This is a genomic window from Stenotrophomonas sp. YJH_SMC_37 (assembly GCF_059370035.1).
In genome coordinates this window covers 274,140-387,475 of record NZ_JCAFTG010000001.1, presented here as the reverse complement: position 1 = coordinate 387,475, position 113,336 = coordinate 274,140, and the positions used below count along the sequence as shown (strand labels likewise).

97 protein-coding genes and 3 tRNA genes (2 of these 100 cut by a window edge) are annotated in these 113,336 nt (G+C 66.9%); 36 read left to right on the top strand and 64 right to left on the bottom strand.

Translation table 11 applies throughout. The features are described from left to right. From dnaE to lpxD, 6 genes are all read right to left on the bottom strand, one after another. Positions 1 to 619: the beginning of a DNA polymerase III subunit alpha gene (gene dnaE, locus AC5P8J_RS01920; RefSeq protein WP_021203670.1), read on the bottom strand. The gene continues 2,972 nt to the left of window position 1, outside the view; only the first 619 of its 3,591 coding nucleotides appear in the window; it begins with the start codon at positions 617 to 619; its stop codon lies off the left edge, out of view. A gap of 236 nt (positions 620 to 855) precedes the next feature. Continuing rightward, positions 856 to 1,515, bottom strand: coding sequence for a ribonuclease HII (rnhB, locus tag AC5P8J_RS01915; RefSeq protein ID WP_021203671.1), 660 nt, complete (start codon positions 1,513 to 1,515; stop codon positions 856 to 858). Further along, the gene (lpxB, locus tag AC5P8J_RS01910; RefSeq protein ID WP_245151410.1) at positions 1,512 to 2,714 is read right to left on the bottom strand and encodes a lipid-A-disaccharide synthase; all 1,203 of its coding nucleotides are present in this window, start codon (positions 2,712 to 2,714) and stop codon (positions 1,512 to 1,514) included. Before lpxB ends, rnhB begins: the two co-directional genes overlap by 4 nt. A gap of 53 nt (positions 2,715 to 2,767) precedes the next feature. After that, positions 2,768 to 3,559 carry an acyl-ACP--UDP-N-acetylglucosamine O-acyltransferase gene (lpxA, locus tag AC5P8J_RS01905; protein WP_005415844.1) on the bottom strand — a complete coding sequence of 264 codons (792 nt, stop codon included), beginning with the start codon at positions 3,557 to 3,559 and terminating at the stop codon, positions 2,768 to 2,770. 16 nt (positions 3,560 to 3,575) lie between these two features. Further along, on the bottom strand, positions 3,576 to 4,034 hold the full coding sequence (gene fabZ / locus AC5P8J_RS01900) for a 3-hydroxyacyl-ACP dehydratase FabZ (RefSeq protein WP_005415845.1): 459 nt from the start codon (positions 4,032 to 4,034) through the stop codon (positions 3,576 to 3,578). Continuing rightward, positions 4,031 to 5,053: a UDP-3-O-(3-hydroxymyristoyl)glucosamine N-acyltransferase gene (lpxD, locus tag AC5P8J_RS01895; RefSeq protein WP_021203673.1), complete on the bottom strand. Its 1,023-nt coding sequence runs from the start codon at positions 5,051 to 5,053 to the stop codon at positions 4,031 to 4,033. Before lpxD ends, fabZ begins: the two co-directional genes overlap by 4 nt. Before the next feature lie 749 nt (positions 5,054 to 5,802). Here lpxD and AC5P8J_RS01890 point away from each other — a divergent pair. Then, the gene (locus AC5P8J_RS01890; RefSeq protein WP_478437983.1) at positions 5,803 to 6,345 is read left to right on the top strand and encodes a hypothetical protein; all 543 of its coding nucleotides are present in this window, start codon (positions 5,803 to 5,805) and stop codon (positions 6,343 to 6,345) included. Positions 6,346 to 6,756: 411 nt separating this feature from the next. On the opposite strand, the gene bamA is transcribed toward AC5P8J_RS01890, so the two are convergent. The 11 genes from bamA to AC5P8J_RS01835 all read right to left on the bottom strand — a co-directional run bounded on the left by bamA (position 6,757) and on the right by AC5P8J_RS01835 (position 19,432). Continuing rightward, a complete protein-coding gene (bamA, locus tag AC5P8J_RS01885) occupies positions 6,757 to 9,120 on the bottom strand; it encodes an outer membrane protein assembly factor BamA (protein WP_019659128.1) in 2,364 nt (787 codons plus the stop codon). A 74-nt stretch (positions 9,121 to 9,194) separates the two neighbouring features. Then, the gene (rseP, locus tag AC5P8J_RS01880; protein WP_021204146.1) at positions 9,195 to 10,553 is read right to left on the bottom strand and encodes an RIP metalloprotease RseP; all 1,359 of its coding nucleotides are present in this window, start codon (positions 10,551 to 10,553) and stop codon (positions 9,195 to 9,197) included. 55 nt (positions 10,554 to 10,608) lie between these two features. Then, complete coding sequence (locus tag AC5P8J_RS01875; protein ID WP_021204145.1) at positions 10,609 to 11,799, bottom strand: 1-deoxy-D-xylulose-5-phosphate reductoisomerase; 1,191 nt, start codon at positions 11,797 to 11,799, stop codon at positions 10,609 to 10,611. Between the two features lie 2 nt (positions 11,800 to 11,801). Further along, a complete protein-coding gene (locus AC5P8J_RS01870; protein WP_019659125.1) occupies positions 11,802 to 12,638 on the bottom strand; it encodes a phosphatidate cytidylyltransferase in 837 nt (278 codons plus the stop codon). Beyond that, positions 12,635 to 13,402 carry a polyprenyl diphosphate synthase gene (gene uppS / locus AC5P8J_RS01865; RefSeq protein WP_019659124.1) on the bottom strand — a complete coding sequence of 256 codons (768 nt, stop codon included), beginning with the start codon at positions 13,400 to 13,402 and terminating at the stop codon, positions 12,635 to 12,637. Before uppS ends, AC5P8J_RS01870 begins: the two co-directional genes overlap by 4 nt. 5 nt (positions 13,403 to 13,407) lie before the next feature. Next, on the bottom strand, positions 13,408 to 13,962 hold the full coding sequence (gene frr / locus AC5P8J_RS01860; RefSeq protein WP_019659123.1) for a ribosome recycling factor: 555 nt from the start codon (positions 13,960 to 13,962) through the stop codon (positions 13,408 to 13,410). 96 nt (positions 13,963 to 14,058) lie between these two features. Beyond that, positions 14,059 to 14,787, bottom strand: a complete 729-nt coding sequence (gene pyrH, locus AC5P8J_RS01855; protein WP_019659122.1) for a UMP kinase — start codon at positions 14,785 to 14,787, stop codon at positions 14,059 to 14,061. 121 nt (positions 14,788 to 14,908) lie between these two features. Next, the gene (locus tag AC5P8J_RS01850; protein WP_021204144.1) at positions 14,909 to 16,447 is read right to left on the bottom strand and encodes a sensor domain-containing diguanylate cyclase; all 1,539 of its coding nucleotides are present in this window, start codon (positions 16,445 to 16,447) and stop codon (positions 14,909 to 14,911) included. 261 nt (positions 16,448 to 16,708) lie between these two features. Beyond that, positions 16,709 to 17,584 (bottom strand): translation elongation factor Ts, encoded by an 876-nt coding sequence (gene tsf, locus AC5P8J_RS01845; protein WP_019659120.1) that lies wholly within the window; start codon positions 17,582 to 17,584, stop codon positions 16,709 to 16,711. Positions 17,585 to 17,709: 125 nt separating this feature from the next. Next, positions 17,710 to 18,516, bottom strand: a complete 807-nt coding sequence (gene rpsB, locus AC5P8J_RS01840) for a 30S ribosomal protein S2 (RefSeq protein ID WP_005408748.1) — start codon at positions 18,514 to 18,516, stop codon at positions 17,710 to 17,712. Positions 18,517 to 18,736: 220 nt separating this feature from the next. After that, positions 18,737 to 19,432 carry a fimbrial biogenesis chaperone gene (locus AC5P8J_RS01835; RefSeq protein WP_111097795.1) on the bottom strand — a complete coding sequence of 232 codons (696 nt, stop codon included), beginning with the start codon at positions 19,430 to 19,432 and terminating at the stop codon, positions 18,737 to 18,739. A 6-nt stretch (positions 19,433 to 19,438) separates the two neighbouring features. On the opposite strand from AC5P8J_RS01835, the gene AC5P8J_RS01830 reads away from it, so the two are divergent. After that, the gene (locus AC5P8J_RS01830) at positions 19,439 to 19,693 is read left to right on the top strand and encodes a hypothetical protein (RefSeq protein ID WP_164143964.1); all 255 of its coding nucleotides are present in this window, start codon (positions 19,439 to 19,441) and stop codon (positions 19,691 to 19,693) included. Between the two features lie 106 nt (positions 19,694 to 19,799). On the opposite strand, the gene AC5P8J_RS01825 is transcribed toward AC5P8J_RS01830, so the two are convergent. From AC5P8J_RS01825 to AC5P8J_RS01810, 4 genes are read right to left on the bottom strand one after another with little or no spacing between them, the layout of a single operon-like run. Beyond that, on the bottom strand, positions 19,800 to 20,837 hold the full coding sequence (locus tag AC5P8J_RS01825; protein ID WP_494540024.1) for a Csu type fimbrial protein: 1,038 nt from the start codon (positions 20,835 to 20,837) through the stop codon (positions 19,800 to 19,802). Continuing rightward, positions 20,834 to 23,200, bottom strand: a complete 2,367-nt coding sequence (locus AC5P8J_RS01820; RefSeq protein WP_494540025.1) for a fimbria/pilus outer membrane usher protein — start codon at positions 23,198 to 23,200, stop codon at positions 20,834 to 20,836. Before AC5P8J_RS01820 ends, AC5P8J_RS01825 begins: the two co-directional genes overlap by 4 nt. 7 nt (positions 23,201 to 23,207) lie before the next feature. Then, a complete protein-coding gene (locus AC5P8J_RS01815; protein WP_494540026.1) occupies positions 23,208 to 23,957 on the bottom strand; it encodes a fimbrial biogenesis chaperone in 750 nt (249 codons plus the stop codon). Further along, complete coding sequence (locus AC5P8J_RS01810; RefSeq protein WP_019659113.1) at positions 23,957 to 24,487, bottom strand: Csu type fimbrial protein; 531 nt, start codon at positions 24,485 to 24,487, stop codon at positions 23,957 to 23,959. The genes AC5P8J_RS01815 and AC5P8J_RS01810 overlap by 1 nt, the downstream gene beginning before the upstream one ends. Positions 24,488 to 24,729: 242 nt before the next feature. Here AC5P8J_RS01810 and map point away from each other — a divergent pair, with 242 nt between their 5' ends. The 7 genes from map (at position 24,730) to AC5P8J_RS01775 (ending at position 34,476) form a co-directional block, all read left to right on the top strand. Further along, positions 24,730 to 25,515 (top strand): type I methionyl aminopeptidase, encoded by a 786-nt coding sequence (gene map / locus AC5P8J_RS01805; RefSeq protein WP_032955117.1) that lies wholly within the window; start codon positions 24,730 to 24,732, stop codon positions 25,513 to 25,515. Positions 25,516 to 25,535: 20 nt separating this feature from the next. After that, positions 25,536 to 28,145 carry a [protein-PII] uridylyltransferase gene (locus AC5P8J_RS01800; protein ID WP_026346923.1) on the top strand — a complete coding sequence of 870 codons (2,610 nt, stop codon included), beginning with the start codon at positions 25,536 to 25,538 and terminating at the stop codon, positions 28,143 to 28,145. Next, positions 28,145 to 29,206, top strand: a complete 1,062-nt coding sequence (gene dapD / locus AC5P8J_RS01795; RefSeq protein WP_019659110.1) for a 2,3,4,5-tetrahydropyridine-2,6-dicarboxylate N-succinyltransferase — start codon at positions 28,145 to 28,147, stop codon at positions 29,204 to 29,206. The genes AC5P8J_RS01800 and dapD overlap by 1 nt, the downstream gene beginning before the upstream one ends. 191 nt (positions 29,207 to 29,397) lie before the next feature. Next, positions 29,398 to 29,769 (top strand): arsenate reductase, encoded by a 372-nt coding sequence (locus AC5P8J_RS01790; protein ID WP_021204138.1) that lies wholly within the window; start codon positions 29,398 to 29,400, stop codon positions 29,767 to 29,769. Beyond that, complete coding sequence (gene dapE / locus AC5P8J_RS01785) at positions 29,766 to 30,893, top strand: succinyl-diaminopimelate desuccinylase (RefSeq protein ID WP_206621627.1); 1,128 nt, start codon at positions 29,766 to 29,768, stop codon at positions 30,891 to 30,893. Before AC5P8J_RS01790 ends, dapE begins: the two co-directional genes overlap by 4 nt. 379 nt (positions 30,894 to 31,272) lie before the next feature. Then, complete coding sequence (gene asnB / locus AC5P8J_RS01780) at positions 31,273 to 32,964, top strand: asparagine synthase B (protein ID WP_227854341.1); 1,692 nt, start codon at positions 31,273 to 31,275, stop codon at positions 32,962 to 32,964. A gap of 123 nt (positions 32,965 to 33,087) precedes the next feature. Next, positions 33,088 to 34,476, top strand: a complete 1,389-nt coding sequence (locus tag AC5P8J_RS01775; RefSeq protein ID WP_494540027.1) for a cation:proton antiporter — start codon at positions 33,088 to 33,090, stop codon at positions 34,474 to 34,476. Positions 34,477 to 34,558: 82 nt separating this feature from the next. Here AC5P8J_RS01775 and AC5P8J_RS01770 read toward each other — a convergent pair whose 3' ends face one another. Continuing rightward, positions 34,559 to 36,889, bottom strand: coding sequence for a penicillin acylase family protein (locus AC5P8J_RS01770; protein ID WP_227854343.1), 2,331 nt, complete (start codon positions 36,887 to 36,889; stop codon positions 34,559 to 34,561). A gap of 123 nt (positions 36,890 to 37,012) precedes the next feature. Between AC5P8J_RS01770 and bfr the strand changes: the two genes are divergently transcribed. Further along, on the top strand, positions 37,013 to 37,501 hold the full coding sequence (gene bfr, locus AC5P8J_RS01765; RefSeq protein ID WP_005415872.1) for a bacterioferritin: 489 nt from the start codon (positions 37,013 to 37,015) through the stop codon (positions 37,499 to 37,501). Positions 37,502 to 37,832: 331 nt separating this feature from the next. On the opposite strand, the gene parC is transcribed toward bfr, so the two are convergent. Together parC and AC5P8J_RS01755 are read right to left on the bottom strand one after the other, a co-directional pair. Beyond that, positions 37,833 to 40,076, bottom strand: a complete 2,244-nt coding sequence (parC, locus tag AC5P8J_RS01760; RefSeq protein ID WP_021204132.1) for a DNA topoisomerase IV subunit A — start codon at positions 40,074 to 40,076, stop codon at positions 37,833 to 37,835. A 59-nt stretch (positions 40,077 to 40,135) separates the two neighbouring features. Beyond that, positions 40,136 to 41,017, bottom strand: a complete 882-nt coding sequence (locus AC5P8J_RS01755) for a helix-turn-helix domain-containing protein (RefSeq protein ID WP_026346921.1) — start codon at positions 41,015 to 41,017, stop codon at positions 40,136 to 40,138. Positions 41,018 to 41,189: 172 nt separating this feature from the next. On the opposite strand from AC5P8J_RS01755, the gene emrR reads away from it, so the two are divergent. The 4 genes from emrR to emrB are packed head-to-tail and all read left to right on the top strand — an operon-like array spanning position 41,190 to position 45,910. Next, positions 41,190 to 41,633, top strand: a complete 444-nt coding sequence (gene emrR, locus AC5P8J_RS01750; RefSeq protein ID WP_019659100.1) for a multidrug efflux system transcriptional regulator EmrR — start codon at positions 41,190 to 41,192, stop codon at positions 41,631 to 41,633. Further along, a complete protein-coding gene (gene emrC / locus AC5P8J_RS01745) occupies positions 41,630 to 43,123 on the top strand; it encodes a multidrug efflux transporter outer membrane subunit EmrC (RefSeq protein WP_227854344.1) in 1,494 nt (497 codons plus the stop codon). Before emrR ends, emrC begins: the two co-directional genes overlap by 4 nt. Before the next feature lie 11 nt (positions 43,124 to 43,134). Next, a complete protein-coding gene (gene emrA, locus AC5P8J_RS01740) occupies positions 43,135 to 44,316 on the top strand; it encodes a multidrug efflux MFS transporter periplasmic adaptor subunit EmrA (RefSeq protein ID WP_227854345.1) in 1,182 nt (393 codons plus the stop codon). Positions 44,317 to 44,323: 7 nt separating this feature from the next. Continuing rightward, complete coding sequence (gene emrB / locus AC5P8J_RS01735) at positions 44,324 to 45,910, top strand: multidrug efflux MFS transporter permease subunit EmrB (RefSeq protein ID WP_019659097.1); 1,587 nt, start codon at positions 44,324 to 44,326, stop codon at positions 45,908 to 45,910. Between the two features lie 111 nt (positions 45,911 to 46,021). Here the strand turns inward: emrB and AC5P8J_RS01730 are convergent, their stop codons facing one another. From AC5P8J_RS01730 to AC5P8J_RS01720, 3 genes are all read right to left on the bottom strand, one after another. After that, entirely contained in the window at positions 46,022 to 46,300 is a 279-nt protein-coding gene (locus AC5P8J_RS01730; protein WP_019659096.1) for a hypothetical protein, read from the bottom strand. Positions 46,301 to 46,623: 323 nt separating this feature from the next. Further along, positions 46,624 to 46,708: transfer RNA gene (locus AC5P8J_RS01725), tRNA-Leu, on the bottom strand. Between the two features lie 50 nt (positions 46,709 to 46,758). Beyond that, positions 46,759 to 47,658, bottom strand: a complete 900-nt coding sequence (locus tag AC5P8J_RS01720) for a LysR family transcriptional regulator (RefSeq protein ID WP_021204128.1) — start codon at positions 47,656 to 47,658, stop codon at positions 46,759 to 46,761. Between the two features lie 99 nt (positions 47,659 to 47,757). Here AC5P8J_RS01720 and AC5P8J_RS01715 point away from each other — a divergent pair, with 99 nt between their 5' ends. Beyond that, positions 47,758 to 48,504, top strand: coding sequence for a sulfite exporter TauE/SafE family protein (locus tag AC5P8J_RS01715; RefSeq protein ID WP_087803314.1), 747 nt, complete (start codon positions 47,758 to 47,760; stop codon positions 48,502 to 48,504). A gap of 56 nt (positions 48,505 to 48,560) precedes the next feature. Here AC5P8J_RS01715 and AC5P8J_RS01710 read toward each other — a convergent pair. Further along, positions 48,561 to 48,645: transfer RNA gene (locus AC5P8J_RS01710), tRNA-Leu, on the bottom strand. Between the two features lie 204 nt (positions 48,646 to 48,849). Then, positions 48,850 to 48,934: transfer RNA gene (locus tag AC5P8J_RS01705), tRNA-Leu, on the bottom strand. Between the two features lie 128 nt (positions 48,935 to 49,062). Here AC5P8J_RS01705 and rnr point away from each other — a divergent pair. The 3 genes from rnr to rlmB all read left to right on the top strand — a co-directional run bounded on the left by rnr (position 49,063) and on the right by rlmB (position 52,939). Continuing rightward, positions 49,063 to 51,522, top strand: a complete 2,460-nt coding sequence (gene rnr / locus AC5P8J_RS01700; protein WP_227854346.1) for a ribonuclease R — start codon at positions 49,063 to 49,065, stop codon at positions 51,520 to 51,522. Between the two features lie 85 nt (positions 51,523 to 51,607). Then, a complete protein-coding gene (locus tag AC5P8J_RS01695; protein ID WP_111097784.1) occupies positions 51,608 to 52,102 on the top strand; it encodes a GFA family protein in 495 nt (164 codons plus the stop codon). A 93-nt stretch (positions 52,103 to 52,195) separates the two neighbouring features. Next, complete coding sequence (gene rlmB, locus AC5P8J_RS01690) at positions 52,196 to 52,939, top strand: 23S rRNA (guanosine(2251)-2'-O)-methyltransferase RlmB (protein ID WP_495216585.1); 744 nt, start codon at positions 52,196 to 52,198, stop codon at positions 52,937 to 52,939. Positions 52,940 to 53,021: 82 nt separating this feature from the next. On the opposite strand, the gene AC5P8J_RS01685 is transcribed toward rlmB, so the two are convergent. From AC5P8J_RS01685 to AC5P8J_RS01675, 3 genes are read right to left on the bottom strand one after another with little or no spacing between them, the layout of a single operon-like run. Next, complete coding sequence (locus tag AC5P8J_RS01685; RefSeq protein ID WP_227854347.1) at positions 53,022 to 54,461, bottom strand: efflux transporter outer membrane subunit; 1,440 nt, start codon at positions 54,459 to 54,461, stop codon at positions 53,022 to 53,024. Next, positions 54,458 to 56,416, bottom strand: a complete 1,959-nt coding sequence (locus tag AC5P8J_RS01680) for a MacB family efflux pump subunit (RefSeq protein ID WP_227854348.1) — start codon at positions 56,414 to 56,416, stop codon at positions 54,458 to 54,460. The genes AC5P8J_RS01685 and AC5P8J_RS01680 overlap by 4 nt, the downstream gene beginning before the upstream one ends. Further along, positions 56,413 to 57,657, bottom strand: coding sequence for an efflux RND transporter periplasmic adaptor subunit (locus AC5P8J_RS01675; protein ID WP_478405733.1), 1,245 nt, complete (start codon positions 57,655 to 57,657; stop codon positions 56,413 to 56,415). Before AC5P8J_RS01675 ends, AC5P8J_RS01680 begins: the two co-directional genes overlap by 4 nt. 204 nt (positions 57,658 to 57,861) lie before the next feature. Here AC5P8J_RS01675 and AC5P8J_RS01670 point away from each other — a divergent pair, with 204 nt between their 5' ends. The 3 genes from AC5P8J_RS01670 to AC5P8J_RS01660 all read left to right on the top strand — a co-directional run bounded on the left by AC5P8J_RS01670 (position 57,862) and on the right by AC5P8J_RS01660 (position 63,210). Next, entirely contained in the window at positions 57,862 to 58,590 is a 729-nt protein-coding gene (locus AC5P8J_RS01670) for a response regulator (RefSeq protein ID WP_019659087.1), read from the top strand. A gap of 6 nt (positions 58,591 to 58,596) precedes the next feature. Continuing rightward, positions 58,597 to 60,006 (top strand): ATP-binding protein, encoded by a 1,410-nt coding sequence (locus tag AC5P8J_RS01665; RefSeq protein ID WP_021204122.1) that lies wholly within the window; start codon positions 58,597 to 58,599, stop codon positions 60,004 to 60,006. 177 nt (positions 60,007 to 60,183) lie between these two features. Beyond that, positions 60,184 to 63,210: a ligand-binding sensor domain-containing diguanylate cyclase gene (locus AC5P8J_RS01660; RefSeq protein ID WP_021204121.1), complete on the top strand. Its 3,027-nt coding sequence runs from the start codon at positions 60,184 to 60,186 to the stop codon at positions 63,208 to 63,210. Between the two features lie 95 nt (positions 63,211 to 63,305). On the opposite strand, the gene rnt is transcribed toward AC5P8J_RS01660, so the two are convergent. The 15 genes from rnt to AC5P8J_RS01585 all read right to left on the bottom strand — a co-directional run bounded on the left by rnt (position 63,306) and on the right by AC5P8J_RS01585 (position 76,366). Beyond that, on the bottom strand, positions 63,306 to 63,890 hold the full coding sequence (gene rnt, locus AC5P8J_RS01655; protein WP_005408782.1) for a ribonuclease T: 585 nt from the start codon (positions 63,888 to 63,890) through the stop codon (positions 63,306 to 63,308). 185 nt (positions 63,891 to 64,075) lie between these two features. After that, complete coding sequence (locus AC5P8J_RS01650) at positions 64,076 to 64,597, bottom strand: HvfX family Cu-binding RiPP maturation protein (protein ID WP_021204120.1); 522 nt, start codon at positions 64,595 to 64,597, stop codon at positions 64,076 to 64,078. A gap of 31 nt (positions 64,598 to 64,628) precedes the next feature. Beyond that, positions 64,629 to 65,384 (bottom strand): HvfC family RiPP maturation protein, encoded by a 756-nt coding sequence (locus tag AC5P8J_RS01645; RefSeq protein WP_111097779.1) that lies wholly within the window; start codon positions 65,382 to 65,384, stop codon positions 64,629 to 64,631. Then, the gene (locus AC5P8J_RS01640; protein WP_058979472.1) at positions 65,377 to 66,252 is read right to left on the bottom strand and encodes an HvfB family MNIO-type RiPP peptide maturase; all 876 of its coding nucleotides are present in this window, start codon (positions 66,250 to 66,252) and stop codon (positions 65,377 to 65,379) included. The genes AC5P8J_RS01645 and AC5P8J_RS01640 overlap by 8 nt, the downstream gene beginning before the upstream one ends. After that, positions 66,239 to 66,595 (bottom strand): HvfA family oxazolone/thioamide-modified RiPP metallophore, encoded by a 357-nt coding sequence (locus AC5P8J_RS01635; RefSeq protein ID WP_058979473.1) that lies wholly within the window; start codon positions 66,593 to 66,595, stop codon positions 66,239 to 66,241. Before AC5P8J_RS01635 ends, AC5P8J_RS01640 begins: the two co-directional genes overlap by 14 nt. A 259-nt stretch (positions 66,596 to 66,854) precedes the next feature. Further along, positions 66,855 to 67,562 carry a phosphate signaling complex protein PhoU gene (gene phoU / locus AC5P8J_RS01630; RefSeq protein WP_005408787.1) on the bottom strand — a complete coding sequence of 236 codons (708 nt, stop codon included), beginning with the start codon at positions 67,560 to 67,562 and terminating at the stop codon, positions 66,855 to 66,857. Between the two features lie 65 nt (positions 67,563 to 67,627). Further along, on the bottom strand, positions 67,628 to 68,458 hold the full coding sequence (gene pstB / locus AC5P8J_RS01625; protein ID WP_005408788.1) for a phosphate ABC transporter ATP-binding protein PstB: 831 nt from the start codon (positions 68,456 to 68,458) through the stop codon (positions 67,628 to 67,630). 19 nt (positions 68,459 to 68,477) lie between these two features. Beyond that, positions 68,478 to 69,341 (bottom strand): phosphate ABC transporter permease PstA, encoded by an 864-nt coding sequence (gene pstA, locus AC5P8J_RS01620; RefSeq protein ID WP_005415894.1) that lies wholly within the window; start codon positions 69,339 to 69,341, stop codon positions 68,478 to 68,480. Beyond that, entirely contained in the window at positions 69,341 to 70,309 is a 969-nt protein-coding gene (gene pstC / locus AC5P8J_RS01615) for a phosphate ABC transporter permease subunit PstC (protein ID WP_019659079.1), read from the bottom strand. The genes pstA and pstC overlap by 1 nt, the downstream gene beginning before the upstream one ends. Before the next feature lie 82 nt (positions 70,310 to 70,391). Continuing rightward, complete coding sequence (gene pstS, locus AC5P8J_RS01610; protein WP_019659078.1) at positions 70,392 to 71,480, bottom strand: phosphate ABC transporter substrate-binding protein PstS; 1,089 nt, start codon at positions 71,478 to 71,480, stop codon at positions 70,392 to 70,394. Between the two features lie 409 nt (positions 71,481 to 71,889). Further along, positions 71,890 to 72,906 (bottom strand): phosphate ABC transporter substrate-binding protein PstS, encoded by a 1,017-nt coding sequence (gene pstS / locus AC5P8J_RS01605; RefSeq protein ID WP_019659077.1) that lies wholly within the window; start codon positions 72,904 to 72,906, stop codon positions 71,890 to 71,892. Positions 72,907 to 73,128: 222 nt separating this feature from the next. Continuing rightward, positions 73,129 to 74,340 carry an OprO/OprP family phosphate-selective porin gene (locus AC5P8J_RS01600; RefSeq protein WP_049411264.1) on the bottom strand — a complete coding sequence of 404 codons (1,212 nt, stop codon included), beginning with the start codon at positions 74,338 to 74,340 and terminating at the stop codon, positions 73,129 to 73,131. Positions 74,341 to 74,536: 196 nt separating this feature from the next. Then, a complete protein-coding gene (gene nth, locus AC5P8J_RS01595) occupies positions 74,537 to 75,226 on the bottom strand; it encodes an endonuclease III (protein ID WP_021204114.1) in 690 nt (229 codons plus the stop codon). Then, positions 75,226 to 75,579 carry a hypothetical protein gene (locus AC5P8J_RS01590; RefSeq protein ID WP_005408795.1) on the bottom strand — a complete coding sequence of 118 codons (354 nt, stop codon included), beginning with the start codon at positions 75,577 to 75,579 and terminating at the stop codon, positions 75,226 to 75,228. The genes nth and AC5P8J_RS01590 overlap by 1 nt, the downstream gene beginning before the upstream one ends. Positions 75,580 to 75,583: 4 nt before the next feature. After that, positions 75,584 to 76,366: an enoyl-CoA hydratase/isomerase family protein gene (locus AC5P8J_RS01585; RefSeq protein WP_495216584.1), complete on the bottom strand. Its 783-nt coding sequence runs from the start codon at positions 76,364 to 76,366 to the stop codon at positions 75,584 to 75,586. 168 nt (positions 76,367 to 76,534) lie between these two features. Between AC5P8J_RS01585 and AC5P8J_RS01580 the strand changes: the two genes are divergently transcribed. The 3 genes from AC5P8J_RS01580 (at position 76,535) to AC5P8J_RS01570 (ending at position 79,116) form a co-directional block, all read left to right on the top strand. Further along, complete coding sequence (locus tag AC5P8J_RS01580) at positions 76,535 to 77,236, top strand: FKBP-type peptidyl-prolyl cis-trans isomerase (RefSeq protein ID WP_005408797.1); 702 nt, start codon at positions 76,535 to 76,537, stop codon at positions 77,234 to 77,236. A gap of 177 nt (positions 77,237 to 77,413) precedes the next feature. After that, positions 77,414 to 78,217, top strand: a complete 804-nt coding sequence (locus AC5P8J_RS01575) for a CoA pyrophosphatase (protein WP_495216583.1) — start codon at positions 77,414 to 77,416, stop codon at positions 78,215 to 78,217. Then, a complete protein-coding gene (locus tag AC5P8J_RS01570; protein WP_021204111.1) occupies positions 78,214 to 79,116 on the top strand; it encodes a sulfurtransferase in 903 nt (300 codons plus the stop codon). Before AC5P8J_RS01575 ends, AC5P8J_RS01570 begins: the two co-directional genes overlap by 4 nt. A gap of 443 nt (positions 79,117 to 79,559) precedes the next feature. Here AC5P8J_RS01570 and AC5P8J_RS01565 read toward each other — a convergent pair whose 3' ends face one another. After that, on the bottom strand, positions 79,560 to 80,126 hold the full coding sequence (locus tag AC5P8J_RS01565) for an N-acetylmuramoyl-L-alanine amidase (RefSeq protein WP_021203541.1): 567 nt from the start codon (positions 80,124 to 80,126) through the stop codon (positions 79,560 to 79,562). Between the two features lie 72 nt (positions 80,127 to 80,198). On the opposite strand from AC5P8J_RS01565, the gene AC5P8J_RS01560 reads away from it, so the two are divergent. Beyond that, on the top strand, positions 80,199 to 80,726 hold the full coding sequence (locus tag AC5P8J_RS01560) for a hypothetical protein (RefSeq protein ID WP_495216582.1): 528 nt from the start codon (positions 80,199 to 80,201) through the stop codon (positions 80,724 to 80,726). Between the two features lie 145 nt (positions 80,727 to 80,871). After that, positions 80,872 to 83,010 carry a bifunctional 23S rRNA (guanine(2069)-N(7))-methyltransferase RlmK/23S rRNA (guanine(2445)-N(2))-methyltransferase RlmL gene (rlmKL, locus tag AC5P8J_RS01555; protein ID WP_227854351.1) on the top strand — a complete coding sequence of 713 codons (2,139 nt, stop codon included), beginning with the start codon at positions 80,872 to 80,874 and terminating at the stop codon, positions 83,008 to 83,010. Positions 83,011 to 83,165: 155 nt separating this feature from the next. Here the strand turns inward: rlmKL and AC5P8J_RS01550 are convergent, their stop codons facing one another. The 6 genes from AC5P8J_RS01550 to aptA form a co-directional block, all read right to left on the bottom strand. After that, complete coding sequence (locus AC5P8J_RS01550) at positions 83,166 to 83,495, bottom strand: DUF3325 domain-containing protein (RefSeq protein WP_019659066.1); 330 nt, start codon at positions 83,493 to 83,495, stop codon at positions 83,166 to 83,168. Next, positions 83,492 to 85,120 carry a PepSY-associated TM helix domain-containing protein gene (locus AC5P8J_RS01545; RefSeq protein WP_021203543.1) on the bottom strand — a complete coding sequence of 543 codons (1,629 nt, stop codon included), beginning with the start codon at positions 85,118 to 85,120 and terminating at the stop codon, positions 83,492 to 83,494. The genes AC5P8J_RS01550 and AC5P8J_RS01545 overlap by 4 nt, the downstream gene beginning before the upstream one ends. Further along, positions 85,117 to 85,431 (bottom strand): DUF3649 domain-containing protein, encoded by a 315-nt coding sequence (locus AC5P8J_RS01540; RefSeq protein WP_021203544.1) that lies wholly within the window; start codon positions 85,429 to 85,431, stop codon positions 85,117 to 85,119. The genes AC5P8J_RS01545 and AC5P8J_RS01540 overlap by 4 nt, the downstream gene beginning before the upstream one ends. A 243-nt stretch (positions 85,432 to 85,674) precedes the next feature. Beyond that, entirely contained in the window at positions 85,675 to 86,961 is a 1,287-nt protein-coding gene (locus AC5P8J_RS01535) for a DUF445 domain-containing protein (RefSeq protein WP_495216581.1), read from the bottom strand. 123 nt (positions 86,962 to 87,084) lie between these two features. Then, a complete protein-coding gene (locus AC5P8J_RS01530; RefSeq protein ID WP_019659062.1) occupies positions 87,085 to 87,963 on the bottom strand; it encodes a hypothetical protein in 879 nt (292 codons plus the stop codon). Positions 87,964 to 88,026: 63 nt separating this feature from the next. Then, entirely contained in the window at positions 88,027 to 89,379 is a 1,353-nt protein-coding gene (gene aptA / locus AC5P8J_RS01525; RefSeq protein ID WP_134734931.1) for an omega-aminotransferase AptA, read from the bottom strand. 103 nt (positions 89,380 to 89,482) lie between these two features. Between aptA and AC5P8J_RS01520 the strand changes: the two genes are divergently transcribed. After that, entirely contained in the window at positions 89,483 to 90,979 is a 1,497-nt protein-coding gene (locus AC5P8J_RS01520; RefSeq protein WP_134734930.1) for an aldehyde dehydrogenase, read from the top strand. A 170-nt stretch (positions 90,980 to 91,149) separates the two neighbouring features. On the opposite strand, the gene AC5P8J_RS01515 is transcribed toward AC5P8J_RS01520, so the two are convergent. Then, the gene (locus AC5P8J_RS01515; protein WP_058979502.1) at positions 91,150 to 91,791 is read right to left on the bottom strand and encodes a hypothetical protein; all 642 of its coding nucleotides are present in this window, start codon (positions 91,789 to 91,791) and stop codon (positions 91,150 to 91,152) included. 156 nt (positions 91,792 to 91,947) lie between these two features. Here AC5P8J_RS01515 and AC5P8J_RS01510 point away from each other — a divergent pair, with 156 nt between their 5' ends. Continuing rightward, the gene (locus AC5P8J_RS01510; protein WP_193743841.1) at positions 91,948 to 93,240 is read left to right on the top strand and encodes an MFS transporter; all 1,293 of its coding nucleotides are present in this window, start codon (positions 91,948 to 91,950) and stop codon (positions 93,238 to 93,240) included. Here the strand turns inward: AC5P8J_RS01510 and AC5P8J_RS01505 are convergent. The 3 genes from AC5P8J_RS01505 to AC5P8J_RS01495 all read right to left on the bottom strand — a co-directional run bounded on the left by AC5P8J_RS01505 (position 93,221) and on the right by AC5P8J_RS01495 (position 96,749). Further along, positions 93,221 to 93,682, bottom strand: coding sequence for a bacteriohemerythrin (locus tag AC5P8J_RS01505; protein ID WP_134729488.1), 462 nt, complete (start codon positions 93,680 to 93,682; stop codon positions 93,221 to 93,223). The two genes, AC5P8J_RS01510 and AC5P8J_RS01505, sit on opposite strands and share 20 nt — an antisense overlap. An 86-nt stretch (positions 93,683 to 93,768) precedes the next feature. After that, positions 93,769 to 95,112 (bottom strand): diguanylate cyclase, encoded by a 1,344-nt coding sequence (locus AC5P8J_RS01500; protein ID WP_026346917.1) that lies wholly within the window; start codon positions 95,110 to 95,112, stop codon positions 93,769 to 93,771. A gap of 101 nt (positions 95,113 to 95,213) precedes the next feature. Beyond that, positions 95,214 to 96,749, bottom strand: coding sequence for an MASE1 domain-containing protein (locus AC5P8J_RS01495; RefSeq protein WP_021203552.1), 1,536 nt, complete (start codon positions 96,747 to 96,749; stop codon positions 95,214 to 95,216). A 345-nt stretch (positions 96,750 to 97,094) separates the two neighbouring features. On the opposite strand from AC5P8J_RS01495, the gene AC5P8J_RS01490 reads away from it, so the two are divergent. Next, positions 97,095 to 97,514, top strand: coding sequence for a hypothetical protein (locus AC5P8J_RS01490; protein ID WP_227853851.1), 420 nt, complete (start codon positions 97,095 to 97,097; stop codon positions 97,512 to 97,514). A 108-nt stretch (positions 97,515 to 97,622) separates the two neighbouring features. On the opposite strand, the gene AC5P8J_RS01485 is transcribed toward AC5P8J_RS01490, so the two are convergent. The 3 genes from AC5P8J_RS01485 to AC5P8J_RS01475 form a co-directional block, all read right to left on the bottom strand. Continuing rightward, positions 97,623 to 99,212: an MASE1 domain-containing protein gene (locus AC5P8J_RS01485; protein ID WP_031270281.1), complete on the bottom strand. Its 1,590-nt coding sequence runs from the start codon at positions 99,210 to 99,212 to the stop codon at positions 97,623 to 97,625. 191 nt (positions 99,213 to 99,403) lie between these two features. Continuing rightward, complete coding sequence (locus AC5P8J_RS01480) at positions 99,404 to 101,011, bottom strand: MASE1 domain-containing protein (protein ID WP_134734925.1); 1,608 nt, start codon at positions 101,009 to 101,011, stop codon at positions 99,404 to 99,406. 51 nt (positions 101,012 to 101,062) lie between these two features. Then, positions 101,063 to 102,340, bottom strand: a complete 1,278-nt coding sequence (locus AC5P8J_RS01475; RefSeq protein ID WP_134734924.1) for an NAD(P)/FAD-dependent oxidoreductase — start codon at positions 102,338 to 102,340, stop codon at positions 101,063 to 101,065. A gap of 161 nt (positions 102,341 to 102,501) precedes the next feature. On the opposite strand from AC5P8J_RS01475, the gene AC5P8J_RS01470 reads away from it, so the two are divergent. The 3 genes from AC5P8J_RS01470 to AC5P8J_RS01460 all read left to right on the top strand — a co-directional run bounded on the left by AC5P8J_RS01470 (position 102,502) and on the right by AC5P8J_RS01460 (position 105,858). Continuing rightward, entirely contained in the window at positions 102,502 to 103,263 is a 762-nt protein-coding gene (locus tag AC5P8J_RS01470) for a gamma-glutamyl-gamma-aminobutyrate hydrolase family protein (RefSeq protein ID WP_494540033.1), read from the top strand. After that, positions 103,260 to 104,657, top strand: coding sequence for a glutamine synthetase family protein (locus tag AC5P8J_RS01465; protein WP_021203558.1), 1,398 nt, complete (start codon positions 103,260 to 103,262; stop codon positions 104,655 to 104,657). Before AC5P8J_RS01470 ends, AC5P8J_RS01465 begins: the two co-directional genes overlap by 4 nt. Positions 104,658 to 104,748: 91 nt before the next feature. Continuing rightward, positions 104,749 to 105,858 (top strand): polyamine ABC transporter substrate-binding protein, encoded by a 1,110-nt coding sequence (locus AC5P8J_RS01460; protein ID WP_019659050.1) that lies wholly within the window; start codon positions 104,749 to 104,751, stop codon positions 105,856 to 105,858. Here the strand turns inward: AC5P8J_RS01460 and AC5P8J_RS01455 are convergent. Further along, positions 105,855 to 107,264: a flavin-containing monooxygenase gene (locus tag AC5P8J_RS01455; protein WP_495216580.1), complete on the bottom strand. Its 1,410-nt coding sequence runs from the start codon at positions 107,262 to 107,264 to the stop codon at positions 105,855 to 105,857. The genes AC5P8J_RS01460 and AC5P8J_RS01455 overlap by 4 nt on opposite strands. Before the next feature lie 308 nt (positions 107,265 to 107,572). Between AC5P8J_RS01455 and AC5P8J_RS01450 the strand changes: the two genes are divergently transcribed. The 4 genes from AC5P8J_RS01450 (at position 107,573) to AC5P8J_RS01435 (ending at position 111,925) form a co-directional block, all read left to right on the top strand. Beyond that, the gene (locus AC5P8J_RS01450; RefSeq protein ID WP_005415926.1) at positions 107,573 to 108,709 is read left to right on the top strand and encodes an ABC transporter ATP-binding protein; all 1,137 of its coding nucleotides are present in this window, start codon (positions 107,573 to 107,575) and stop codon (positions 108,707 to 108,709) included. Further along, positions 108,706 to 109,638, top strand: a complete 933-nt coding sequence (locus AC5P8J_RS01445) for an ABC transporter permease subunit (RefSeq protein WP_111097890.1) — start codon at positions 108,706 to 108,708, stop codon at positions 109,636 to 109,638. The genes AC5P8J_RS01450 and AC5P8J_RS01445 overlap by 4 nt, the downstream gene beginning before the upstream one ends. Beyond that, on the top strand, positions 109,635 to 110,477 hold the full coding sequence (locus tag AC5P8J_RS01440; RefSeq protein WP_019659047.1) for an ABC transporter permease subunit: 843 nt from the start codon (positions 109,635 to 109,637) through the stop codon (positions 110,475 to 110,477). Before AC5P8J_RS01445 ends, AC5P8J_RS01440 begins: the two co-directional genes overlap by 4 nt. Positions 110,478 to 110,560: 83 nt before the next feature. Beyond that, positions 110,561 to 111,925, top strand: a complete 1,365-nt coding sequence (locus AC5P8J_RS01435; protein ID WP_111102040.1) for an NAD-dependent succinate-semialdehyde dehydrogenase — start codon at positions 110,561 to 110,563, stop codon at positions 111,923 to 111,925. 167 nt (positions 111,926 to 112,092) lie between these two features. Here AC5P8J_RS01435 and AC5P8J_RS01430 read toward each other — a convergent pair whose 3' ends face one another. Beyond that, positions 112,093 to 113,115, bottom strand: coding sequence for a magnesium and cobalt transport protein CorA (locus tag AC5P8J_RS01430; protein WP_495216579.1), 1,023 nt, complete (start codon positions 113,113 to 113,115; stop codon positions 112,093 to 112,095). Positions 113,116 to 113,121: 6 nt separating this feature from the next. Beyond that, positions 113,122 to 113,336: the 3' end of a lipoprotein N-acyltransferase Lnb domain-containing protein gene (locus tag AC5P8J_RS01425; protein ID WP_021203564.1), read on the bottom strand. The gene runs 1,036 nt beyond the window's last position; the window shows 215 of its 1,251 coding nt (coding positions 1,037-1,251); its start codon lies off the right edge, out of view — the gene reads right to left on this strand; the stop codon is at positions 113,122 to 113,124.

Genomic DNA, 113,336 nt, shown 5'->3' with positions numbered 1-113,336 from the left:
GCAGGCCACGCTGGCCCGCAGCCATCAGCGCGAACTGGTTGAAGGTTTCCTCGCCCTCGCGGCCGGTGCGGGTCAGCTCCAGGTGCAGGCCATCGCCGAACACCCGTTGCCAGTCGGCCAGCTGCTGCTCGGCCAGCTCATGCTTGCCGTCCAGCGCCAGGCGTCCGGCCAGGCTCTGCCGGCCGGCCAGCGCGAACAGGTTGGCGTTGCCGGCCTTCAGCCAGTCCGGGTGGATGGCTACGCCGCCTTCGGGGCGATGGCCTTCCATCCAGGCGCGGGTCAGCAGCCGCGACAGGCTCAGGTAGCCTTCGCGATCACGGCACAGCAGGGTCATCCGCCACGGGTCCTGGCCTTCCTCGGCGATCAGCACGTCGGCACCGGCGATCGGCTTGATGCCCACGCCTTCGGCGGCCTTGTAGAACTTGACCAGGGCGAACAGGTTGTTGAGGTCGGTCACCGCCAGCGCCGGCAGGCCGAGCTCGACCGAGCGCGACAGCAGGTTGGCCTGCTTGGCCTTCTTCGGGTCCGCCTGGTCCGGCTTGGCCGGCACACGGATGGTGGAGTCCGCCAGCGAGAACTCGGTGTGGACGTGGAGATGTACGAAGCGGGAGTTGGACATGCCGGACCAGGTTGGAGCGCGCGGGCCCCGGGTGCTGACGGAGGTTCGTCGCCGGGGTCGGGAAGCGCTGGAATGCCCGGTCAGGGTAGCGAGGGCAGGGGGTTGCCACAAGGCTTGACAGGGGCACGGCGTGGCGCCGGATTCAGGCGTGCCGGAGGCCGCCTTCTTAGAGCCGAGCCCATGCTCGGCTGTCCACAGCAGCCGAGCATGGGCTCGGCACTACAACTCCAGCTGGCTCAGGCGATGGCCGCCGCCTGCGTCAGGTCCAGACACTCACGCACCGGAGCGAAGCTGCGGCGGTGCTCCATGCAGGGGCCGTGCTCGCGCAGGGCGGCCAGGTGGGCCGGGGTGCCGTAGCCCTTGTGCTGTTCGAAGCCGTACTTCGGATGGCGGGCATGCACCTCCTGCATGTAGCGGTCGCGCGAGACCTTGGCCAGGATCGAGGCGGCCATGATCGCGCGGTCGATGCCATCGCCGCCGACCAGCGCCTGCGCCGGCAGTGCCAGGCCCTTGGGCACCACGTTGCCGTCGATGCGCGCGAAGCCGGCCACATGGGCGACCGCTGCAACGACGTCACGCATGCCCTGCAGGGTGGCCTGGTAGATGTTCAGGCGGTCGATGGTGTCCACGTCCACCAGCACCACATGCCAGGCCAGGGCGCGCTCGATGATGCGGTCATGCAGCTGCTCGCGGCGGGCCGCGGTCAGCTGCTTGGAGTCATCCAGGCCGTTGATCCGTGGTCGCGACGGGTCGAACACCACCGCTGCCACCGCGACCGGCCCGGCCAGTGGGCCACGGCCTGCCTCGTCGACGCCAGCGACCAGGCGCTCCGGCTCGACCACGGGCGCACCGTCGAACAGGGTCAGGCTGGCTGCGGCGGCGTGACGGCGGCTCATGCCTGTGCCTGGTCGCGCATCAGCAGTTCGCCAACGGCGTCGGCGGCACGCGCCGAGGCGTTGCGGCGCAGCCGCTCGTGCAGGCGCACGTAGGCATCCTGCAGATCGGTCACCCGCTGCGGGTGGTCGAACCACTGCTGGATGGCCGCGGCCAGCTTGTCCGGCGTGCAGTCGTGCTGCATCAGTTCCGGTGCCAGGTCCTGCCCGGCCAGGATGTTGGGCAGGGCGAAGCGGTCGACCTTGATCAGGCCGAGCGCCTTCACCAGTCGATAGGTCAGTTCGTTGACGCGGTAACCGACCACCATCGGCCGCTTCACCAGCATGGCCTCCAGGGTCGCGGTACCGGAGGCCAGCACCACCACGTCGGCGGCGATCATCGCGTTGCGCGCCTGGCCATCCAGCACATGCGAATAGGCCACCGGCAGCGCCGAGCGCGACAGCTGTTCCTCGATCAGTTCCCTGCAGGCCGGGTTGGCGGCAGGCACCACCACATGCAGGCCCGGAATGCGTTCGGAGACCTGCCAGGCGGCTTCGAAGAACGGTTCGCCCAGGCGCGAGATCTCGCCCAGGCGGCTGCCCGGCAACACTGCCAGCACCTTGGCCGAGGCCGGCAGTCCGAGCGCGGCGCGTGCTTCCTCGCGATTGCCCTGCAGCGGAATGTCATCGGCCATCGGGTGGCCGACGAAGCGCGCGTCGATGCCGTGCCTGGCATAGATCGGTGGCTCCATCGGGAACAGGCACAGCACCAGGTCGGCGCTGCTGCCGATCTTCTCGGCGCGCTTTTCGCGCCAGGCCCAGACCGAGGGACTGACGTAATGCACGGTGCGCACGCCACGCTGCTTCAGCCAACGCTCGATACCCAGGTTGAAGTCGGGGGCGTCGATGCCGATGAACGCGTCCGGCTGCCAGTCAAGCGCACGCTGGCGGAACGCCGAACGCAGCTTGAGCAGGCGCGGCAGGTGGCGCAGCACTTCGGTCAGGCCCATCACCGCCAGCTCGCTGGCATCGTGCCAGGTCTGGCAGCCCGCGCTGCGCATGGCGTCGCCACCGATGCCGGCGAACTCGGCATTCGGGAAGCGCGCTTTCAGTTCGCGGACCAGGCCCGCACCGAGCAGATCGCCGGAGGCCTCGCCGGCCACCAGCGCGATCCGCAACGGGCGCTCGCTGAGCACCCGTTGCGCGGGGACGCTGCCGGTCATCGAGGCCAGCGGGATCACTGCGGCGCCGGCCGGCGCCTGGCCGGTCGTGCTGCTCATCGCAGCAGGGGCCTCTCTGCGTGCTCGATGAAGTCCAGCATCGCCTTCACGTCGTCGCTGTCACGCGCCTGCTCGGTCAGCTGCACCTTGGCCTCTGCCAGCGGCAGGCCCGCCACGTACAGCGTGCGGTAGGCACGCTTGATGGCCGAAATGCGGTCAGCGTCGAAGCCACGTCGCTTCAGGCCTTCGCTGTTGATGCCGCGCGGGCGTCCCAGCGAATCAGTACCGACCATGGTGAACGGCGGTACGTCACCATTGGTCAGCGCGCCCATGCCGAGGAAGGCATGCGCGCCGATGCGGCAGAACTGGTGGGCACCGGCGAAGCCGCTGATGATCACGTAGTCGCCCACGGTCACATGGCCGGCCAGGGTGGTGTTGTTGGAGAACACGCAGAAATTGCCGACATGGCAGTCGTGCGCCACGTGCGTGTAGGCCAGCATCCAGTTGTCGTTGCCGATGGTGGTGATGCCGCCGCCGCCGCCGGTGCCACGGTTCAGGGTGACGAACTCGCGGAACACGTTGCGGTCGCCGATCACCAGTTCGGTGCGCTCGCCGCCGAACTTCTTGTCCTGCGGCTCGCCACCGATCGCGGCATGGCCGACGAAGCGGTTGTCGCGGCCGATCCGGGTCGGGCCGTGGATGCTGCAATGGGGGCCCACCACCGTACCGGCACCGATTTCAACGTCGGGGCCGATCAGGGTGAAGGCGCCCACCTGGACATCGTCGGCCAGGCGTGCGGCCGGGTCGATGACGGCGGTGGGGTGGATCCGCGGTGCGTTGTCAGTCATTGCTGCCTCCAGTGGATCAGCCCTTGGCGCCGGCACACATGACCTCGGCCGACGCGACGACTTCGCCGTTGACCTTGGCTTCGCCGTAGTACCAGCCCATATTGCGGATCAGGCGCTTCATCTGCACGTCCAGCATCAGCACGTCGCCGGGGACGACCTGCTTGTTGAAGCGGGCGTTTTCCACCTTGACCATGTAGAACAGCTTGGACTGCGCATCGCGGCCAAGCGTGAGCTGGGTCATCACGCCGCCGGCCTGCGCCAGCGCTTCGATGATCAGTACGCCGGGCATGATCGGGCGGCCCGGGAAGTGGCCCTGGAAGAACGGCTCGTTGATGCTGACGTTCTTCTGCGCCAGGATCCGCTTGGCCTCGACGTCGAGTTCAAGCACCCGGTCCACCAGCAGGAACGGGTAGCGGTGTGGAAGCAGTTCCTGGATCTGGCAGACGTCGATCGGAAGCTGCAGCGAATCGTTCATTCTTTCTCCTTGCCAGCAGCCAGGACGCGGCGAGCCAATGCGTCCAGCTGCTTGAAACGCGCGGCGTTCTTGCGCCACGTACGGTTGTCGGTCAACGGGGTGCCGGATGAGTACTCGCCCGGCTCATGGATGGAATTGCGGACCACCGACTTGCCGGTGATCACGACCTTGTCGCAGATCTCCAGGTGGCCGACAACGCCGACGTGGCCGCCGAGCAGGCAATAGCGGCCGATCTTGGCGCTGCCGGCGATGCCGGTGCAACCGGCGATGGCCGAATGCGCACCGATCTGCACGTTGTGCGCGATCTGCACCAGGTTGTCCAGGCGTACGTCTTCGTCCAGCACGGTGTCTTCCAGCGCGCCACGGTCGACGCAGGTGTTGGCGCCGATTTCGCAATCGTCGCCGATGCGCACGCCGCCGAGCTGCGGCACCTTGATCCACTTGCCGGCGTCCATCGCCAGGCCAAAGCCGTCGGCGCCGAGCACGGCACCGGGATGCACGCGCACGCGCTTGCCCAGCCGGACCCGGGTGACCAGGGTGACCCGGGCGATCAGCTCACAGCCGGAATCCAGGCTGCAGTCCTCGCCGATCACGCTGCCGGCGCCGATGATGCAGTTCTCGCCGACCACGCTGCGCGCACCGACCGAGACGAACGGACCGATGTGCGCGCTGGCCGCAACCTGGGCACTGGGGTCGATCACCGCGCTGGGGTGGATGCCCGGCGGACGGGTCGGCGCGATGTCGAACAGCGCGGCGATCTTGGCGAAGGTGGTGTACGGGTCCTTGGCGACGAGCGCGGCGCCGGGAGCGGACTCGGCGTCTTCGGCACGCAGCACCACCAGCGAGGCCTGGCTGTCGGCCAGCTGGGCGCGGTAGCGCGGGTTGGCAAGGAAGGTCAGCTGGCCAGGACCGGCATGGGCGAGGGTGGCCACGCCATGGATGGCGGTGGCGGGGTCGCCATGGACCTGCAGGCCGAACTGCTCGGCGAGTTGCTGGGCGGTGTAGGTGGGAGTATTCACGGCGGGAGTTTAACGTGTGACGCCATTGCGGTCATGCGGGGGGGGCTTCGAGATGGTCTTTGTGCTGTCCAGGACTTGGGGGCAACCGGGCTACAACGGCCACGGCTTCCTGATAACCTGCCGGGAAGCGCCGGTCGCGAAGACAGGCCCTCTGACAACCATGTCCCATGGTTCTGCGCCTGTACTGCCCACGCTTCCGCCCATCGGCCCGCTACCGGTTGCTGGAGTGATCTCCCACGCCGAAGCGGGCCCCAACAGCCACTTCATTAACGACCGTATGGTGCCTTCGGCGACTCAACGAAGGTCCGGCAGTTCAAGATGGCTAGCCCAGAGTGCATCTTTGTCGGGCGACGCAAGCAACGAGCAGTTGCGTGCAGGACGCAACGTGCGCGGTGTTACAAGCTGAGCGCGGTCTCTCTGCCCCGGCTTTCCTCTTCAGGCGAAGCTGGATGCACTAATGGCCGGATCATTGAGTCTGCTACGCATTGCACTGTTGAAAATGCACTGAGAACAGGAAAGGTCAATAGGATAATCCAATTCCGGAATATCCATTGGCCTTCGGGGGGGGGGCTGTGCAATTCACTTGAGGGGATGTCGCCATTGGCGACAATTGTCAGGCTGGGTTGATTCTTGAGTTAAATGCGTCATTGGTATTTCTGATAGTACAAACGCTGTCATGTTTTTCTGCGTATTTACTTAAATAGCATGGGTTGGCGGGCGATGGGCTCGCAGAATGCATGAGGTGAAAGATGAGGCGTTTCGTAGCAGGTATTTTTGCCATGATTGTTGCGGGTTCAGTGACGGCCCTGGATGCGGATGTGCCATTGAAGGTGAGTAACCCAATTGCAACGAAGCAGTCCAGTCAGATGCCCCCCGGCTTCAATCCGCGACTCATATTTAGAATGAAGCGTGATGAGACGGCGACTCATGTTACGCATCACTACTGGCCAGAAAACTGGGAGGATATCGGCTGGGAGCTTGAGGATGCGTTTGGGTATGTTTCTTCTACGCCGTTCGAAGGCGGTGTTCTCATTCGGAGTTGCGTTGGCCCACATCCATGGAATTATTTTACGTCCGCCGATCCCGGGTGCGAGCCGGGGATTGGAGGTGTGATAATTCCTGGCGACTGGAACATCGGATATATCTCGGGAATTCAATATCCCGGCAGTGTTCCACTCTATCGTTGCTCGTTCTGGTGGGGCAAGAAGATGCGCCACTTCGATACCCTGAGGGCTGATTGTGAAGGAACCGGCGCTTTCCTGGATGGAACTCTAGGCTACGTGTTCAAGTGAAAGGGCGGCGCTCAGCTTTCTGGTCGCGGATTACGGGCTGGAACATCAGGCCCGGATTCTGAGTCACAGTGTGTTGGGCGCGTGGCAGCGGGAGGCGCCGCGAAATGAGAATGCCTGAGTACCAAAGCGGCGTGATAAGCAGCTGATGACGATCGCCAACAGCTATGTTGTTGCATGCCGTGGCCTCGATGACCAGTCGTGCCCTCAACAACACGGCTTCGGGTGGCCCCCGGCGAGAAGTTGGGCACGGGCCGAGCATGGGCTCGGTTCTGCTGACGCGAAAACGCCGGGCAGAGCCCGGCGCTTCGCACCCCGTCTGATGGAGAGCCCCCCTTTGTTGAGGGGGGGCGCCAGCGGCGCGGGGGATAGGTGGAATGCGGGGGCAGTTCTGGCGAACCGCCTCACGGTTCGTCAGAACTGCCCACCGAACGTGAATTGCAGGCGTTCGATCTTGTCATCGTCTTCCTTCTTCAGCGGGAAGGCGTAGCTGATCGAGATCGGGCCGACCGGGGCGCGCCACAGCAGGGCCACACCGGTGGATACGCGCAGCTCGTTGGCCTTGAAGTTGTCCACGCCGGTATACACGTTGCCGAAGTCGACGAAGGCGGACACGCGCGCCGACGGGCTGTCGAACAGGCGCGGGAAGTAGGCCTCCACCGAGCCGACGGTCTTCAGCGAGCCACCCAGCGGCTGGCCTTCTGGGTAGCCGCGGGTAACTTCGCGCGGGCCGAGTGTGTTGTCCTCGAAGCCGCGTACCGAGTTGGTACCACCGGCGTAGAAGTTCTCGAAGAACGGCAGGCCGCTGGCGGTGACGGTGCGGGTGGTGCCATCCGGATTGGTCAGCGTACGGGTGTAGTCCTTGCCGTACGCATCACCGTAGCCGATTTCGGCGCGGGTGTTGATCACCAGCGACGGCATGATCGGCCAGTACTTGCTGATCTGGTAGTTCAGCTTGTAGTACTCGATGGTCGAACCCGGCAGCGTGGTTTCCAGGCCCACGCGCTGGTAGGTACCGCGGGTCGGCATGAAGTAGTCGTTGCGCGAGTCGCGCGCCCAGCCCAGCTCGGTGCGCCAGGCATGGAAGGTGCGCTTACCGACGGCGTTGATGTAGTCGATGATCGACTGCGGGGTCGAGCCTTCGTAGGTGGTGATCTGGTTGCTGTCGATGCCGAACATCAGCGAGACGGTGTCGGTCTCGGTCAGCGGCACGCCGAACACCACCTGCGCGGCACCGTTGGTGCTGTTGTACTGCGCGGTGTTGAAGTCGGAGTAATCCAGTTCGCGCCAGGACAGGTTGTAGCCCAGCGACACGCCGTCATCGGTGAAGTACGGGTTGGTGTAGCTGAAACCGTAGCGCTGCAGGTAGCTGCTGCGCGAGGCTTCGACCGACACGCGGTTGCCGCCGCCGAGGAAGTTGTTCTGCGACAGCTGCACCGACGTGGTCATGCCGTAGGACTGCGAGTAACCCAGGCCGAACACGAAGCTGCCCGAGGTGGTTTCCTTGACGTTGTAGACGACGTCGACCTGGTCGTTGCTGCCGCTGACGGCCGGGGTCTCGACGTCCACCGATTCGAAGTAGCCCAAGCGCTGCAGGCGGATCTTGGAACGATCGATCGCGGCCTGCGAGTACCAGCTGTTCTCGAACTGGCGCATTTCGCGACGCATCACTTCGTCGGACGTACGCGTGTTCCCGCGGAACAGGATGCGACGCACCGACACGCGCGGGCCGGGCACGACCTGCATGTTGATCGCCACGGTCTGCTCGGCGCGGTTGGTGGTCGGGATCGGGTTCACCTTGGCGAACGCGTAGCCGATGTTGGACAGCGAATTGGTGATGGTGTCCGAGCTGAACTCCAGCAGCGCACGCGAGAACGTATCGCCGGACTTCTGGATCACCATGCGCTCGACGTCCTCCTGCGGGAGGATGGTGTCGCCGCTGACCTTGATCTCGGAGATCTTGTACTGCGCACCTTCGGTCACGCCGGCGGTGAGGAACATGTCGCGCTTGTCGGGGCTGATCGACACCTGGGTCGAATCGATGCTGAAGTCGACATAGCCGCGGTCCAGGTACCAGGAATTGAGCTTTTCCAGGTCGCCGGACAGCTTTTCCTTGGAGTACTGGTCGTCACGGCGGTACCAGGACGCCCAGTTGTGCTCCTTGGACTCCCAGGTTTCCAGGATGTCCTTGCTCTCGAACTTTTCGGTGCCCACCAGGTTGACGTGGCGGATCTTGGCCGCCTTGCCTTCCTTGATGGCGATGGCGATGTCCACGCGGTTGCGGTCCAGCGGGCTCACCGTGGGGGTGATCTCGACGTTGTACTTGCCGCGGTCGTTGTACTGGCGGCGAAGTTCCTGGGTCACGCGGTCCAGGCTCAGCCGATCAAAGGTGCCGCCCTCGGTCAGGCCGATGTCGGACAGGCCCTTGAGCAGCTGCTCGGACTTGATGTCCTTGTTGCCGGTCACGGTCAGCTTGTTGATCGCCGGGCGTTCCTTGACGGTCACTACCAGGATGCTGCCCTGTCGGTCCAGCTGCACATCCTCGAAGAAGCCGGTCTTGTACAGGGCGCGGATCGTCTCGCCGACCTTGCTGTCGGTGACCGTCTCGCCACGTTCCACCGGCAGGTAGGTGAACACCGTGCCCGAGCTGATGCGCTGCAGGCCGTCGACGCGGATGTCGCTGACAGTGAAGGGCTCGGCTGCCTGGGCCAGGGCGGGGGCGCCGGTGACGGCGGCAAGGGCGAGGGCCAGCAGGCGGCGATTGGGGAGTCGCGTCATGTCACGTCCGGTAGGAAGGTCGATTTCATTGGTGCGGGATGCCGACGCTGTAGACGGCAACAACGTGGAAAAGTTCATCGCGGGACCAAGCCGAGGATGTCGTTGTAGAACGCCAACCCCATCAGCCCGGCCAGCAACGCCAGGCCGATGTACTGGCCGGCGGCGATGGCACGCTCGCTCAGCGGGCTGCCCTTGACCAACTCGATAAGGTAATACAGCAGGTGGCCGCCGTCCAAGATCGGGATCGGCAGCAGGTTGATGATGCACAGGCTGAGCGACAGCAGGGCAAGGAACTGCAGGAACCAGTCGAGGCCGCGCTTGGCCGAGACATTGGCCACCCGGGCGATGGTGACTGGCCCGGACACGTTCTGCAGCGAGGCCTTGCCGGTGACGATTCGGCCCATCATGCCCAGCGAATCTGCCGCCAGGCGGCCGGTTTCGCGCACAGCCACGGTGACCGCGTCGAGCGGGCCATAGCGAAGCAGGGTGTCGTAGGGAGGGCTGAACGAAGTCGGGAACTGCACGCCGATCTGCCAGGTCGGTTCACCCCTGGAATCCTTGCCCTGGCGCGGGGTGACTTCCAGCGCCAGGCGTTCACCGCCGCGCAGGACCTCGATCATGCCAGGGCCGCCGGCGCGGCCCAGCGTCTGGATCTCGCCGATGACCTGATCGGCACCATCGATGCGCTGGCCATCAATGGCCACGATCAGGTCCCCCGGCTGCAGCTGCCCGGCCACCACCGAATCCGGCGTCAGCGAGTCGACCAGCGCCGGCTGCAGCCACGACTGCCAGTACAGGCCGGCCAGGATCGGCACCCGCCGCTCATCGAAACCTGCCGGCAGCTGCGACAGCGGCAGAGTGCGCATGCGTACCTGGTCAGCCGTATCCAGCACCTCCAGCCTCACGTCGCGGCGGTCCATCGCGGCCGCGGTCAGCGCCATGCTGGCTTCACCGAGGGTAACGACCGGGCGCTCGTCCACGCGCAGCACGCGGTCACCGCTGGCCAGCCCGGCACTGGCAGCGATGCCGCTGACACGGCCGATCGTCGGCGAATAATCCTGCTTGCCGATCACGAACATCGCCCACAGCAGCAGGATGCACAGCAGCAGGTTGGCGATCGGGCCGGCGGCAACGATGGCAATGCGCTGCCAGACGCTCTTGTGGTTGAAGGCCTGGCCGCGCTCGTGGGGGTGGACTTCAACCTCGCGTTCGTCGAGGAACTTCACGTAGCCGCCGAGCGGGATGGCGGCAATGGCGAACTCGGTGCCGTGCCTGTCCCGTCGCGACCACAGCGGCCGGCCGAAGCCGACCGAGAAGCGCAGGATCTTGACCCCGCACAGGCGCCCGACCCAGTAATGCCCGAACTCGTGGAACGTGACCAGCAGCCCGAGGCTGACAATCATCCACCAGACCGATCCGATGAAGTCAGTCATGCAGGCTCACAATGGCGGGCAGGGGCGGCGGCGTCATGCTGGGCGAGGCAGTCGTTCAGGCGGCGTCGATGGCGTTCAGGGTGAGCTGGCGTGCCCGCTGGTCGGCGCACAACAGGACCTCCAGTGTATCGGCTGGCTGGGTCGGCAGTGTTGAAAGAGCGTTAGCAACCAGCTTCGGGATGGTCAGGAAACCGATCCGGCCCTGAAGAAACGCTGAAACCGCCTCTTCATTGGCGGCGTTCAGCACCGCCGGTGCGGTGCCGCCGGCCTGCATGGCCTGCCAGGCCAGCGCCAGACAGGGGAACGCGTCCGTGTCCGGGGCCTCGAAATCCAGCCGGCCCTGGGCCAGCAGATCCAGCCCGGCCACGCCCGATTCGATGCGTTGCGGCCAGCCCAGGCCAACGGCGAGGGTGGTGCGCATGTCCGGCAGGCCCATCTGTGCCAGGGTCGAACCGTCAACGAACTCGACCAGCGAATGGACCAGGCTCTGCGGGTGCACCAGTACCTCGATGCGTTCGCCGGGTACGCCGAACAGGTGGTGGGCCTCGATGACTTCCAGGCCCTTGTTCATCAACGTCGCCGAATCGACCGAGATCTTCGGCCCCATCGACCATTTCGGGTGGGCAACGGCCTGGGCCGGGGTGACCTGGGCCAGTTCGTCGCGGCTGCGGCCACGGAATGGGCCGCCGGAGGCGGTCAGCAGGATCCGGCGCACGCCGGCGCCATCAACGCTGGCATCGCGTGAGCGCAGGCACTGGAAGATTGCGCTGTGTTCGCTGTCGATCGGGATGATCTCGGCGCCCGCGCGTTCAGCGGTGCGGGTCAGCAGCTCACCGGCCAGTACCAGTGATTCCTTGTTGGCCAGCAGGATGCGCTTGCCCGCGGCGGCTGCGGCCAGGGTGGAAGACAGCCCGGCCGCGCCAACGATCGCGGCGACCACGGTGTCGCAGGCGTCACTGGCGGCCAACTGGTCCAGCGCGGCATGGCCGGCATGCGCCTCGGTGGACAGCCCCGCATCGCGGAGGCCGTCGCGCAGTTCGGTGAACAGCGCTTCGTCGGCGATGACCGCGTGCGCTGGCCTGTGCTGGCGGCACAGTGCCAGCAGCGCCTGCACCTGGCGGCCGGCAGCGAGCACCGTGGCCTGGTAGCGGTGCGGGTGGCGGGCGATCACGTCCAGCGTGGAAGCACCGATCGAGCCGGTGGCGCCGAACACGGCGACCCGGCGCAGGTCTGCGACAGCATTCATGGTCAGAATCCGAAGATTTCCTTGCCGAGTGCGAACACCGGCACGGCAGCCAGGACACCGTCGACACGATCGAGCACACCACCATGGCCCGGAATCAGGTTTCCGGAGTCCTTGGCGCCGGCGTGGCGCTTGATCAGGCTTTCGAACAGGTCACCCAGCACCGAGGCGAACACGGCCACCACCGAGGTGATCAGCAGGCCTGGCAGGTGCCCGGCGTCGATGCCGGCCAGCCAGCCCAGGCCGAGGGCCACGGCGACACCGGCCAGCAGGCCGCCGAACAGGCCTTCCCAGGTCTTGTTGGGGCTGATCCGTGGGGCCAGCTTGTGCTTGCCGAAGTGACGACCGGCGAAATAGGCGCCCGAATCGGCCGCCCAGACCAGTGCCAGCGCAGCCAGCAGCCACAGGTGGCCCTGCCTGCCCGGCGGATCGCCGCCGGCATGGATCAGCACCAGCGCAGCCCAGGCCGGAACGATGGCCAGCGTACCGGCCAGCATCTTCACGATGCGCGAGGGTGCCGACGGCTGCGCACCGAAGTTGAAGAAGCGCAACCAGACCAGCGCGGCCAGCCACCAGGCCACGCCGGCCAGGGTGGTGATCTGGAACAGCACCAGCGTGCTGCCATCGGCCCAGACCAGCAGCACCATCAGCAGCAGGTTCAGTACCAGCAGCACGGTACGCGCCAGGGTGTCTTCGATGCCGGCCAGCTTCAGCCATTCCCACAGGCCGATCAGCAGCACCGCAGCGGCCGCCGCTGCCAGCCACTGGGTCGGCAGCAGCAGGATCGCGGCAATGGCGACCGGCGCCATGATCAGCGCGGCAAGGACTCGGATCTTGGTCATGGGCTGGAAGTCTCGGTGGCCAGTGCGGCGATCTGGGCGCTGGTCAGGCCGAAACGACGCTCACGTCTGCCATAGGCGTCCAGCGCCTGCTGCAGCTGCCCGGCATCGAAGTCCGGCCACAGGGCATCGGTGAACCACAGCTCGGTATAGGCCAGCTGCCACAGCAGGAAGTTGCTGATGCGGGTGTCGCCACCGGTGCGGATGAACAGGTCCGGCGGTGGCAGGTCGGCCAGGGCCACTTGGCTGCCCAGCAGCGATTCATCGATCTGTTCGGGCAGAAGGCGACCGGCCGCCACTTCGACGGCCAGGGCGCGCGCGGCGCGGGCGATGTCCTGGCGGCCGCCGTAGCTGGCGGCGATCGACAGGGTCAGGGTGGTGTTGTCGGCGGTGCGCTGCTCGGCCAGCTGCATGCGGCTGACCAGCCCTGCACCGAAGCGCTCGCGTTCGCCGATGAAGCGAACGCGCACGCCACGCCGATGCAGCTCGTCCACTTCACGGTCGAGCGCGCCGAGGAACAGCTTCATCAGGGCATCGACTTCTTCCTGCGGCCGGCCCCAGTTCTCGCTGGAAAACGCGAACAGGGTCAGCGCCGGTATGCCCAGTTCAAGGCAGCGCTCGATGGTGCGGTTGACCGCGCGCGCGCCGGCCCGGTGGCCGATCACGCGCGGACGACGGCGCTGCTGTGCCCAGCGCCCATTGCCATCCATGATGATGGCGATGTGGCGGGGCAGGGCGGCCGGCAACGGAGGTGGGACTGAAGGCATCGACTTCAGACCGACAGCAGTTCTTTTTCCTTGTCGGCAACGACCTTGTCGACGTCCTTGATGTTGGTGTCGGTCAACTTCTGGATGTCGTCTTCACCGCGCTTCTTCTCGTCTTCGCTGATCGCCTTGTCCTTGACCAGCTTGGCGATTTCCTTGTTCGCGTCCTGGCGGATGTTGCGGATCGCGATCTTCGCGCCTTCGCCTTCCTTCTGCACCTGCTTGACCAGCTCCTTGCGGCGCTCTTCGGTCGGCGGCGGCATGTTGATGCGGATCGCAGTGCCCAGCGTGTTCGGGGTGAATTCGGCGTTGTAGAGACCCTTTTCGATCTCCTTGATCATGCCCTTGTCGAACGGCGTGACCAGCAGCGAGTGCGCGTCGGCGTTGGAGATCGACGCGACCTGATTCAGTGGGGTGCTGGCGTTGCCATAGGCGCTGACCGTGACACGGTCCAGCAGGGCCGGGGTGGCGCGGCCGGTGCGGATCGAGGTGAGGGTGTGCTTCAGAGCGTCGATGCTCTTGGCCATGCGCGTCTGCGCGTTGTTCTTGATGTCGTTGAGCATCGCCGGGTCCTGGGTGTAACTGGAATCGGGCGATTATAGGCGAATACGGGACGCTGCCGGGCCTGAATCGGCCCGGAGCTCGCCTGGCGCTCAGGCTCAGGCCGGGTCGCGGCCCTGGACCAGGGTGCCGATGTTCGCGCCGCTGAGGATCTTCAGCAGCTCACCCGGCTGGCCCATGTCGAACACGCGCATCGGCAGGTCGCTGTCGCGGGCCAGCGCGAAGGCCGCCGTATCCATCACTTCCAGGCCGCGGCGGATGACTTCGTCGTAGCTCAGGCTGTCGAAGCGGACCGCGTCGCTGTGCTTGTTCGGGTCCTTGTCGTACACGCCATCGACCTTGGTGGCCTTCAGCAGCAGGTCGGCGCCGATCTCGATCGCGCGCAGCGCGGCGCCGGAGTCGGTGGTGAAGAACGGGCTGCCGACGCCAGCGGCGAAAATCACCAGGCGGCCCTTTTCCAGATGGCGGATGGCGCGGCGGCGGATGTAGTCCTCGCACACGTCGTTGATCTTGATCGCGCTCATCACGCGGGCCTTGGCGCCCAGTTTCTCGAGGGCGTCCTGCATGGCCAGGGCGTTGATGACCGTGGCCAGCATGCCCATCTGGTCGCCGGTGACCCGGTCCATGCCGCCAGCGGCCAGGCCGGCGCCGCGGAAGATGTTGCCGCCGCCGATCACCAGTGCCACTTCGGCACCGGCCTGCTGGGCTTCGATGACCTCACGGGCCAGGCGGTTGATGACCTTCGGGTCGATGCCGTAGTCCTCATCTCCCATCAGCGCCTCCCCGGACAGTTTCAGGAGGATGCGGCGATAGGCGAGCTTGGACATGGGGACCTCGGGTGCGTGGAAATCGCGGGGGATTCTACGCGCATGCGGCGTAGGGCCAAAGTGTTTTGTGCACTGCGGCGCGAAATCCTGCCATCCGCCCCGGTCATGCAGGGCGTCCCGTTCAGCCCAGCTCGGCGCCGGCGGTGGCTGAAAGCTCGTCGTGGCCGAGCGCACCGGGGGAGCGGGCGATCACCCGGTTACGGCCCAGGTTCTTCGAGCGGTACAGCACGTCGTCGGCGGCGCGCAGCAGGTCCTGCACGTCGGCAAAGCGCTCGTAGCCGCCCTGGGTAGCCACGCCGGCGGAGAAGGTGACGAACAGCGGCCCTCCCTCCAGTTCGGCCATCGGCGTGGCGACGATGTTGGCCAGTACGCGCCGGATTACGTCAAGGGCCACGGACTCACTGGTATTGGGCAGCAGCGCGACGAATTCCTCGCCGCCGAAGCGGGCCACGGTATCGCTATGGCGCAGCTGGCCCTGCAGCTTGCCGGCAAAGGCGCGCAGCACCTCGTCGCCGGTCAGGTGGCCGTGGGCGTCGTTGATCTTCTTGAAGTCATCCAGGTCGATGAAGGCCACCGACAGCGGCCAGCCCTGACGCCCGGCGCGCAGGAACTCCTGCTCGAGCACCGCCTCCAGCTGGCGCCGGTTGAGCACGCCGGTCAGGGCGTCGCGGTGGGCCTGGTCAGCCAGGCGCTTGGCCCGCGCCTCGAATTCGTCGGCGCGGCGGCGTGCCTGCTCGGCATCCTGCAGCTCGCGCAGGTTGCGCAGGGTGGCCAGCTCCTGCGCGTGGTCGATCAGCTCGCGGACCCGCGAGGGCGAGTTCAGGCCGGCCTCGAACAGGCTGGCGATATCCGGCAGGGCCTCGCTGATGCGGGTCAGCACCTGGTCGAAACGGGCGCTGTCGAGTTCCAGCCGCTCATGCACCTGGTGCAGGGCGCGCTCGCGGGCGGCATCGGCGTCATCGTCCAGCCAGATGTCGGCAACGGCGCCGGACAGCTGCACGCAGGCCTGGAACGGCGAATCGGCGGCGTCGTCGTCCTCGCTGTGGCTGATGCTCTCAACCAGATAGCGTGGCAGGCCCCATTGCTCGGCCACCCAGGCGCCGACATCGGCGTGGCTGCAGCCGAGCGCGTCGCGTTCGCGGGCGACCAGGTCCGTGTTGTCACGGGCTTCGCGCAGCAGCGGCAGGTAACGCTCCGATTCGGCCTGGGCCAGGCACAGCACGCCCAGGTCCTGCAGCAGCCCGGCCAGCATCAGTTCCTCCAGCCGGCGCAGGCCGCGGGCCTGGCCCAGCTGGCTGGCGGCCAGTGCACTGAGAATGCTGCGCTTCCACGCGCGCTGGCGCAGGTCGTGGTCGGCGCCTGCGCCGCCGGTCAGGCCCTGGGTGACGGTGAAACCCAGGGCAAGGCTGATTGTGGCGTTAAGGCCGAGCATGGTCAGTGCCTGGCCAAGGTTCTCGATGCGGCGGCGGCTGGCGTACAGCGGCGAATTGGCGATGCGCAGCATGCGAGCGCTCAGCGCCATGTCGATGGCGATGATGTCGGCGGCGGTGGCGATATCCGCTTCCGGGTCCTGTGCCAGCTCGATGATGCGCAGGGCAATACCGGGCGGCGAGGGCAGGTTGCGGCAGAGCGCCAGGGCAGCTGTCAGCTCGGGAGGCATGTCGGGTCGTTCAATTCCATTAGGACAAGAATACCTAGGAATGCATCACAGTCCGCGATTTTCCTTCCTGCTACGCGACTGTGGATTCCCTGCGCCGAGTATCGGCTTGATTCGCGCGCAACGCAAAGAGCCCTGATATCGGGCTGTGCCTGGCGTCAGTGCGCGCACCAACGGTGCCCACCCACCGATGCAGTGGGTACAAAAAAAGAGCCGCGGTTTCCCGCGGCTCCTTCTGGTCGCTTCACAGCCGGAGGGCTGGAATCAGACCTGCATCGCCTTGGCAACTTCGGCGGCGTAGTCTTCCACCACCTTCTCGATGCCTTCGCCGACGATCAGCAGCTTGAAGCCAGCCACATCGGCGCCAGCGGCCTTGACCACCTGCTCGACGGTGGTGTCGCCCAGCACGTAGGTCTGGCCGTACAGGGTCACGTCGCTGACGATCTTGTTGATCTTGCCGCTGATGATCTTTTCCAGGATCTCGGCCGGCTTGGCCTTGTCCTTCTCGGACATCTTGGCCAGCTCGATTTCCTTTTCCTTTTCGACGAAGTCGGCCGGAACGTCCGCAGCCTTGTTGTGCGGCGGCTTCAGCGCGGCCACGTGCATGGCCAGGCCGCGGGCCAGCTCGACGTCGCCGCCGATCAGGTCAACCAGCACGCCGACCTTGCCGTTGGTGTGGACGTAGGCGCCGATGTTGCCGGTGGTGTCGACCTTGACCATGCGGCGGATCTGGATGTTCTCACCCAGGGTCTGCACGGCGGTGGCGCGGGCTTCTTCAACGGTGCGGCCATCGGCCAGCGTGGCAGCCTTCACGGCTTCCACGTCGTTGGCGCCCGATGCCAGGGCGGCAGCGGCGACGGCGTTGACGAAGGTCTTGAAGTTGTCGTCGTTGGCGACGAAGTCGGTTTCCGAGTTGACTTCGACCAGCACGGCCTTGCCGCCATCCTGGGCCAGGCCCAGGCGGCCTTCGGCGGCCACGCGGTCAGCCTTCTTGTCGGCCTTGGCAGCGCCGGACTTGCGCATGGCTTCAGCAGCGGCGTTGATGTCGCCGTTGGCTTCGGTAAGCGCCTTCTTGCATTCCATCATGCCGGCGCCGGTGCGCTCGCGCAGTTCCTTGACCAGGGAAGCAGTGATTTCCACGGGATTACCTCACGAAAGAAAGGGGTTGGGCCGGCATGGTGGCCGGCCCGTGTGACACGGTCCTGTCACGCGCCAAGGGCTGCGTGCAGGAGGGTGGACGCCGGGCGTCCACCCTGTGGCCTGGATCAGGCCTGGGCGTCGTCGCCCTTCTTGGCAGCCTTCTTGGCCGGAGCGCGGCGGGCCGGCTTCTCTTCGCCTTCGGCAGCGGCTTCAGCGAACTCTTCCTCACGCACCGAAGCGGCGTGCGGAGCAGCAGCCTTGCCTTCCAGCACGGCGTCGGCAGCGGCGCGGGCGTACAGCTGCACAGCGCGGATGGCGTCGTCGTTGCCCGGGATGGCGTAATCAACCAGTTCCGGGTTGTAGTTGGTGTCGACCACGGCGATGACCGGGATGCCCAGCTTCTTGGCTTCCTTGATCGCGATGTCTTCGTGGCCGATGTCGATCACGAAGATCGCGTCCGGCAGGCGGTTCATGTCCTTGATGCCGCCCAGCGAGGCTTCCAGCTTGTCGCGCTCGCGACGCAGGCCCAGCACTTCGTGCTTGACCAGCTTCTCGAAGGTGCCGTCGGTTTCACCGGCTTCCAGTTCCTTCAGGCGGGCAACCGACTGCTTGACGGTACGGAAGTTGGTCAGGGTGCCGCCCAGCCAGCGCTGGTTCATGAACGGCATGCCGCAACGCTCGGCTTCTTCCTTGATGGTTTCGCGGGCGCTGCGCTTGGTGCCCAGGAACAGGACGGTGCCGCGCTTCTGGGCAACCGACGAGATGAAGTTCATCGCGTCATTGAACAGCGGGACGGTCTTTTCCAGGTTGATGATGTGGATCTTGCCGCGGGCGCCGAAGATGTACGGAGCCATCTTGGGGTTCCAGTAGCGGGTCTGGTGGCCGAAGTGGACGCCGGCTTCCAGCATCTGACGCATGGTGACCTGGGGCATTGCAATACTCCTGATATGGAACCAGCGATTCCGCCCGCGGGAATAGGTATGCGGGACGCGTGGAAGCGCGATCGGTTCCGGGGTTGGGCTTCCCTGTTGCCTCCGTGGCCGAACTCCTTGCGGAGCACCCCGGCACGGATGGGGGCAGCAGGTGTGGATTCACCGGTGACGTCCGGTGTGGACGGGTTCCCGCGCACGCAGGCGGCAGGAATCCGGACGATTATAGCCCGCTGCGGGCGCTCGCTGCAATTGCGGGGTCAGATGCGGCCAGATCGACCTCGCGGCCGTCCTGCAGGCGTGCCCGGAAGCGGCCACCTGCGTAACTGTCCGCGCGGGCGGGCAGGGGCCAGCGTCGTTCATGGCCGGCGAGGATGTAGCCGGCCAGCCCGCCCACCAGCACTGTCGATTGGCCGTCCGCCGCGATGAAGCGCAGGTCGTGCAGGCGGCCGTGCAGCGTACCGCAGTTGCTGAGTCGCAACACAGGCTGCGACCCCAGGGCCTCGATCCGACCCTGCAGGCGGGCGTGCAGCACTGGCGCCGCGGCGCCCCGGAACAGCGGTAGCGAGTAGCGCGGCAGCCCTGCCAGCGCCGGCGTCAGCACGATCCTGTAGGCCTGTTCACCCATTGCCGCGGCCGGATCGCGTGGCAGCAGCCAGACGCGCTGCGTACCGCCCGGGGCGAGATCCAGCCGCGTCGGGCTGACCCGGATCTGGTCGCTGGGCTGCAGTCGTTCGGCGTCCAGCTGCTGATCCCAGGCCAGCACCTGCACGTGGCCCTGCCAGCGGCCGGGCCCGGGATTGCGTAGCCACAGCTCGGCGCGGCCGCCTTCGGCCGGCAGCTGCAGGGTGGTAGGCAACACCTCAAGCGCCGCAGCCGGCTGCGCGAGCAGTGCAAGCAGGATCAGCAGCGCGCGCATCAGTAGATGAGGGTCACGGCGGGTGTTGCGTTCTCGTCCGTCGCCGGTGGTGCGAGCTCGCGCACCTGGGATGGCAGCTGGGGTGTATCGCTGCGCTGGTGCGGCGCCGTACAGCGCGCGCCACCGGTGTCGTCGCTGCAGGAGTCGACCACGGTCAGCCGGATCTGCAGGGAGCTGCTGGGTTCGGCCAAGGCCGGCGTACTGGCGACCAGCATCGCCGCGATCGAAAATGTGCGAACCACCTGCCATCCACCATGCTGAAAGACTTGCTGCGCGGTATCGGCGGGATGTGCCGGAACTGTAGCGCCGAGCCGGCGCTCGGCACGGCCTTCGTCCGGTGGGTGCCGACCGTTGGTCGGCACGCCGGTCAATAGGTGATCGTCACCGTCACCAGGTCGTTGTAGGTACCAGCCGGGGGCTGGCCGGTGACCGGTGGCACCCGGCCGTAGATGGTCAGCTGCTGTGCGCTGCCGGTGCCGGTGCCGCTGGCCGTGTCGACAGTCAACGTATTGCCCCAGCGCAGGCTCCGAGCCGAGTCCCGGTACAGCTCGTAGGGAAGGTAGTAGGTACTGCCGCCGATGGTGGTGGCCATGCGGCGGATGCTGGTCGCGGCAGGGTTGTTCCGGCCGTTGTTGAGTCCGACCTGGAAGGCGGTGTTCTTCAGGCAGGTCAGTGTCAGCGTGGCGGTCCGGTCGATGTTGGCGGGAATGCCGCCGGTGACGTTGCCGAAGTTCATGTCGGTGGTGACGTAGCTGCCGCATTGCGGCAGCACATTGGCGGTGGCGGTGAAATTGAAGGCTGCGCTTGCGCTGTTGGTGCCGGTGGCGCCGCCGTTGCAGGTGGCGGGCACTGTGGCATTGCCGAGCAGGACCTCGTTCCAGGCCCAGGTCAACACCACGTCGGCGCCGCTGAAGGTGCTGCTGTAGGCCCCGGAGGCCAGGATCTGGTTGGCCGGAATCTGCCCGAACAGCTGCACGGACTGCGCACCGCTGCCGCCGGCGACCAGCGGCACGCTGTAGGTCATGGTCAGTTCCTGTGCCGGGGGCGTGCCGCGCGGGACCAACCCCGTCACCTGGCTGAAGTCCGAGGAGTTGTAGAGCTGGAAGTTAATGCTGTCGCTGCTGCTGGTCTTCATCGTCCGCCAGCTTGAACTGCTGCCGCCACCACTGCCTGCGCCGATGCCGACGCAGACGCGCACACCGGTTGTGGCCAGCGCGCTCAGCGCGGCGGTGGTGCATGTCACCGTGATGTTGAGGTTGGCCGTGCTCGGGCCAGGCGCATTGCTGTTGATGTTGCCGAACGGCAGCGTTGGATTGGCGATCGCGGTGCAGACCGCGACGGCGCGGGCCGGTGCTGCCGCCAGCAGGCCAGCGAACAGCAGCAGGCCGAGCAGCAACGTCCTCATGGCGCCACCTCCGGAATGCACTGCAGCGGCGCCGGTTTCGGCCGCGCGCCGGTCGCCACCACCCTGGGCGGGTCGGGGACCTTCACCCGGCAGGGGCCGCGGCTGGTGGTGACGTACAGCACGCTGCCGGCGGCAACGTCTTCCAGGTACAGCAGGCCGTCATAGCCGACCGTGGCCTGGCGGCCATCGGGCAGCTGCACCTCGCTGCCCACCTCCAGCGGCTGCCCGTCCATTGCCAGCAGGGTCAGGCTCAGCGACGGTCGCGAGCGCAGCTCGAAGGCAATCCGGGTGCCGGCGCGCTGGCGCGGGGTCACCCAATTCTCGATGCGGTCGGCACGCATGTCCTCGGGCAGGTCCAGGGTGTCGATCGAGACCCGGTTGCGCTGCCAGGACAGCAACGGGCTGACCAGCAGCAGGCCGCGATCATCGGTGACGCCGATCAGGCGGTTTTCCAGCCGCACCGGCACGCCGCCGACGCCACTGGTGCTGATCACCGCGAACGCGTCCGACACTTCGCGCGTGGCGAAGGTGTGGCCACCCATCCACACCACGCTGCCGCTGGCGCTGGCGTAGGCATAGTTCAGCCCGCCCTGGCGCGAGGCGCCGAACGAATAGCGGCCGGTATCGTTGAGGATGCCGACCTCGGCCAGGCCGCCATTGCCGTCCTCGCCATGGCGCAGCTGTGCGCGCCAGCCGACGCCGCCGGCACTGCCATCGCCGGGCACCGGCTGGGTCACGTCCGCGACCCAGCTCTGGCTGTCGCCGTTGCGTTGGCTCGAGAGGCTGGCCTGGCGGTTGTTGCCCAGACTGGCGGTCAGCGACAGGTAGATGCTGCGGTCGTCGCTCTGGTCCAGGTTCTGGTTCATCGACAGGTAGGCCGACCAGCGCTGGCTCCAGCTGCGCGACCAGAACAGGCTGGCGTAGCGGTTGTCGTCGCCGTCGGGGTAGCGCAGGCGCAGGTAGCTTGCGCTGAGCGTGCCCAGCCGCAGCAGGTCCAGGCCGAGGGTGGCCTGCTCGCTGATGCTCGGTGGCAGGTTGCCCTGCAGTGCGCCCAGGTCGCGGTAGTCGCCGTGGCTGCGCACGCTGCGCAGATTGACGTTGAAGCGGCGGTTGTTCCAGCTGTAGCCGAGCGCCCATTGCCCGCCCCGCAGGCCGTGGTAATCACTGCGTGCATAGGCCGCATTGAACACGCCGGCAGCGCCGAGCAGCCACCAGCCGCCGATGCCGGCCTGGGCCAGGCCGCCGCCGCCTTCGGCATGCGCCTCGCCAGTGAAGGCATCGCTGATGCCGCCGCGCCAGCTGGCACTGGCCACCGAGCGATCGTCGTAGCCGAAGGAGCGCTGGCCGAAGTCCTCGCGCAGCTGGCCGACGCCGACCGACCAGTCCGAAAGGCCCTTGGCCAGCAGTTGCTGGGTGCCATAGAAACTGAAATCCAGTGTCTGCATGCGGCCGAACGCATCGGTTACCACCACCTGCGCATTGCCGGTGCCGCTGATACCAGGCTGTGCCGCCAGCTGGAAGGGACCGACCGGGACCTGTCCGCTGTACTGGCGCAGGCCATCCACGTACAGCTCGACCGTGGAGGGCACCACGGCCTGGCCGAGGAAGCTCGGCGTGGGCGTCAGTATGCGATAGGGCTGCAGCCCGTAGTTGCGACCGATCTGCACGCCACCCAGGCGCACTGGCCGGGTCCAGTCGACGAAGCCGCTGTAGAAGTCGCCGACCTCCAGCGTCGTTGCGCTGTCGGGGAAGTCCAGGCTCCAGCGGGTGTCCAGGCGCACGCTTTCGCCGCGCCAACGGCGATCACCGGGTTGCTGGTAGCGGCGGCTGATGGCGGTGTTCTCAAAAGTCCCGTTGCCGATGCCGAACACGCGCAGCTCCGAGCTCAGGCTGAGGTTGCCGAGCGTGTCCACCCGGCTGCCGTATACGTCGTAGTTGAGCAGCACGCCCGGCGAGGCAGTGCCAGTCGGCGCACGCGCCTGCGGCCGGCTGAGCACCGTGGTCGGCAGGGTCAGCTGGTCCAGCGGCACATCCAGCGCCAGGGTCTGCATGTGCGCGTCGTAGCGCACCACCGCGCCACTGATCTGGTCCAGGTAGACCGGTACCTCGCCGCTGGCATTGAAGCCGAGCTGGCGCAACACCTCGGGGCTGGCCTGAAGCCGGCCGCGGTTCTCGATGAACGGCAGCAGGCCGCGTGGCGTGCTGTTGAGCGACACATCCAGGTACAGCGTTTGGCTGGCGGTCAATGGGGTCGGGGGCGGCAGGGTGGCATCGGCCGACACGCCGGAGACATCAACGGCCGCGCCGGACGCATCGGCGGCCTCGGTCGCCGCGGGAGCCAGGGCAGCCAGCAACGCGCCCATCAAGGCCTCAGCGAGCCGGTGGGGGCGACAGTGGCGTCTGTTCCGACTCGCCATTGAGCTTGGCCGTGATCTGGTCGTTGTCGCGGTCGATCGCCACGCGCTCGATCGGCCAGCGCATCACCTGGCCCGGCAGCACGTAGCCCAGCAATCCGGGATGGACGATGCGCGGACGCGTGGCGCTGCCCAGCGCAAGATCGGCGATCTGCGCGTAGCTGTCACCCGTATTGGCCACATCCACGCCATTGCGGCCATCCGCCAGTGTCACCAGGCGGGCCTGCAACTGTGGGGCGAGGGCGCCGGCCGAAGGCTGCACGAACACGGGGATCGAATAGCGCAGGACGAACTGCATGCCCTCGGCACGCGTGGCCAGGTCCGGGATCTGGTCGACGATCAACCGGTAGTGCCGTTGTGCAGGCGGTGGCTCGATGTCCGGACGCATCACCCGCACCAGTTGCTGCTGGCCCGCGGCCAGCTCCTGCATGGGCGGTGTGGCCATCAGCTCATCGGTGGGCAGCAGCCGTTCCTGGCCGTCCTGCTGCACCCAGCGGAACACGCGCACCTGCAGCTTTACCGGCGCGGTGCCGCTGTTGGTCAGCCATAGCTCAGCCGCACGCTGGCGCGCCTCCAGCTGCAGGCTGGTCGGCGCGACCTGCAGGCTGGTGGCGCCGGCGGTGGCGGTGGCCAGCAGGCACAGGGCGAGCAGCGCCACGCCGGTGGCGCGCCACGGGCGGGGTCCGGCCATGCGGGCGTGCTCCATCAATAGGTGATCGTGGCGGTAACCGTATCCAGGTAGCTGCCGGTGGCCGGGTTGTTGGTGCTCAGGTTCAGGATCTGGCCGTAGACGACGTACGGCACGGCCAGGCCGGTGCCGATGCCGGCCTGGGTATTGGTGCCGGTTGTGGATCCCCAGACCAGGGTATGCGCGGCATCCTGGTAGAGCTGGTAGCCGACATAGTTGTTGGCGGTCACGGCGGCATTGGTGTTCTTCATGCGCCGCGTGGTGACGTCGTTGGCGGTGCCCGCGTTGGCGCCCGCATTCAGCGCGATCGTGTACGGCGTCAGCGCCGAGCACTGCGCGGTGACCGTGCCCTGGCCGAGGGTGGGCGTGGCGGTGGTCGACGCCGCCGTGCCGAAGTCGACGTTGGTAGCGGCCGCGGCCGTGATGGTGCAGGCCTTGGTGACCACCAGCGTGACGTTGAAGGTGGTGGTATCTGCGGCCAGGGCCGGGCTGGACAGCAGGAGGCCGGCGAAGGCCCAGGCAAGCGGAGAACGAAGCGCGGATCGCATGGACAACCTCCCTGACCCGAAGGTCCGTTGAACAAGGCGAAGGCGGCACGATCGGCACCGCTTCGGCGACGGTGACCCCAGCTTAGGTGGCGTAAGTGTCTGTAATCCGTGATAAACAGGCGGGCGAAAGGGTGGAGGGCATCACGCTTTCATTTTCCTTGCCGAAAGCGTGCATGGCCCGGTGCATGGCCCGGAATGCCAGTTGGGTGGCGTTCGTTCAGATTGCGGCCGGATCGGCGATAATGGGTGCCATGAGCGTGAATCTGAAAACCCCGCAGGAAATCGAGATGATGCGCATCGCCGGCCGCCTGGCCAGCGAAGTGCTGGACATCGTCACCCCCCACGTCAAGCCCGGTGTCACCACCGAGGAGCTGGACCGCATCTGCCACGACCACATCGTCAACGTGCAGGGCGCCATTCCGGCCAACGTCGGCTACCGCGGCTTCCCGAAGACCGTGTGCACCTCGGTCAACAATGTCATCTGCCACGGCATCCCCAGTGAAGGGAAGGTGCTCAAGGATGGCGACATCATCAATATCGATGTCACCGTCATCAAGGACGGTTGGCACGGCGACACCAGCCGCATGTACTTCGTCGGCACGCCGTCGGTGATGGCCCGCCGCCTGGTGGAAACCACCTACGAAGCCATGTGGCGCGGTATCCGCGCCGTGCGTCCGGGCGCCACCCTGGGCGACATCGGCCATGCCATCCAGAGCTATGCCGAAGGCGAGCGTTTCAGCGTGGTGCGCGAGTACTGCGGCCACGGCATCGGCAAGGTCTACCACGATGAGCCGCAGGTGGTGCATTACGGCCGCCCGGGCCAGGGCCTGGTGCTGCAGCCGGGCATGACCTTCACCATCGAACCGATGATCAACGAGGGCACCCGCTACAACAAGGTGCTGCCGGATGGCTGGACCGTGGTGACCAAGGACCGCAAGCTGTCGGCGCAGTGGGAGCACATGGTCGCGGTCACCGAGACCGGCGTCGACGTGCTGACCCTGTCGCCGGGCGAGTCGCAGGTTTCCTGACGATGCTGCCGGCGAGTTCGCTGCTGGACACGCCGGCCGCGTCGCTCAACGACCCGGACTGGGCTGCTGCGGCGCGGCAGGCGCTGCAGCAGGCCGACGCACGCCTGTACCGCCGTTTCGACCAGGGCGACAACATCGAGCGCCTGCTGGCGTTGCGTGCGCGCGCTGCCGATCACTTGATCCGCCTGGCGTGGCAGCGTTGCCTGCCGGCCGGCAGCGGCCTGTCGCTGTTCGCGGTGGGCGGCTATGGCCGCGGTGAACTGTTCCCGCGATCGGACATCGACCTGCTGGTGTTCGGCGATCCGCCGGCGCAACTGGCGCACGAAGCGGCCCTGGCGCGGCTGTTCGCGCTGCTGTGGGACTGCGGGTTGGCGGTCAGCCATGCGGTGCGTTCTGCATTGCAGTGCCGCGAGGCGGCGGCTGACCAGACCGTGCTGACCGCGCTGATCGAGGCGCGTCCGATCCTGGCCGATGACGCCGCCCGCCGCGCGCTGCGCGAGGCCATCGACGATCGCGAACTGTGGCCGGCACGCACTTTCTTCCTGGCCAAGCTGGAAGAGCTGCGCAACCGTCACCAGCGCTTCGGTGATACCGCCGACAACCTGGAGCCGGACCTGAAGGATGGCCCCGGTGGCCTGCGCGATCTCAACACGCTGGGCTGGATGGCACTGCGCGCGTTCGGCGTGCGCGACCTGGAAGCCCTGGTCGGGCTCGGCCATCTGGGTGCCGACGAAGCCGCGGCGCTCAAGCGCGAACGTGCCGTGCTGGCGCGACTGAGGTTTGGCCTGCACCTGGTAGCACGTCGCCCGGAAGAGCGCCTGCGTTTCGATTACCAGAAGACCCTCGCCGCGCGCCTGGGCTTCGAAGACGACGCCGAGAGCCTCGGTGTCGAGAAAATGATGCAGGGCTTCTACCGCGCCGCGCTGGTGGTGCGGCGGATCAGCGACCGCCTGCTGCAGCGCTTCGAGGAGCAGTTCGACGGCGAGGCGCAGCCGGAGCCGCTGACCGTGGGCTTTTCCCTGCGTCGTGGCTACCTGGCCGCCAACGAGGCCGACTGGCCGCAGGGCGACATTGGCCAAGTGTTCGCGCTGTTTTCCAGCTGGGCCAACAACCCGCAGGTGCGCGGCCTGCACTCGCTGACCGCGCGTGCACTGGCCGAGTCGCTGCCGCTGCTGCCGGCCTATGACCAGGCCGACGCCGACGCACGCGAGCACTTCCTTGCCCTGCTGCGTGGCCAGCGCCCGGTCGACACGCTTTCGCGCATGGCGCGGCTGGGCGTGCTTGGCCAGTGGATTCCCGCGTTCGCCCAAGTCAGCGGGCGCATGCAGTTCGACCTGTTCCATGTCTACACCGTCGACCAGCACACGCTGATGGTCCTGCGCAACATCGGCCTGTTCGCCAGCAGCCGTGCCGACGAGCGCTTCTCGATCGCGCACGAAGTGTGGCCGCGCCTGCGCAAGCCGGAGCTGCTGCTGCTGGCCGGCCTGTTCCATGACATTGCCAAGGGCCGCGGCGGCGACCACTCCGAGCTGGGTGCGGTGGACGCGCGCGCGTTCTGCCAGGCACATGCGCTCAGTGGCACCGATACCGAACTGGTCGCCTGGCTGGTCGAACAGCACCTGCGCATGTCGGTGACCGCGCAGAAGCAGGACATTGCCGACCCGGTGGTGATCCATCGCTTCGCCACCCTGGTCGGCAGCCGCGACCGCCTGGACTACCTGTATCTGCTGACCTGTGCCGATATTGCCGGCACCAGCCCGAAACTGTGGAACGCCTGGAAGGATCGCCTGCTGGCCGACCTTTACTTCGCCACCCGGCGCGCGTTGCGCGAAGGGCTGGAGCATCCGGTGCCCGCCGCCGAGCGTGTGGCCGAGGCGCGTGACAGCGTGCGCGCACTGGTGCGCGAGCAGGGTTACGACGATGCCACCATCGACCGCCAGTTCGCGGTGATGCCCGATGAGGGCTTCATCCGCCTGCGCCCCGAGCAGCTGGCCTGGCAGGCCGCTGCGCTGGTGCCGGTGAAGCAGGGCCAGACCCTGGTCAAGGTCCGCCGGATCAGTGTCGACGACCCCGCGCTGGAAGTGTTCGTGCACTCGCCCGACCGCGACGGCCTGTTCGCCGCGATCGTGATGACCCTGGACCGCAAGGGCTACGGGATCCACCGTGCACGCGTGCTGGACGGCCCGGCCGACACCATCTTCGATACCTTCGAAGTGAACCCGGCCGACACGTTTGCCGATGGCAACAGTGCCAATCTGGAAGCGGCGCTGCGCGAGGCCCTGAGTGGCGACCTTGCGCGGCTTCGGCCGTCACGCCGGGTGGTGCCGCGGCAGCTGCGTCATTTCCGTTTTGCGCCGCGCATCGAATTCCGCGATGAACCGGGCGCAACCCGTTTTGCCCTGGTCGCCCCCGACCGCCCCGGCCTGCTGGCCGATGTGGCGTTCGTGCTGCGCAACCAGGGCCTGCGCGTGCATGATGCGCGCATTGCGACATTCGGCGAACGCGCCGAAGACACCTTCGTGATCAGTGACGAACACGACCTCCCCCTGACTGAACCTGCCCGGCAGCAGCTGCATGACGCGATGCTGGCCTGCCTGGACCCTGATCGAAACGCCGGAGACCCCGCCTGATGGCCACCAAGCCTGTTAAGAAGACTGCTGCCACCGCCAAGAGCGCAGCGGCCAAGAAAACTGCCGCCGTGCCGGCCGCGAAGAAGGCTGCCGCGCCGAAGAAAGCCGCGGTGGTGAAGGCGCCGGCGAAGAAGGTGGCGGCACCGAAGAAGGCCCCGGCCAAGAGCGCAGAAGCCGCACGCGCCGAAACCATCGCCCGCAAGTCGCTGCGCAAGCCGGCCGCGCCGGGCGTGGAAGAACTGAAGTTCGGCATCGAAAGTGCCTTCGAACGCCGCGCCACGCTGACCCTGCACGAACTGGAAGGCTCGACCAGGCCGCTGGTCAACCGTGTGATCGACGGCCTGGAGAGCGGTGAATTCCGCGTCGCCGAGCCGGACGGCCAGGGCGGCTGGAAGGTCAACGAGTGGCTGAAGAAGGCGGTGCTGCTGTATTTCCGTGTCAACGACATGGCGGTGGTCGATGCACGCCCGGCACCGTTCTGGGACAAGGTCGAATCGCGCTTCGCCGGCTATGACGAAGCGAAGTTCCGCCGAGGCGGCGTGCGCGTGGTGCCGGGCGCGATTGCTCGCCGTGGCACGTATTTCGGCAAGGATGTGGTGCTGATGCCGAGCTTCACCAACATCGGCGCCTATGTCGGCGAAGGCACCATGGTGGACACCTGGGCCACCGTCGGTTCCTGCGCGCAGATCGGCCAGCACTGTCATCTGTCCGGCGGTGCCGGCATCGGCGGCGTGCTGGAGCCGCTGCAGGCCAGCCCGACCATCATCGAGGACCATTGCTTCATCGGTGCCCGCTCGGAAGTGGTTGAGGGTGTGGTGGTCGGCCACCACAGCGTGATCGGCATGGGCGTGTTCCTCAGCCAGAGCACCCGCATCTACAACCGCGCCACCGGTGAGATCAGCTACGGCTACATCCCGCCGTACAGCGTGGTGGTGTCCGGCTCGCTGCCGAGCAAGGACGGTACCCATTCGCTGTACTGCGCGGTGATCGTCAAGCAGGTCGATGCCAGGACCCGCAGCAAGACCAGCGTCAACGACCTGCTGCGCGGCCTGGCCGACTGAAGGTGACTGCGCCGGAGGATCCGGCGCAGTACGCGAGCTACCGGCATCCCTCCGACGTCCTGTTCGGGCGGATGCTGCCGCGCCTGCCGCGTGCGCCGCGCTGTGGCAGGCGACCCACCGTGCCGTGCCGTTCAGGGTCGTGCCCGAACGCCTGTTGTGAGATTCTGCCGCTCTGTTTTCCAGCATCACAGATGGCCATGAGCACCACTGTCTACGGTTTGAAGAACTGCGATACCTGCAAGAAGGCGACCAAGTGGCTGGACCGCTTCGGCGTGCCGTACACCTTCGTCGACTACCGCGACAACAAGCCCAGCCCGGAAACGCTGCTGGAATGGGCCGCGCAGCTGGGGGGGCTGGCGGCGATGGTGAACAAGTCCTCCACCACCTGGCGGCAGCTGCCGGACAACCGCAAGGCCGCGGACTCCGAGGCCGAATGGAAGCTGCTGCTGCGCGAGTACCCGCAGCTGATCAAGCGCCCGCTGGTGGTCACGGCCGACGGCAAGGCCAGCCAGGGTTTCAGTGACAACGGCTTCAAGGCCCGCTTCGGCGTGGGCCAGTCATGAGTGCCGTCCTCGACCTGGCCTGCGAGCTGATCGCGCGCCCCTCGGTTACCCCGGACGACGCCGGCTGCCAGGCACTGCTGGCGGCGCGGTTGAAGCAGGCAGGGTTCCACTGTGACCAGCTGCGTCTGGGTGAGGTCGACAACCTGTGGGCGACCCACGGCCAGGGTGCGCCGGTGCTGGTGCTGCTGGGCCATACCGACGTGGTGCCCACCGGCCCGCGCGAGGCCTGGACCAGCGATCCGTTCACGCCGCAGATCCGCGATGGCGTGCTGTATGGCCGTGGCGCCGCCGACATGAAGGGCAGCGTGGCCGCGTTCGTGGTGGCCGCCGAGCAGTTCGTCGCCGCGCATCCCGATCACCCCGGCACGCTGGCGGTGCTGCTGACCAGCGACGAGGAAGGCGACGCGATCGATGGCGTGCGCCACGTCGCGCGCCTGTTCGCCGAGCGCGGCCAGCGCATCGACTGGTGCATTACCGGCGAGCCATCATCGACAGCGGCGCTGGGCGACCTGCTGCGCGTCGGGCGTCGCGGCAGCCTGTCGGCCAAGCTTCGCGTGCAGGGCGTGCAGGGCCACGTGGCGTATCCGGAGAAGGCACGCAACCCGATCCACCTGGCGGCGCCGGCCCTGGCCGAGCTGACGGCGCGACGCTGGGACGAGGGGTACGAGAGTTTCCCGCCGACCAGCCTGCAGATCTCCAACATCCGTGCCGGCACCGGCGCCAACAACGTGATTCCCGGGGAGCTGGAGGTCGATTTCAACATCCGCTACAACCCGCACTGGGATGCACCGAAGCTGGAAACGGAGATCACCGCGCTGCTGGACCGGCACGGCCTGCAGTACGCGCTGAAGTGGCATCGCAGTGGCGAGCCGTTCTACACCCCGGAAGGCACGCTGCGCGCCACCGCACGCGCGGTGCTGGCCGAGCACATCGGTCGTGCCCCTGAGGAAAGCACCGGTGGCGGCACCTCCGATGCACGCTTCATCGCGCCGCTGGGTGCGCAGTGCATCGAAGTGGGGCCAGTCAACGCCAGCATCCACCAGGTGGATGAGAACGTGCGCGTGGATGATCTGGAAGCGTTGCCGGGGCTTTACCAGCGCCTGGTGGAACGGCTGCTGGCGTGAGGCATGGCGCCGGGCACGGCCCGGCGCTCCCCCTGTGAGTGCCGACTGCTGGGTGCCGACCGTTGGTCGGCACACCTTCACCTGGTTGCCAATGCAACGGTTGCGCAGCGCCGGAATCCGGGGTAGGGTCGATGCCATGTCGATCCGCCTGGCCACCGCCGTCAATAGCAACAACCGCAATAATCTGCGCGCGAATAATCGTGCGCGGCCGATGCGGGACTGCGCCCTGGGTAGATAGACAGCAACACACGCCCGGACACCAGAAAACCCGCATCGGTCGATGCGGGTTTTTTTGTGCCCGGGCGCAGCCCCACCCGGGCCTGGATGGCCGGTCGAACACCCTCCCACCCGTGAAATTCCCCCAACAGGAGCTCCCCCCATGTGTTCGATATTCGGAATCTTCGGCCTGCAGGCCGGTGACGATCTTCCGGCTCTGCGCCGCCATGCGCTGGAACTGTCGCAGCGCCAGCGCCACCGCGGCCCGGACTGGAGCGGCGTGTATCTTGACGAAGGTGCGCTGCTGGTCCACGAGCGGCTGGCCATCGTCGACCCGGCCGGTGGCTCGCAGCCGCTGCTGTCGGCCGATGGCCAGCTGGCGCTGGCGGTGAACGGCGAGATCTACAACCACCAGCAGTTGAAGGCCACGCTGACCACCGCCTACGACTTCCAGACGGGTTCGGACTGCGAGGTGATCAACGCGCTTTACCGCCAAGGCGGATCGCCGGCGCAGTGGCTGGAGCAGCTCAACGGCATCTTCGCCTTCGCGCTGTGGGACCGTGATGCCGGCCGCGTGCTGGTGGCGCGCGATCCGATCGGCGTGGTGCCGTTGTACTGGGGCCACGATGCCCAGGGCCGCCTGCGCGTGGCCTCGGAAATGAAGGCGCTGGTCGATACCTGTGCCGATGTCGCGCAGTTCCCGCCGGGCCACTATTTCGACAGCGCCAGTGGCGAGCTGGTGCGCTACTACCAGCAGTCGTGGCGCGCCTACGCTGACGTGCAGGGGCGCCAGGCCGATCTGGCCGAACTGCGCCAGGCCTTCGAGCATGCGGTGGAACGCCAGTTGATGAGCGACGTGCCATACGGCGTGCTGCTGTCCGGTGGCCTGGACTCGTCGCTGGTGGCGGCGGTGGCTGCGCGCTATGCACGTCGCCGCATCGAGGATGGCGGGCAGACCGAAGCCTGGTGGCCGCGCCTGCATTCGTTCGCGATCGGCTTGAAGGGCTCGCCGGATCTGGCTGCCGCTGCCATTGCTGCCGAAGCGCTGGGTACCGTGCATCACGGCTTCGAGTACACCTTCGAGGAAGGCCTCGATGCGTTGCCGGAAGTGATCCGCCACATCGAAACCTACGACGTCACCACCATCCGCGCCTCGACGCCGATGTTCCTGCTGGCGCGGCGGATCAAGGCGATGGGGGTGAAGATGGTGCTCTCCGGCGAGGGCAGCGACGAGATCTTTGGTGGCTACCTGTATTTCCACAAGGCGCCGGATGCGCGTGAATTCCACGAGGAGCTGGTGCGCAAGCTCGACGCGCTGCACAACTACGACTGCCTGCGTGCCAACAAGTCGATGATGGCCTGGGGCGTGGAGCCACGCGTGCCGTTCCTCGACCGCGAATTCCTCGACGTGGCGATGCGCTTCGATGCCGCGCACAAGATGGTGGGCGCCGGCTTTGGCGGTCGCCGCATCGAAAAGGCGGTGCTGCGCGAGGCGTTCGACGGCTACCTGCCGGACAGCATCCTGTGGCGGCAGAAGGAACAGTTCAGCGATGGCGTCGGCTACGGCTGGATCGACGGGCTGAAGGCACATGCCGAGGCGCAGGTGAGCGACCGTGTACTGGCTGCGGCCGACAAGCGCTTCCCGCACAACCCGCCGCAGACCAAGGAGGCGTACTACTACCGCCACCTGTTCGAGCAGTTCTTCCCCAGCCGCGCAGCCGCAGAGACCGTGCCGGGTGGCAAGTCCATCGCCTGTTCGTCGCCGGCGGCCATTGCCTGGGACGCCAGCTTCGCCGCGGCTGCAGATCCCTCGGGCCGCGCGATCGCCGGCGTGCACGAGCAGGCACTGGCGTAATGCTTCCGCCGGGCACGGCCCGGTGCTACCGAGCGATGGTAGCGCCGGGCCATGCCCGGCGGGCACAAACGACTTAATCCCCTCCGTCCCCTTTTTGTATGATCGCCCCCTGCGCATTGGGGAATGTTCATGGACGCACAGCGCGGGGGGCACCCGTCGCCGACGAAGTGGGGATGGCGCTACCTGGCCTGGGCTGGGGTGCCGTTGCTGGCCGGCGTGCTGCTGGCGCGCTATGCCGGGCCGGCCGCCCCCGAGGCGGTTGCGCGTACCACGGTCGCTGCCGAAGGCAGCTGGGCACGGCATCTGGCGTCACCGCTGGGCCTGTTCCTGCTGCAGCTGCTGGTGCTGTTGCTGGTAGCCAAGGGCGCCGGTGCGCTGCTGAAGCGGCTGGGGCAGCCGGCGGTGATCGGCGAGATGGCCGCCGGCCTGATGATGGGGCCGCTGGTGCTCGGCAGCCTGCTGCCGCAGCTGCAGGGTGCGCTGTTCCCGGCCAGTTCGCTGGGCCCTCTGGGCATGCTCAGCCAGCTGGGCGTGCTGATGTTTCTGCTGGTGGCCGGTGCCGAACTGGACCTGGCGGCACTGCGCGGCCGCCGGCGTTTCGCCTTCACGGTCAGCCATGCCGGCATCGCGGTGCCGTTCGTGCTCGGCGTCGCGTTGGCGATCTGGCTGTACCCGCAGCACGGCCCGCAGGGCGTGGGCTTCACCGCATTCGCGCTTTTCGTTGGCGTATCGATGAGCATCACCGCGTTCCCGGTGCTGCTGCGCATCCTCGCCGACCGTGGCATCACGCAGACGCCGCTGGGCCAGACCGCCATCGCCTGCGCGGCTTTGGGCGATGCCACCGCATGGTGCCTGCTGGCACTGATCGTGGCGGCGGCACAGGCCAGCGGCTGGCTGCCGGCCAGTCTCAATCTGCTGTGCGTGGTCGCCTTCGTGGTGCTGATGCTGGGGCTGGTGAAGCCGTGGTTCGCTCGCCAGGAGATTGCGCCGGGCCGTGAGGGGCGCTGGCTGCTCGGCATCCTGCTGCTGTCGCTGGGTAGTGCCCTGATCACCGAAATGCTGGGCATCCACGCGCTGTTCGGTGCGTTCGCTGCGGGCGTGGCGGTGTCGTCCAACGCGCAGCTGCGCGGCCTGTTGATGGCCCGCGTCGAACCGTTCGCGGTGACCCTGCTGCTGCCGCTGTTCTTCGCCATGACTGGCCTTCGCATGCGCGCCGACGCGCTGCAGGCCAGCGACCTCGTGCTGTGTGGTGTGGTGATCGCAGTGGCCACGACCGGCAAGCTGCTGGGTACCTTCAGCGCCGCGCGCAGTGCCGGCATGCCCACCCGTGAGGCGTGGCGGCTGGGTGCACTGATGAACACCCGTGGCCTGATGGAGCTGATCGTGCTCAACCTGGGTTACGAACTTGGCCTGCTCGGTGACCGCCTGTTCGCGGTGCTGGTGATCATGGCGCTGGTGACAACGGCGATGACCGGGCCACTGCTGAACCTGATCGAGCGGCGCAGGGGCTGAGCGTCGAACGGTAGTGCCGGCCGCTGGCCGGCAACCTCATGATGCTGGACGCACCTACATGGATGCCGGCCAGCGGCCGGCACTACCGCGATGCCGGCACCAGCGTCATCGTGTGCTGCGCCTTGCCGGGCAGGAACGGCGTCGGCCGCCCATGCACCCAGTCTTCGTGGCCGGCGCCCCAGTACGGCGACAGCGGGTGCCCGCTCTGGCCGCCGGGCATGTGCACGATGCCGTCGGCCTCGTGCCCGGGCGAAACCACCATGCGTTCGGAAGCACCGAAGCCCGGCGTCTGCACGCGCGGCATGTCGCGGTCGCCGGGCAGGCGGTCGGCCGGCATGCACAGCCAGTGTTTGGCGATGTCCGGCAGCGCCCGTGCGATGGGGTGGCAGATCGCCGCCGTATTGCGTTCGCCCCAGCTGCGCTTGGCCAGTGGGCCCTGCCTGGCCAGCTCGCTCTCGGTGCGGCGTGCGGCGTCGATCAGCAGCGCATCCCAGCTGTCGAAGGCCGGTGGCAGCAGATTGGCCGGACGCTGCTGCAGCATCGGCCAGGCCACGCCTTCCAGCTGCGCCAGGCGCGGCTCCAGATAGTCATCGCCCAGCTGCGCATTGGCCGGTGCCAGCAGTGCATCGGACAGTGTTGTCATCACCTGCGTACGGAACTCGCGCACCACCCGGTAGCTGACCGAGCTGGCCGAGGCACGGCCGTCCCATTGATGGCTGGCCTCCTTCAAACGCTTCAGTGCAGGGTCGTCACTGCGCTCGATGACGTCGTGCAGCAGGGCCCACCAGCGCTGCAGGAACACCGCGCGATCGTCGAGCTGGATCGCCAGCAGGTCGTGCTCGTCGAAGCGCTCCTGGATCGCCAGCAGGTCACGGATCTGCCGCGCCCGTGCTCCCAGGTCATAGCCACCGTTGCCGACGCTGGCCAGTGCCTCGCCGTCGAGGACGCGGCCGTTGGCGGTCCACAGGCGATGGTTCGGTGGGTCGATCAATGCCGGCGAGGCGTCGCTGCGGATCGGCCAGGGGGCGCAGTCCTGGTTGTTGGCGACGGTGAAGCCAGCCGGTGCACAGCCCGGACCGCGGTCGGGGCGGGCGCCGATCAGGCGCCAGGCGATGCGTCCGCTGCGGTCGCCGACCACCAGGTTCTGTGCGGGAATGCCGGCGTGGTCGGCGAACTTCAGTGCAGCGTCCAGATCGCCAGCGCGGGCCAGGTCACCGAAGTCCAGCCGCACCGCGCCGGGCAGGTGGGCGACCCAACGCAGCGCGTCACCGCTGCCATCGGCATGGGCGTGCAGGATCGGGCCCCAGGCGGTTTCGCGTACCGGGAACAGCACGTCGGCCTGGCCGGCCACCGCAATCCGCTCTTCATGCACGGTCACCTCGGCATTGGCCGGTTCCGAGCGGTAATCGGCGGTGTCGATGTAGCTGTTGGTGAAGCCCCAGGCCACGTGCCCGTTGCTGCCGACGATCACCGCCGGCAGGCCGGGCAGCGAGAAGCCGGTGACATCGACCTGGCCGCCGGCAGCCTGTGGATCGGGGTAGCGCAGGCGCACGCGGAACCACAGGCCGGGGGCACGCAGGCCCAGGTGCATGTCGTCGGCGACGATCGCGCGGCCGTCGGCGGTAAGCGCCCCGGCCACCGCGAAGTTGTTGCTGCCGACGACGTCGGCTTCTTCCTGCTCGGTGCCCGACTTTCCCTTCAATGTGCGCAGGTCGAGCTGGCTGGCGTCGGGCAGGACAGCATTGCCGCTCGGTTCGCCGAACAGCGGTGCATCCCATTCGGTACCGTCGTGGGCAATCAGCGCGTAGAGCGCTGGCGGCACCACGGCGCGGATGCGGCTCAGCGCAAGCTCGGTCTGATTGCCCGGATCCTGCAGGTCGGCATACATGGCCAGCCCGGCCAGCACGCTGTCGCTGGCCTGCCAGGGTTGTGGCGATTGCCGCAGCAGCAGGTAGGCCCACGGGCGCACGGAGAGATCGGCCAGGCCCTGATTGACCCCACCGACATAGGCGCTCACCGCTTCGATGTTGTCGCCCAGCGCAGCCTGCATGTTCGCCTCGGTGCGCGCGCGCAGCCGGTGCACGCGCATGCGCTTGTCGGCGTCGATGGCCTTCGGCCCGAACAGCGCCGACAGCTCCCCGGCGGCACTGCGGCGCATCAGGTCCATTTCGAAATAACGTTCCTGCGCGTGCACGCGGCCGAGTGCGCGCATCGCATCGGCCTGGCTGCCCGCAGTGATGGTGACCACGCCCAGCGCATCGCGCTCGATGGTGACCGGCTTGGCCAGCCCCGGCAGCGCATGCTCGCCGTCCAGATCTGCCAGGCTGCCGCGCAGCAGCAGCCACAGGACCAGTGCGGTGACCAGCACGATGGCGACCAACACGCCCAGCACCCAACGCCATGTACGTCGCATCGCACGTCCTTTCCGAACTCGTGGGCCGATTGTAGCCGCAGGCGCAACTGCGACTGATTCCGATTAGATCACCGTATTTTGAAATGCGGCACCCTATGCCGCATCGATTCACAGGAGCCCCCCATGAAAGGCAACCCGGACGTCATCGCCTGCCTGAAGGAACTGCTGCGCGGCGAGCTCGCTGCCCGCGACCAGTACTTCATCCATTCCCGCCGCTACGAGGACCAGGGCCTGTTCGCGCTGTACGAACGCCTGAACCACGAGATGGAAGAGGAAACCCAGCATGCCGATGCGCTGCTCCGCCGGATCCTGTTCCTGGGGGGCGACCCGGACATGCGCCCGCATGCCACCGAGCCGGGCAAGACCGTGGAGGAGATGCTGCAGAAGGATCTCGACACTGAATACGCGGTTCGGAACAATCTCGCCGCCGGCATGAAGCTATGCGAGGAGAAGGGCGATTACGTGAGCCGCGACATCCTGCTGGCGCAGCTGAAGGACACCGAGGAAGACCACGCCTGGTGGCTGGAGCAGCAGCTGGGCCTGATCAAGCGCATCGGCCTGGAGCTGTACCAGCTGAGCAAGATCGACGGCAGCGGCGCCCCGGCGCACTGACCGGCACCGCTTTTTGTAGAGCCGAGCCAATGCTCGGCTGCCTTCCGGTAGAGCAGACCGCTGGTCGGCCGCTTTTCGGTAAAGCAGCCGACTGACAGTCGGCTCTACCAAGAGCAAAGAGCAGCCGACCAGCAATCGGCTCTACCAGAAGCACGGCGTTCTGTCGCCCGCCAGCACCGGAGCATCGCCAGCCAGCCTTCGCCAGCCAGCTGCTCCACCGCCCGCCAGCCGACAACGAAAAAGCCGGGGAATGCCCCGGCTTTTTCGTGTCTGATCTCCGGCAAGGCGTGTCAACCAAGGTTGACACCCGCCAGGGGCAGGGCCCCAGCTCTCACTCCACCGACAGGCCTTCCACCTTCTGCCAGCCGCGCGGCAGCAGGTGGCCGCGGGTGGCGCGGGCGCCGAGGTAGGCATCCAGCTCGTTGAACTTCAGGCCCATGGTGCGCTGGCCGCTGCGCACCTGCAGGGTCTGCCCCGGGCTGATCGCCACGATGGCGACCACGCGTTCGGTGGCGAGCTTGGCCTTCGGGATCTCGATGATCTTGTTGCCCTTGCCCTTGTCCAGTTCCGGCAGGTCGTTGGCGGCGATCGCCAACAGGTTGCCCGAACTGGTCACCGCCACGATGCGGTCGGTGGCGACGTTGGCGACCACCGACGGGGTCAGCACCGACGAGCCGGCCGACAGGTTCAGCATCGCCTTGCCGGCCTTGTTGCGGCCGATCAGGTTCTCGAAGCGGGTGACGAAGCCATAGCCGTGGCTGGAGGCCAGCACGAAGCGGGTGTCCGGCTCGGCGCTGGCCAGGGTCACGAAGCTGGTGCCCGGTGCCGGCGAGAAGCGGCCGGTCAGCGGTTCGCCATTGCCACGCGCGGAGGGCAGGGTGTGCACCGGCGTCGAGTAGGCGCGGCCTTCGCTGTCGAGGAACGCGACCTGCTGGGTGCTGCGAGCGCGCACCGCGCCCTGCAGCCCGTCGCCTTCACGGTACGACAGTGCGGATGCATCGACGTCGTGGCCCTTGGCGGCGCGGATCCAGCCCTTCTCCGACAGCACCACGGTCATCGGTTCGCTCGGCACCAGCTCGGTCTCGTCGATGGCCTGCGCCGCCTGGCGCTGCACCAGCGGCGAACGGCGTGCGTCGCCGAACTTCCTGGCGTCGGCGGTCAGTTCATCGCGGATCAGCTTCTTCAGCTTGGCCTTGCTGTCCAGGATGCCGAGGATCTTCTCGCGCTCCTTGGCCAGTTCATCCTGCTCGCCGCGGATCTTCATTTCCTCCAGGCGGGCCAGCTGCTTCAGCTTGGTTTCCAGGATGTACTCGGCCTGTTCCTCGGACAGGCCGAAGCGCGCGATCAGCGCGGCCTTCGGCTCGTCTTCGGTACGGATGATGTGGATCACCTCGTCCAGGTTGAGGAAGGCGACCAGCAGGCCTTCCAGCAGGTGCAGGCGACGCTCGACCTTCTGCAGGCGGTGCTGCAGGCGGCGGGTGACGGTGTTGCTGCGGAAGGTCAGCCATTCGCTGAGCAGCATCTTCAGGTTCTTCACCTGCGGACGGCCGTCCAGCCCGATCACGTTGAGGTTGACGCGGTAGCTGCGCTCCAGGTCCGTGGTGGCGAACAGGTGGCCCATCAACTGGTCGGCGTCGACGCGGTTGGAACGCGGCACCAGCACCACGCGCACCGGATTGGCGTGGTCGGATTCATCACGGATGTCCTCCAGCCACGGCAGCTTCTTGGCGCGCATCTGCGCGGCGATCTGCTCGATCACCTTCGACGGCGACACCTGGAACGGCAGCGCCGTGATCACGATGTTGCTGGCTTCCTTGGTGAAGGTCGCGCGTGCACGCACGCTGCCGTTGCCAGTCTCGTAGATGTTGCGCAGGTCATTGGCCGCGGTGATGATCTCGGCGCTGGACGGGTAGTCCGGGCCCTGCACGTGTTCGCACAGGTCGCGCACGGTGGCGTCGGGGTTGTCCAGCAGGTGCAGCAGCGCACTGACGATCTCGTTGAGATTGTGCGGCGGCACGTCGGTGGCCATGCCCACGGCGATGCCGGTGGTGCCGTTGAGCAGCAGGTGCGGGAGCCGCGCCGGCATCCAGGTCGGTTCCTGCAGGGTGCCGTCGAAGTTCGGTGCCCAGTCGGTGGTGCCCTGGCCCAGTTCGCCCAGCAGCACTTCGGCGATCGGGGTCAGCTTGGATTCGGTGTAACGCATCGCCGCGAACGACTTGGGGTCGTCGCTGGAGCCGAAGTTGCCCTGGCCCTCGATCAGTGGGTAGCGGTACGAGAACGGCTGGGCCATCAGCACCAGCGCCTCGTAGCACGCGCTGTCGCCGTGCGGGTGGTACTTGCCGATGACGTCGCCGACGGTGCGCGCGGACTTCTTCGGCTTGGACGCGGCATTCAGGCCCAGCTCGCTCATCGAATAGATGATGCGGCGCTGCACCGGCTTCAGGCCGTCGCCGATGAACGGCAGGGCGCGGTCCAGGACCACGTACATCGAGTAGTCGAGGTAGGCGCGTTCGGCGTACTCGCGCAGCGGCAGTTGTTCGAATCCGTGGAACACGGGACGGGCAAGTTCGGTCATGCGGCGTTGTTACCTATGTCGGGAGGCGGCGACGGCGGTCGCCGCTCGCAATCCTGTGATTATCCGGATGCGGCGGGGGATGCCAAGCCGCGTGCAGGGTCCAGCCCGGTTTCCAGGCCATGCCCGGCCCGCGCCAGGTAGCGCCCAGGCGGCAGCCCGAAGTGACGGCGGAACACGGTGACGAACGCGCTGGCGCTGCTGAAGCCCAGTGCGTGGGCGATGTCGGCCACGCTGCGGCCCTCGGTCAGCTGGCGCAACGCCTCGGACAGGCGGGCCTGTTGCCGCCACTGGGCGAAGCTGAGCGTGGTCTCGTCGCGGAAGTGACGGGTCAGGCTGCGCGGCGACAGGCCGGCCCAGTGGGCCCATTCGGCCAGGCTGCGCTCGTCGGACGGGTCGGCCAGCAGCTGCGAGGCGATCTTCAGCAGGCGCCGGTCGTGGGGCATCGGCAGATGCATGCGCTGACGCGGCGCGGTGCGGATCTCGTCCAGCAGCACCTCGATGATGTGCTGGCGCTCGGGCGTGGTGTCATAGCCCAGCGGCCATTCGCAGATGCGCTCGGCCAGCGCCTGCGCCAGCTTGGACAGGCCCAGCACGCAGGGGTCGGCGGGCAGGGTGGCACAGGCGGGTGCGGCCAGCGCCATGCCCCAGCCACGCAGCGGCCCGTCGAGGGTGACCGTGTGCGGCTCCAGAGGCGGCATCCAGCCGGCCGAACCCGGCGCCAACGACCAGGTGCCGTGCGAGGTGCGGGTGGTCAGCAGGCCACGCTCCACGTAGATCAGTTGCGCGCGCTGGTGATGGTGCCAGTCCACCTCACGGACCAGTCCCTGCGGGCTGTCGAAGCGGTAGGCGACCACCGATGGGCCGTCGTTGCGCTCGAACCAGTCCAGCGCGTCGTCGCGCAGCAGGCGCTTGGGAGGGGGGATTTCTGCCTTGTTCATCATATCCGCTGGCTGAAATGTGTCATCCATTGGCTGAATTGTACTACCGGGCCAGCTGACCAGGTCATTAAGGTAGGCGCCTTCACCGATCCAGCCCATTGCTGCAACACAGCATTCGATGCCAGATCGAATATTTCCATTGAGAAATATTTTTTTTGGAAGAGAATGCTCCCCCATGATCTGTCCTGCAACCACTCCCCCCAGCTTCGGCCTGCTGCTGCGCCAGGTGCGCGACGGGCTGGTCCGCCAACTCGACGCGTCCATGGCGGAAGAAGACCTGGGCATCGGCTTCACCCACTACATCGGGTTGAAGGTGCTTTCCAACATGGCGCCGTGCACCGCCAACGAACTGGCCCAGGCCATCGACCAGGTGCCCAGCGCCGTGACCCGGCTGCTGGACAAGCTGGAGGCACTGGGCTGCGTCCGTCGCCAACCGCATGCCCAGGACCGTCGTGCGCTGCAGATCGTGCTGACCGATGAAGGCCGCGCGTTGTGGGCGCGGCTGAAGCTGCGCGGCGACGCGGTGATGGATTACGCCCTGCGTGATCTCTCAACCGACGAGCGCACGCTGCTGCTGTCCCTCCTTACCCGAATCCGCGATTCCTTGACGACCCCATGAACCCGATCCCGCATTTCACTTTCCGCCGGTCCGGGCGCACGCTGCTGGTGTCAGCGCTGGCCCTGGCCCTGGCCGCCTGTGCCAGCAGTCGTGGCCTCAATCCGCAGGGCCACGTGCTGGATGTGGACAGCCTGCACAGCGAACGCACCCTGGCCGACACCGACCTGAGCGCCACCGGCTTCCCGGCGCAGGACTGGTGGAAGGCGCTGGGCGATGCGCAGCTGGACGCGCTGGTCGCCGAGGGCCTGGCTGGCCACCCGAGCCTGGACGCCGCCGACGCGCGCCTGCGCCAGGCCCAGGCCCAGGTCGGCACTGCGCGTGCCGACGAACTGCCGAGCCTGTCGGTGTCTGGTGGCTACACCGGCCTGCGCCTGCCTGAGTCGATGGCAGGCAGCGAGATCGGTGGCCATTACGCCGGCAGCAGCCAGGTCGCCTTCGACTTCAGCTACGGCGTGGACCTGTGGGGCGGCAAGCGCGCCGCCTGGGAAGCCGCCGTGGACGGTGCGCACGCCGCCACCGTTGAAGCGCAGGCCGCCCGCCTGAACCTGTCCACTGGCATCACCCAGGCCTATGCCGACCTGGCCTACGCGTGGCAGCTCAACGACGTGGCCGAGGAAGAGCTGAGCCGTTCGCAGAAGTCACTTGAGCTGACCCGCCAGCGCCGCCGCGCCGGCATCGACAGTGATCTGCAGGTGCGCCAGGCCGAGGCCCGCGTGCCGGCCGCACAGCAGCAGGTGCAGGCCGCACAGCAGCGCATCGACGCCGCCCGCACCGCACTGGCCGCGCTGGTCGGCAAGGGCCCGGACCGTGGCCTGTCGATCCAGCGCCCGCAGCCGTTGAACCCGGTGGCACTGCAGCTGCCGGGCGTGCTGCCCAGCGAACTGCTTGGCCGCCGCCCCGACATCGTGGCCGCACGCTGGCGCGTTGAAGCAGCCGACAAGCAGATCAAGGTTGCCAAGACCAAGTTCTACCCGAGCTTCAACCTGACCGCGCTGGCCGGCGTGGTCGCCCCGAATGTGGGCGACCTGCTGAAGAGCAGTTCCACCTTCGCCTACATCGGCCCGGCGCTGAGCCTGCCGATCTTCGAAGGCGGCAAGCTGCGCGCCAACCTGGCCAATACCGATGCGCAGTACGACCTGGCGGTGGCCAACTACAACCAGACCGTGCTCGATGCGCTGCGTGATGTGGCCGACCAGGTCAACGCGGTGCGCTCGCTGGCACAGCAGGCGCAGTCGCAGCAGCAGGCGGTGGACACCGCACGCGCTGCCTTCGACCTGGCCCAGCAGCGCTACCGCGCCGGCATCGGCAGCTACCTGGACGTGCTGACCGCGCAGTCCACGCTGTTGCAGTCGCAGCAGCAGCTGGCCGGCCTGCAGTCGCAGCAGGTGCAGACCTCGGTGCGCCTGAGCAAGGCGCTGGGCGGTGGTTTTCAGCCCGCTGACGCCGACCGCGCACCGATCGCCTCCCATTCCGATTCCTCGCATTCCTGAAGACTTCCGCCATGAGCCAGACCCAAGACACCGCGGCCCCGGCCGCCCCCAACCGCCGCGGCAACCTGCTGCGCGGCCTGTTCGTGATCGTCGTGCTGCTGCTTGCCGCACTGGCGCTGTGGTACTTCATGTTCGGCCGTTGGTTCGAAGAGACCGACGACGCCTACGTGCAGGGCAACCAGGTACAGATCACCCCGCTGGTGGCCGGTACCGTGGTCGCCATCAACGCCGATGACGGCATGCGCGTGGAGCGCGGCCAGCTGCTGGTGCAGCTGGACCCGTCCGACACGTCGGTGGCACTGCAGCAGGCCGAAGCCAACCTGGCCAAGACCGTGCGCCAGACCCGTGGCCTGTACCGCAGCGTGGAAGGTGCGCAGGCGGACCTGAACGCGCGCCAGGTGACCCTGAAGCGCGTGCGCGAAGATTTCGCTCGCCGCAAGGATCTGGCCGCCACCGGCGCCATTTCCAATGAAGAACTGGCCCATGCCCGTGACGAGCTGGCCGCTGCCGAAGCGGCCGTGGCCGGTTCGCGCGAGACCGTCGAGCGCAACCGCGCGCTGGTCGACGACACAGTGATCGCCACCCAGCCGGACGTGCAGGCCGCCGCCGCACAGCTGCGCCAGGCCTTCCTCAACAACGCCCGCGCCGGCATCGTCGCGCCGGTCTCCGGCTACGTCGCCCGTCGTTCGGTGCAGGTCGGCCAGCGCGTGCAGCCGGGCAACGCCCTGATGGCCGTGGTGCCGACCGAGCAGATGTGGGTCGAGGCCAACTTCAAGGAAACCCAGCTGCGCCACATGCGCCTGGGCCAGGAAGTGGAACTGAAGTCGGACCTGTACGCCGGTGATGTGAAGTACAAGGGCCGCATCCAGAGCCTTGGCCTGGGCACCGGCTCGGCGTTCTCGCTGCTGCCGGCGCAGAACGCCAGCGGCAACTGGATCAAGATCGTGCAGCGCGTGCCGGTGCGCATCGCCATCGATGCCAAGCAGCTGGCCGAACACCCGCTGCGCATCGGCCTGTCGATGAAGGCTGAAGTGAGCCTGCGCGACCAGAAGGGCGAAGTGCTGCCGAGCACTCCGGCCAAGGGCACGGTGTTCGACACCGACGTGTATGCCAAGCAGCTGCATGATGCCGACGAGGTGATCCACACGATCATCCAGGGCAACCTGCCGCAGCAGCAGGCGAAGGTGGGCTGAGGTCGCCATGTCCGCACAAGCTCCAGCCGCGCCCGGCGCTCCGGGCGCACCGGCGGCGCCAGGTGCGGCCTCCGGGTTCCTGCCGCCCAGCGTCGCACTGTGCACTGTCGGCCTGGCGATGGCCTCGTTCATGCAGGTGCTCGACACCACCATCGCCAACGTCTCGCTGCCGACCATCGCGGGCAATCTCGGCGCCAGTTCGCAGCAGGCGACCTGGGTCATCACCTCGTTCGCGGTCAGCACGGCCATCGCGCTGCCGCTGACCGGCTGGCTCAGCCGCCGCTTCGGCGAACGCAAGCTGTTCGTCTGGGCCACGCTGGCCTTCGTCATCACCTCGCTGCTGTGCGGCCTGGCGCAGAGCATGGGCATGTTGGTCGTGTCGCGTGCACTGCAGGGCTTCGTGGCCGGCCCGATGTACCCGATCACGCAGTCGCTGCTGGTTTCGATCTACCCGCGCGAGAAACGCGGGCAGGCATTGGCGCTGCTGGCGATGATCACGGTGGTTGCGCCGATCTGCGGGCCGATCCTCGGTGGCTGGATCACCGACAACTACAGCTGGGAATGGATCTTCCTGATCAACGTGCCGCTGGGCATCTTCGCTGCGCTGGTGGTGGGCAACCAGCTGAAGGGGCGGCCGGAGCAGATCGAGAAGCCGAAGATGGACTACGTCGGCCTGATCACCCTCGTGATCGGCGTCGGTGCGCTGCAGCTGGTGCTCGACCTGGGCAACGACGAGGACTGGTTCGCGTCGATGAAGATCGTGGTGCTGGCCTGCGTGGCCGTGGTGACGCTGACGGTGTTCCTGATCTGGGAGCTGACCGACAAGGATCCGATTGTCGACCTGAAGCTGTTCCGGCACCGCAACTTCCGCGCCGGCACGCTGGCGATGGTGGTGGCCTACGCGGCGTTCTTCAGCGTGGCGCTGCTGATCCCGCAGTGGCTGCAGCGTGACATGGGCTACACCGCGATCTGGGCGGGCCTGGCAACGGCGCCAATCGGCATCCTGCCGGTGATCATGACCCCGTTCGTGGGCAAGTATGCATCGCGCTTCGACATGCGCATGCTGGCCACGATCGCCTTCATCGTGCTGTCGATGACCAGTTTCCTGCGCTCGAACTTCAACCTGCAGGTGGACTACATGCACGTGGCCGGCGTACAGCTGATCATGGGCATCGGCGTCGCGCTGTTCTTCATGCCGGTGCTGCAGATCCTGCTGTCGGACCTGGATGGGCGCGAGATCGCGGCGGGCTCCGGCCTGGCCACGTTCCTGCGTACGCTGGGCGGCAGCTTCGCGGCGTCGCTGACGACGTGGCTGTGGGCGCGGCGCACCCAGGTGCACCATGCCGACCTGACCGAGCATATCTCGGCCTATCAGCCGGGCATGCAGGACCAGGTCACGGCGATGGGGCAGGGCGACCTGCAGCACGGCGCAGCGGTACTGAACAACATGATCAACCACCAGGCATCGCAGATGGGCTTCAACGACATCTTCTTCCTGCTGGGCTGGATCTTCCTGGCGATCATTACGTTCCTGTGGCTGGCCAAGCCGCCATTCGGCGCAGGTGCGGGTGCGGCCGCCGGTGGTGGGCACTGAAAACTCCCTGGAAACACGTGCTGTATTTTGACCCCGCCGCAAGGCGGGGTTTTTGTTTGTGCAACGTGGGTCGCACGGGCCCTGCCGTTGGGGGAGTGCAGCGGCGCAGGTTCAGCGCGTGCGATAGACGCGCTTGAACACCACCCGATCACGGAACAATCGGGAAATGGCCCACATTCCCGCCACAAGTACGGCGCCGCACGTGATCCAGCCGGCAGTGGCCTGCAATCGGCTGCCGACCAGTGCGCCGCAGATGATGGCGGCGACAAAGACGAACATTACGGCCTCCTTCGATGCGCCGTAGTGGACCTCGGCCTGGCATCCCACGCATACGCGTACGCCGTGGTTCGAGCCGGTGTGGCAGTGAGGGCAGATGATGCTGCGCTGCATTGGGGCGTCCTTTGGGGAAAGGGGGGGCGCTGGTCCGGTCGTGTCGATAGACCTGCAACCGGCTCCGGTAAATCTGCCTCCCACCGAAAAGGAATCGGGTGGATCTCGACTAGGAAAAGTACGAATTGAACGGGGAACGTGAAATGCGCCCCAAAAGGGGGGCGTTCAAGGTCTGGTGACGGCGCGCCGGGAGGAGGTATACACCCGCAGGCGACGCCCGGGTGGTGCGAGATACGACAGTCCGAGTGGCGGTTGCGATGCCACGCTCGCCAGGCCCCGGAAACGAAAAAACCCGCTTTCGCGGGTTTGATCATCTTGAGTCGTGGTGCCCAGGAGAGGACTCGAACCTCCACGGTTTTACCCGCTAGTACCTGAAACTAGTGCGTCTACCAATTCCGCCACCTGGGCGACTCAGGAGATGAATTGTGCGGGACGGCAGAGGATGTGTCAACAACATTTCACAGCTTTTTCTGTGGCTGTACGCCCAGGTGAAGCAGCAGGCTGCGCATTGCCGATGACAACTGCGCCCACTCGGCAAAACAGGCGCACAGGCGACGCTGTGCCCACGCATCGGCGAGCGGTACGGCGACGGTATGCGTGCTGCGCCGGTGCTGGCGGGCGATGGTCCGCGGCACGATGCCGATACCAATGTCGTGGCCGACCATGATGCACACCCCTTCGAAGGTCTTCATGCGGATGCGCACGTCCAGGCGCCGCCCGATGTCGCGCGCCTGGTCTTCGATGTAGGCCTGCAGTGCATTGCCGTCGGCCAGCGCGACGAAGGTCTCGCCGGCAACATCGGCGAAGGCCAGGCTGCGCCGCGATGCGAGGCGATGGTCTGCGGGCAGCAGCATCACCAGTGGATCTTCGGCGACCACGTGCTGCTGCAGGCCGGCAGCGTCGACCGCATCACTGATGATGCCGGCCTCGGCCTGGCCAGCGTTGATCGCACGCACTACTTCGGGGCTGGTGCGCTCCAGCAGTTCCACGTGCAGGCGCGGGCGTTCGGCCAGCCACGGTGCCAGCCGCGAAGGCAGGTAGTTGGTCAGTGCTGCGGTGTTGGCATACAGATGCAGTGTGCCGCGCGCGCCGTGCGCGAACGCCTGCAGTTCACCGCGCAGCTGCGCCTGCTGCTGCAGGATCAATCGTGCATGGTGGGCGAGGGCGGCGCCGGCTTCGGTCAGACTGACGCCGCGGGGGTGCCGGTTCAACAACGCGGTGCCGGCATCGGCTTCGATCGTGCGCAGGCGTTCGCTGGCCGACGCCAGTGCCAGGTTTGCCTGCGCTGCGCCGGCCGTGATGCTGCCCGCCTCGGCAATCGCCAGGAACAGGCGCAGGTCGGCGATATCCATCCGCATGTGATGCCCTCATCGCAACGGCTGCGCCTTCGGATCAGCCGAAGGCAAGGCCGGAAACACCGCATTGTGCGCCGAGCGGCCGGCCGATCCAATGAAGCCATGAATGAATCGATGTACTTCTACGTGCTGCTGGTGGTGGTGTTCGTGCTGGCCGGTGTGGTCAAGGGCGTGACCGGCATGGGGTTGCCGACGGTGGCGATGGGGCTGCTGGGCAGCACGCTGTCGCCGGTGTCGGCGGCGTCGATGCTGTTCATTCCCACCTTCGTCACCAATGCGTGGCAGCTGTTGTCCGGGCCGTCACTGGACCGCATCGTGCGGCGCCTGTGGCCGATGATGCTGGCCGTGGTGGTGGTGACGCTGGGCTCGGCGGCGCTGCTGGTGCGGGTCGATCGCACTTGGTCGCGCGTTGCGCTGGGCGTGGCATTGGTGGTCTATGCCGCCTATGCGTTGCTTGCGCCGGTGTTCCGCGTGCAGCAGCGGCGCGAGCGTTGGCTGGGGCCGCTGGTGGGGGCGTTGTCGGGCGTGGTGACCGGCGCCACCGGCGTGTTCGTGATGCCGGCGGTGCCATACCTGCAGTCGCTGGGGTTGCAGCGCGAGGAGCTGGTGCAGGCGCTGGGGCTGGCGTTCACGGTGTCAACGATTTCGCTGACCGCCGGCCTGGTGCTGCACGGCGCATTCGGCATCCAGCAGCTGGGGCTGAGTGCGCTGGCGGTGCTGCCGGCATTGCTGGGCATGTGGCTGGGGCAGGTGATCCGGCAGCGCATCAGTGCGCGGGTGTTCCGGGGCTGCTTCCTGGGTTTCCTGCTGTTGCTCGGGCTGGAGCTGGTGCTGCGGCCGCTGCTCTGATGCCGGATTCCGGGCATGAAAAAACCCGCTCTCGCGGGTTTTTCTCATTCTCGACGTGGTGCCCAGGAGAGGACTCGAACCTCCACGGTTTTACCCGCTAGTACCTGAAACTAGTGCGTCTACCAATTCCGCCACCTGGGCGTCGAGGAGCGAGATTATGGGGCGTTGTTATGGGGGTGTCAACACTTTTTCTGGATCCGGTGTCGGACCCCGTTTCGCGTGCGGAGCGGGCTCTGACTCCATCTCAATCGCTTGGGTCGGAGCCCTTTCCTTCGGAAAGGAATTCGGCCCCGCTGCTGGATTGCAGGCAAAAAAAATCCCCGCCGAAGCGAGGAGTTTTTTCGTTGGTGCCCAGGAGAGGACTCGAACCTCCACGGTTTTACCCGCTAGTACCTGAAACTAGTGCGTCTACCAATTCCGCCACCTGGGCGTTCCAGAGGCGCAATTGTGAAGATGAATCTGCAGGCTGTCAACGACTTCCTGAATATTTTTCACGCAAGGCCTTCAAGACGGCCACTGACCCGTTCTGCACGCCGTCAACGGCTACCATGTAGGGCGATGACTACCAAAAAACCAAGCAAGGGCGGGAGCACCTCCCGCGGCCAGGCCCCGAAGAAGGGCGCCAAGGCGGGCACGGCCCGCACCACCAAGCCGGGCAAGCCGTTGCCGGGCTGGTTCCCCGAATTGAATGAAGGCGGCGCACCGCCGCGTGGCCGCAAGGTCCGCAGCAGCGACGCACCGGGCCCGGCGCCGGGCCGCAAGTTGCCGCCGACCGGCAAGGTGATCGACGATCCCTATGCCGCCCGCGAAGCCGAGAAGTACGAACAGCCCATCGCCAGCCGCGAAGCCATCCTGGCCCTGCTGGAGCGTTGCGAAGGGCCGCAGACGGCAGAGGAACTGGGCGCACGCTTGGGCCTGACCGCACCGGACCGGGCCGAGGCGCTGTCGCGCCGGCTCGGTGCCATGGTCCGTGATGGCCAGCTGGTGCAGAACCGCCGTGGCGGTTTCGCCCCGATCCAGACCCTGAACCTGGTCACCGGCGTGGTGATCGCCAACCCGGAAGGATTTGGCTTCCTGCGCCCGGTCGAGGGTGGCGACGACCTGTTCCTGCCACCGTATGAAATGCGCAAGGTCATGCATGGTGACAAGGTGCTGGCCCGTGTGACCGGCATCGACCACCGTGGCCGCCGCGAGGGCAGCATCGCCCGCGTGCTTGAGCGCGGCATGACCCGCCTGATCGGCCGTTTCAGTGTCGAGATGGGCATCAACTACGTGGTGCCCGATGACAAGCGCGTGCAGCGCAACGTACAGGTGCCGCCGGACCAGACCGGTGGTGCGCGCGACGGCCAGCTGGTGGTCTGCGAACTGACCCAGGCGCCGGATAGCCGCCGTCCGCCGATCGGCCGCATCATTGCCGTGCTCGGCGACAAGCTGACCGCCTCGCTGGTGGTGGAGACCGCCATCCACGGCCATGAACTGCCGTTCGAATTCCCGCAGGAAGTGCTGGATGAAGCGGCCTCGGTGCCGCTGGTGGTCGAACCGGCGATGATCGGCGACCGTGTCGATCTGCGCAGCATGCCGCTGGTCACCATCGACGGTGAAGATGCCAAGGACTTCGACGACGCGGTGTACTGCGAGCCGAACGTCGATGGCTTCCGGCTGGTGGTGGCGATTGCCGATGTCTCCAACTACGTCCGGCCCGGCACGCCACTGGACGAAGAAGCGCAGAAGCGCGCCACCTCGGTGTACTTCCCGGGCTTCGTGGTGCCGATGCTGCCGGAGACGCTGTCCAACGGCATCTGTTCGCTGATGCCGAAGGTCGACCGCATGTGCTTCGTCTGCGACATGCAGATCGACCGCGACGGCCTGGTCACGCATTCGCGCTTCTACGAAGCGGTGATGAACTCGCATGCGCGCCTGACCTACACCCAGGTGTGGAAGGCGGTGGGCGAGGACGATGCCGATACCAAGGCCTGGATGGGTGACCTGCTGCCGCAGGTGCAGCGCCTGCACCAGCTGTACAAGGTCCTGTCCAAGGCGCGTGCCAAGCGTGGCGCCATCGAGTTCGAGAGCAGCGAAGTGCGCTTCGTGCTGGACAACCGCGGTGAAGTGACCCAGGCCGGCATGCTGGTGCGCAACGACGCGCACAAGCTGATCGAGGAATGCATGATCGCGGCCAATGTGGAGGCGGCGAAGTACCTGCTGTCGCGCCATGTGCCGGCCCCGTACCGCATCCACGAGAAGCCGCCGGAAACCAAGTACGCCGACCTGCTCGAATTCCTCAAGGAGTTCAAGCTGAGCCTGCCGCCGTGGTCGAAGGTGCGCCCGGGCGATTACACCAAGCTGCTGAAGAAGATCCGCGACCGCCCCGATGCCACGCTGCTGGAATCGGTGCTGCTGCGCAGCCAGAGCCTGGCGATCTACAGCCCGGAAAACCACGGTCATTTCGGCCTGGCACTGGAGGCGTACGCGCACTTCACCTCGCCGATCCGCCGTTACCCCGACCTGCTGGTACACCGCGCGATCAAGCACGCGTTGTCCGGCAAGCCGCTGGACAAGTTCACCTACAACGCGCGCGAAATGGCTGCGCTGGCGCTGCAGTGTTCCGAGCGTGAGCGCCGTGCCGACGAGGCCGAGCGCGAGGTCGACGAGCGTTACCGCGCGGCGTGGATGGAAAAGCACGTGGGCGGCCAGTTCGACGGCGTGATCAGCGGCGTGACCAGCTTCGGCCTGTTCGTCGAGCTGGATGAGTCGAAGGTGCAGGGCCTGGTGCACGTGACCCAGCTGCCGCAGGACTATTACAAGTTCGACGCGACCCGCAAGACGTTGACCGGCGAGCGCCGCGGCGGCAGCTACCGGTTGGGCGACCGCGTGCGCATCCTGGTGCTGAAGGCCAGCATGGAAGAGCGCAAGATCGACTTCCGCCTGGTCGAGCACAAGGGTGAGGACGAGGGCGATGGCCTGCCGCCGCTGCCGGAGCGTGGCAAGCCGGCCAAGCGTACGAAAAAGCAGTATTGAGAGACGTGCCGACCAACGGTCGGCACCCCACGTTACCTGGTAGGTGCCAACCGTTGGTTGGCACGACGCTTTGGAGGAACGCACCATGCAGGGCCAACCCGAATACAGCGGCGGCTGCCAGTGCGGCGCGATCCGCTTCCAGGCCCGTGGCGAGCTGACCCACAGCTCGATCTGCCACTGCCGCATGTGCCAGAAGGCCTTTGGTGCGTACTACGCGCCCTTGGTGTCGGTGCGGGGCGTGCAGTTCAGCTGGACCCGCGGCCAGCCGCGCTATTTCCAGTCCTCCAACGTGGTGCGGCGCGGGTTCTGCGCCGACTGCGGCACGCCGTTGACCTACGAAGCGCCCGATGGCGTGGCGGTGGCTGCCGGTGCGTTTGACGAACCCGAACGCCTGCCGCCGACGATCCAGTACGGAGTGGAGCGCAAGCTGCCCTTCGTCGACAGCCTGGCCAGCCTGCCGGCGCGACGTACCGAGGAAGACATCGCCGCGCTGGATTTCCTGGCCAAGATCGTGTCCCACCAGCACCCCGACCACGACACCCCGCACTGGCCGCCGCGCAGCCGTTCAGCCGGGGGATGAACGGCCGGTAGCGCCGGGCCATGCCCGGCGAGCGCGAAGCGCGGCCGCCGCCGATGCTCTACCATAGCCACCCCCTTTCCGGTCCCCGCCCGCATGAGCAAGAACAGCCAGTGGATTGTCGGCGTCAACGCCGTCGCCTCCTCCATCGAGAACGACGCCGAGAACGTCCGCGAAGTGCTGGTCGAGGCCGGTGCGAAGAACCCGCGCCTGACCGAGATCGAGGAAAACGCCCGCCGCAAGGGCATCGACGTGCGCAAGGTGAACAGCCAGGCGCTGGACGGTGTCGGCGGTTCGGTACGCCACCAGGGCGTGGCCGCGCGCTATGCCGCCGCCCGCACTTACAGCGAGAACGAGCTGGAAGGCCTGGTCACCGCAGCCGAGGGCAAGGCCCTGCTGCTGGTGCTGGACGAAGTGCAGGACCCGCACAACCTTGGCGCCTGCCTGCGCTCGGCCGCTGCGGCCGGTGCAACCGCAGTGATCATCCCCAAGGACAAGTCGGCCACGGTGAACGCGACCGTACGCAAGACTTCGGCCGGTGCCGCCGATCTGATCCCGGTGGTGGCGGTGACCAACCTGTCGCGCTGCCTGAAGGACCTGCAGAGGCAGGGCGTGTGGATCTATGGCCTGGCCGGCGAAGCCACCGCTTCGCTGTACCAGCTGGACCTGAAGGGCAACATCGCCCTGGTGCTGGGGGGCGAGGCCGATGGCCTGCGCCGCCTGACCCGCGAGAACTGCGATGGCCTGGTCAAGATCCCGATGCCGGGTGAGATCGAGAGCCTGAATGTCTCCGTCGCCGCCGGCGTCAGCCTGTTCGAGGCCGTGCGCCAGCGCGTCTGATCTGTAGAGCCGAGCCCACGCTCGGCGATCGCATACCCGATCAAGGAAGCAGCCGAGCATGGGCTCGGCTCCACAGTAGCCGCTACCCCGCGCTGCCGCCCAGCGCCTTGAACAGGGTCACATCGTTGTTCAGCTGGCCCTGCCGCGCGCGCGCCAGTGACAGCTCGGCATCGCGCCGGGTCTGCTGCGCTTCCAGCCAGGTGCGCAGGTCGGTCGCGCCCACGCGGTAACGCACTTCCTGCGCGCGTTCCACTTCCACCGCTTCGTCATACGACGCCTGCGAGGCCGCCACCTGCCGCGCCAGCTGCTCGCGTGCCGACAGCGCGTTGTCCACTTCCGAGAGCGCGGTGTACAGCGTCTTGCGGAAGTTGGCCGCGGCGATCTGGTAGGCGGTGCCGGCGATGTCGGTATCCAGCTGCGTGCGCTGCAGGTTGAGGAACGGCAGTGACAGGCCCGCGCCCAGCGTGGCCACCGGATTGCGCAGCACATTGCCTAGCGAGGTGGCGCTGGAACCGAGGCTGCCGGTCAGGCTCAACGCCGGGTAATACTGGGTTGCCGTGACCTTGATCGTCTTCAGGCTGTTGCGCAGGCGCAGCTCGGCCGCGCGCAGGTCGGGACGGCGGCCCAGCAGGTCGGCCGGCAACCCCTCGACGATGTCCGGGCTGCGTGCGCCCAGCAGGTCCTGCGGTTCGTCCTGCTGCGGCCAGGGCGTGCCATCCAGCAGTACGGTCAGTGCATTGCGCACTTCCACCCGCTGCTGTTCCAGCGCGCTCTGCGCCGAGCGCTGCGACTGCAGGTTCTGCAGCGCCTGGCGCACTTCCAGGCGCGATACCGCGCCGGCGTCGAAGCGGGCCTGCACCAGTTCGCGGGTAAGTTCCAACCGCTCCAGGTTGGCCTGGCCGGTGGCGATGGACTGGTTGAGATAGGCCAGGTTCCAGTACTGGGTGATGGTGTCGCCGATCACCAGCAGCGCGGTGTTCTGCCGGTCTTCCTCGCTGGCTTCGGCTTCCCAGCGGGCGATGTCGCGCTGGGTGCGCAGGCGCCCCCACAGGTCCACTTCCCAGCCCAGCGAGACGCCGGTGGAATAGCTGCGGCGCCAGTCATCGGCCTGGTCGGTGGCGCGGCTGGCACTGCCGCTGACGCCCGATGACGAAGGCTGCGGCCACAGCGCATTGCTGGCCAGGCCGGCCTGCAGGCGTGAACGCTGCACGGCCAGGCCGGCGGCGGCCAGATCGCTGTTGGCGGCCAGCGCCTGCGCCACCAGACGGTCGAGGCGTTCATCGCCGAAGCCGGTCCACCAGGTGTCCTGCCGGATGTCGCGGCCGGGTGTATCCAGGCTGCTGCGCGGGCCGTCGGCCGGTGCATTGAGGGTGGCATCGCCACGCCCATACTGCGCCGCCACGGCCGGGTCATGCACCGGATAGCGGCCGACGGAGGCGCAGCCGGACAGGGCGAGTACAACCGCACCGGCCGGCAGCAGGTGCCGGGGAGCGGGGAAGGGCAGTCGGATCATCTTCTTCATTCGCGGGCCAGGGCCTCCACCGGATCGAGTTGCGCGGCGTTGCGTGCGGGCAGGAAGCCGAACGCCACGCCGATCAAGGTCGAGCAGGCAAACGCGGCAACGATCGAGGCGGTGGAGAACAGCACCTGGAAATCGCTGGCGAAGCGGCCGATCATCGAGCCCAGCAGCAGCGCCAGGCCGATGCCGAGCACGCCGCCGAGCAGGCACACCAGCACCGCCTCGATCAGGAACTGCTGGCGGATATCACTCTGCCGTGCACCCACCGCCATGCGCACACCGATCTCACGGGTGCGCTCGGTCACCGACACCAGCATGATGTTCATCACGCCGATGCCACCGACCAGCAGTGCGATGGCGGCGATGGCACCGATCAGCAGGGTCATCGTGCGCGTGGTCTGCTCGATGGTCTGGCGGATCTCCGCGCTGTTGCTGAGGAAGAAGTCCTCGGTGCCATGGCGCAGGGTCAGCAGGCGGGTGATTGCTTCCTGCGCCGCATCCATCGGTGTGTCGTCGTCCACGCGTACGGTGATGCTGGAGACATGGCTCTGGCCGAGCATGCGCGACATCACCGTGGTGTACGGCACCCACACGCTGAGGCTGGTACTGCCACCGAAGCCGAAACTCTGGCGCTTGGCCACGCCGACCACGCGTGCCGGCACGTTGCCGAGCAGGATCACCTGTCCGACCGGGTCGACATCGGGGAAGAACTGGGCCTGGGTGTTCTCGTCGATCACCGCCATCTGGCCCAGGCCCTTGACTGCATCGGCATCGAAGAAGCTGCCGCTGAGCAGAGTCACGCCCTTGACCCGGAAGAACTGCTCGCCGACGCCGCTGACCTGGGCGGTCGACGACTGGTTGCGATAACGCGCGGTGACCGAGGTCGATACGCTGGGGGTGGCGCTGTCCACGTAGCTCTGCTTTGCCAGTGCATCGGCATCGCTGGCCTTGAGCGTCTGCACCCGGGCCGAGCGCATGTCGCCGAAACCACGGCCGGGATAGACGTCGATGGTGTTGGTGCCGAGCGCGCTGATGTTCTGCAGGATCTGCTGCTGCGAGCCGTTGCCCAGCGCCACCACCGACACTACCGAGGCGATGCCGATGATGATGCCGAGCATGGTCAGGAAGGTCCGCAGCCGATGGGCGTTCATCGCCAGCAGCGCCATGCGGAACGCTTCGGAGAAGCGGTCTCGGGCCGCCCGCCAGCTGTTGCCGTGGGCGGCCCCGGTACTGGCTTCGCGCTGCGCACGGTAGGCCGGCGCATTCGGGTTGGCGCGGTCGGCGATGATCTCGCCATCGCGGATCTCGATGATGCGCTGTGCGTGCTGGGCCACGCTCATGTCGTGGGTGACGATGATGATGGTGTGGCCTTCGGCATGCAGTTCGCCGAGGATCGCCATCACTTCCTCACCGGATTTCGTATCGAGCGCGCCTGTGGGTTCGTCGGCCAGGATCACCTCGCCGCCGTTCATCAGCGCGCGTGCGATCGACACGCGCTGCTGCTGGCCACCTGACAGCTGGCCGGGCTTGTGATGCATGCGGTCGCCCAGGCCCAGGCGTTGCAGCAGCTGCTCGGCACGCGCATTGCGCACTGCGCCCGGGCTGCCGGCGTACACCGCCGGCACTTCCACATTGCCGCGTGCGTCGAGGTCGCCGAGCAGGTGATAGCGCTGGAAGATGAAACCGAAATATTCGCGGCGCAGTTCGGCCAGTTCGTCCGGCGCCATCTTTCCGGTCTCGCGGCCGGCCACCTGGTAGCTGCCGCGGGTGGGGCGGTCGAGGCAGCCGAGGATGTTCATCAGTGTCGACTTGCCCGAGCCGGACTGGCCGACGATGGCCACCATCTCGCCAGCATGGATGTCGAGATTGACGTCGCGCAGCACGGCGATCACATCATCACCGGCCGGGAACTCGCGTCGCAGGTCGCGCAGGCGCAGCAGCGGCGCCGTCGTGCTCATCGGCGCGGCCCCATGCCCGGGCCGCCGACCCGCATCTGCATGCCGCCTCGGTTCCCGCCACCGGCACCGGCACCGGCGGCGCTGGCTTCGCCGACCACCACGCGCTCGCCTTCCTTCAACCCGGACAGGATCTCGGCGGAGGCGCCATTGTTGATGCCCACCGTGACCTTGCGCGGCTGCGGCTGGCCCTTGTCGTCCAGCACCCGCACCATGCGCTCGTCGCCACGGCGCTTCGGCCCCAGCGCCACCGCCGGCACCATCAGCACGCCCTTGGCCTGCTTGAGCAGTACCGAGACCTGCGCGGTCATGTCGATGCGCAACGTGCCGTCCGGATTCTCCACGTCGAACAGCGCGTTGTAGTAGACCGCGCTGCTGGAACTGGAACTGGACGAACTGCTGGAGCTGGAGGAGCTTTCGTTGGCGATCGAGGCCGGCGCCGGATTGATCTGGCGCAGCGTGGCGTGGTACTTGCGGTCCGGGTCACCCAGCGTGGTGAAGTACACCGGCATGCCGGGCTTGATCTTGATCACGTCGGCCTCGGAGATCTCGGCATTGACGGTGACCACGTCCAGCCGCGCCAGCATCACGATGGTCGGTGCGGTCTGGTTGGCGTTCACGGTGCGGCCTTCCTCCGCCACCACCGCCACCACGGTGCCGTCCATCGGCGCGGTGATGCGGGTGTAGGCCAGGTTGGCGCGGGCGGTGCCCAGTTCTGTTTCGCGGCCCTTGATCTGCGCCTCGTAGGACTGCAGCTGGGCACGGGCGGTCTTCAACTGCGCCTCGGCGGCATCATATTCCTGGCGCGAGGTGGCTTCGGCAGCCAGCATCTGCTGCTGCCGCGCGAATTCCAGTTCGGCCTGGCGCAGGGTGGCCTGCTGCACGGCGCGCTGCGCGGTGACCTGGTCCAGCGAGGCCTGCGCGTTGAGCACCTGGTTCTGCTGGGTGGTGGCATCGATCTCGGCGATCAGGTCGCCTTCCTTCACGGTGTCGCCCAGCTGTACCTTCAGCGACTTGATCTGGCCCGAGGCCTGGGCGCCGACGCTGACCAGCTTGTAGGCGTCGATCACACCGGTGGCCTCCACTGTCTGCTCGATGTCACCACGGCTGACGGGCGCGGTCGCCACCGCCGGGACGGCCGGCTTGCGCAGCAGCCACCAGGCGGCTGCAACGACGGCAAGGGCAAGCAGGGCGACCAGTATCAGGCGACCCCGGCGGGTCGCGGGCAGCAGGCGGAACGTCACGTCGTGGCTTCACTCTCGGGGCCGCGTGGGCGGCGTTGGCGGGCATTGTGAAGACCGGGCGACAGGCGGCTCAATCCTCGGGGTATGTCTCTATGTAACACTGTCGGCAAATAGGCGTAACCACAGGTATCCCGACCATCGGTGGATACACTGGTACGCATTGCCCCGGATGCGGTTCAGCTGCCGACACGGGATGATCGCGACATGGAGACTGAAAACACGATGCATCGACTGCTGATCGTCGACGACGACAATGACATCCGCACCCTGCTGGCCGAGCAGCTCGGCCGCGCCGGCTACCAGGTGAGCACGGCGGCTGATGGCACCGCCATGCGCCAGCTGCTGGACCGTGAGCACGTGGACCTGATCGTGCTCGACCTCAACCTGCCGCGTGAGGATGGCTTGACCCTGTGCCGCGACCTGCGCGCGCGCTCGAACACGCCGGTGATCATGCTGACGGCTCGTGCCGAGCCGATTGACCGCGTGCTGGGCCTGGAGATGGGCGCCGATGACTACCTGGCCAAGCCGTTCGAGCCGCGCGAGCTGCTGGCGCGCATCCGCAATGTGCTGCGCCGGACCGAGGCGCTGCCGGCCAACCTGGAGCCATTGGCGATTCGCCGTGCGCGCTTCTCGCGCTGGGTGTTCGACCTGGAACACCGCCATCTGGTTGACCCGGACAATCGCGTGGTGGTGCTGTCCGGCGCCGAGTTCCGGCTGCTGCGGGTGTTCATTGCCCATGCCAACAAAGTGCTGTCGCGCGAGCAGCTGGTCGCGCTCAGCAGCGGGCGCAATTACGAGGCACAGGACCGTGCCATCGATCTGCAGGTCAGCCGGCTGCGCAACAAGCTGGGCGACGACGGTGGCCCGGATGGGCTGATCAAGACCGTTCGCAACGAAGGCTATGTACTGGCCTCCTCGGTGAACCTGGAATAGGCCGCGATGAAACGCCTGCGCCATTTCCTGTCCTCGATGGTCGGGCGGTTGTTCGTGATCCTGCTGCTGGGCATGAGCGTGGCCGCGATCGGCGCGACCATGCTCGCCACCTCCAAGCGGCAGCAGGAGTTCGAGCGGCAGAACCTGAACCGCATCGCCGACCGCCTGCAGGGTTACGTCAACCTGCTGGACGGCAATCCGGAACTGCGCGAGCGCCTGCTCGAGATCGGTGGGCCCAGCGTCCGCGCCCTGCAACCCGGCGCGCGCCTGGGGCGGGCCGATACAGCTCTGATGGAAGTGCTGGATGACCGGCCAGGCCCGGTCGCACGCGCGCACGTGCACTTTGCTTCATTCCGCTCCTGCATCCCCAAGCTGCAGGAACTGCTGCCGCCGCCGCCGCCCGGGCATCGCAAGCACCCGCGCGAGCGTGATCCGGCGTTCATTCCGCCCAAGTGCCGCGCGGTGGACGTAACGCTCACCGATGGCACGCTGCTGAAGCTGGCGCTGGATTCGCCGGCGGTAGCGCACAACGGCATCCTCGCCGTTGACCCGTGGTTCCTGACCCTGCTGGTGTTGGCGATCGCGGTGCTGGCCTATATCGTCGCGCGCATTGCAAGCGCGCCGCTGCAGGAGTTGGCCGCTGCCGCCGAAGACCTGGGCGACGACCTGCAGCGCGATCCCTTGCCGCTGCGCGGGCCGCGCGAAGTGCAGCGCGCCGCCGAAGCCTTCAACGCCATGCAGCACCGGCTGCAGCGGCACCTGGCCGAGCGCACGCAGATGCTGGCAGCGATCACCCACGATCTGCAGACGCCGCTGACGCGGCTGCGGCTGCGGCTGGAGAATGTCAGCGACGAGGCCCTGCGTGAGCGCCTGATTGGCGATCTGGCCGCGATGCAGGCACTGGTGCGCGAGGGCCTGGAGCTGGCCCGCAGTGCCGAGAGTGCCGAGCAGCGTGCAGCACTGGACCTGGATTCGCTGCTGGAGAGCATTGTCGAGGACACCGCCGAAGGCGGCGCCGATGTGGTCTTCGAAGGCGGCAGCGGGGCGGTGCTGATGCTGCGCCCGCTGGCCATGCACCGCCTGTTCTCCAACCTGGTGGACAATGCGGTGATGTATGCGCAACGGGCGCGGGTACGGGTCGAGCGCAGTGGGGGTGCGATCACCGTGGTGGTGGCCGATGATGGCCCGGGCCTGGCCGAGGAGCAGCTGGAGGCGGTGTTTGATCCCTTCGTGCGGGTGGAAACCTCGCGTTCGCGCCAGACCGGCGGGGCCGGGCTGGGCTTGACCATCGCCCGCGCCCTGGCCGAGAAGGATGGGGCGCGGCTGTGGCTGCGCAACCGTGCCGAAGGCGGGCTGGAGGCGGTGGTGCAGTGGCCGGCCAGCGCCCAGGTGACGCCGCCGGGGCGCGCCGGCTGAGCCTTCGCAGCTGGCGATGGTGACGCGGTGGGCCGGCTTTGGCCTATCATCTGCGCAACTTCCCAGTACCCCCCCGATGAGCCAGCCCGTTCCCGCCGGCATGCCGCTCCGCGCTGCCCGGCCGTTCCCGCACGCTGCCAGGCACGGCAGCCCTGCCTGGCCGCCGCCGCTGCACTGATGGCCGCACAGGGGGACATCCGGCGCTGGGCGGAGCGCCGCGGATCAGATATCGGTCGATGGCTGCGACAGGGCCTGCTGTGCCTGCTGCTGGCCCTCGCGCTGCCGGTGGCTGCGCAGGAAGGGGCGCCGCCGCTGCGCGACTATGCCATTGATGTATGGACCTCGCGCAATGGCCTGCCGCACAACTCGCTGCGTGACATCGCGCAGACCCCCGAAGGCCACCTGTGGTTCGCGACCTGGGAAGGCCTGGTGCGCTACAACGGCCTGGATTTCACCGTGTTCGACCGCAGCACCCGCCCGGGCCTGCGCGACAACGGCATCGGTGCGCTGTTCGTCGACCGCCAGGGTGGCTTGTGGATCAGTGATTCGCGCGGCAACGTCAGCCACCGTGGCAGCGATGGCCAGTGGCGCGTCTGGGAGCACCAGGCCGATACGCCGCAGGTGCTGATACAGTCCATGCAGATGGACAGCCAGGGCCGGCTGTGGCTGCTGTACGAGGGCAAGGGCATCGGCTATCTGACACCGGACAATGGCATCGTCTACCAGGCGCCGGCGGCGGACCTTCCGATGGCGATGAGTTTCACCAAGCTGGTGGTCGATGCGCAGGACCGGGTCTGGGTCGGTACGCTGGACGGGCTGGTGCTGCGCGACAACGACGGCGTGCTCAAACGCGCGCCCGCAGCCTGGGGACTGGGGGCCGGCAGTGGTCTTTCATGGCCCTACCGTGCGCCGGATGGTGCGCTGTGGATCGTCGCCGGCGAGCGCCTGTACCGGGTGGAAGATGACCAGCTGGTGCTGATGCACCGTCTGCCGGGGCAGCTGCACATGACCTCGATGCTGCAGGATCGCCATGGTGACCTGTGGCTGGGCACCGAGAACCAGGGCCTGCTGCGCATCTCCGCACATGGCCTGGAGCGGCTGCCGGCGGGCCTGAACCTGCCGGGCGGACGCGTGGTCAGCCTGCGCGAGGACGCCGAGGGCAGCATCTGGGTGGGCGCCAACGGCGGGCTGTACCGCCTGCGCGAAACGCTGTTCAGCAGTTACACCGAGCGCGATGGGCTCAGTGGCGACTATGTGCGCACCGTGTTCGAGGACCGCGACCGCCAGCTCTGGGTGGGCAGCGCCAGCGGCCTCGATCTGCAGACGGCCGACGGCCGCTTCCGTGCGATGCCCCTGCACAACCGCGGTGGCAAGGCACCTTCGGTGCTCAGCCTGGCGCAGGGACCGGACGGTGACCTGTGGGTCGGCACGTTCGGCGATGGCGTCTACCGTCTTGGTCCCGACGGCCGGCTGCGGCACAACTACGCCGCTGCCGATGGCATGCCGGGCGGCAACATCCGCGCGATCAGCGTAGACCCGCAGGGCGTGGTCTGGGCCGGCACGCAGAAGGGCGTGGTCCGCATCGACGGCGACCGTGTGCAGGTATCAAGCATGGCGGGCATGCCCGGCGGCCTGATCACCGCGCTTGAGCACGATCATCAGGGCAACCTGTGGATCGGCACCATCGAGGGAATCCGCGTGCTGCGCGGCGACCACGTGCAGTCGATCGACCTCGCGCCGATGGGCGGTGGCCGCAGCGTGTTCGGCTTCCACCAGCTGGGCGACGCGATGTGGATCAGCAGCGACCGTGGCCTGTACCGCTGGCGGAACGGGATGCTGGCGCGGGTGGGGCTCGAGCAGGGTATGCCGGTGGACGCGGTGTTCCAGCTGGTGCCTGATCGTCTTGGCAACGTGTGGGTCAGCAGCAACCGAGGCGTGCTGCGCACCGACATGGCTACCCTGAACGCGGTGGCCGATGGCCGAGCACCCCGGGTGATGGTGGAGCGCTACAACGAGATCGACGGCATGGCCAATGCGCAGGCCAACGGCAGCTCTGGGCCTTCGGCGATCCTGCGCCAGGACGGCACGTTCTGGGTGGTGACTGCCGGTGGCCTGAGCACGGTTGATCCGCAGCGCCTGCAGCGCTTCCGCGAGCGGCCATCGCCGCCCGCCGCGATCGAGAGCGTGCAGGTGGATGGCGCGCCGGTGCATTGGGAAGGACCGGATCGCAACGCCATTCCCGGTGGCCGCCGCCTGGCGGTCAGCTATGTCGGCCTGAGCTACCTGATGTCTGACCGGATCCGTTACCGCACGCGGTTGGATGGGCTTGATGCCGGCTGGGTCGAGCGCGGCCCGCAGCGCAGCGTGGAGTTCGTCGGCCTGCCGCCGGGCGAATACACCCTGCACGTGGCGGCGGCACATCCCGGTGGCAGCTGGGGCCAGCAGGAGGCGGTGTGGAGCTTCACCGTGGAGCCGTTCTGGTGGCAGCGACGCAGCGTGCAGGTGCTGGGGGCACTGGTGCTGCTGACCGGGCTGGTGGCGCTGTACCGCTTGCTGCTGCAGCAGTTGAAGGCCAGCAACCTGCGCCTGGCACGTCGGGTGGACGAAGCAACTTTCGACCTGCAGGCCAAGACCGTGCACCTGCAGGCGTTGAACCAGGAAAAGACCGAACTGGCCGAGCGCCTGGCACGCCAGGCTGAGGCATTTGAACGGCAGGCCCGCGAGGATGCACTGACCGGCCTGCCCAATCGCCGCGCCTTCGACGAAACCCTTGCCCGCGACTTCGCCCGTTCGCAGCGCAGTGGTCATCCACTGTGCCTGGTGGTGCTGGATATCGACCACTTCAAGGACGTCAACGACCGCCACAGCCACAGCATCGGCGATGCCGTGCTGGTGCAGGTGGCGCGCTTGATCGCTGCGGCCTGCCGCGATTCGGACCTGCCGGCGCGCACCGGCGGTGAAGAGTTCGCGCTGCTGCTCAACGACACCCGCCTGGAAGAGGCCGCACAGCTGTGCGCACGCCTGCGCGGCCTGTTCCATGACCACCCGGACTGGGCCGGTGTGGAAGGCCTGCGCGTGACCTTCAGCGCGGGCCTGGTGGAGCTGGATGCCGACGACCGCACCCCGGCGCTGCTGTACCAGCGCGCAGACCGCGCACTGTACCGCGCCAAGAGCGATGGCCGCGATCGTACGAGTATTGGTTGATCCCATCCAGGCGTGGCGTGGATCTACCGTGCGGTGAGTGGTGGGTGCGGACCGTTGGTCCGCACTGCGTGGATGCGGTTGCGCCGTTGGCTGCCTTACCGCGGCCAGGCGTTGGCGATGGTGCAGAACAGCCGCGCGGTCTGTTCGGTGTCATACACCGCGCTGTGTGCCTCGTTGGCATCCCAGCCCAGCCCGGCGGCCGTGGCGGCGCGAGCCAGCACGGTCTGCCCGTAGGCGATGCCGGCCAGGGTGACCGTGTCGAACACGCTGAACGGATGGAACGGGTTGCGCTTGTGACCGGTGCGGGCCACGGCGGCGTTGACGAAGCCAAGGTCGAAATGGGCGTTGTGGCCGACCAGGATCGCGCGCTGGCAGCCGTATTTCTTCATTGCTGCGCGCACCGGGGTGAAGATGTGGTCCAGTGCGGCCTTTTCTTCCTTGGCCAGCCGGAACGGATGGTCGAGGATGATGCCGGTCACTTCCAGCGACTTCGGGTCGATCTCCAGGCCTTCGGCCGGCACTACATGGGCGCTGGCGGTCTGGCCCGGGTACAGCAGGCCGTTCTCGTCCATCTCGATCGGCACTGCGGCTATTTCCAGCAGCGCGTTGCGCTGGCTGTCGAAGCCGCCGGTTTCCACATCCACCACCACCGGCAGGAAACCGCGGAAGCGTTGTGACATCGCGCGCTGCGCCTGGGATACTGCGGAATCGGGAGCGGCGGTAGGTGCGGGAATGGGGTCGGTCATGCGTGAATTCTAGCAGAGCGACCCTGGGCGCCCGGCCACGCAGCCCATGCCCGCCACCGTGGCAGAACCCGGTAGGTGCCAGCCTTGGTTGGCACGCGATGCGCCGACCAAGGTCGGATCTACCGGACCGCGGGACGTGCCGTCGTACCCGACGGATGCCACGGCCACAGCAACGCATCCACGCTCAGCCTGCCTGCGCCGGTGAAGACCAGCGGCAGCAGCATCGCCATGAACAGCACCGGCAGCTTGAAGTTGCCGTAGCCCTGGTCGCTGATCGCATACCCCATCGCGAGGTCGCCCAGCGAGTTCCATTGCATCGGCCAGTGCACGGCGTAGGTGGCCACCACGGTCAGCACCAGCAGGCTGGCAGCGGCAAAACGGGTACCAAAACCGAACAGCAGGCAGGCTGCGCCGAGCAGTTCAAACCAGGTGGCCAGTTGCCAGTTCAGGGCAGCGGGGAGCTGGTTGAACGGAAACGGGAAGGCGTCCTGCAGATCGGCGAACCAGTTCTGGCCTTGCAGTTTCTCGCGGCCGGATTCGAAGTATTCCCAGGCCAGCAGCAGCCGCAGGCCGAGCGGGGCCAACCAGGGGGCGAGACGGTCCAGCTGGCCACGCGCGGTGGCCAGGGGCGGGAGCTTCATCGGTGCATCTCCGGGGCGGGGAAGGGAGGTGTCAGGCAGGTGCGGTCAAAGGGCCGATCACGCCGGCCCGCAGGAACTGCTGCAGCAGCGCGGCACCGGGTTCGGCCAGCGCCTGTTCGGCCAGGTCATGCGCGGCGGCCAGTTGCTTCAGATAGGCATGTCCATCGAGGCCGGGCTGCTCCCCGATGCTGGACAGCAGGTACACCGCCAGCGGGCTGAGTACGGCGAAGCGCACCTCGCCATCGGCCTCGCGACGCACCAGCAGGCCGGTCGGCTCGGCCGGCAACTGGGTAGGTGCGTCCTCGGCGCCGAGGCGGTGCACCGGCCATTGGTACAGCAGCGGCCACGCCAGCGGTGAGCGCTGCAGCGGCACCCGCAGCGGGTCGATGTCCGCTACGACCGGCAGCGGTTCGGCGTCCAGTTGGTACAGCGCGGTTTCCACCCACTCGTAGTGGGCCAGTTCGGCCAGCGCAGGGTGTGGCAGCTGCGGCTGTGCCTGCAGCCACTGCACGAATTCGGCGGCCAGTTCGGTGAACAGCGGCGTCTGGCAGCGATGGGTTGCGAAGTAGTGGCGCACCAGTCCGCTCCAGGCTGATACGCCGAGCAGGCGCACGCAGACCGGAAAGCCGTTGCTCAACAGGCCGAGCAGGTTGTTGAACAGCAGCCGCTGGTAGACCGCGACGCGCCGTGGCTCCAGCCCGCCCGGTGGCGGCACGCCCTGGGGATCTCGCAGAAAGGCGGTGAATGCGTGCTGCTGCGCACGCAGCGTGGCGGGGGTATCAGCCATATGCCGCCTCCGCGTGTACGGCCTGCAGGCGGCGGATGGTCTGCAGTTCGCCGCGCAGTTCGGCATAGGGCGGGAAATTGAAATCGCGTTCGAGCAGGGTGGGGCGAGCGCCGATGCGCGCATAGGTGCGTGCCAGCAGCTCCCAGACCGGGTCGATCACCGCGCTGCCGTGGGTATCGATCTTCAGATCCGGTGCCTCGTCCAGGTGCCCGGCCACGTGCAGGCAGACGATGCGGTCTGCGGGCAGGCCAGCGATGAACGCGTCGGCGTCGTAACCGTGGTTGCAGGCGTTGACGTAGACGTTGTTGACGTCCAGCAGCAGGTCGCAGTCGGCTTCGGCAAGCACGGCGTTGGTGAAGGCCAGTTCGTCCATCGCCGGTTCCGGTGCCAGGTAGTAGGACACGTTTTCCACCGCGATGCGGCGACCCAGCACGTCCTGCACGCGGGCGATGCGTGCGGCGGTATGGCGCACCGCTTCATCGGTGAAGGGGATCGGCAGCAGGTCGTACAGGTGGCCGTCGTCGCTGCAGTAGCTCAGGTGTTCGCTGTACAGCGGCACGCGGTGTTTTTCCAGGAACTGGCCAACCTGCTCCAACAGCTGCGTATCCAGTGGCGCAGTGCCGCCCAGCGACAGGGACAGGCCGTGGCAGCTCAGCGGATGGCGCTGTGCCAGCTCGGCCAGTGCGTCACCGGCGGGGCCGCCGACATGGATCCAGTTCTCCGGCGCGCATTCGAGGAAATCGAAATCGCTAGCCGGTGCATCGCGCAGCTCCTGCAACAGCGCCCGGCGCAGCCCCAACCCGACGGCCGCCGCACGAAGCGGCGACCGCAGGTTGGCGATGCTGGCGCGGACCTCAGTGCTTGCCACCGCACTTGCCTTCGCCACACTTGCCTTCGGCGGCCTTCTTGTCGCCGGCCTGAGCCTTGGCGCCTGCTGCCGCACCGGCAGCCTTGCCCTTGTCGGCGCCGCACTTGCCTTCGGCGGACTTGCCATCTGCGCCACACTTGCCTTCGGCATGCTTGGCGGCCTCTGCGGAGGTCTTGGCTTCGGCGCCCTTGGCATCGGTGCTGGCCTTGGCAGCCTGGCCAGCCACCAGATAGCCCTGGGCCAGGTCGCTCATGCTCAGCGCCGAGGCATTGGCGGTGATGCCAAGGCCGGCGGCCAGGGCGGTAGCAGTCAGCAGGGACAGGGTCTTGTTGGAACTGCTCATCGGTCGTGCTCCTGGGTGGTGTGGGCGGGTGCCCGGGTGGCCGGCAGGGATGCCGGTGGAAACGATGGTGCAGCGATCCTACTCAACGAATCCTCGCCAAGACCTCAAATTTTCGTGAGGTTTGTTACAGAAGGGGAACACGGTTCCCGGTGGATCCACGCCATGCGTGGATGAATCGCCGGAACGCCCAGAAACAAGAAGGCCGCTGTCACCAGGACAGCGGCCACCTTGGAGTCGACTCCGGTGTTGCAGTGCAGCGTCAGGGCTGGCCGGTGCTGGAGGTCTCGTCGCGCTTCTCGCGCGGCGGCAGCGGCTGCTCCCCGTGCACCAGGAACCATACGTTCTCGGCGATGTTGGTGGCGTGGTCGCCCACGCGCTCCAGGTTCTTGGCCATGAACAGCAGGTGCGTGCACGGGGTGATGTTGCGCGGGTCTTCCATCATGTAGGTCAGCAGCTCGCGGAACAGCGCGGTGTACTGTGCGTCCAGGCGGGCGTCGTCCTCGCGCAGTTCCAGTGCGGCGTCGGCGTCATTGTCGCGGTAGGCGGCAATGGCACGACGGACCTGCTGCGCGGCCAGGCGGCCCAGCGCACGCAGGCCCTGGATCTGCGGCAGCGGCGGCACCTTGCCCAGCGCGATCGAACGCTTGGCCACGTTCGCTGCATAGTCGCCGATGCGTTCGATGTCGGCCGGGATGCGCAGGCCAGCGAGGATCTCGCGCAGGTCGCGCGCCATCGGGCCACGCAGGGCCAGGCGCATCACGTCATGGCTGATCTGCTGCTCCAGCGCATCAATGGCTTCGTCGTTGGCGATGATGCGATGGGCGGCGTTCTCGTCGCGCTTCTCGATCACGTCCATCGACGCTTCGAGCTGGGCGACGGCCATCTCGCCCATGCGCACGATTTCGGCCACCAGGCGCTGCTGCTCTTCGTCGTAGCTCTTGACGATGTGGTCGTTGGGAAGGTTCATGGTCTGCAATCCGGGTGGAGCCAGGCCGTGCCTGGCTGGGACATGTGGCGAAGGATCAGCGTCGATCAGCCGAAGCGACCGGTGATGTAGTCCTCGGTCTGCCGCTGCGACGGCTGCGAGAAGATCACTTCGGTGCGGTCGTGCTCGATCAGGTCGCCCAGGTACATGAAGGCGGTGTAGTCGGAAACGCGCGCGGCCTGCTGCATGTTGTGGGTGACGATGACGATGGTGTACTCGTGCTTGAGCTCTTCCACCAGCTGCTCGATGCGGCTGGTCGAGATCGGATCCAGCGCCGAGGTCGGCTCGTCCAGCAGCAGCACCGACGGGCGCAGCGCCACGGCACGGGCGATGCACAGGCGCTGCTGCTGGCCACCGGACAGGCCCAGCGCGCTCTGCCCCAGCTTGTCCTTCACTTCGTCCCACAGTGCACCCTGGCGCAGTGCCTGCTCGACGCGGTCGGCCATGTCGGCCTTGCTCAGCTTCTCGTGGTGGCGGATGCCATAGGCCACGTTCTCGAAGATGGTCATCGGGAACGGCACCGGCTTCTGGAACACCATGCCGACCTTGCTGCGCAGGCGGTTCATCGGGTACTTCGGCGACAGGATGTTCTCGCCGTCCAGCAGCACTTCACCGCGCGCTTCCAGCTTCGGGTACAGCGCGTAGATGCGGTTGAAGATGCGCAGCAGGGTCGATTTGCCGCAACCGGAAGGACCGATCAGCGCGGTCACGCGCTTTTCCGGAATTTCCAGGTTGATGCCCTTCAGGGCGTGGAACTTGTCGTAGTAGAAGTCCAGTCCACGCGCAGCCAGCTTCACCGGCGACGGTGTGTGCAGGCTCTCGTGCGAGGACGGCACGGCGATGCGCTGCATCGGCACGGCGTTGGAAAGGTCGTTCATGGCGTTGTCCACGGAAAGGTCAGTCATGGGAGATACGGTTGCGCAGCAGGATGCCGCGGGCGGCAAGGCTGACCAGCAGCACGAAGACAGTCAGCACCAGGGCACCGGCCCAGGCCAGTACCTGCCAGGATTCGTACGGGCTGCCGGCGAACTGGTTCATCACCACCGGTACCGAAGCCATCGGCTGGAAGATGTTGTTGTTCCAGTACTGGTTGCCGAAGGCGGTGAACAGCAGCGGAGCGGTCTCGCCGGAGATGCGGGCCAGCGCCAGCAGGATGCCGGTGATGATGCCGGCCGAGGCACTGCGGTACAGCACCTGCACGATCACCTTCCACTGCGGGATGCCCAGCGACAGGGCCGCTTCGCGCATCTGCGAGGGCACCAGGCGCAGCATCTCGTCGGTGGTGCGCACCACCACCGGCAGCACGATGAAGGCCAGCGACAGGGCGCCGGCGAACGCCGAGAAATTGCCGCCGGTCTGCATTACATACAGCGTGTAGACGAACAGGCCCAGCACGATGGACGGCGCCGACAGCAGGATGTCGTTGACGAAGCGGACCACGGTGCCGGCCTTGCGGGCGTTGCCATACTCGGCCAGCCAGGTGCCGGCCAGCACGCCCAGCGGGGTGCCGATGCCGATGGCCAGTGCACACATCACGGCACTGCCGAAGAAGGCGTTGGCGAGGCCGCCGTCCTGCATCGGCGGTGGCGTCATCTTGGTGAACAGATCCCAGTTGATGCCGGCCAGGCCCTTGGCAGCCAGGGTGAACAGGATCCAGCCCAGGAAAAACAGGCCGAACAGGGCGGTGGCGCAGGACGCAGTGATCGCAACGACGTTGCCGATGCGTCGGCGCAGGTACAGCGAATCAGCGGTGGTGGACATCAGTTGCCCTCCTTGCGGGACAGGCGCATCAGCATCAGGCGGGCGATGGCCAGCACCACGAAGGTGACGATGAAGAGGACGAAGCCGAGCAGCAGCAGGGCCGAACGGTAGGTCTCAGTGGCTTCGCCGAAATCATTGGCGATCAGCGCAGCGATGGTGGTGCCCGGTTCCAGCAGCGACGGCGACAGGCGCACGCTGTTGCCGATCACGAAGGCCACCGCCATCGTTTCGCCCAGCGCGCGGCCCAGGCCGAGGAAGATGCCGCCGATGACCGCCGAACGGGTGTAGGGCAGGACGATGTCCCAGCTCACTTCCCACTTGGTGGAGCCCAGCGCATAGGCCGATTCCTTCAGGCGGGTCGGCACGGTCAGGAACACTTCGCGCATCACCGAGGAGATGAACGGAATGACCATGATGGCCAGCACGAAACCGGCGGTGAGCATGCCGATGCCCAGCGGCGGGCCCTGGAACATCGGGCCGATCACCGGCCATTCGCCCAGGGTCTCGTTGAGGAACGGGGTGACGTACTCGGTCATCACCGGCACCAGCACGAACAGGCCCCACATGCCGTAGATGATCGACGGGATGCCGGCCAGCAGTTCGATGGCGGTACCGACCGGGCCACGCAGCCAGCGCGGCGCGACTTCGGTGAGGAAGAAGGCGATGCCGAAGCTGACCGGCACGGCGATGACCATCGCGATGACGGCGGTGACCAGGGTGCCGTAGATCGGAGCCAGAGCGCCGAACTTGTTTTCGACCGGATTCCAGTCAGCGGAGAAGAAGAAGCTCAGGCCCTGCATCTGCAGGGCGTGGCGACCGCCCCACAGCATCGACAGCGCGGCGCAGGCCAGGGCGATCAGGACGAAGATGACGGTGCCGACCAGCACCCATCGGAACAGTGTGTCGTTGCGGGCATCACGCGCATCACGCGTGGACGGGGCGGCTACAGGCTGGGCGATGGCATTCATGGGGACGGCTGGGCCAGGAAGGGGCGGGGCGGCACGGCGTGGAACAAGCGGTGCCCGCGCGGGGCGGGCACCGTCGTGTCCATCACTTCAGGTCGGTCGCCCAGTAGGCCTCGATCTGCTTGACCAGTTCGGCCGGCAGCGGCACGTAGTGCAGTTCGTTGGCCTGCGCCTGGCCGTTTTCGAAGGCCCACTTGAAGAAGGCCAGGGTGTCCTGGTTGCGCTTGGCATCCTTCGGCTTCTTCTGCATCAGCATGAAGTTGGTGGCGGTGATCGGCCACGCCTGCTCGCCCGGGGCATTGGTGATGACCAGGTTGAAGTCCTTGGCGCTGGCCCAGTCGGCGCTGGCGGCCGCGGCGGCGAAGGTTTCCGCGCTCGGCTCGACCCAGTTGCCGGCCGCGTTCTGCATGGCGGTGTACGGCATGCCGTTCTGCAGCGCGTAGGCCAGTTCGACGTAACCGATCGAGCCCTTGATCTGCTTCACGTAGGACGCGACGCCTTCATTGCCCTTGCCACCGACGCCGTCCGGCCACTGCACCGAGGTGCCTTCGCCGACCTTGCTCTTCCACTCCGGGCTGACCTTGGACAGGTAGTTGGAGAAGTTGAAGGTGGTGCCCGAACCGTCCGAACGGTGGACCAGGGTGATCTTGCCATCCGGCAGCTTCACGCCCGGGTTGGCGGCGACGATGGCCGGGTCGTTCCAGGTCTTGACCTTGCCCAGGAAGATGTCGGCCAGCAGGGCGCCGCTCAGGCGCAGCTTGCCGGCTTCCAGGCCTTCGATGTTGACCACCGGCACCACGCCGCCGATGGCCGACGGGAACTGCGCCAGGCCGGCCTGGGCCAGCTCCTCGCTGCTCAGCGGCTTGTCGGACGAACCGAAGTCGACGGTGCCGGCCTTGATCTGGGCGATGCCGCCGCCGGAGCCGATCGACTGGTAGTTGATCTTGGCGCCGGTGCTGGCGTTGTAGTCAGCCGACCACTTGGAGACCAGCGGGAAGATGAAGGACGCGCCGGCACCGGACACTTCGGCGGTCACCTTGGCACCGGCAGCGGCCGGGGCAGCGGCAGCGTCGGTGGCCGGCTGCTGCGCGGCCTGCTTGTCGCCACCGCAGGCCGACAGGCCCAGGGCGATGGCCAGGGAAAGGGCGGCAAGGCCGGCCGAGTGCAGTTTCATGGTCACTCCATAGCGGGGAAGAGCCGACGTGGTCGGCGGATGCGGCTATGAAATGATGTTTTTGTTACAGCCGTATTACGACCATGACAGAGGTGCCCTGGATCACGTTCTGACAAGGGTTTCACAGGATTGGCGCCGATCCGGCAGGTGCCCGGAAACCCCCGATCTGCGCACCGATATGACGGTCGGGGCAAGGTAGAGCCGAGCCCGCGCTCGGCTGTTCCCTGCCCTCGGTAGCTGCGGACCGTTGGTCCGCACGCTCCAGAGCGCAGCCGAGCGTGGCTCGGCTCTACAGAGTCAGGCGCATCCCCAAGAACAAGAAGAGCGCGAGATCTCGAGGATCTCGCGCCCGGGTGGGAGCGGCGGGGGAGAGAGGACCCGCCGCCCCCGTTCCTGCGGGGGAACGCGCTTACTTCAGGTTCTGCGACCAGTAGGTCTCGATCTGGCGGACCAGGCTGTCCGGCAGCGGCACGTAGTCCAGCTGGCGGGCCTGGGCATCGCCGTTCTTGTAGACCCAGCGGAAGAATTCCTGGGTCGCCTTGCCATTGGCAGCATTCTTCGGCGTCTTCTGCACCAGGATGAAGTTGGTGGCAGTGATCGGCCAGGACTCGGCGCCCGGCGCATTGGTCATCACCAGGTAGAAGTCGCGGGCGCTGGCCCAGTCGGCACTGGCGGCAGCGGCAGCGAACGAGGTGTCGCTCGGCTGCACGAACTTGCCGGCGGCATTCTTCATCGCGGTGTAGGAGAGCTTGTTCTGCAGCGCGTAGGACAGTTCGACATAGCCGATGCCGCCCTTGATCTGCTTCACATAGGCGGCAACACCTTCGTTGCCCTTGCCGCCGATGCCGGCCGGCCACTGCACCGAGGTGCCTTCACCGACCGAGCTCTTCCACTCCGGGCTGACCTTGGACAGGTAATTGACGAAGTTGAAGGTGGTGCCCGAGCCGTCCGAACGATGCACGACGGTGACCTTGGCGTTGGGCAGGGTCACGCCCGGGTTCAGCGCGGCGATGGCCGGGTCGTTCCAGGTCTTGATCTTGCCCAGGAAGATGTTGGCCAGCACCGCGCCGTCCAGCTTCAGCGCGCCCGGCGCGATGCCGGCCACGTTGACCACCGGCACCACGCCGCCGATCACCGACGGGAACTGCGCCAGGCCCGCAGCAGCCAGGTCTTCCGGCTTCAGCGGCGCGTCGGAGGAGCCGAAATCAACGGTCTTGGCCTTGATCTGGGCAATGCCGCCGCCGGAACCGATGGACTGGTAGTTGACCTTGTTGCCGGTTGCGGCGCTGTAGTCGGCCGACCACTTGGACATGACCGGGTAGATGAACGATGCGCCCGCGCCGGTGATATCGGCGGCGTTGGCGGCGAACACGGACGATGCAGCCAGGATGGCGACAGCGGCGCGCGACTTGAAGGCGTGGATCACGGGGAGACTCCTGGGGTGGTGGTCGAAGGGCGGTTGCCCGACGTTTCGGTGCACATTCCATAACGGTTGCGTGACACGCCCGCGTCTGTCATATGACGCGGGCGTGACATGCGTCATGAGGGATGTCACGTCCGCTGCGCCGGCTGGGCAGCGCGGGTGCCGATGCAACGACGAAGGCACGGCCGGTGCCGTGCCTTCGCGGTTCAATGCAGGTGGCGGGACTTACCAGAAGAACTGCGCGCGGGCTTCCAGGATGTTGGGATCGTCGTTGACGAAACCGCGCGCCGTGGAGCTGTACTTCTTGCTGTCGACCATCACGTAGTTGAGCATCAGCTTGAAGTTGGAACGCAGGTACCAGTTGGCGCCCACGGTCCAGATGTCCATCTTGCCACCCAGCACGCCATCGACGATCGGCGGGCGACCGGCGACCGGATTGGCGGCGAGGTTGCCGTCATTGAGGTCCATGTGGTCGTAGCGCACGCCCAGCTGCCACTGGCCGCCGGCCGGGTTGTTCGGCAGGCCGGTGCCCGGGGTGCCGCCCTTGTAGCTCCAGGTCTCGCCGGTCACGTTCCACACGCCGCTGATGTAGTAGCCGTCGCTGGTGTAGTTGTCGTGGTCGTAGCGCTTGGCCTTGCTGGTGTAGTACTCGGCCTGGGCCTTGAACGGGCCCTGGAAGTACATGGCTTCGGCACCGATGGTGCTGACGCGGTCGGTGTCGGTCAGATTGCCGCTGTCGACCAGGCGGGCAGTGGCGAGGTCGGCATTGGGACGTGCACGCACGCGCAGGGTGTCGGCGTCGGCGTCGTAGTTGACGTAGCTCAGGCCGAAGTGCAGGACCTGGCCCTTTTCATTGATCGGGGCCCAGGTGCCACGCGCGCCGTAGCCGCTGCCGTGGGCCAGGTTGCGGGTCAGCTCGCGGCCGAAGGCGCTGGCGGTCACCGACCAGTTGTCCTGGCCGTAGCTGTACGCGCCGCCCAGGCGGCGGGCGATGGCATAGGTATTGGTGACCGCTGCCTTGGAAATGAAATCGTTGTTCTTGGTGCTGGACAGTTCTTCCAGGCTGTTGGGCTGCTTGAACTGGCCCAGCTGCAGGAAGTGGTTGGCGTTGCCCAGCAGCTTGTACTTCACGTTGGTGTCGAGGAACTTGTCGGCCTTGGCGTCATAGCCGACCACCCACTCCACATTGCCCGGGCCCTTGCCCTTGAGCACCAGCTCGGCGCGACGCAGTTCGAATTCGCTGTTCTTGCCGTTGCCGGCGTCGCCACCGTTGAGGTCCACCACATCGTTGTGGAACCAGTTGCCGTCGGCCTGGACCAGGCCTTCGAAGGTGATTTCCGAACCGCCGATCACGTCGATGGCGACTTCGGCGTGTGCAGCCGGCACATACAGCGCAGCAGCCACGGCCACCGTCAGGAGTTGGTGATGCAGTTTCATGGAGAGGAGCCTTGCAGGCAGGTGGGAAGATGCGCGCAGGCTAGAAGGTAAAGATTGCGTAAATGTGACAGTTCACGCGCGGCAGACATCCACCGCAGGCCCCGTCACGGCAGGGCCTGCCATTGAAACCGCTTGCGTATGACGCCCGGATTGCGCCTTGGTTGCAGTCGATCCACGCCCTGCATGGATGCGGCCGTCACTCGGCCGCGGTCTTGTCCTTGAACCGGCACAGGTCGGCGATCACGCAGCCCGGGCAGTCCGGCTTGCGCGCCTTGCACACGTAACGTCCGTGCAGGATCAGCCAGTGATGCGCGTCGAGCAGGAACTCGGCGGGGATCACCTTCACCAGCTTGTCTTCCACTTCGCGCACATTCTTTCCCGGGGCCAAGCCGGTACGGTTGGCGACGCGGAAGATGTGCGTGTCCACCGCCATTACCGGCTCGCCGAAGGCGGTGTTGAGCACCACGTTTGCGGTCTTGCGGCCCACGCCCGGCAGTGCTTCCAGCGCATCGCGATCGCGCGGCACTTCACCGCCATGCTTTTCCAGCAGGATCGCGCAGGTGGCAATCACGTTCTTCGCCTTGGCATTGAACAGCCCGATGGTGGAGATGTACTGCTTCAGCCCGTCCTCACCGAGCGCAAGGATCTTTGCCGGGGTGTTGGCGACCGGGAACAATCGGCGCGTGGCCTTGTTGACGCCGACGTCGGTGGCCTGCGCCGACAGCGCCACCGCCACCAGCAGCTCGAACGGCGAGCTGTACTCCAGTTCGGTCTTCGGGTGCGGGTTGAGTTCGCGCAGGCGGGTGAACATCTCCACCACGTCGGCGCGCGGCATCGTGCCGCCACGCCGCGCCGGGGCGCGTGCGGTTTTCTTCGTGGTCGCCATTACTGCTCCTTGCCGCTGGCGCGGGCCTTGGCCCGGGCGAGGATGGCGGCCGCTGCGGCGGGCAGGGCGGGCTTCACGTCCGGCGCCGGGGCGGGCGTGCGCCGCGCGTCGCGTTCGGCTTCGCGGCGGGCCAGTCTCACCGCACGGGCGCGGTAGCGTTCGCGTGCCGCCCAGGCGGCCTGAAGCTGCTGCTGGGCCTGCTGCAACCGCTGCGGGAGTTCCGGGTGGCCGGGCAGCAACTGCGCGTCGTCGGCGCGGGCGACATAGTCCATCAGCCCGGCTTGCAGGGCGCCATCAAGATCGTCTGCCTGGACCCGGGCGAACAACTGCGCGGGATTGGGTCGGGAAGCCATGGCGTCAGCGGTTCTGGAACGCCGGCGGGCGGCGCTGCAGGAAGGCGCTGGTGCCTTCGCGCATGTCCTCGGTGGCGAACAGCAGGCCGAACTGCGCGCTTTCGTACTCCAGCCCGGCGTCCAGGCTGCATTCGCCGCCCACGTGCACCGCATCGAGCAGGCCACGCAGGGCCAGCGGGGCCGAGCGTGCCAGCTGGCGGGCAATGTCCTGCACGCGATTGTCCAGCGCGTCGGCGGGCACCACTTCGTTGACGATGCCCAGTTCCAGCGCACGCGCGGCGGTGATCGGCGCCCCCAGCAGGCACAGCTCCAGGGTGGTGGCGCGGCCGCACAGGCGCAGCAGGCGCTGGCTGCCGCCGAAGCCGGGGATCAGGCCGAGGTTGACTTCCGGTTGGCCGACCTTGGCGGTATCTGCGGCGATGCGCAGATGGCAGGCCATCGCCAGTTCCAGTCCACCGCCCAGTGCGAAACCATTCACGCGTGCGATGACCGGCTTCGGCATCCGTTCAATCTGGCGCATCAGGGCCTGGCCCAGCAGCGAGAAATCACGTCCCTGAACCGCGCTGAGTGTGTTCATCTCGGCGATGTCGGCGCCAGCCACGAACGCCTTGGGGCCCGCCCCGGTCAATACCACGACGCGCACCTCCGGATCGGCGGCGGCGTCCCTGAAGGCATCGGCCAGGGCCTGCAGGGTCGCGGCGTTGAGGGCATTGAGCTTGTCCGGGCGCTGGACGGTCACGGTGCGGATGGCGCCGTCTTCGGAGACAGCGATCAGAGCATCGGCCACGGGGAAAACTCCTGAAACGTTAAAAAAAAGTGATATTGAACTCTGCAAACGCAGGCGGGTCATAGCCTGCATCGTGAGTAGCGGTTACACGTTACGCCCGTTATCCTAACCCGTCGCCTCAGGGCGGCGCAGAACGTCCCTGAGTTACCACCCCTGGAGAACTGTTTGATGAAGTTGCGTTCTATCGCGGTCGCCGTCGCGGCCCTGGCCCTGACGGGCAATGCCTTCGCCCAGGACGTCTCGTCCGAAAAGGGCAAGCTGAGCTACTACTTCGGTTACGACTACGGCAACAACCTGGCGGAGCTGACCGGTCGTGGTGAGCAGCTGGACATCAACTCGGTGGTGAAGGGCCTGCAGGATGCCTACGCCAAGAAGCAGCCGGCGATCACCGCCGAGCAGCTGAAGCCGGCCGTTGAAGCGTTCCAGAAGCGCGAGCAGGGCCGTGCCCAGGCTGCCAAGGCCGAGTACGAGAAGGCTGCTGCCGAAAACAAGACCAAGAGCGATCAGTTCATCGCGGCGAACAAGGCCAAGGCCGGCGTGCAGTCGCTCCCGAGCGGCGTCCAGTACCGCGTGATCGAAGCCGGCAAGGGTGCCAAGCCGACCCAGGCCAGCACCGTGCAGCTGGAAGTGGCCGGTCCGTTCCCGTACGGCCAGCGCCCGACCGAAGCCCGCCCGGCCCAGCAGATCCCGTCGATCAAGGTCAGCGAAGTCGAAATGAAGGCCATGCGCGAGACCCTGCTGCAGATGCCGGCAGGCTCGAAGTGGGAAGTCACCCTGCCGCCGGACCAGGCCTACGGTGCCGATCCGCGCACCCCGTTCCCGCCGAACGTGGCTGTGCAGTTCGAGATCAAGCTGGTCAGCGTCAAGTAAATCGAAACAGCAAACGAAACGCGCCGGTGATCCCACCGGCGCGTTTCTGTTTGTGCAGCCCCTGGCGGTGAAACGCCTGCGCTGCGCGCGCGAGTCGACTGACAGTCGACTCTACCGTCCGGCTGGGCCACCCGCGCAAATTCAGCCCGATCGCGCTACTGTTGGCGGGTGCAAACAATGGAAGAAACGGCGCGTGTTGTCGCAAGTCCCTGCATCGGAGTGTGCACGCTGGATCCGCACCGGCAATGCGCCGGCTGCGGGCGGCATATCGATGAGATCGCGCGGTGGTCGTCGATGAGCAACGAGGAACGCAGCCGCATCCTGCATCGCGTGCAACCGTTGCGTGCACAATTGCAGCAATCGCTACGCGGATCGCTGGCCGACCACGAGCGCTTGGTGCGCGCGTTGCATCCTTTGGCCGAACCGCCGGCCGGCGACGGCTGGAACCGCAGCGAGCTGATCGACCTGCTGCCACCGGGGCCGCCTGTGGAGGCGGCGGTGCTGGCCGGCATCGTGCCGCGCGCCAACGGCGCGCAGGTCATCCTCACCCGTCGCACCGAAACCCTGCGCACCCATGGTGGCCAGGTCGGGTTCCCCGGTGGCCGCACCGAACCCGATGACCGCGACGCGCTGGCGGCCGCCCTGCGCGAGAGCCAGGAAGAAATCGCATTGGCGCCCGGCCAGGTGCAGCCACTTGGCTATCTCGACCCCTTCGTGACGATCACCGGCTACCGGGTCACGCCGGTGGTGGCGGTGGTCGATCCGGAGTTCGTGCCGGTGCCGCAGCCCAGTGAAGTGGCCGAAGTGTTCGAGGTGCCGCTGGACTACCTGATGGCCCCTGACAGCCTGCGCCAGGTCGAAATCAATCATCGCGGCCGCATCCGCCACGTCCTTGAGTATGGCTGGCCCGGCCAGCGCATCTGGGGGGCGACCGCGGCCATCCTCTACAACCTGCGTCGCCGCCTGGAGCAAGTGCAATGAACCCGATCAAGCAGCCGTGGACCACCCTGGTCGATGTCGACACCCTGGCTGCCGCGTTGGGCGAAGGCGTACGCGTGGTCGACGCCCGTGCCACCGCCAGTACCGCCGTGCGCGTGGTCGATGCGCGTGCTTCGCTGGCGGACCCGCAGGCTGCGGGCGGCCAGTACCTGGCAGGACACATACCGACTGCGGTGCATGCCGATCTCAACCGTGATCTGTCCGATCTCAGCCGCGTCGGCCATGGTCGCCATCCATTGCCCGACAGCGATGCCTTTGCCGCGAAACTGGGGCAGTGGGGCATCGGCCTCGACACCCAGGTGGTGGTCTACGATGGCAGCGACGGCAGCATGGCCGCCTCGCGCCTGTGGTGGCTGCTGCGCCTGATCGGGCACACCAAGGTGGCTGTGCTCGACGGCGGCATCGCTGCCTGGCAGGCCGCCGGTAACGCGTTGGAAAGCGGCCAGGCTGAAGTGACAGCGCTGCCTGCCTACCCGGGCCGCTTCGACACCACCCAGGTCGCCAGCGCCGATGAAATCACCGCGCGGCTGAAGCATGCGCCGGGCTGGTTGGTCGACGCACGCGCAGGTGAACGCTTCCGAGGCGAAGTGGAGCCGCTGGACCCGGTCGCTGGCCACGTACCCGGCGCGGTCAACCGCCCGTTTGCGTTGAACGTCGCCGACGGCCGCCTGCGCGATGCACAGGAACTGCGCGCCGAATTGCAGGGCGTGATCGGCAACCGCGATCCGCAGCAGGTGGTGCTGATGTGCGGCTCCGGCGTGACCGCCTGCCACCTGCTGCTGGCGATGGAAAGCGCAGGACTGAGCGGCGCGCGCATCTATGCCGACTCCTGGAGCGGCTGGGTGAGCGACAGCAGCCGCCCGGTGGCGACCGGCGCCTGAGCGATCCGAGCAGAAAGCAGTCGAGCGCGGAGCCTCTCCAGAGCCGAGCGGCCGGCTCCACGCGCATGGCGATGCCTTCAAATCATCGGCGCCCGCAGGTCATGGAGCGCGGCTCGACTCTACAAAGGCACCCTCCGATCGATTCGACTCCGTGCCGACCAACGGTCGGCACCCACCAACAGCGGCAGAAATCTGTCGAAGGCGGGGGGGGCGGTTGCGGGTGTCCGCGGCATGGATGCCGCGGCCAAGCCCCCAGGGGTGAGGGCGCTTTGCTTGCGAAGTACTGCTTCGCGAGCGCCCGAACGCACAGCCGCCAGCGGCTGGGCCGGCCTGGGGATTTACGGCGTCCCCCGCAACCGGGCCCACCCTGCCATCCCACGGATAGCCTGCTGTTGCCGGCCAGCGGCCGGCACTACCGCAGGTGCAGGGCGCAGCCCTGCCGCTTACCCAACCGGCTGCAGCGGCACCTTCGCCAGCACCCGCGCCCAAGGGAACAACGGGCCCGGGTCGCGTTTGCGTGCCACCCTCAGCGTCGGATCATCGCTGGCCGGCACCTGCTCCAGGTCCAGCTGGTCATGCCCGGCAATCCGCTGCAGCGACGGATAGCGCACCACCAGCGCCTGCAGCAGCCGCTCCAGCGCTTTCAGTTGCGCCTCGGTGTAGGCCTCGTCCATCGCCTGGTGACGGCTGTCGAACCAGTGCGGGTAGCGCCCGGTATTGACCAGCTCGATGCCCAGCGTATGCGCGTTCATGCCGCGCACGTGGTGGGCCACGCGTTCGGGCGCAACGTACTGCACCACGCTGCCATCGCGGTCGATGTAGAAGTGCCCGCTGTTGCCGGCACCGCTGTCATACAGCACGCGCTCGCCGTACTCGCGGGCCGTCGCCAGATCGGGCAGCTCGGTGCAGTGGATCACCACCATCTCCAACGTGGCCGGATCGCGCAGCGGCAGTCGGTCGTGGTAGGGCAGGGGCTGCAGCTGCAGGCCGGGCAGGAGCGGGTTGGGCATCCGGCGATGCTAGCATTGCGGCATGAACCTGCCTTCTCTTTCCTGGTTGGCCCGCGCCCACGGAGCACGCGCATGAGTCGCGGCCACTGCATCCTCTCCCATGGCTTCGAAAGCGGCCCGGAGGCGACCAAGGTCACCGCGCTGGCCGAGGTGGCCCAACGCCTGGGCTGGACCCACGAGCGCCCCGACTACACCGATCTGGACGCGATGAGCGAGGTCAGCCGGGTGGGCGACGTGCCGACCCGCCTGCGCCGTCTGGTTGAACGCGCCGCCATCGCTGCCCGACAGGGGCCGGTGGTACTGGCCGGCTCCAGCCTGGGCGCCTACATTTCCGCCATCGCCTCGCTGCAGGTGCCGGTAGCCGGCCTGTTCCTGATGGTGCCGCCGACCACCATGGGCCCGATGCCGGCGCTGGACGCCGCTGTGGTGCCGACCACGGTGGTGCAGGCCTGGCATGACGACGTGGTACCGGCTGCCGGCGTGATTGCCTGGGCGCAGGCGCGTTCGGCGCAGTTGCTGCTGGTTGACGATGGCCACCGCCTGGAGCGCCACGTGGAGGCCTCTGCGCAGTCCTTCGAGCGCCTGCTGCGGCAACTGTGAAGCCGGGGCGCACGGCGCGCCTGCCCGCATTGACTACAATGGCAGCCCCGCCGCCCCCGGCGCGGGCCTGCCGGCCGTGCCTACGGCCCTCCTTTCCGACCGGCCCGGCCCCTGTGCCGCGCCCGACCACCTGCGAACCGACCCCGTGAAATTCTTCGTCTCCTGCGCCAAGGGCCTGGAATACCTGCTTGCCGATGAACTGTCGGCCCTGGGCCTTGGCAAGGCCACCGCCACCATTGCCGGCGTCAACGCCGAGGGCGAACTGGCGCAGGCGCTGCGGATCGTGATGTGGTCGCGCCTGGCCAGCCGCGTGCTGTGGCCGATCGCCGAGTTCGACTGCCCGGACGAGCAGGCTCTGTATGACGGCGTGCGTGCGCTGCCGTGGCACGAGCACATCACGCCGGAGATGACCCTGGCGGTGGACGCACACGTGTCCGGTGACAAGATCACCCATGCGCGCTTTGCCGCGCAGCGGATCAAGGACGCCATCGTCGACCGGATGCGTGATGAAGGCCTGGAACGCCCCTCGGTCAACACCGACCTGCCCGATGTGCGCGTCAACCTGTCGCTGCGCAAGGGCCGTGCTTCGCTGTCGATCGACCTCGGCGGTGGCCCGCTGCATCGCCGTGGCTGGCGCGGTGCCGCCCACGAGGCGCCGCTGAAGGAAAACCTGGCCGCCGCGCTGCTGCTGCGCGCGCAGTGGCCGCGCCTGCACACCGCCGGAGGCGGCCTGCTGGACCCGATGTGCGGCAGCGGCACGCTGCTGATCGAAGGTGCACTGATGGCCGCCGACGTCGCCCCTGGCCTGATGCGGCATGGCAGCCTGCCGCCGAGCCGTTGGCTGGGCTTCGACAAGGCGGCCTGGAAGTCCATCCAGAGCGAAGCACGCGAGCGCGAAGCGGCCGGCCTGGCCGCGCTGAAGCCGGTCATCCATGGCAGCGATATCGACCCGGCCGCGATCCAGGCCGCCCGCGAGAATGCAGAGGTTGCCGGCGTCGCCCACGCGATCCGCTTCACCCGCGCCGATGTCGCCGACCTGGCCGCGCCCGAACAGGAGATCGGTGCGGTGGTCTGTAACCCGCCGTACGACGAACGCCTGGCTGCCGATCCGGCGTTGTACCGCGCGTTGGGCAATGCCCTGCAGAAGGCCGTGCCGCAGTGGCGTGCCAGCCTGCTGTGCGGCAATGACGAGCTGGCCTTCGCCACTGGCCTGCGCGCCAGCAAGAAGTACCAGATGTTCAACGGTGCGCTGGAATGCGCGCTGATCGTCTGCGATCCGATTGCCGTGCCGGGTCGTGATCCGGCACAGCCGCGCGAGCTGAGCGAAGGCGCGCAGATGGTGGCCAACCGGCTGCGCAAGAACCTGAAGAAGTTCAAGAGCTGGCGTGCCCGCGAGGACATCACCTGCTTCCGCGCCTACGACGCCGACCTGCCGGAGTACGCGGCGGCCATTGATGTCTACGAGGAAGACGGGGGCAAGCGCCGCACCTTCCTGCATGTGCAGGAGTACGCGGCACCGGCGGCGATTCCCGAGAACGACGTGCGCCGCCGCCGCAACGAGCTGCTGGCCGCCGCGCGCGAAGTATTCGGCGTTCCGCCGGAGCAGGTGTCGATGAAGTCGCGCGAGCGCGGCAAGGGCGGCAGCAAGTACGGCCGCTTCGAGCAGCGTGACGAGTTCATCGTGGTGCGCGAGAACCATGCACTGCTGCAGGTGAACCTGTTCGACTACCTGGACACCGGCCTGTTCCTTGACCATCGCCCGCTGCGCCGGATGATGGCCGAGCAGGTGCGTGGCAAGCGTTTCCTGAACCTGTTCTGCTACACCGGCGTGGCCAGCGTGCAGGCCGCCGTGGCCGGTGCCGCCAGCACCACCAGCGTCGACCTGTCGGCCACCTACCTGCAGTGGTGCTACGACAACCTTGCGCTGAACGGGCAGGGGGGCAGCCAGCACCTGCTGGTCCAGGCCGACGCGATGGCCTGGCTGGAAGGCGACCGCGGCCAGTACGACGTGATCTTCTGTGATCCACCGACTTTCTCCAACTCCGCCCGCGCCGATGATTTCGACGTGCAGCGCGAACAGGTGAAGCTGCTGCGGGCGGCGGTGGCCCGGCTGGCACCGGGTGGCTTGCTGTACTTCTCCAACAACTTCCGCCGCTTCAAGCTGGAAGAGAACGCCATCGCCGAATTCGCCCAGTGCCGCGAGATCACCGCACGCACCATCGGTCCGGATTTCGAGCGCAACGCGCGCATCCACCGCGCATGGGAACTGAAGCGGCTGGGGTAAGCCCGGTAGTGCCGGCCGCTGGCCGGCAACGGTGTCAGATCCGCAAAGGGTTCATGAGGTGCCGGCCAGCGGCCGGCACTACCCCTGTCTGGCCGGTGGATCCACGCCACGCCTGGATGGTTGTTCAGTAGATCCACGCCATGCGTGGATGGCGGTTACAGCAACGCCACCACCAGCCCCAGCGCCGGCAGCGTGATCGCCAGCGGTGCGATCCACTTCGGCCGGTACGGATACAGCCCGAACGAGAGTGCCACGCCGCACATGGTCATTGCGCCCAGCCACAGCACCGGGCCCATCGCCCAGCCGTGATCGGCCACGCACAACGCGAACGCCACCGTCAGCAGGGCCCAGCCCAGCACCCGCCACTGCGTGCGCCGTGCCGGGCTGGCCGCAGCCTTGCCGTGCAGGTCGTACTGGTGTCTTTCCATCGCCAGCGACAGCGCGGTGAACGCGGAAAACGACAGGGTCAACGCCAGCAGCATCATGCACTGGCCTCCGCTTCGGCGGCTTCGACCACAGCCACTGGCGCCGCAGCCGCCGCCGCACGCTTCTTCTTCTCGGCCGCGCTCAGCGGTGGCGTCCAGCGCTGCATGCGCCAGCCGCACATCGCCAGCATTGCGCCGAAGACGATCATCGAAAGATCGACGCCGGCCAGTACCCAGTCGCCGTTGCGCAGGGTGTTGCCCAGGTGCGCATGCGTGGTCAACGCATTGACCACCGGCACCAGTGCGAACGCGGCCGCGCCCAGGTAGAGCTGCCACGCCCACATCATTCGCTTCGGCCAGATGAAGGCGGCCAGCAGCGCGCCGGCCCAAGCGTAGAAGAATACGTTGGCCTCCGCACTCGCGCGCTCGGCGATGTCCAGCGGCAGCAGGCGGTTGCCCCAGAAGTACGCCGCGAAGGCGATCGGCAGGCCAGCCACGGTGCCGATGTTGAGCGCATCGACCAGGCGAAGGCCGAAGCCGGTGCGTCCACTCTTCGCATGCTTCGGTCGTTCCTTCACCGCCCACAGCACCACGCCGCTGGCGACCATCAGGCAGCCCACCAGACCGGACAGGAAGAACAGTGCACGCAGGCCCCAGTCCGCAAAACGCGCCAGGTGCAGGCCGTACAGCACACCACGGGTGGCGGTGGCACCGCCCGATGGCGGCGTTTCCTCAAGCAGAGCACCGCTGACCATGTCGTAACGCACGGCCGGGGTGTCGATGGACAGGCGCTTGCCATCGCGCTGGCGGATGTCGATCACCGCATTGGCCGCCCCCGGATTGGACACGGTGAAACCGGCCACCTCCACGCCGTGCCAATGCGCGCGTGCGCTGTCCAGCAACTGTGCGATCGGCAGCGGCGTGGCGCGGCCCTCGGCGGGCGAGGTCACTTCCGGAAGGCCGCCGAAAGCCTCGCTGATGAATTTGTCCTCGTCCTGGGGGTAGGCGACCTTCACTCCCCACGGCAGGTACATGATCATCAGGGTGACGATGCCGGTGTAGGTGATCATCGCGTGGTACGGCAGCGCCATCACCGCGCTGACGTTGTGGAAGTCGAGCCAGGAGCGCAGGCCCTTGTCCTTGCGGAAGGTGAAGAAGTCCTTGAAGATCTTCTTGTGGGTGATCACGCCGGTGATGATCGCCACCAGCATGAACATCGCGCAGAACCCGACCAGGTAGCGCGCCCAGTACACCGGGATGTAGTGCAGGTCGAAGTGCAGGCGGTAGAAGAAGTCGCCTCCACGGGTCTCGCGCGCCTTCAGTGCCTGGCCGCTGTTCGGGTCCAGCGTGGCGTCGCCGAAGCCACCGCGGCGGCCACGGCTGGGGTCGGCCAGTTCCGGTGGCAGCCGCCAGAACATCTGCATGGCCGGGTTGCGCGGCTGCGGCAGGGTGACGAACCAGTTCTCGGCGTGGCTCGCATTGGCCTGCAGGTAGTCCACCGCGCGCTGCGCGGCCACGTCGATGCTGACGTTGCTGGACGGCAGCTCCGGGCGCATCCAGCGGCTGATTTCCTCGCGGTAATAGCTGGCGGTGCCGGCCATGAAGATCAGCAGCAGCAACCAGCCGACCAGCAGGCCGGTCCAGGTGTGCAGCCAGGCCATCGACTGGCGGAATCCGTTCTTCATGCCCAGGCCCCCAGCATGCGCGCGATGGCAGCCATCAGCAGGGCGGGAGCGAGAATGCCGACCCACGCACGCAGCGCGCTGCGGGTGGCGAACGCCCACAACGCCGCGCAGGCGGCGACCAGGATCGCCAGCAGCATGCCGGTCAGCACGGTCTGGCCGCGCGCGCCGGGCAGCGCCACTGCGCAGAACACACTGGTCATCGAGGCCAGCGCGTAGCCACCGAAGATCGCAGCCAACGAGCGTGACAGCACGCCCCAGCGCGGGTTGGAGAACAAGGTGCGGGGGCTGGCGGTTACGGGCGAGCGGTCCAAGGAGGTCCTGCAGGTTGGAGGAGGGATGGAATGCGTCCGCGGCCCCTGCGCCCTGCGCATGTTGCCCAGCGTGTCCCATCGACACGAGGCACGTCCCGCGCGGGCGGTCAGCGCGGAAGGCGGGGATGTACACGGGCGATGGGCACGTTTCCGTGCCATCTGACTAAGCGCACAACCGATCAGTAAATGATAGGCATTCGCATTTCATGAATCAAGCATGACGATGCCGTGGAGCGCTGGCGGCTAGAACCTGAACACCACGGTTGCCGCGTGCAGCAGCAGGCCGATCAGCCCGCCGACCAGGGTGCCGTTGAAGCGGATGAACTGCAGGTCACGGCCCACGCTCAGTTCCAGCTGTTCGACCAGGTGCCGCTCGTCCCAGCCCTTCACGGTCTGCGCGATATGCGTGGTGACGCCCTCGCGCAGGCGCCCGGTCAGGCGCTGCGCACCTTCCATCAGATGCTGGTTCAGTGCCTCGCGCAGCGCCGGGTCGGCCTGCAGGCTGGCACCGAGCGAACCCAGGCTGCGCTGCAGGTGGCCGACCAGCGCCGAATCCTCGCGCTGCAGGTCCGCCCGCAGGCTGGCGTGGATGCGCGCCCACAGCCCCTGCACGTACTCCTGCAGGGCCGGGTGGTCGATCATTTCCTGCTTGAGCTGCTCGATGCGCTCGGCCAGCGCCGGATCCTCGCGCAGGCGCTGCACGTAGTTCTGCAACCAGGTCTCGTAGTCCTGGCGCAGCGGATGCTGCGGCTCGGCCAGCACCTGCTGCAGCTCTTCCAGCACCGCGCGGGCCAGGCGTTCGGCCAGGCTGTCGCCGATCTCGTCGATCGGCTTGACCCAGTTCACCGTGCTCGACAGCGTCGGCCATTCGCGCTGGATGTAACGCACGATCAGCTGCGAGGCGCGCTCCTTCACTTCCGGCTGCTCCAGCCAGCGTCCCAGGCGCTGCAGGCCCTCGTCCAGCACGCGCTGGTGGCGCCCATCGGCGGTCAGCAGGGCCAGCAGCTCACCGGCGGTGGCGGCGGCATTCCACTGCCGCAGCTGCTGCACCACAAAGGCGTGCAGCTGGCGGCGTACGGCGGTTTCGTCGAAGAAATCCAGTGCCTGCAGCGCCCAGCCGCGGGCCATGTCGGCCAGCATGCGCGAGCGTGCCGGGTCGGCCAGCCAGCTGCCGAGGCGGCTGGCCGGATCGAACACCTGCAGCTTGGCCAGCAGCACCCCCGGCTCCAGGAACTGGTCGCGCACGAACAGCGCAAGGCTGTCGCCGATGCGTTCCTTGCTGCGCGGGATGATCGCGGTGTGCGGGATCGGCAGGCCCATCGGCCGCCGGAACAGCGCGACCACGGCGAACCAGTCGGCCAGCGCGCCCACGGCTGCGGCTTCGCAGAAGGCCGAGACCCAGGCCCAGATGCCGCGCTCGCCCTGCCAGTGGCTGATCGCGAATCCGGCCAGCATCAACAGCAGCAGGCCCAGTGCGAGGGCTTTCAGGCGCCGCAGCTGGGCGCGGCGCGGATCGTGGGCAGGCGTCATTGCACGAGTCTAACCGCAGCCCGGTGATGCCTGCCTGTAGAGCCGAGCCCATGCTCGGCTGCCTTGCGCGCGGCAAACCGCAGCCGAGCATGGGCTCGGCTCTACATGAGAGGTTCGCGTTTTTTAAAGCGCTTCCAGCTGCTTGCGCAGCGCGGCCAGCTGCGCGCGCAGGGTGTCGTTCTCGCGGGTCAACGCGACCACGCGGCGGCGCAGGGCCGGGGCATCCTCGCCCAGCTGTTCCAGCGCCAACAGCACTTCGGCATCGCGGCTGGCGATCTCGTCCTCATTTGCCTCCTCGAAATCCATCTCGGCTGCTTCCGGCTTCGGCGCGCGCGGCTTGCGCTTGGACTCGCGCACGCGCTTGGCGGCCTGCTTCAGCTCGTCCTTGCCACCGGCGGCGGCAGCGCGCTGCTCCTCTTCGGGCAGGTCGGCCACGGCCGCAGCGGCGCTGATCGAGATCACGCCGGCCTTCACCGCCTCCACCACTTCGGGTGCAGCCTGGGCATGGATGCGCTCGATCATGCCGACCTGGCTGGTACTCAGCTTGGCTTCGCGGGCCAGCTCAGCACGGCTGAGCTTCGGGGCCGGCTCCCACGGCGGGCTGTCTTCGCCGCCTTCGTCGGTGATGTCCGCGGTGCCGTCGCTCTCGCGCTGCAGCTGGGCCTGCTCGACCTGCTTGCGGGCGGCCAGGATGTCGCGCTTGCGCAGCGCCAGCACGCCGCGCTGGAAGTCGGACACGCTGCGACGGCCCAGGTGCTGCTCGATCATCCACAGGTGCACGTCTTCCATGCTCTGGAAGCGGGTGTTCTGTACGGTGTTGAAGGGCAGGCCATGCTTCTGGCAGATGCCGAAGCGGTTGTGGCCGTCGACCAGTACGTTGCCCCACAGGACCAGCGCGTCACGACAGCCCTCGGCCAGGATGCTGCGCTCCAGCGCGTCATGTTCGTCCGCGGTCAGCGGGTCGATATAGGCCTTCAGTTCTTCTTTGACGACGATATCCATGGGCACGGCAACGAGCAGGAGCGGAACCGCCCATTGTACCCGCTCGCCGCCGCGGGCCCGGGCTCAGGCCGTGGCCCGGATCATCTCGCCCAGCGTGCCGGTGATCTGGTCGATCTGCGCCTTGTCCACGATCAGCGGCGGTGACAGCGCGATGATGTCACCGGTGCAGCGCACCAGCAGCCGGCCATCGTGGAAGCAGCGCCGGAACACCTCGTAGCCGCGGCTGCCGGGCATGTCCCGGCGTGGCGCCAACTCGACCGCCCCGACCAGCCCGAAGTTGCGGATGTCGATCACGTTGGGCAGGCCCTGCAGCGCATGCAGCCGTTCCTGCCAGTATTCGCCCAGTTCGATGGCCCGCTCGAACAGGCGCTCCTCGGCGTAGACCTCCAGAGTGGCCAGCGCGGCCGCACAGGCCAGCGGGTGACCAGAGTAGGTATAGCCGTGGAACAGCTCGATGGCCTGCGGTGGCGCCTGCATCAGCGTAGCGTGCACCGCATCGCTGGCCAGCACGCCGCCCAGCGGCACCGCGCCGTTGCTGACCGCCTTGGCGAAGGTCAGCAGGTCGGGGGTGACCCCGAAGCGCTGTGCGGCGAAGGGCATACCGACCCTGCCGAAGCCGGTGATGACCTCATCGAACACCAGCAGGATGCCGTGGTGATCGCACAGCTCGCGCAGGCGCTGCAGGTAGCCCGGCGCCGGCAGGATGACCCCGGCGGACCCAGCGATGGGCTCGACGAAGACCGCCGCGATGGTCGAGGCGTCATGCAGCGCGATCAGCCGCTCCAGGTCGTCGGCCAGTTCAGCGCCCTGGCGCGGCAGGCCCCTGCTGAATGCATTGCGCTGCAGGTCCAGGGTGTGGCGCAGGTAGTCCACGCCGCCCAGCTGCAGGCCGAACGCCCTGCGGTTGTTGGGCAAGCCGCCTAGTGCCATGCCGCCGAAGCCGACGCCGTGGTAGGCCTTCTCGCGGCTGATGAAGCGCGTGCGCTGGCCCTCGCCGCGCTGGCGGTGGTAGGCCAGCACGATCTTCATCGCGGTATCCACCGCCTCCGAGCCGGAGCTTGTGAAGAACACATGGTTCAGGGGCGTTGGTGCCAATGCGGCCAGCCGCTGCGCCAGCGCGAATGCCGGCGGCGAGCCCATCTGGAAGGCGGGCGAGTAATCCAGCGTGCGTGCCTGATCGACGATGGCCTCGACGATGCGCGGCCGCGCGTGGCCGGCGTTGCAGCACCACAGGCCGGCGGTACCGTCGAGGATCTGGCGGCCGTCGACATCCTCGTAGTGCATGCCCTCGGCACGCACCAGCACACGCGGCGCCGCCTTGTACTGGCGGTTGGAGGTGAACGGCATCCAGTACGCCTCCAGTGATTCCGGGCGCTGGGTAGCAAGGTCGTGCAGGTCGCTTCCGGGACGCTTCATGCCAGCTCCGTCGGGTCCGATGGGGGAAATGTAGCGCAGCCACGTCACGGTGAAGTCGCGGTCGCGCCGGTATAACCGGGGAAACTGTTCCGTGGAGCCCGACATGGCCGACTTTCCCCACCGCAGCCACTGGCAGGCGTTGTCGCAGCAGCTTTCGATGCCCGGCCAGGCCTTCATCGATGGCCGCTACACCGACGCCGCCAGCGGCGCCCGCTTCGACTGCATCAGCCCCATCGATGGCCGTGTGCTCGCGGCGGTCGCCGACTGCGATGCACAGGACGTGGAGCGCGCAGTGCTGGCGGCGCGGCGTGCCTTCGATGCGGGCCACTGGTCGCAGGCCAGCCCGGCGCATCGCAAGCGCGTGTTGCTGGCGCTGGCCGCGCTGGCGGAGAAGCACGCCGATGAGCTGGCGCTGCTGGAAACCCTGGATATGGGCAAGCCGGTGCGCGACGCACGCCGTATCGACCTGCCCGGCGTGGTGCGCTGCCTGGCCTGGACCGCCGAAGCGGTGGACAAGCTGTACGGGGAAATCGCGCCGACCGGCCCACACGAGCTGGGGCTGGTCACGCGCGAGCCTGCCGGCGTGGTGGCGGCGGTCGTGCCATGGAATTTCCCGTTGCTGATGGCCTGCTGGAAGATCGCGCCGGCACTGGCGATGGGCAATTCGGTGGTCCTCAAGCCGTCCGAGCGTTCGCCACTGTCGGCGTTGCGGCTGGCGGCGCTGGCGGCCGAGGCGGGCCTGCCGGACGGAGTGCTGAACGTGCTGCCCGGCCATGGTGCGCGCGTGGGCGAGCCCTTGGCGCTGCACATGGATGTGGACGTGCTGGCCTTCACCGGTTCCACCGCCACCGGTGCGAAGCTGCTGGAGTATGCAGGACGGTCCAACCTCAAGCGGGTCTGGCTGGAATGCGGTGGCAAGAGCCCCCACCTGGTGTTCGCCGACGCGCCGGACCTGGACGCAGCGGCCAAGGCCGTGGCGCAGGGCATCTTCTTCAACCAGGGCGAAGTCTGCACCGCTGGCTCGCGGCTGCTGGTGCAGCGCTCGATCCGTGAGGACTTCGTGCACCAGGTGATTGCCTATGGCCAGCACATGCAGCCCCGCCATCCACTGGAGGCCGATGCACCGATGGGTGCGCTGGTCGACGCCGCGCACGTGGACAAGGTGCTGGCCGATATCGCCCGTGCCGAAGGCGAGGGCGCTCGTCTGCTGATGGGGGGCCATCGGGCCGAGGTGGAGTCCGGCGGCTGCTACGTGCAGCCCACGGTGTTCGACCAGGTGCGTCCGGACCACGCGTTGGCACGCGAGGAAGTGTTCGGGCCAGTGCTGGCCGTGCTTGGTTTCGACGACGAGGCCGAAGCGGTGCGCGTGGCCAATGACAGCCGCTATGGATTGGCGGCGGGCCTGTGGACGCGTGACCTGGGCCGCGCCCATCGTGTCGCACGCCAGCTGCGCGCCGGCAGCGTCTGGGTGAACGGCTGGGACGGTGGTGACATGACCGCCCCGTTCGGTGGCTACAAGCAGTCCGGCAACGGCCGGGACAAATCGCTGCATGCGTTCGACAAGTACAGCGAGATCAAGGCCACCTGGATCCAGCTGTAACGACGCGCCCGCCGAGCGCTTTTCGTAGAGCCGAGCCCACGCTCGGCTGCTGTTTGCTCTTTGTAGAGTCGAGCCATGCTCGACTGCTCTTCGCGAAATGCAGCCGAGCATGGCTCGGCTCTACAAAATGCGAAAAGCCGTCGAGCAAGCTCGACGCCACAGTAATGCGACTACCGGCAGCGCGCGCTCACCTGCAGCACCGCCGCACGCAGCATGTCGCGGTCGGCTTCTTCGACGGCGTTCTGGAAATAGTCCATGTCCTGCTTGCCCAGCTCGCACGGGTCGACGATGTAGCCCGGTGGCCACAAACCCAGCAGTTGCGCGACGCCATGCACGATCTGCTCGGGGGTCATCTGCCGACGGATCGGGAAGTAGTTGCGGCGCGCCGCGAATGCCGGGTGTATCTCGCGGCGACCAATAAGACGCGGAGCGACACCCGCAGCGCTGATGCCGTCACCACCGTCGATGCTGCCCGCAGGCAGACTCAGGATCAGTGGCGCCACCGCAGCCGCGTTTTCCGCGGCAGGCTGGGCGCTGTCTGCCTGCGCAACCGGGGCAGGGCGGGGCATCACCGATGCGGCCGGACGCGTCATCTGTGCGGAGGGCAAGGTCGGCTGCTTGGCTACCGGCGTCGGCAGTTCCGGTGGCAGCCAACGCAGCAAGATCCGTGGGCCGTCGTCGCTGCGCAGTTCGATCCGGCCGCTGTCCAGCAGCCACAGAGCAAGCCCGCCATGCACCAGCAGTACCACCAGCCACGCCGCCATCCGCGGCAGCTTCGGCGAATCGGACCACGACAGCGCGACTGCAGTCATCGGCAAAGCGTCCATGCAGGGACCGGTGGCGCAGCCTAGCGGGTGGCCCGAAAAATCCCGTTGGCATCGGTGTCGGCTGAAACCATCGCCCCGTGCGGCCATCGGCCCGTGGCAGAATCGGGCGATCCGCCGTTACCCGTGTTGCCGATGTCGACGATCACCGCTGCCGCACCGCCCGTGAATTCCCCCCGTCGTGTCCTGCTGGCCAGCCTGATCGGCACCACCATCGAATTCTTCGATTTCTACATCTACGCCACGGCCGCCGTGCTGGTGTTCCCGCACCTGTTCTTCCCGGACAGCAGCGAGCAGGCAGCCCTGCTGCAGTCACTGGCAACGTTCGCGGTCGCGTTCATCGCGCGCCCGGTGGGCTCGGCAGTGTTCGGCCACTTCGGTGACCGTATCGGCCGCAAGGCCACGCTGGTGGCCGCGCTGCTGACCATGGGCCTGTCCACGGTGCTGATCGGCCTGTTGCCCACCCATGCACAGATTGGCCTGTGGGCCCCCGCGTTGCTGGCGCTGTGCCGCTTCGGCCAGGGCCTGGGGCTGGGTGGCGAGTGGGGCGGGGCGGTGCTGCTGGCCACTGAGAACGCTCCGCCGGGCAAGCGCGCCTGGTACGGCATGTTCCCGCAGCTGGGCGCGCCACTCGGCTTCCTGTTGTCGGCCGGCATCTTCCTGGTGTTGGGCCGTTGCCTGAGCCAGGGTGACTTCCTGCAGTGGGGCTGGCGCATTCCGTTCGTGGCCAGCGCGCTGCTGGTCGGCCTTGGCCTGTGGGTGCGGTTGAACATCCACGAGACCCCCGACTTCAAGCAGGCGCTGGAGCGCAAGGCGCCGGTGCGGCTGCCGATGTGGACGGTGCTGCGTGACCACCCGGTGCCGATGCTGCTGGGTACCCTGGGCGCGTTCGCCACCTTCGTGCTGTTCTACCTGATGACCGTGTTCAGCCTCGGCCATGGCACGGCGGTGCTGGGTTACAGCCGCGAGCAGTTCCTGCTGATGCAGATGGCCGGCATGCTGTTCTTCGCGCTGGGCATCCCGCTGTCGGCACGCTATGGCGACCGCTGGGGCACCCGTCGCACCATGATCGTCGCCAGCGTGCTGATTGTCGGCTTCGGCGTGCTGTTCGCACCGCTGTTCCAGCCGCACAGCCCATGGCTGGTCACTGCGTTCCTGTGCCTGGGATTGTTCCTGATGGGGCTGACCTACGGCCCCTGTGGCACCTTCCTGGCCGAAATCTACCCGGTGGAAGTGCGCTACACAGGCGCCTCGCTGTCATTCAACCTGGCCGGCATTCTGGGTGCGGCGCCGGCGCCGTACCTGGCCACCTGGCTGGCGGAACGCTTCGGCCTGGTCGCGGTCGGCTACTACCTGTGCCTGACTGCGGTAGCTACCCTGTGCGCGCTGGTAGCACTGCACCGGCGCGCCCTGCGGCTCAACCAAAGAAGCGCTTGAGCGTGCGCCCCAGCCAGCCGCCGCCCTGGTGTTCGCGGGCGAACTGGTTCAGGTGCGCCTTGACCTGTTCGGCATAGGCCTGGTCATCACCGCGGATGTGGTTGAACAGCCAGCGCGAGAGCATGGTGCGTAGTTCGTCGCTGATGTCCTCGCCGGCCTGGAAGCGCATGCGGTATTCCGATACCCGCTTGATGAAGACCTCGTGCACGCGCTTGTGCGCGGTACAGAACGGATAGCCCGCCTCTTCCATCAGCTCTTCCTCGAACGCGAAGTGCGACATGGTGTAGTCCACCACTTCGTCGATCACTTCACCCACCGCCGCACGCTGCATGCTGGCCTGTGCCACGTGCAGGTGGTTGAGCATCTCGATGATGCGGCGGTGTTGTTGGTCGATCACATCGATGCCGATGTTCAGATCGTCCTGCCAGACCAGTAGTGCCATCCCCCGGCTCCCCTTCATGCGTATGTCGGGGCCGACTGTAGAACTGCCGCGCGGGTGCGGCGTTGATCTGGATCAAGGCGGGCCGGTCAGGGCAGCGCCGGCTCGCGGGGGCGCAGCGGGCTGGCCACCGTGGTGCAGCTGACCCGGTTGCGGCCACCGGCCTTGGCCAGGTACAGCTGGCGGTCGGCCTCGGAGATCAGCCGGTGCAGCGCATCGCGCTGCGGGCGCAGGCAGCACAGGCCGATGCTCACGGTCATGCGCAGGGTAGCGCTGCCGATGTCCACTTCCAGCGCAGCGATGCGCTGGCGCAGTTCCTCGAAGTACAGCAGCGCCTCGTCCTGTTCCATGTCCGGCACCAGCAGGCAGAACTCCTCGCCACCGAAGCGTGCGATCAGGTCCTGGCTGCGTGCATGTGCGGCCACCGCGCCGGCCACCGAGCGCAGCGCATCATCGCCGGCCTCGTGGCCGTGGGTGTCGTTGATGTGCTTGAAGTGGTCGATGTCGATCATCGCCACCGCCACGCACTGGCCATGCAGCTGCAGCTGTGGCAGCTGGCGCTGGCTCTGTTCCAGGAAGAAGCGTCGGTTGGGCAGCCCGGTGAGGAAGTCGCGGGTGGCCAGATCCTGCAGAGTGCCGATCAGCTCCAGCTGGTCCACGTTCTGCGAGACGCGGCAGAAAAACTCCTCGCGCGAGAACGGCTTGCGCAGAAAGTCGTTCGCACCGTTCTTAAGGAAGCGTGGGATCAGCGAGGCATCGGTATTGCCGGAGATGCCGATCACCGCCACCTTGTCGCGCGAGCGCAGGGTACGCAGGCGGCGGGTGAACTCCACGCCCTGCATGCCGGGCATTTCCTGATCGACCACCGCCAGGCGGATTGCCGGATGCGCCTCGATGGCAGCCAGGCCCTCGTTGCCGTCGGCGGCTTCATGCACCTCATGGCCGTACATGCGCAGCAGGGCCGCAGCGTAGCCACGCGCAGACGGCGAATCGTCCACCACCAGCGCGGCGATGCGGCGGTTGCGTTCCAGCCGCTGCACCAGCCACACCAGGTAATCGATGCTGCCGGGGGTGTTCTTCAGCACGTAATCGATGATCTGCTGCTGCAGCACGCGCTTGCGCAGGTCCTCGTCGTACACGCCGCTGACCACCACCGTTGGCAGGTCGCGCTTCAGGAAGAACTCGACCACCGCATCACGGTCGCCGTCGGCCAGCACCAGCCCGGTCAGCACCAGGAACCAGCCGGCACCTTCGCTGAGCAGGCGATCGGCCTCGGCGAGGGTGGAAGCGATCACCACCGGCAGTTCCAGGCGCTGTTCGATGGCTTCGCGCAGCATGCCGGTGAACGCACGGGAATTTTCGACCAGCAGGATCCGCTGTGGCAGGGGATCGGCCAGGTCGCCATCGACGGCGGCCTGCGGCAGGACGGGCATGATGCGGTGGCTCACAAAGGAGGGCTCGGCACGGATAGCGGCGGTTTCGGGCGTAACTTTAGCGGTCCATGGCGGGTGTGTCTGGCGATTTGTAGCTCAGATTAAGGAACGGTCGATGATGGTCTCTGTGTGGGCTCAGATAGCGCGATCCGGAGCCGATTGTGACGGCACTGCACCGCGCCGCCGTAGGGCAGGATTCGGCCAGAGAGTCGTTCAACGGCCTGACTCATGGTGTGAGTCGACAACCCTTGTCTGCGATCGAGCAGGCCCACCACCACGACGATGCCGCGCTGACGTCCGGCAACGCCACAGCGAGCCCGGATGCAGATCTGACCGGATTCCAATTCCAGCAGAATCGATACTGCTTCGATCACGGTGCGGTAGATCGCCAGTTGAAGCTCTACGCTCAACAGGCAGGGGTTGCCGGCAAGGTCATGCACCGTGACGCGATCGCTGTTCTTCCAGACTCCACTTGCGCCACCTGCTTGCAGGGTGACGTAGAGCCCGACTTGCTCCAGTCCGGTCGGATAAACCAGGCTGGCCTGCTCCCGGAAAAGGCGTGAATGCACGGAGGAGGCATGTAGCAGGCTGCTCGCTACCGCGTGGTGGCCTTGGGATTTCAGCCAGTTGACCATCTCGCCGAGCGAGCTGTCCATGCCTTCTCCCAAGTGCTTGAGATGGATGGCCCGTTCACGCAGCTCACGTTCGCTGGTTTGGTGGGAACTGCGTGCCAGACGTAGTGTCGTTTCCTCGGCCAGGCCGCGGGATCGGGCGCGCTGATGGTGATAGCTGATGCTGGAACCGAGCGCAAGCAACGCGACACTCATCACCGCCATGTTCTGTTGGGTGGAAAACGTGCCCAGATCGAACGAGGCCGGCAGGCCGGTGCTGGGGGTGGCGAAATGAAGTGGAAGGTTCAACAGTGGAATCGCGATGGCAGCGCCACGCCATCCATGCATGAAGGTCAAGGTGATGGCGGGCAATGCCGCCAACAGCACAAGGTGCGTACGGGTCGAATGGGCATTCGTCGAAATCAGCTGCATGCATAGCCCCAAGGCCAGCATCAGGGCAATGGCCACGAGGGATGGAACGAGCAACCTCTTCTGCCATGGAGAACCGGAGCGCCGCCGGGCCCAAAGAAGGGCCAGTGGAGCCATGGTGATGATCGCGGCAAAATGACCAAATACCACTCTTTCGGCAGCATCCAGCAGCGTATCTGGGGGAGGAACTGGCCACAGCAGGCGAGAAAGACTCAGGTTGACACCGGTGACCGCAACTGCTGCCGACGTTGAGAGGGACAGCAGCCAGAATCCGGTGGCTGCCTCGGATATGGTTTTTCTCAGATGGAGGTGAACTATCAGCATCGCCATCGGCATCAGCAGCGTGGACGCCAGGATGACCCATTCCAGGCCGTACTCGTCGATCGTAGGGATGCGCAGATATGCAAAGTAGCCCCATTCTCCCAGCAATACATAAGGCCATCGACGTTGTGGAACGATCAAAAGCGCTGCCACCCGGATACCGGCAGGAAGGAAAAACTGGTCCAGGGAAAACTGTCGGGCGGATATGCAGGCAATAGCGTAGGCGGCAGCCAAGAGAAGCCCGGCCGGGTGCACCGGAATGCCGGCTAGTGCCATGTTCTTCACGGCGCTCCATCTCGGATGGGCTGGTACGCGAGCAACGCTCACATTCTCTCGGGGCGGTAACGGTCCAGCGGCGAAAGTAGCGATACTTCGCGGGGTGTGCAACGGTATTGGCAGAAACTCCGCCGTTGTTCGTATCCACGTAGGGCGAGTGATGTGAACGGCGGGGTTGTGAGTGGCGCAGGTATGCTGACAGGGAGGCGAATCCTGAGATTGTTCACGTCGCCATGGGGCACTCAGGGGATATTGCACTATCTGCCAGGGCCGCGCCTGTGTTGCCTTGATGTTGTCCACCTTTCAATCATGGAGATGCCTGTGAGATTTTCCCGGTTGTCGAAGTTGAGCGCCGCTGCTGCGCTGCTGGTCGTTCCTGCGCTGTCGTTTGCCTGCTGTCCGGGCGGAGGGCAGGGTGTGCCACTGGCAACGGCTGGGTTGGGTGAGAGCCAGCCCGCAGCGCTTGATCTGAGTTCAGATCCCGCATGGCTTGTCTACGCATTCGAGCGGGATGGGGTGTCGTACTACCAGGTCAATGATTTGACCGGCCAGGTCAATCTGATCGTTGCCAACATCGAATCGACGTTCTGGGCCTTGCCGGCCGGCAAGACCGTAGCTCGCGTGTCGCTGCCGTCCAAGCCTCTGGCGATACCGAAGAATGCTCGCCGCAGCGTTGTCTTCCGCGGGCCTGATTTTTCTCTGGTCGTCTATGGAGAGGGGCGTGGGGCAGTCTGGTCGGTCGAGCGCGGGGTCAGTAACAAATGACGGGCTGAATACAGGTGGCCTGCCTGTGGCTTGCTTCGCAGAGGGAGGAAACACCTCTACGGGGGCGAGCCACAGGCGTCGCCTGGGCTATTGATCGTCCGCCTGTGATCACTGGCGCGCGGGCGTCTCGCAAATGTCGTTTCGCTTGTATGGAAGTGTTCCGCGCTCGGACTCGCCTGCAGTGTCCAGCAACACCATGGTGATGCGGTGGCCCCGGCATTGCACGCGTCCCGAATAGGCGTGCACGCGTGCAGAGAGTCGATCAATGGCGCTTTCCATGGTTCGCGAGGCGAGTGCGCGATGTCGGTCCAGCAGCGCGACCCTCAGCACGATACCGTGCATGCCTCTATAGCGACCGCAGCGAGCGCTGATCTGGATCTGGCCGGTTTCGTCCTTCAGGAAAAGCGATACGGCTTCGGCAAAGGTGCGATACGCGGCAAGTTGCAGGCCCATGCTCAGCTGGCATGGATCCCCGCCAAGTATCGGACGGACGATCCGGTGGCTGGCGTTCCAGGTTTCGCTGAGTCCACCCGCACGCAAGGCGACATAGAGGCCTGCATGCTCGAGCTCCGTGGGATAGACCATACTGGTCAGTTCACGGAATCGCCGTGAGCGTTGCGAGAAGGTGCGGAGCAGATCAGACGCAGGAACTTCATGGCCATCGGCCTTGAGTTGTTGCACAGTCTCTCCCAGAGCCTCTTCGATGTCATCTGCAATCTGGCGCAGGCCCAGCGCGCGTTCGCGCAGGTCCTGCTCGTTGGCAAGATGCGCCGAGCGCGAGAGTGCATTGACCCGTGATGCTGACATCGCTACAGGTGTGCGCTGATTGTAATGATGGGTGATGCGCGGTCCCAGCGCGATAAGCGCTGTACTGGTGATGGCAATGATCTGCTGGGTGAAGAAGGTGGTCTCGTCGAATGAGCCGGGGAGACCCGTGGTCGGCATGGTCTGGCTGAGGATGATGTTCATCAGCGGAACACCTACAGCGGCCCCCCGCCAACCGTGCATGCAAGTCAGTGCGATGACTGGCAGCACCAGCAACAACTGCAGCGTTGCTCGTGCAGAGTGATCCTCCGTGCCGACCTGGAGCAGCAGAGCGCCCAGCATGCCCAGCGAAGTGAGGGCAGCGATGGTCGGTCGGCGTCGCCAGGTCGTCCAGTCGTAGCCGCTGTGTCGGCGTATCCAGAGCAGCGCCAGGGGCGCGACCGTAAGGATTGCAATGTAGTCGCTGAGCACGTAGAGCATCGCGTTCGTGTAGAACGGCATGCTCGGTGGAGCTGGCCACAGCATGTGAATCAGACCGAGCTTGAGAGAAGTGGCCACCAGCGCAGCGGATGCCGCGATCGAAAGCAACCAGCTTTCGGTGGTGGAAGCTATCAGCTTGTGGTGAAGATGAACGATCAGCGCCACCGCGGGTATGAGGCACGCAGATCCGAAAATGACCCAGGCCATTCCGTAATCTTCAATCATCGGATAGCGCATGTGGGCGAAGTAGGCATACTCGCCAAGGACCAGATACGCCCACATTCGCTTCGGGGTCAGCAAGAGCGCCGCAACACGGATTCCAGCCGGAAGGAAGAACTGATCGACGGAAAGGTGCCAGGTGGCCCAGCACGCGACAGCGTAGAGTACCGCCAGCGCAAGGCCTGCCGGGCGGATACGGAAACTCAGCTCAAAGCCATTTCTCAGCCACTTCAAACGCAAGCCTCCCCTGCTCGTCGAACACTATCGCTGTCCAGTCGATACATGACGCACTCCCTTTAGCGCGACAGTATCGATAGATTCAGATGGGTGCAATCTCACCCTTCTATCCGTGATGCGGACATACGAAAAGGAGACTTGGGGAATGTCACTGCAAGGTTGTGATATTCATCGCATTTTTCACCTGGCTACCAAGAGTGGGGGGCTGTCCCAGGCGGCTTCAGTCCGGCAGGTACACCGGTTCCCCAGACCGAGGCCTCTTCGCCCTGTGATGCATCGGCTGCTTCAATCAGCATCAGCCTGATTCTCCTACGGCCACAATGCAGCGCACCACGATAGGCGGTTATCCGAGCCGATAATTGGGACGTCGCAAGATCGAAGGTTGCCGTTGACAGCGTCTGATGCGGATCCATCGCCGCAACCACAACGACGATGCCGCGGTGACCGGCACGTTGCCCGCAGCGGGCCCGGACCATGAGCTGGCCTTTTTCGCTGCCCAGGAGGATCGAAACCGCTTCGACGATCGAGCGATAGGCTGCCAGCTGCAGACCGGGGCTGAGCTGGCAGGGATCACCCATCAACCTGGGTTGCCCGATTCGATGCGTGGCGTTCCAAGCCTCACGCACCCCACCGGCTTGCAACGCCACATACAAGCCCAGTCGTTCCAGGGCGGCGGGATAGATCATGCTGGCCTGGGCCCGGAACAGGCGTGAATGCACCTCCGAGGTATGCCGCAGGCTGTCAGCCACGGCGTGATGGCCCTGCGCATGCAGCCAGTTCACCATTTCGTTCAGCGACAGGTCCATGCCATCGCCCAACTGGCGCAGATGGGCCGCGCGCTCACGCAGGTCCATCTCGCTGGCCAGATGTGAATTCCGTGCAAGCTGCAGTGCCGCTCTGCCATCTTCCTCGCGCAACCGGTGCTGGTTCTGGAAGTGGGTGATGCGCGCGCCCAGCAACAGCAGGGCGATGCTGGCGATGGCCATGGCCTGCTGGGTAGCGAAGGTCGCTTGATCGAATGACGCCGGGTGGTCCGAAGGGGTGCTCAGGCCAAGGATCATGTTCACGGCAGCGACACCGATGGCCGCACCGCGCCATCCCAGTAGGCAGGTCAGGGCGATTGCGGGAATAGGCAGGATCAACAACAACTGCAGCGAGCCAGGCGCCGTGATCGAGGCAGGTACCGGAGTCGCCTGTCGGCCAACGAGCAGCATGGCTGCGAGTGCTCCTGCCACAGCAGCAACTGACCGGGGCGTCCATTGCTCCTCGGCGCGGCGTATCCACAGTAGTGCCAGAGGCGCCAGGATCAGGATGCCAGTGAAATCGCCCAGCGCATAGCGCAGCACGTTGGTGAGAAATGTCTCTTCATGCAACGGTTCCCAGATCAGGTACGAGATGCCCAGGTTGAGCAGGCTGACGACCGTCGCGGCGCATACCGCAATGGAGATCACGCCGAGGATCGTGGTGCGCGCCAGCAGCTTCCGGTGCAGGCGCACAATCAGCATCACGGCGGGCATCAGGAACACCGAGGCCAGGATCACCCAGGTCAGGTTGTATTTGCTGATCAGGGGGATGCGCAGATGCGCGAAGTAGGCGTATTCACCAATCAGCAGGTAGGGCCACAGTCGAGGCGGGCACAACAGCAATGCGGCCACCCGTACGCCGGCAGGCAGGAAGAACTGGTCCAATGACAACTTGCGCGCACCCCAGCAGGCGACGGCATAGACGAGTGCCAGCGCCAGCCCTTCGGGGCTGACCCGTATCCTCACCAGCAGGCCGTCTTTCCACCACTGCATCCTCGTGCTCCCCCAGCTCCTGCATCGATTATGTGGCTGGGAAGGGTCCCGCTACCACAACGCATCCCGCAGCTTGTACCACGACATCGCCGCCACCAGCAGTGGCGTGCGCAGCAGCCGGCCGCCAGGGAAGGGGGCATGCCGCAGGCGCTGGAACACGTCCAGGCGCTCGCTCTGGCCTGTAATAGCAGCGGCGATCACCTCACCGGCCAGCCCGGCGGCGGCCACCCCATGGCCGGAGAACCCCTGCGCGAAGTACAGATTGCCGTCCAGCCGGCCCCAATGCGGGGCGCGGTTGCGGGTAATGTCCACATAACCGCCCCAGACCTGCTCCAGTGGCACGTCGGCCAGCTGCGGGAACACCTGGTGCATGCGCCGCTGCATCACTCCGCGCAGGCCGGGTGGGGGCAGTGCTGAATAGCTGGCACGGCCACCAAACAGCAGGCGATGGTCGTGGCTGAGACGGAAGTAATCCAGTGCCCAGGCGGTGTCGGCCACGGCCATGTTGTTGCCGATCAGGGCACGGGCGCGCTCGGCACCCAGCGGCGCGCTGGCCCCGATATAGGTGCCGACGGGCATGATCCGCCGTTCCAGCTCGGGCAGCAGGCCCTGCAACCAGGCGTTGCCGGCCACCACCAGATGCGCAGCGCGCACGCTTCCCTGCGCGGTATGCAGGGTGGGCTGCGGTCCGCGCTGCACGCGGGTCACTGCGGAGTTCTCATGGATCACCGCGCCGGCCGCACGCGCCGCATCGGCCAGTCCGCGGGCATAGGCCAGGGGCTGCAGATGCGCGCTGAGCGGATCGAACATCGCGGCGCGGTAGCGTGGGCTGTCCAGCTGTGCGCGCAGGGCATCACGGTCCCACCACTGCATGGGGTAGTCGTAGTGGCGTTGCAGATGCTCGCAGTTGGCCTGCAGGTCGCGCTCATGGCGTTCGCGGATGGCGACGCTGGCGTGGCCTTCCACCCAATGACAGTCAATGCCGTGCCGATCGATGCGTGCGCGCATCGCCTGCACCGCGTCGCGTGACCAGTCGAACAGGTGGCGCGCATCATCACGACCGAGCTGACGCTCCAGTTCGTCCACCTCGCAGCCATAGCCGACCAGCGCCTGGCCACCGTTGCGACCGGACGCGCCCCAGCCGATCCGCTGCGCGTCCAGCACCACCACGCGCTGGCCACGCGTAGCCAGTTCCAGGGCTGCGGTCAGGCCGGTATAGCCGGCGCCCAGCACCGCGACATCGGCCTGCACATCCCCCCGCAACGAGGGCAGGGCGGGCGGTTCGGGCAGGCTGGCGGCATACCAGCTGGGCGGGAAGGCGGCGCTCACCGCAGGCCTCGCGGGCGCAGTGCGGGAGGGGGGAGCGGGGGAGGACGATCAGCATTCACCCGCGTAGTTTCGCCGATGCGTGACAGCCATGGTGTGACGGCGACGACTTGCCGCCTTCGCCGGGCGACGGGTAACGTGTCGGCACGTCAAGGAGTTTTTCCATGCGCCGCCTGCCCTGGGTGGGCCTGCCCACCGACAGTACCGTGCTCGGCCATCACCGCTTCGCGGCGGCCGGCGAGAAGCACGTGCGCGCGCTGGCCGAGGCCGCCGAAGTGACCCCGGTGGTACTGCCGAGCCTGCAGCCTCCTTTGCCGGCTGGCGACTGGCTGCAGGGGCTCGATGGCCTGCTGTTGACCGGCGCGGTCAGCAACATCGAACCGCGGCACTACGAGGGCGGTCGCAGCTGGCCGGGCAATCTGCATGACCCGGCCCGTGATGCCAATGCGTTCGCGTTGCTGCGTGAGGCTTTGGCGCAGGATCTTCCGGTACTGGCGATCTGCCGCGGCTTCCAGGAACTGAACGTCGCGCTGGGTGGCAGCCTGCATCCGCAGGTGCATGCGGTGCCGGGCCTGGCTGACCATCGCGAAGACCCGCAGGCGCCGGGGGAGGTGCAGTATGGGCCGGCCCATGCGATCACCCTGGCTACCGATGGCTGGTTGGCGCAGTGGCACGGCAGTGATCGGGCGCAGGTCAATTCGGTGCACGGGCAGGGCATTGCCCGCCTCGCGCAGGGCCTGCAGGTCGAGGCCGTGGCCGACGATGGGCTGGTCGAAGCGGCACGCAGCCTGCACCATCGTTTCGTGCTCGGCGTACAGTGGCACCCGGAGTGGCGTGTCATGCAGGCGCCGTTCTATCACGCTATTTTCCGTGCGTTCGGCCAGGCTTGCCGGCAGCACCAACAGAACCGACTGGATTCCCGATGAGTTCCCGAACGCGCCCGCGCAAGACGGCCACGCCCCCCGCACCGCAGGAAAGCAGCCTGCTGCGCTGGCTGAAGGAACGGCGCATCACCGAGGTGGAATGCCTGGTGCCGGACATCACCGGCAACGCGCGCGGCAAGATCATTCCCGCCGACAAGTTCTCGCACGACTACGGCACGCGCCTGCCTGAGGGCATCTTCGCCACCACCGTCACCGGCGAGTTCCCTGACGATTACTACGAGCTGACCTCGCCGTCCGACTCGGACATGATGCTGCGCCCCGATCCGGACACGGTGCGCATGGTGCCGTGGGCGGCCGACGCCACCGCGCAGGTCATCCACGATTGCTACACCAAGAGCGGTGAGCCGCACGAACTGGCGCCGCGCAACGTGCTGCGCCGCGTGCTGGCAGCCTACGCCGAGCTGGGTCTGCGCCCGGTGGTGGCGCCGGAGCTTGAGTTCTTCCTGGTGCAGAAGAACACCGACCCGGACTTCCCGCTGCTGCCACCGGCCGGCCGCTCCGGGCGCCCGGAGACCGCGCGGCAGTCGTACTCGATCGACGCGGTCAACGAATTCGACCCGATCCTCGACCTGATGTACGACTACGCCGATGCGATGAAGCTGGACGTGGACACGCTGATCCACGAATCGGGCGCGGCGCAGCTGGAGGTCAACTTCACCCATGCCGATGCGATGGACCTGGCCGACCAGGTATTCCTGTTCAAGCGCACCATGCGCGAGGCGGCGATGCGCCACGGCGTGTATGCCACCTTCCTGGCCAAGCCGATGGAGAACGAGCCGGGCAGTGCCATGCACATCCACCAGAGCTTGGTGCGGATGAGTGACGGCAGCAACGTTTTTGCCGGTGATTCCGATGCCGAGGGCGAGTTCAGCCCAGTGTTCGGCCATTACCTGGGTGGCCTGCAGAAGTACGCGCCGCAGGCGATGGCGTTCTTCGCGCCGAACGTGAACTCCTACCGCCGCCTGGTGTTCGGCGAGGTCTCGCCGAGCAACGTGCACTGGGGCTTCGACAACCGTACCTGCGGGCTGCGCGTGCCGCTGGATACGCCGGAAAACATGCGCGTGGAGAGCCGTTTCGCCGGCTCCGACGCCAACCCGTACCTGGCAATGGCGGCGACCCTGGCCTGCGGCCTGCTCGGCATCCGCGAGCGGTTGGCGCCGGACGCGCCGGTGACCGGCAGCGCGAAGGAACTGGGCTACAACCTGCCGCGCTCGCTGGGCGAGGCGCTGGACGGGCTGGAGCAGTGCAGCGAGCTCCAGGCCCTGCTGGGCGAGCGTTTCTGCCGCGCCTACATCTCGGTCAAGCGCAAGGAATACGAGACCTTTTTCCGCGTCATCAGCTCGTGGGAGCGCGAGTTCCTGCTGCTGAACGTCTGAGCATCTGGAATAGAAAAATCCGCCGCCGGGGGGTAGGCTGGCACCCGTCGCCGGCACCACCGGCCCCCCTTCCCGCATTCTGGAGCACCCGATGAAGCTGCGTATCCTCACGCTCGGCCTGGCCTCCGCCATGCTTGCCGCCTGTGGCGGTGGCAACGGCGGCGCGCAGGACAGCCAGGTCCTGAACGTCTACAACTACAGCGATTACATCGCCGAGGACACCATTCCGACCTTCGAGAAGGAGAGCGGGATCAAGGTGACCTACGATGTGTTCGACAGCGATGAGATGGTCGAGACCAAGCTGCTGGCCGGCAACAGCGGCTACGACGTGGTGGTGCCGACGCTGAACTTCTTCGGCCGCCAGATCCAGGCCGGCGTGTTCCTGCCGCTGGACAAGAGCAAGATCCCGAACCTGGCCAACCTCGATCCGGCGGTGATGAAGCGCATCGCCACCCAGGATCCGGGCAACCAGTACGGCGTGCCGTACATGATCGGCACCACCGGCATCGGCTACAACGTGGACATGCTGAAGCAGCGCTTCGGCGGCAGCACCGACATCGCCAACAGCTGGGACCTGGTGTTCAAGCCGGAGAACATCAGCAAGATGAAGGACTGCGGCGTGACCATCCTGGACACGCCGGCCGACATGATCCCGATCGCGCTGCATTACCTGGGCCTGGACCCGCACAGCGGCGACCCGGCCGAACTGCAGAAGGCGGCCGACCTGCTGAAGTCGATCCGCCCGTACGTTCAGAATTTCCACTCCTCGCAGTACGTGGGTTCGCTGGCCAACGGCGGTACCTGCCTGGTGGTCGGCTGGTCCGGTGACATCATCCAGGCCCGCGACCGCGCCGAGGAAGCCAGCAATGGCGTGCACGTGGCTTATTCGATCCCGAAGGAAGGTGCGCCGCAGTGGTTCGACATGCTGGCGATCCCGAAGGACGCCAAGCACCCGGAAGCGGCTTACAGGTTCATCAACTACCTGCTGGAACCGAAGGTCGCTGCGGCCAACACCAACTTCATCCACTACGCCAACCCGATCCCGACCGCAACGCCGCTGGTGGACGAGGCGATCCGCACCGACCCGACCATCTATCCGCCGGCGGATGTTGCCGAGAAGATGTTCACCTACTCGATCAACACGCCGGAGACCGACAAGCTCTACACCCGGCTTTGGACCGAGGTGAAGACCGGCCGTTAAGCGGGTCTGGCGCCGCCGGGCGTTGCCCGGCGGCCGCCTTGCTTCACCGTGCCGGAATCGGTACCGACGCCCTCGCCAAGGTGCCTCAGGATGGCCGGCAGCAGGTCGCGTGCATCGCGGCCGCCGTTGCACAGGAACGACGAACTCATCCGCTGCAGGTTGTGCATGCCGATGAAGAACAGGCCCGGTTGCGGGGAAACGCCAAACTCGCCCAGCGGATAGCCGTGGGCATCCAGCGCGCCCTGCACATCGAGCCAGGGCCACTCGGCGACGAAACCGGTGGCCAGCACCACCGAGCGGATGTCTGTGGACGGCAGATCCAGCTCGCACGGGGACGGTTCCGGCTCCCAGTGCAGGTAGACCTCTTCGGGAATGTAGCGGGCATCGTCGGTGCGCGGTTCGGGTCGCGTGGCGTAGTACGCGCTGGCCAGCGAATCGAGATAGGCATATTCGGCCCGCGTCGCCTCGATCGCGGTATGCAGCTGCGGGCGGACATCGGCGAAGCGGGCGGTGTTTCCGCTGAGTTCCTGCAACCGGCCCAGCAACCTGATGCCTGCGCGGTGCATCGCCAACAGGCTGATCGAACTGCCCAGGCCGGCGCTTCCCTTGCCGGATATCAGCGGGAACTCCGCAGTGCGGGCCTTGCGCAGCGCGTCCGGCCCACCCGCCAGTACTCCCGCCGATTCGCTCACGTGCTGGTGGATGCGCCCGGCCATGTCCCACCAGGTCATCGAGTCCTTGCCGCGCAGCCGGCGGGTGTGCGAATGCCGCTGGGCCAGTGACCAGTACACGCTGCGACCACCGTGGCGCAGGTCCTGGGCGATCTGCGCGCCGGACTGGCCGCCGCCGATGACCAGCACCGCGCCCTCGGGTAGCTGGCCGGGACTTCGGTAGTCGCTGGAGTGCAGCACGGTGAGGCCTGGTGCGGGCGCGAAGGGGGCCCGGGGCAACCGCGCCCGGCGGTATTCACCGGTGGCGACCACCACCGCCTGGGCATGGATCAGCCCCCGGCTGCTGTCGATGGCATAACCACCAGACTCGGGCCCGACCCGATGGACCACGCACCCCTCGCTGATCGGCAATGCGCGCTCGTCGGCATAGTCGCGCAGCCGTCGGATCACTTCCGGGGCCCCCATGAACCCTTCCGGGTCATCCCCGGCATAGGCATGGCCATGAAGGGCCATGATCGCGTTGGCGGTGTTGGTCTGGAACGAATCCCAGCGCCGCCGCCAGCTGGCACCCACGGTTTCGGCCTCCAGCACGCGATGCTCGACGCCGGCCTCCTGCAGGAGCGCGCTGAGCGACAACCCGGCCTGGCCGGCGCCGATGATGACCAGCGGCAGCCGTGCAGGCAGGCAGCCCGGCAGGCGGGGCGGGAAAGGGGAGGGGCTGTCCGGGGAAATCACAGGGTCGGTCCATGCAAGGCCTAGATCCGGGGCATTGCGCGGGGAATGTCCCGGGCTTTCAATGGATCACGCTCTGAAAAATGTTGCAGATCGGGCCGCCGCCCGTGGTGCCTGGCCGGGACGGCCGTCCGGGCGTCGAGGAGAGCCCGGGCCTTCCGGCGGACAGGCCACCATGGCGGGGGAAAACCGACACTGCTCTAGCCCCCGAGGCCGGCCAACGGCCGCTTCCGCCTGCCTCCGTCATATCCCCTGCAGCCCCCGGCCGTTAGAATGGCGGCCGCTGTCCACCGCCCGCTCCCGGAGCCCCCATGCCCGTTGAAGCCCAGCCGGTAGCCGCCGTCGTCGACACGACCGGTGCGCCCGGCTATCTCTCCATTCGTGATTTGCGCAAGGAATTCGACGGTTTCGTCGCCGTCGACGACGTCAATCTGGACGTGCGCAAGGGCGAGATCTTTGCCCTGCTCGGCGGCTCCGGCAGCGGCAAATCGACCCTGCTGCGCTGCCTGGGCGGCTTCGAGACGCCCACCAAGGGCAGCATCACCGTCGATGGCCAGCGCCTGGACGCGCTGCCGCCGTACCAGCGGCCGGTCAACATGATGTTCCAGTCCTATGCCCTGTTCCCGCACATGACGGTCGAGCAGAACATCGCCTTCGGCCTGAAGCAGGATGGCCTGGGCAAGGACGCGATCAGCAAGCGCGTCGGCGAGATGCTCGACCTGGTGCAGATGGGCCACCTGGGCAAGCGCAAGCCGCACCAGCTGTCCGGTGGCCAGCAGCAGCGCGTGGCGCTGGCGCGGTCGCTGGCCAAGGGGCCGAAGCTGCTGCTGCTGGACGAACCGATGGGCGCGCTGGACAAGAAGCTGCGCTCGCAGATGCAGCTGGAACTGGTCAGCATCATCGAATCGTCGGGCGTGACCTGCGTGATGGTCACCCACGACCAGGAAGAAGCGATGACCATGGCCACCCGCATCGCGGTGATGGATGCCGGCTGGATCCAGCAGGTCGGCAAGCCGGACGAGGTCTACGAGCAGCCGGCCAACCGCTTCGTCGCCGAGTTCATCGGTTCGGTCAACCTGTTTGACGGGGTGATCGACGAGGACCTGCCCGAGTACGTGACCGTGCGCTCGCCGCTGTTCCCGGCGCCGATCTACATTGCCCATGGCATCACCTGCTATGAAGGGCAGCCGGTCGCGTTCGCGCTGCGCCCGGAGAAGGTGATGATCGGCAAGGACGAGCCGGAAGGGCACACCAACAAGGCGCAGGGCGTGATCGAGGACATCGCCTACTTCGGCAGCCACTCGGTCTATCACGTGCGCCTGCCCAGCGGCGCCAAGGTGCTGGCCAACTTCGCCAACTCGCAGCGCTGGGCCAGTGATGGCTTCACCTGGGGCGACGAGGTGTGGGTGCACTGGCGCGACAACGACGGCGTGGTGCTCACCTCATGAGCGTCGCCGGCCTGAAGCGCTGGCTGCCGGGGCTGCGTGCCACGGTGATCGGCATTCCGTACCTGTGGCTGCTGCTGTTCTTCGCAGTGCCGTTCCTGATCGTGCTGATGATCAGTTTCTCGCTCAGCCGGGTCGGCTCGCCGCCGTATACCTGGCTGCTGCAGTACGCCGACGGCGGTTTCTCGCTGAAGCTGAACCTGGAAAACTACCTGGCGCTGTTCCGCGATTCGATCTATGCCCAGGCGTTCCTGAGCTCGATCAGGATCGCGGCGATCTCCACCTTCTTCACCCTGCTGATCGGCTATCCGATGGCCTATGCCATCGCGCGCCTGTCGCCCGCCGCTCGCAATGTGGCGATGATGCTGGTGGTGCTGCCGTCGTGGACCTCGTTCCTGATCCGCGTGTATGCGTGGAAGGCGATCCTAGACCGCAACGGCCTGCTCGACCAGTTCCTGCAGTTCACCGGCCTGCAGGCGCTGATGACGTCGATGGGCCTGCCGAAACTGCAGCTGATCGACACCCCGACCGCCGCCTACATCGGCATCGTCTACTGCTATCTGCCGTTCATGGTGCTGCCGCTGTACGCCAACCTGGTCAAGCATGACCACCGCCTGCTGGAAGCGGCCTACGACCTCGGTGCCAAGCCGTGGCAGGCGTTCCTGCGCATCACCCTGCCGTTGTCGAAGGCGGGCATCATCGCCGGCTGCATGCTGGTGATGATCCCGGCGGTGGGTGAATTCGTGATCCCGGAAATGCTCGGTGGTTCGGAGACACTGATGGTCGGCCGCCAGCTGTGGAACGAGTTCTTCAACAACCGCAATTGGCCAGGCGCCTCGGCGATGGCGGTGGCGATGATCCTGTTGCTGCTGGTGCCGATCCTGCTTTTCAACCGTTCCCAGCAGCGCCTGCTGGAAGGGAAGCAGGCATGAGTCCGCGCACCGGCAAAGGCCTGGCGCTGGGCGTGCTGCTGCTCGGCTTCGCTTTCCTGTACCTGCCGATCCTGCTGTTGATGTTCTATTCGTTCAACAGCTCGCGGCTGGCGATGGTCTGGGCTGGGTTCTCCACCCGCGCCTACAGCGACCTGTTCGCCGACCGCGCGCTGATGGAGGCGATGTGGACCAGCCTGGTGGTGGCGTTCTGGACTGCGTGTACCGCTACTGTGCTGGGTACGCTGGCGGCGATGGTGATGACCCGTTTCAAGCGCTTCCGCGGCAAGCCACTGTTCGGGGCGCTGGTCACCGCGCCGCTGGTGATGCCGGACGTGATCCTGGGCTTCTCGCTGATGGCGCTGCTGGCATCGATGGGCGCGATTCCCGGCTTCCCGGCGCGTGGGCTGGCCACCATCTGGATCGCGCACGTGACCTTCACCCTCTGCTTCGTCACCGTGGTGGTGTCCTCGCGCCTGCAGGAAATGGACCTGTCGCTGGAAGAAGCGGCGATGGACCTGGGCGCCAGCCGGTTGACCGTGTTCACCCGCATCACCCTGCCGATCATCGCGCCGGCGCTGGTGGCGGGTTGGCTGCTGGCGTTCACCCTGTCGCTGGATGACGTGGTGGTGGCCAGCTTCGTGGCCACGCCGGGCTCGACCACGCTGCCGATGAAGGTGTTCGCCTCGGTGCGCATGGGCATCAGCCCGAAGATCAACGCATTGGCCACGCTGCTGGTGTCGGCGGTGTCGATCGCTGCGGTGATCGGCTGGTACATCAATGCCCGCGCCGAGAAACGGCGCCAGCGCGACCTGCAGCTGGCGCGGCAGGACAACGGCTGAGCACACGGTCCGTCGACAGCGCCGGCAACACCCGGCTCACGGACAGCGACGCACAATGGGGGTCTTCCAGATGGAGATCCCCCATGACCGTCGAGATCATCGACCCGGCCACCGGCCAGGTGACCTACCGCCATGAACTGATGGGCGCTGCCGACATCGAGCAGCGCCTGCAGGCCGCCGCCGATGCCTTCCCCGGCTGGGCCGAGCGTTCACTGCAGGAACGCGGCGCGATCCTGCGCCAGATCGCGGCGCAGCTGCGCACGCGCCGCGACGACCTGCAGCAGGCGATGACCCACGAGATGGGCAAGCTCAAGGCCGAGGCGCTGGCCGAGGTCGACAAGTGCGCGGCGGCCTGCGAGTACTACGCCGACCACGCCGCCGACTATCTCAAGCCGCAGCTGATCGATACCGAAGCCCAGCGCAGCTACGTGCGCTACGAGCCGATCGGCTGCGTGTTCGCTGTGATGCCGTGGAATTTCCCGATCTGGCAGGTGTTCCGTTTCCTCGCCCCGGCGTTCATGGCTGGCAACGTCGCCCTGCTCAAGCACGCCAGCAACGTGCCGCAGTGCGCCGACCTGATCCTGGCGGTGTGCCGTGACGGCGGCCTGCCTGATGGCGTGTTCGACGTGCTGCACATCGACAACGACCAGGCCGCCGACGTGCTGCGCGACGCACGGGTGAAGGCGGTGACGCTGACCGGCAGCGAGCGGGCAGGGCGCTCGATCGCCGCCAATGCCGGCAGCCAGCTGAAGAAGTCGGTGATGGAGCTTGGTGGCAGCGATGCCTTCGTGGTGCTCGACGATGCCGACCTCGACAAGACCGTGGCCGCAGCGGTGAAGTCGCGCTTCGACAACAGCGGCCAGACCTGCATCGCGGCCAAGCGCTTCATCGTGGTCGAGGCGGTGGCCGATGAGTTCACCCGTCGCTTTGTGCAGGCGGCGGGCGAGCGCCAGTACGGCGATCCCGATAAGCCTGGCACCACGCTGGCACCGATGGCTCGCGCCGACCTGCGTGACGAACTGCACAAGCAGGTGCAGGCCAGCGTGGCCAAGGGCGCGCGGGTGCTGATCGGTGGTGAGCCGATAGCCGGCACCCATGCCGGCTATCCGGCCACGGTGCTCGACCAGGTCGGCCCGGGCATGCCGGCGTATGACGAGGAGCTGTTCGGGCCGGTGGCCGCGGTGATCCGGGTCAAGGATGAGGCCGAGGCACTGCGCGTGGCCAACGACACCCGCTTCGGCCTGGGCGGCAGCGTGTGGACCGGCGATCCGGTACGCGGCGAGCGCTTCGCGCAGCGCATGGAATGCGGTGCGGCGTTCGTCAACGCCATCGTCAAGAGCGACGCGCGGCTGCCGTTCGGCGGCAGCAAGCAGTCAGGCTTTGGTCGGGAGCTGGCTGACCATGGCATCCATGAGTTCATGAACATCAAGACCGTCTACGTGGCTTGATCCCGAGCGGTAGTGCCGGTCGCTGGCCTGCATTGCCCTGATTGCCGGCCAGCGGCCGGCACTACCAGAAGCGGGTCATGTGCCACCACCAACGGTCGGGGCCTACCGGATTGCGGGGTATCGACGCCCCCCGTGCATGGTGGGTATCGACCGTTGGTCGATACGCGCTACAACCACTTCGCGCGCTTGAACAGCCGGTACAGCCCTACGCAGACGCCGCCCACGCCAACGATCATCAGTGGGTAGGCCCACGGTTGGCTCAGCTCCGGCATGTGGCTGAAGTTCATGCCGTACCAGCTGGTGATCAGCGTCGGTGCCGCCAAGAGTGCGGCCCACGCACCCAGCCGCTTGACCGTCTCGCCCTGCGCCAGTGTCACCAGCGAAAGGTTCACGCTCAGCGCGGTGCCCAGCATCTCACGCAGGGTGTCGATCACATCGCTGATGCGCACCGCATGGTCATGCACGTCACGCACGTACAGCTTCACTTCGTCCGGGATCAGTTCGCCCTGGTAGCGGCGCAGCTGCGCAAGCACGTCCTGCAGTGGCGCCACTGCCATGCGCATCTTGTTCAGTTCGCGCTTGAGCTCGTACAGGCGCACCACGGTGCTGCGCTTGTAATTCTCGGCGAAGATGTCCTTCTCCAGCAGGTCCAGGGTATCGCGGAAGCGGTGCACGATCGGCAGGTAGTTGTCGACCACGAAGTCGGTCACCGCATACAGGCAGTACGACGGGCCCATTTTCAGCAGCTGCGGCTCGCGCTCGACGCGTGCGCGCACTGGCGCGTAGGACAGCGAGGCGCCGTGGCGCACCGTCACCAGGAAGCGCGGGCCGAGGAAGGCATGGGTTTCGCCATACTGGATGCGCTCGTCGACCATCTGCGCGGTGGTCACCACCACGAACAGCGAATTGCCGTAGGTCTCGACCTTGGGCCGCTGGTGTGCGTTGCGCGCGTCTTCGATGGCCAGGTCGTGCAGGCAGAATTCTTCCTGCAGTTTCAGCAGCACATCGTCGTTGGGATCGTACAGGCCGACCCACACGAAGCCATTGCCACTGGCGATGATATCGCTGATGGCGTCCAGGCTGATGTCGTGGCGTTTGCCCTCGTCATCGTAGTGGACGCAGTTGATGACGCAGGTAGGGTTGGCCGAAGCCGGGGCGGAAGCGGAGGCGGGCAATGACATGCCCGCCATCGTGCGTCAGGGCCGTGTTTCGGACAAGTGAGGACGGCGCCCCAGCACCCACGCCAGGGCCGCGTGCACCGGCAGCAGCAGCACGATCCACTGCACGTTGTACTGGGCCTGCAGGCTCAGCCAGTGCAGCACCAGTGCGGCCACCGCCTGTACCGCCAGCAGCCACAACATGATGCTGAACATGCGTCCCGGCAGGCGCCGGCGCAGCAGCGCGATCGCAC

Bases quoted from the DNA above. Each gene is read 5' to 3' on its own strand.
- AC5P8J_RS01440 (WP_019659047.1), top strand. From the start codon at position 109,635: ATGAGTCCGCGCACCGGCAAAGGCCTGGCGCTGGGCGTGCTGCTGCTC.
- rnr (WP_227854346.1), top strand. From the start codon at position 49,063: ATGACTACCAAAAAACCAAGCAAGGGCGGGAGCACCTCCCGCGGCCAG.
- aptA (WP_134734931.1), bottom strand. From the start codon at position 89,379: ATGAAGCGTCCCGGAAGCGACCTGCACGACCTTGCTACCCAGCGCCCG.
- AC5P8J_RS01695 (WP_111097784.1), top strand. From the start codon at position 51,608: ATGCAGGGCCAACCCGAATACAGCGGCGGCTGCCAGTGCGGCGCGATC.
- pstB (WP_005408788.1), bottom strand. From the start codon at position 68,458: ATGAACGACCTTTCCAACGCCGTGCCGATGCAGCGCATCGCCGTGCCG.
- AC5P8J_RS01635 (WP_058979473.1), bottom strand. From the start codon at position 66,595: ATGAGCAGTTCCAACAAGACCCTGTCCCTGCTGACTGCTACCGCCCTG.
- dapE (WP_206621627.1), top strand. From the start codon at position 29,766: ATGAGTGCCGTCCTCGACCTGGCCTGCGAGCTGATCGCGCGCCCCTCG.
- AC5P8J_RS01790 (WP_021204138.1), top strand. From the start codon at position 29,398: ATGGCCATGAGCACCACTGTCTACGGTTTGAAGAACTGCGATACCTGC.
- AC5P8J_RS01530 (WP_019659062.1), bottom strand. From the start codon at position 87,963: ATGGATATCGTCGTCAAAGAAGAACTGAAGGCCTATATCGACCCGCTG.
- rlmB (WP_495216585.1), top strand. From the start codon at position 52,196: ATGAGCAAGAACAGCCAGTGGATTGTCGGCGTCAACGCCGTCGCCTCC.
- AC5P8J_RS01875 (WP_021204145.1), bottom strand. From the start codon at position 11,799: ATGAATGCTGTCGCAGACCTGCGCCGGGTCGCCGTGTTCGGCGCCACC.
- rpsB (WP_005408748.1), bottom strand. From the start codon at position 18,516: ATGCCCCAGGTCACCATGCGTCAGATGCTGGAAGCCGGCGTCCACTTC.
- pstS (WP_019659078.1), bottom strand. From the start codon at position 71,480: ATGAAACTGCACTCGGCCGGCCTTGCCGCCCTTTCCCTGGCCATCGCC.
- AC5P8J_RS01680 (WP_227854348.1), bottom strand. From the start codon at position 56,416: ATGAGCACGACGGCGCCGCTGCTGCGCCTGCGCGACCTGCGACGCGAG.
- uppS (WP_019659124.1), bottom strand. From the start codon at position 13,402: ATGCCTTCAGTCCCACCTCCGTTGCCGGCCGCCCTGCCCCGCCACATC.
- AC5P8J_RS01815 (WP_494540026.1), bottom strand. From the start codon at position 23,957: ATGGAGCACGCCCGCATGGCCGGACCCCGCCCGTGGCGCGCCACCGGC.
- AC5P8J_RS01665 (WP_021204122.1), top strand. From the start codon at position 58,597: ATGAAACGCCTGCGCCATTTCCTGTCCTCGATGGTCGGGCGGTTGTTC.
- fabZ (WP_005415845.1), bottom strand. From the start codon at position 4,034: ATGAACGATTCGCTGCAGCTTCCGATCGACGTCTGCCAGATCCAGGAA.
- AC5P8J_RS01450 (WP_005415926.1), top strand. From the start codon at position 107,573: ATGCCCGTTGAAGCCCAGCCGGTAGCCGCCGTCGTCGACACGACCGGT.
- phoU (WP_005408787.1), bottom strand. From the start codon at position 67,562: ATGAACCTTCCCAACGACCACATCGTCAAGAGCTACGACGAAGAGCAG.
- AC5P8J_RS01465 (WP_021203558.1), top strand. From the start codon at position 103,260: ATGAGTTCCCGAACGCGCCCGCGCAAGACGGCCACGCCCCCCGCACCG.
- AC5P8J_RS01545 (WP_021203543.1), bottom strand. From the start codon at position 85,120: ATGAAGAACGGATTCCGCCAGTCGATGGCCTGGCTGCACACCTGGACC.
- pstA (WP_005415894.1), bottom strand. From the start codon at position 69,341: ATGTCCACCACCGCTGATTCGCTGTACCTGCGCCGACGCATCGGCAAC.
- AC5P8J_RS01590 (WP_005408795.1), bottom strand. From the start codon at position 75,579: ATGGCTTCCCGACCCAATCCCGCGCAGTTGTTCGCCCGGGTCCAGGCA.
- lpxB (WP_245151410.1), bottom strand. From the start codon at position 2,714: ATGACCGGCAGCGTCCCCGCGCAACGGGTGCTCAGCGAGCGCCCGTTG.
- AC5P8J_RS01575 (WP_495216583.1), top strand. From the start codon at position 77,414: ATGGAAGAAACGGCGCGTGTTGTCGCAAGTCCCTGCATCGGAGTGTGC.
- AC5P8J_RS01480 (WP_134734925.1), bottom strand. From the start codon at position 101,011: ATGCAGTGGTGGAAAGACGGCCTGCTGGTGAGGATACGGGTCAGCCCC.
- AC5P8J_RS01565 (WP_021203541.1), bottom strand. From the start codon at position 80,126: ATGCCCAACCCGCTCCTGCCCGGCCTGCAGCTGCAGCCCCTGCCCTAC.
- AC5P8J_RS01850 (WP_021204144.1), bottom strand. From the start codon at position 16,447: ATGCCTCCCGAGCTGACAGCTGCCCTGGCGCTCTGCCGCAACCTGCCC.
- AC5P8J_RS01825 (WP_494540024.1), bottom strand. From the start codon at position 20,837: ATGAGGACGTTGCTGCTCGGCCTGCTGCTGTTCGCTGGCCTGCTGGCG.
- AC5P8J_RS01670 (WP_019659087.1), top strand. From the start codon at position 57,862: ATGGAGACTGAAAACACGATGCATCGACTGCTGATCGTCGACGACGAC.
- AC5P8J_RS01460 (WP_019659050.1), top strand. From the start codon at position 104,749: ATGAAGCTGCGTATCCTCACGCTCGGCCTGGCCTCCGCCATGCTTGCC.
- AC5P8J_RS01820 (WP_494540025.1), bottom strand. From the start codon at position 23,200: ATGGGCGCGTTGCTGGCTGCCCTGGCTCCCGCGGCGACCGAGGCCGCC.
- AC5P8J_RS01560 (WP_495216582.1), top strand. From the start codon at position 80,199: ATGAGTCGCGGCCACTGCATCCTCTCCCATGGCTTCGAAAGCGGCCCG.
- AC5P8J_RS01495 (WP_021203552.1), bottom strand. From the start codon at position 96,749: ATGGCACTAGCCGGCATTCCGGTGCACCCGGCCGGGCTTCTCTTGGCT.
- bfr (WP_005415872.1), top strand. From the start codon at position 37,013: ATGAAAGGCAACCCGGACGTCATCGCCTGCCTGAAGGAACTGCTGCGC.
- AC5P8J_RS01435 (WP_111102040.1), top strand. From the start codon at position 110,561: ATGACCGTCGAGATCATCGACCCGGCCACCGGCCAGGTGACCTACCGC.
- pstC (WP_019659079.1), bottom strand. From the start codon at position 70,309: ATGAATGCCATCGCCCAGCCTGTAGCCGCCCCGTCCACGCGTGATGCG.
- nth (WP_021204114.1), bottom strand. From the start codon at position 75,226: ATGGCGACCACGAAGAAAACCGCACGCGCCCCGGCGCGGCGTGGCGGC.
- emrR (WP_019659100.1), top strand. From the start codon at position 41,190: ATGATCTGTCCTGCAACCACTCCCCCCAGCTTCGGCCTGCTGCTGCGC.
- pyrH (WP_019659122.1), bottom strand. From the start codon at position 14,787: ATGTCCAAGCTCGCCTATCGCCGCATCCTCCTGAAACTGTCCGGGGAG.
- AC5P8J_RS01645 (WP_111097779.1), bottom strand. From the start codon at position 65,384: ATGGCTGATACCCCCGCCACGCTGCGTGCGCAGCAGCACGCATTCACC.
- AC5P8J_RS01715 (WP_087803314.1), top strand. From the start codon at position 47,758: ATGAATGAATCGATGTACTTCTACGTGCTGCTGGTGGTGGTGTTCGTG.
- asnB (WP_227854341.1), top strand. From the start codon at position 31,273: ATGTGTTCGATATTCGGAATCTTCGGCCTGCAGGCCGGTGACGATCTT.
- emrC (WP_227854344.1), top strand. From the start codon at position 41,630: ATGAACCCGATCCCGCATTTCACTTTCCGCCGGTCCGGGCGCACGCTG.
- bamA (WP_019659128.1), bottom strand. From the start codon at position 9,120: ATGACGCGACTCCCCAATCGCCGCCTGCTGGCCCTCGCCCTTGCCGCC.
- AC5P8J_RS01770 (WP_227854343.1), bottom strand. From the start codon at position 36,889: ATGCGACGTACATGGCGTTGGGTGCTGGGCGTGTTGGTCGCCATCGTG.
- rnhB (WP_021203671.1), bottom strand. From the start codon at position 1,515: ATGAGCCGCCGTCACGCCGCCGCAGCCAGCCTGACCCTGTTCGACGGT.
- AC5P8J_RS01470 (WP_494540033.1), top strand. From the start codon at position 102,502: ATGCGCCGCCTGCCCTGGGTGGGCCTGCCCACCGACAGTACCGTGCTC.
- AC5P8J_RS01830 (WP_164143964.1), top strand. From the start codon at position 19,439: ATGAGGGTCACGGCGGGTGTTGCGTTCTCGTCCGTCGCCGGTGGTGCG.
- AC5P8J_RS01445 (WP_111097890.1), top strand. From the start codon at position 108,706: ATGAGCGTCGCCGGCCTGAAGCGCTGGCTGCCGGGGCTGCGTGCCACG.
- parC (WP_021204132.1), bottom strand. From the start codon at position 40,076: ATGACCGAACTTGCCCGTCCCGTGTTCCACGGATTCGAACAACTGCCG.
- AC5P8J_RS01505 (WP_134729488.1), bottom strand. From the start codon at position 93,682: ATGGCACTACTGGTCTGGCAGGACGATCTGAACATCGGCATCGATGTG.
- AC5P8J_RS01890 (WP_478437983.1), top strand. From the start codon at position 5,803: ATGAGGCGTTTCGTAGCAGGTATTTTTGCCATGATTGTTGCGGGTTCA.
- rseP (WP_021204146.1), bottom strand. From the start codon at position 10,553: ATGACTGACTTCATCGGATCGGTCTGGTGGATGATTGTCAGCCTCGGG.
- AC5P8J_RS01535 (WP_495216581.1), bottom strand. From the start codon at position 86,961: ATGACGCCTGCCCACGATCCGCGCCGCGCCCAGCTGCGGCGCCTGAAA.
- AC5P8J_RS01730 (WP_019659096.1), bottom strand. From the start codon at position 46,300: ATGCAGCGCAGCATCATCTGCCCTCACTGCCACACCGGCTCGAACCAC.
- AC5P8J_RS01835 (WP_111097795.1), bottom strand. From the start codon at position 19,432: ATGCGCGCGCTGCTGATCCTGCTTGCACTGCTCGCGCAGCCGGCTGCG.
- AC5P8J_RS01720 (WP_021204128.1), bottom strand. From the start codon at position 47,658: ATGCGGATGGATATCGCCGACCTGCGCCTGTTCCTGGCGATTGCCGAG.
- AC5P8J_RS01430 (WP_495216579.1), bottom strand. From the start codon at position 113,115: ATGGCGGGCATGTCATTGCCCGCCTCCGCTTCCGCCCCGGCTTCGGCC.
- AC5P8J_RS01810 (WP_019659113.1), bottom strand. From the start codon at position 24,487: ATGCGATCCGCGCTTCGTTCTCCGCTTGCCTGGGCCTTCGCCGGCCTC.
- AC5P8J_RS01550 (WP_019659066.1), bottom strand. From the start codon at position 83,495: ATGATGCTGCTGGCGTTGACCCTGTCGTTTTCCGCGTTCACCGCGCTG.
- AC5P8J_RS01685 (WP_227854347.1), bottom strand. From the start codon at position 54,461: ATGAAGAAGATGATCCGACTGCCCTTCCCCGCTCCCCGGCACCTGCTG.
- AC5P8J_RS01500 (WP_026346917.1), bottom strand. From the start codon at position 95,112: ATGCCCGTCCTGCCGCAGGCCGCCGTCGATGGCGACCTGGCCGATCCC.
- lpxA (WP_005415844.1), bottom strand. From the start codon at position 3,559: ATGACTGACAACGCACCGCGGATCCACCCCACCGCCGTCATCGACCCG.
- emrA (WP_227854345.1), top strand. From the start codon at position 43,135: ATGAGCCAGACCCAAGACACCGCGGCCCCGGCCGCCCCCAACCGCCGC.
- AC5P8J_RS01520 (WP_134734930.1), top strand. From the start codon at position 89,483: ATGGCCGACTTTCCCCACCGCAGCCACTGGCAGGCGTTGTCGCAGCAG.
- AC5P8J_RS01515 (WP_058979502.1), bottom strand. From the start codon at position 91,791: ATGACTGCAGTCGCGCTGTCGTGGTCCGATTCGCCGAAGCTGCCGCGG.
- AC5P8J_RS01580 (WP_005408797.1), top strand. From the start codon at position 76,535: ATGAAGTTGCGTTCTATCGCGGTCGCCGTCGCGGCCCTGGCCCTGACG.
- AC5P8J_RS01775 (WP_494540027.1), top strand. From the start codon at position 33,088: ATGTTCATGGACGCACAGCGCGGGGGGCACCCGTCGCCGACGAAGTGG.
- AC5P8J_RS01660 (WP_021204121.1), top strand. From the start codon at position 60,184: ATGGCCGCACAGGGGGACATCCGGCGCTGGGCGGAGCGCCGCGGATCA.
- dapD (WP_019659110.1), top strand. From the start codon at position 28,145: ATGGCCACCAAGCCTGTTAAGAAGACTGCTGCCACCGCCAAGAGCGCA.
- AC5P8J_RS01570 (WP_021204111.1), top strand. From the start codon at position 78,214: ATGAACCCGATCAAGCAGCCGTGGACCACCCTGGTCGATGTCGACACC.
- AC5P8J_RS01870 (WP_019659125.1), bottom strand. From the start codon at position 12,638: ATGACCAAGATCCGAGTCCTTGCCGCGCTGATCATGGCGCCGGTCGCC.
- frr (WP_019659123.1), bottom strand. From the start codon at position 13,962: ATGCTCAACGACATCAAGAACAACGCGCAGACGCGCATGGCCAAGAGC.
- AC5P8J_RS01650 (WP_021204120.1), bottom strand. From the start codon at position 64,597: ATGAAGCTCCCGCCCCTGGCCACCGCGCGTGGCCAGCTGGACCGTCTC.
- map (WP_032955117.1), top strand. From the start codon at position 24,730: ATGGGTGCCATGAGCGTGAATCTGAAAACCCCGCAGGAAATCGAGATG.
- AC5P8J_RS01755 (WP_026346921.1), bottom strand. From the start codon at position 41,017: ATGATGAACAAGGCAGAAATCCCCCCTCCCAAGCGCCTGCTGCGCGAC.
- rnt (WP_005408782.1), bottom strand. From the start codon at position 63,890: ATGTCACAACGCTTCCGCGGTTTCCTGCCGGTGGTGGTGGATGTGGAA.
- emrB (WP_019659097.1), top strand. From the start codon at position 44,324: ATGTCCGCACAAGCTCCAGCCGCGCCCGGCGCTCCGGGCGCACCGGCG.
- AC5P8J_RS01600 (WP_049411264.1), bottom strand. From the start codon at position 74,340: ATGAAACTGCATCACCAACTCCTGACGGTGGCCGTGGCTGCTGCGCTG.